The following is a 114,133-nucleotide window of genomic DNA, read 5'->3' on the forward strand; positions in this document are numbered from 1 at the left end:
AAGGGGGAGGGGGGGGGGGGGGGAGGGATGGGGGGGGACGGTTTTCGCCCCCCCAGAAGAAAGGCCTCCCCCTGGGGGGGGTCGCCCCCCCCGCCCCCCCCCCCCCCCCCCCACCGCCGTTCCGGGCGTCGCCCGAGCCCGCGCCGCGTCAGGCCTCGAGCACGTGGGATCGGGCGCCTAATCGGCGCAGACCGCCGGGACCCGCGTGGCGTACGCCCAGGCGGGAGGACGCGCAGACGAACCGGCCCCCCTCCTGCGGTCCCGCCCCGCGGACAGGGCGGCCCCGACCCCGCCGCACGGTGCGCCGGCGCTGGTCGGGGCCTGTTCGTCAGCACTCGATGATGTTCACCGCGAGCCCGCCGCGCGCGGTCTCCTTGTACTTCACGGACATGTCCGCGCCGGTCTCCTTCATGGTCTTGATGACCTTGTCCAGGGAGACCTTGTGACTGCCGTCCCCGCGCATCGCCATCTTCGCCGCGGTGACGGCCTTCACCGCAGCCATGCCGTTGCGCTCGATGCACGGGATCTGCACCAGTCCGCCGACCGGGTCGCAGGTCAGGCCGAGGTTGTGCTCCATGCCGATCTCCGCGGCGTTCTCCACCTGCTCGGGCGAGCCGCCCAGCACCTCGGCGAGCGCGCCGGCGGCCATGGAGCAGGCCGAGCCGACCTCACCCTGGCAGCCGACCTCGGCCCCGGAGATCGAGGCGTTCTCCTTGAAGAGCATGCCGATCGCGCCCGCGGCGAGCAGGAAGCGGACGACGCCGTCCTCGTCCGCACCGGGCACGAAGTTCATGTAGTAGTGCAGGACCGCCGGGATGATGCCCGCTGCCCCGTTCGTGGGGGCGGTGACGACCCGGCCGCCCGCGGCGTTCTCCTCGTTCACCGCCATGGCGTAGAGAGTGATCCACTCCATCGCGAGGGCCTGCGGATTGCCCTCGGAGCGCAGCTTGCGGGCGCTGGTGGCGGCCCGACGCCTGACCTTCAGGCCACCGGGCAGGATGCCCTCGCGGGACATGCCGCGCGAGACGCAGGCCTGCATGACCCGCCAGATCTCCAGGAGCCCCTCGCGGATCTCCTCCTCGGTGCGCCAGGCCTTCTCGTTCTCCATCATCAGCGAGGAGATCGACAGGCCGGTTTCGGAGCTGAGCCGCAGCAGTTCGTCGCCGGTGCGGAAGGGGAACTTCAGCACGGTGTCGTCGAGCTTGATGCGGTCCTCGCCGACCGCGTCCTCGTCCACGACGAATCCGCCGCCCACCGAGTAGTAGGTCTTCTCCAGCAGCGTCCCGCCGTCGGCGTCGCAGGCTCGCAGGCTCATGCCGTTCGCGTGGTACGGGAGGGCCTTGCGGCGGTGCAGGACCAGGTCCTCGTCCGCGTCGAAGTCGATCTCGTGCACACCGAGGACGTTGATCCGCTTGCTCGACCGGATCCGCTCGACCTGCTCGTCGGCCGTTTCGACGTCGACCGTGCGGGGGGAGTTGCCCTCCAGTCCCAGCAGGACGGCCTTGGGGGTGCCGTGGCCGTGTCCGGTGGCGCCGAGCGAGCCGTACAGCTCGGCGCGGACCGTGGTGGTGTGCGCCAGCACACCCTCGTTCTTCAGCCGGCGGGCGAACATGCGTGCCGCACGCATCGGGCCGACCGTGTGGGAGCTGGACGGGCCGATGCCGATCGAGAACAGGTCGAAGACCGATATGGCCACGGTGGAACTCCTTGGGTTGGTAGACGCCGTCGTCTGCCGGGGTGGTGCAGAGATCAGGGGGCGCAGGTGCTGTTTCGGGCTTGGTGGGGAGACGGTGGCACGGGAGGCACGCGCAGAGGGACGGTCCCGTTCGCATGGTGCGGGGCACCGCACTCACAGTCCAGTGGTCCAGTGTGTGCGGTGCCCCGTTTGTTCTGCTCCGAGCTGCTCTTACAGCCCAGGGTAGAGCGGGTGCTTCGCGGCGAGCGCCGTCACCCGCGCGCGGAGGGCCTCGGCGTCGTACGACGGCTTGAGGGTCTCGGCGATGATGTCGGCCACCTCGCGGAAGTCCTCGGCCCCGAAGCCGCGGGTCGCGAGCGCCGGCGTGCCGATGCGCAGACCCGAGGTGACCATGGGCGGGCGGGGGTCGTTCGGCACGGCGTTCCGGTTGACCGTGATGCCGACCTCGTGGAGACGGTCCTCGGCCTGCTGGCCGTCGAGCTCGGAGTGCCGCAGGTCCACGAGGACCAGATGCACGTCCGTACCGCCGGACAGGACGGAGACGCCGGCCTGCCGGACGTCGTCCCGGACCAGGCGCTCGGCGATGATCTTCGAGCCCTCCAGGGTGCGCTGCTGCCGCTCCTTGAACTCCTCGGAAGCCGCGACCTTGAAGGAAACGGCCTTCGCCGCGATGACGTGCTCCAGCGGGCCGCCCTGCTGACCGGGGAAGACCGCCGAGTTGATCTTCTTGGCGAGCTCGGAGGTGCACAGGATGACGCCGCCGCGCGGGCCACCCAGCGTCTTGTGGGTGGTCGTGGTCACCACGTGGGCGTGCGGCACCGGGTTGGGGTGCAGACCCGCGGCGACCAGGCCCGCGAAGTGGGCCATGTCCACCATCAGGTACGCGCCCACCTCGTCCGCGATCCGGCGGAAGGCGGCGAAGTCCAGCTGGCGGGGGTACGCCGACCAGCCGGCCACGATCAGCTTCGGCTTGGACTCCTTGGCGAGCCGCTCGACCTCGGCCATGTCGACCTGACCGGTCTGGTCGTCGACGTGGTAGGCGACCACGTTGTAGAGCTTGCCGGAGAAGTTGATCTTCATGCCGTGGGTCAGGTGCCCGCCGTGCGCGAGGTTCAGGCCCATGATCGTGTCGCCCGGCTTGAGCAGGGCGAACATCGCGGCGGCGTTGGCCTGGGCGCCCGAGTGCGGCTGCACGTTGGCGTGCTCGGCGCCGAACAGCTCCTTGATGCGGTCGATCGCGATCTGCTCGACCACGTCGACGTGCTCGCAGCCGCCGTAGTAGCGGCGGCCCGGGTAGCCCTCGGCGTACTTGTTGGTGAGGACGGAGCCCTGGGCCTCCATGACCGCGACCGGAGCGAAGTTCTCCGAAGCGATCATCTCCAGGGTGGACTGCTGACGGTGGAGCTCGGCGTCGACGGCGGCGGCGACGTCCGGGTCGAGCTCGTGGAGAGGGGTGTTGAGAAGCGACATCACGCGATCCCTTTGCCTGTGGTCGTGGGTCAGCCGGCGAAGTCGGTGTACTCGTCGGCGGAGAGCAGGTCCTTCGGCTCCTCCGCGACCCGCACCTTGAACAGCCAGCCGCCCTCGAACGGGGCGGTGTTCACCAGCGACGGGTCGTCCACGACGTCCTGGTTGGCCTCGACGACCTCGCCGGAAACCGGGGAGTACAGATCGCTGACCGACTTGGTCGACTCCAGCTCACCGCAGGTCTCGCCCGCGGTCACGGTGTCACCGACCTCGGGGAGCTGGACGTACACGACGTCGCCCAGGGCGTTCGCCGCGTGCTCCGTGATGCCGATCGTCGACACGCCGTCCTCGGCGGCCGAGAGCCACTCGTGCTCCTTGCTGTAACGCAGCTGCTGGGGGTTGCTCATGACCTGAATTCTCCTGTATGCGGGGGAGTGCTGTGCACGTGAGGGGGTTCTGGCAGGTCCGGGACCCGGAGGCACCGGACCCGGCACTACTTCTGGCGCTTGTAGAAGGGCAGCGCCACGACCTCGTACGGCTCATGGGTACCGCGGACGTCGACGCCGACGCCCGCCGTACCGGGTTCGGCGTGGGCCGCGTCCACGTACGCCATGGCGATCGGCTTGCCGAGCGTCGGGGACGGGGCGCCCGACGTGACCTCGCCGATCACCTGACCGCCGGACACGACGGACATGCCCGCACGGGGCACTCTGCGGCCTTCGGCAACGAGGCCGACGAGCTTGCGGGGCGGGTTGGCCGCGGCGCGCTCGGCGGCGACCTCCAGGGCCCCGCGCCCCACGAAGTCCCCCTCCTTCTCGAACTTCACGACCCGGCCGAGACCCGCGTCGAAGGGAGTGAGGGCGGTGGTCAGCTCGTGTCCGTAGAGCGGCATGCCCGCTTCCAGGCGCAGCGTGTCGCGGCAGGACAGACCGCACGGGATCAGGCCCACGCCCTCGCCCGCATCGGTCAGGGCCTGCCACAGCTTCTCCGCGTCGCCCGGGGCGACGAAGAGTTCGAAGCCGTCTTCACCGGTGTAGCCGGTGCGGGCGATGAGCGCCGGGACGCCGGCGACGGTGCCCGGCAGGCCGGCGTAGTACTTGAGGCCGTCCAGGTCGGCGTCGGTGAGCGACGCGAGGATGCCGGGGGACTCGGGGCCCTGCACGGCGATCAGCGCGTACGCGTCGCGGTCGTCGCGGACCTCCGCGTCGAAGCCCTCGGAGCGGGCCACCAGGGCGTCGAGGACCACCTGCGCGTTGGACGCGTTGGCGACGACCATGTACTCCGTGTCGCCGAGGCGGTACACGATCAGGTCGTCGAGGATTCCACCGTCCTCCTGACAGATCATGGTGTATCGGGCGCGGCCCGCGGCCACGGCACCGATGTTGCCGACCAGCGCGTGGTCCAACAGGGCGGCCGCCTGCGGGCCGGTCACGGTGATCTCACCCATGTGGGAGAGGTCGAAGAGTCCGGCCCTGCTCCGTACGGCGTTGTGCTCGTCGCGCTCGCTGGAATACCGCAGGGGCATGTCCCAGCCGGCGAAGTCGGTCATGTTCGCGCCCAGCGAGCGATGCACGGCATCGAGGGCGGTGAGACGGAGGGTGGTGCTCATGTGATGGGGCTCCCAGGGCATGACTGGCGAGGACGATCCTCCCCATCTGTCATCGAAACCTGAGAGGTTCATCACGACCACACGGAGCGCGGTCACGACTTGCACCTTGGGTGGAGCCACGGCGTGCGGCCCGCTTTTCAGATCTGCCTCATCGCGCGCGGTACGGGGCCTGAGAGATTCAAGGGAGGTACTTGCTCCTTCGGCGCCCGGCCCACACTGTGGCCGGGACTCTCCCGCGCGGATTCAAGCGGCCGGTATGCAGTTGGCGCGCACATCATTGCACGGGTGCCCTCATCGGCAAATCACTTGTGGGGCATTACCTTTTCTTTAAGCTTCTTGGGCAGGGTTCCGGAGACCTGACAGGGGGAGAGTGATGGCGTTGCAGCGGTCCGGTGCATGCGTGACGACTGCCGGCGCGACGGCCCGCCCGGGCCTGCCCGCCCGGAGGTTCCTCGGCGCGTCGGCGTCCCCGCCCGTCGTCCGCGATCTGCGGGAGCGAGCCGGGCGGAGCCCGCACAGCCTGCTCTTCGCGTCCGGGGACGTGGTGGTGATTTCCGGACTGCCCGGCAGCGGCAAGTCCACGCTGATCCGACGCGCGGTCCGGGGCGGCGGGATCGACTCGCAGAACACCCGGGAGCGCTGGGACCTGCGGATGCCGCGGATGCTGCCGTACGCCGTGTACCGCCCGCTGGTGCGCATCGCGCACTACGCCGGCCTGCGGGCCGCCCTGCGTTCCGGCGCCGGCGTGATCGTGCATGACTGCGGCACCCAGTCCTGGGTGCGGCACTGGCTGGCCCGCAAGGCGCGCCGTCGTGGCCGCGCCCTCCACCTGGTGGTGCTGGACGTCGCCCCCGACGTGGCACTCGCGGGACAGCAGGAGCGCGGCCGCGGGGTCTCGGGGTACGCATTCGCCCGGCACCGCCGTGCGGTGCGAAGGCTGGTCCGCGACGCGGAGCGCGGACGGCTCCCCGCCGGCAGTGCCTCCGCGGTCCTGCTGGACCGGGACGCGGCGACGTCACTGACGCGGATCGGCTTCCGGGGCCGCTGAGGTCCTCGGGCGCGGTGCCGGCCCCCGCGCCCGAGCGCGGGAGCCCTTCCGGGGCGTACGGCCCGGCACCGCGCGGTCGGAACGGGCGGACCGCGGGCCGGTGCCGCCGCGCCGCGGCATCCGAACGCCGGGCGGCGGCGGGACGCAGGTGGGGCGTCTCGCCGGTCGCGGCGCCCCTGCACGGTCGACGGGTGCCCCCGGGCAGGACGGGAGCGGTCGGAACGGGTGCAGGGACGGTCGGAGCACGTCAGCGGCCCCGACAGTCGGGATCCACCGGTCCGGACGGCGATCGCCAGGAGGTTCCTCCGCCGGGGCTCCGCGAACGCGCGGACCGGGCGGCCGTCCTCCGGCGGTGCTGGCGCTACCCTGCTTTTCGCAGGACGATGCGGCCGGGACGCGGCCGGACGGGGAAGCGGGGAACGCAGTGGACACGACTTGGCCCGCCAACGAGCTCGAAGAGGTGCTGGCCGCTTCGGTGGGGAACGCCACGGCGGGCGGTCGCCTGATCGAGGTGCTGGGCCGCAGCGCCGTATGGGTGCCGCTGCCCAACGGAGGCGGTCCGGACAGCCCCAGCCTGGACCTGCCGACCCTGGAGGTCGACGGTGCGCCGTACGTGCCCGTCTTCAGCTCCCACGAGCAGTTCGTGCTCTGCATGGGCGACCAGATGTCCCACGCCGAGGCCCCCGCGATCGATTTCGCCCGGGGGTTGCCCCCGCAGCTCGGCATCGCCGTGAACCCGGGCGGAGCCGTCGGCGTACCGCTGCCGCCGCCGGCCGTCGCGGAGCTGTGCCGGTTCGGACGCACCCCGCTGGACGGGCCCGCCAGTGGCGGACGGGTGCGGCTCTTCGAGCCGGACTGGCAGGAGGAGCCCGTCGACTTCCTCGCGGCTGCGGCCGGCGAGTTCGAGTCGACCCGTGTCGTCCAGACCGCACGGCGGGTGCTGGCCAGCATCGAAGGGGACGACCCGGTGCTGTTCGTCGGTGTCCAGTTGTCCTCCTTCGAGGGCCACGACCGCACCGCCCCCATGGACGCGCTGGGACGGGCGCTCGGCAGGGTCGCGGTGAAATGGCCGGTCAACCTGGTCCTGCTGGACGTCGCCCAGGACCCGGTCGGCGACTGGATGCTCAACCGGGTCCGGCCCTTCTACGCCCGGCAGTACCCCTAGTCGTCAAGTCGGTGTCGGTACGGCCGCTTAAGCTGGTTTGATGACGTGGCCCCCGCACCCGTGTGCAGGAGGCGCCCCCACGCCGGAGGCTTCGGGGGAGCGGCGCCACGGAATGGCGGATCAGAAGAGGGGCGGGACCCACAGTGAGCGCGTCAGGCACCGCGGCGGCCGGGCAGGTCGAGCACATGCTGCGCCAGGTGACGCCAGGACGCTACGACGCGTATGAGGCACTGCTCCAGGCCCTTGCCGACGGCCAGGTCTGGATGCTCCTCTGGCACGGCCGGGCCGGATCCTCCGACGCCCAGTACGGGAACATGGAGGTCGACGGCCTCGGCTACGCGCCGTGCGTCACTTCCGCCCAGGAGCTCTCCGCCTCCGGGTGGACCCGGGCCCACGAAGTCGTCGGCGGGGCGGACGTCGCCCGCGCTCTCTACCCCGACCGGTGGGGCATCTGGCTCAACCCGCATGCGCCCGGCGGCGGGATCGGCATCCCGTGGCTCGACCTGCGCCGCATCGCCACCGGGCTCGACCGGATGCCCGCGGGGCCGCTGCGGCTCACCGACCCGTCCATCGACATCCCCCAGTTCTACGCCCTGCTCACGCAGAACGCCCACCGCACCCCGGCCGTGCGCTCGCTCCGCAGAGCCTGGGTGCAGCCGGCGCTGGGTGCGCCGTACCTCGCCATCGGGCTCGACCTGTACGACACCGGCCAGCAGTCCGTGGACAGCGTGCGCGCGATGATGCAGCACTCCATCGCCGCCGTGCCGGACGGGCTCCCCGTGTCCACCGTGGCCATGTCCGACGAGTACGACCCGGTGACGATGTGGCTGCGGGTCAACGCCCGTCCTTTCTACGACCGCGAGGCGCACGCCGCACCTCCGCCGTCGTCCGGCTACGGCTATCCGCCGGCCGCCTCCCGCGCTTACTGAGCGTGCTCAGAACGCGGCCCTTGCGTACGTCCGCCCCTCGAGACCCCGTTGGGGCGAATCGGTCCCCATCGCCCCTTTACTGACGGGTACTTGCTACACCTGTGCCGTTCAGGACCGTCGAGTGTCCGGATAACGGAAGGTGCCTGCTCGCATCACGTTTACGCAAACATTCACCACCGGGTCTGGCGAGTGATCGCCGGCCCGTTGAAGACTCCCGCTTACAACGGGCCCCGGGCTCTTTGTGCGAACTGCGCCAAGTGTTGTGAGACAGGCCGCCGTTGCGGCATGTAGGGGGCCGGCGAGTGTCGGCCGAGAGGGGTCAAGGCCACTGTGACCGCACCGATCGAGACCACCGGATCGGCCGCCGAGGCGCAGCCGGAGGCAGTCCTCACGGGGGCCAAACAGAGCCAGATCGAAGGCAGGTCGCTCGGGCAGATCGCCTGGACCCGCTTCAAGCGGGACAAGCCGGCCGTCGTCGGCGGGATCGTCGTCTTCCTCCTCATTCTGCTCGCCGTGCTGGCCAAGCCGATCCAGGCGGTGTTCGGCATGGACCCCAACGAGTTCCACCAGGACCTCATCGATCCGGCGCTGCTGGCTCCCAAGGGAGCTTGGGGCGGCATGAGCTGGGACCACCTGCTCGGCATCGACCCCCAGTTCGGCCGGGACCTGCTGGCCCGCATCATCGAAGGATCCTGGGTCTCCCTCCTCGTCGCCGGCGGTGCGACGCTGGTATCGGTCGTCATCGGCGTGGTGATGGGCGTGGTCGCCGGGTTCTACGGGGGCTGGGTCGACACCCTCATCAGCCGGATGATGGACACCTTCCTGGCGTTCCCGCTGCTCCTGTTCGCGATCTCGCTGTCGGCGACCCTGCAGGACGGTGCGTTCGGCCTCAGCGGTCTACCCCTGCGGATCGGCGTGCTGATCTTCGTGATCGGCTTCTTCAGCTGGCCTTACATGGGCCGTATCGTGCGGGCCCAGACGATGAGCCTGCGCAACCGGGAGTTCGTCGAGGCGGCCAGGTCTCTCGGCGCCCGCGGTCCGTTCATCCTCTTCCGTGAACTGCTGCCGAACCTCGTCGCACCGGTCCTGGTCTACGCGACGCTGCTGATCCCGACCAACATCCTCTTCGAGGCGGGCCTCAGCTTCCTGGGTGTCGGCATCGCACCCCCGCAGGCTTCCTGGGGCGGAATGCTCACCACTGCGGCCGAGACCTACCAGGCCGACCCGCAGTACATGATCGTGCCGGGCCTGGCGATCTTCATCACGGTCCTGGCGTTCAACCTGCTGGGCGACGGGCTGCGAGACGCCCTCGACCCGCGCAGCAAATAATCCACGATTGAGGGGGCTTTCCTCGGTGAACACTCGTAAAGCATCGGTTGTGATCGCCACAGCTGTGGTGCTGACGCTGGGGGCGTCCGCCTGCGGTGGTTCGAATGACGACAAGGGCGGCAAGGGCGGTTCCGGCACCACGGACGCCGCACTGACGTCGATCGTCAACAAGTCCGACAAGAAGGGCGGAACGGTCTCGTACGAGCTGTCGGACGAGCCGGACTCGCTCGACCCGGGCAACACCTACTACGGCTGGGTGCAGAACTTCTCCCGCCTGTACGGCCGTACGCTGACCGGCTTCAAGCCGGCGGCCGGCAAGGAGGGGCTGGAGGTCGTCCCGGACCTCGCGGAGTCCCTGGGCAAGCCCAGCCCGGATGCGAAGACCTGGACGTACACCCTCAAGAAGGGTCTGAAGTTCGAGGACGGCACGCCGATCACCTCGAAGGACGTCAAGTACGCCGTCGAGCGGTCGAACTTCGCACCCGAGGCCCTCTCCAACGGCCCGACCTACTTCAAGTCCCACCTCGTCGGTGGTGACAAGTACCAGGGCCCGTACAAGGACAAGAACCCGGCGGGCATCGCCTCGATCGAGACCCCCGACGACAGCACCATCGTCTTCAAACTGAAGGACGCGTTCGCGGACTTCGACTACCTGGCGACCTTCTCGCAGACCGCCCCCGTGCCGCGCGCGGCGGACAAGGGTGCCGAGTACGTCAAGCACATCGTGTCGTCCGGCCCGTACAAGTTCCAGTCGTACGAGGAGGGCCGCAGCGCCACCCTGGTCCGCAACGAGAACTGGGACCCGAAGACCGACAAGCTGCGCCCGGCCCTGCCGGACAAGATCACCATCCGCTTCAAGGTGAAGCACGAGACGGTCGACAACAACCTCCTCTCCGACAACATCACCGTCGACGCTGCGGGCACCGGTGTCGCGCCCGCGACCCAGCCGAAGGTGCTCACCCAGGCGAAGCTGAAGAAGCAGACGGACAACGCGTACGCAGGGGCCACCTCGTACATCGGTCTGAACGTCAACGTCCCGCCGTTCAACAACATCGAGTGCCGCAAGGCCGTGCAGTGGGGCATCGACAAGGCTTCGATCCAGGCCGCGCAGGGCGGTGACCCCAAGGGTGACGTCGCGTCCACGCTGATCCCGCCGACCGTCGCCGGGTACGCCAAGTTCGACCTGTACCCGTCCGAGGGCAACAAGGGCGACGTCGCCAAGGCCAAGGAAGCGCTGAAGAAGTGCGGCCAGCCGAACGGTTTCTCGACCAACCTGTCGGCCCGCGCCGACCGTCCGGCCGAGATGGCCATGGCCACCGCGGTCCAGGCTTCGCTGAAGAAGATCGGCATCAACGTCGAGATCAAGTCCTTCCCCGCGGGCAAGTACTTCCAGAACTTCGCCGGTAACCCGAGCTACGTGCACGCCAACAAGCTCGGCATGATCATGACGGCATGGGGTGCCGACTGGCCCACCGGGTTCGGCTTCCTGGACCAGATCGTCAACGGTGCGGCCATCAAGCCGTCCGGTGGCAACAACGTCCAGGAGCTCAACGACCCGAAGGTCAACGAGATGCTCAACAAGGGCATCGCGACGACCGACTCCGCCGCCCGCGAGAAGGTCTGGGGCGACGTCGACAAGGCGGTCGTCGAGGGTGCCACCGCGGTCCCGCTGATCTACCGCAAGAACCTGCTCCTTCGGCCCGAGTCGGCGACCAACGTGACGGTCACCCAGGCCTACCTCGGAATGTACGACTACCTGCTGATGGGTTCCGCCAAGTAGCAGCGGGTTCCCGACCTCGAACGTTCGAAAGGCAGGTGATGGCACCGGTGTCCGCCGGTCGGCCGTACGCTCCCCGCGGGGGAGCCGACAGGCCGCCGGCGGACACCGGCGCCGGATAGCTGTGGCTGCGTACATCATTCGACGCGTCTTCGGCGCGGTGCTGTTGCTGCTCGTCGTCAGCGCAGTCACCTTCGCGATCTTCTTCCTCGTCCCCCGGCTCGCCGGGCAGACGATGGACCAGCTGGCGGCCCAGTACGTGGGCAAGGACGCCAACCCCGACACCGTGGCCGCGGTCAAGCGCAACCTCGGCCTCGACCAGCCGCTCTACCAGCAGTACTGGGACTTCATTCGGCAGATCTTCGTCGGTGCGGACTACAAGTTCGGCCCCGACGCCTCTCACTGCGACGCCCCCTGCTTCGGCTACTCCTTCAAGCGCCACATCGAAGTCTGGCCCGAGATCACCGCGCGCGTTCCGGTCACCTTCTCGCTGGCCATCGGCGCCTCGGTGATCTGGCTGATCACCGGTGTCGCCACGGGCGTCGTCTCCGCGCTGAAGCGGGGTTCGTTCCTCGACCGCTTCTTCATGGGCGTCGCCCTCGCCGGCGTCTCCCTCCCGATCTTCTTCACGGGCATGCTGGCGCTCGGTGTCCTCACCGTCCAGTGGCCGATCTGGTCCGACGGCATCAACTACGTGCCGTTCACCGAGAACCCCGCCGAATGGGCCTGGAACCTGCTGGTTCCGTGGTGCTCACTGGCCTTCCTGTACTCCGCGCTCTACGCCCGGCTCACCAGGGCCGGAATGCTGGAGACCATGGGCGAGGACTACATCCGCACCGCCCGCGCCAAGGGCCTGACGGAGAGCCGGGTCATCGGCAAGCACGGGTTGCGCGCCGCGCTCACCCCGATCGTCACCATCTTCGGCATGGACTTCGGCCTGTTGCTCGGTGGTGCGGTCATCACGGAGACGGTCTTCTCCTTCCAGGGCATGGGCCAGTACGCCATCAAGAGCGTGCAGGAGAACGACCTGCCGATCGTGATGGGCGTGACCCTGACCGCCGCCTTCTTCATCGTCTTCTGCAATCTGCTGGTGGACCTGGTGTACGCCGCCATCGACCCCAGGGTGAGGTACTCGTGAGCGAGGTTTCCAAGGAGCAGGCCGTCGGTACGGCGGCCCCCGCCGCCGTCGGCGAGCCGGTGCCCGCCCCTCGCGGCGGCGAAGACGCCTTCCTCTCGGTACGGGACCTGCGCATCCACTTCCAGACCGACGACGGTCTCGTGAAGTCGGTCGACGGCGTCAGCTTCGACGTGAAACGGGGCCAGACCCTGGGCGTCGTGGGAGAGTCCGGCTCCGGGAAGTCCGTCACTTCCCTCGGGGTGATGGGCCTGCACCGCGCCGCCCCCAACGTCCGGATCTCCGGCGAGGTGTGGCTGGACGGCGAGGAGCTCATCGGGGCGGACGCCGACCACGTGCGGCGACTGCGCGGGCAGAAGATGGCCATGATCTTCCAGGACCCGCTGTCGGCGATGCACCCGTACTACACGGTCGGTGCCCAGATCGTGGAGGCGTACCGGGTCCACAACAAGGTCACCAAGAAGGTCGCCCGCACCCGGGCGATCGAGATGCTCGACCGGGTCGGCATCCCGGAGCCGGGCAACCGCGTCGATTCGTACCCGCACGAGTTCTCCGGCGGCATGCGCCAACGCGCCATGATTGCGATGGCGCTGGTCAACAATCCCTCGTTGCTCATCGCGGACGAGCCGACGACCGCCCTGGACGTGACCGTCCAGGCACAGATCCTCGACCTCATCCGGGACCTGCAGAAGGAGTTCGGCTCCGCAGTCATCATGATCACGCACGACCTCGGTGTCGTTGCGGAGATGGCCGACGAGCTGCTGGTCATGTACGGCGGGCGGTGTGTCGAGCGCGGCTCGGCCGAGCAGGTCTTCTACGAGCCGCGGCACCCCTACACCTGGGGTCTGCTCGGGTCGATGCCGCGGATCGACCGGGAGCAGACCGAACGGCTGATCCCCGTGAAGGGGCAGCCGCCGTCACTGATCAACGTGCCGGAGGGCTGCGCGTTCAATCCGCGTTGCCCGTACGCGGACGTGCCCAAGGACAACGTCACGCGTACGACGCGCCCCGATCTGGCGGAGGTGGGCGACGGTCACTTCTCGGCATGCCACATGTCGACGGAGGAACGCACCCGGATCTGGACCGAAGAGATTGCGCCGAAGCTGTGAGTGATGAGGAAGCAGTGATCCCGAAGCAGTCCGCGCCGCCCGCGTCGGCCGAACCGCTGCTCAAGGTGGAAGGGCTGATCAAGCACTTCCCGATCCGCAAGGGTCTGTTGCGGCGGCAGAGCGGTGCGGTCAAGGCGGTCGACGGCATCTCGTTCGACGTGCGCCCCGGTGAGACGCTGGGCGTGGTCGGTGAGTCCGGCTGCGGCAAGTCGACCATGGGCCGGTTGATCACCCGGTTGCTCGAACCCACCGGCGGGAAGGTCGAGTTCGAGGGCACGGACATCACGCACCTGTCCGCGGGCGGCATGCGGCCGCTGCGCCGGGACGTCCAGATGATCTTCCAGGACCCGTACTCGTCGCTGAACCCCCGGCACACGATCGGCACCATCGTCTCGGCGCCGTTCACGTTGCAGGGCGTCACGCCCGAAGGCGGGGTGAAGAAGGAGGTCCAGCGGCTGATGGAACTCGTGGGTCTCAACCCCGAGCACTACAACCGCTACCCCCACGAGTTCTCCGGTGGTCAGCGCCAGCGCATCGGGATCGCCCGGGCCCTCGCGCTGAAGCCCAAGCTGGTCGTCGCGGACGAGCCGGTCTCCGCTCTCGACGTGTCCATCCAGGCGCAGGTGGTCAACCTCCTCGACGACCTGCAGGACGAACTCGGCCTCACCTACGTGATCATCGCGCACGACCTCTCGGTGATCCGCCACGTCTCGGACCGCATCGCGGTCATGTACCTCGGCAAGATCGTGGAGATCGCCGACCGCGCGTCGCTCTACGAGTCGCCGATGCACCCGTACACCAAGGCGCTGCTCTCGGCGGTGCCGGTGCCCGACCCGCGGCGCCGCGGTGCGAAGAGCGAGCGGATCCTGCTGAAGGGCGACGTCCCGTCACCGATCTCGCCGCCGAGCGGCTGCCGCTTCCACACCCGCTGCTGGAAGGCGACGGAGATCTGCAAGCAGCAGGAGCCGCAGCTACTCACGCTCCAGACGGGTCACGAGGTCGCCTGCCACCACCCGGAGAACGCACCGGACCAGGCACCCGCCGACACGTCGGCCGTGCCCTCGGCCCGCGAGGCGGTCGAGATCGTGTCGGCGACGCCCGAGGCGGCGGACTCCGCGGAGCCCGCGGCAGGATCGCCGGCTGCGACCGCGGACACGAGCCCGACGCAGGACGCGCGCGCCACGGGCGACGCCGCCCGGGACACCGACGGCACCGACGCCGGGAGCGACGACAAGGCCTGAGGACGCTCGACGGGCACCAGGTGGCGCCGCCCGTCCGGGGGGCGGCCCCGCTCGCCCCGGGCGGGGGCGCCTCCCGGTGCGAGGTCCGGGTGCCGGCCCGGGGCCGTCGCCGCTGGTCCGAGGCGTCACAATTGGGCGGTGCTCCACGAACTGTTCACCCCCTCCGTCCAGCATGCGCTCGACCTCGCCGGGATCTTCGTCTTCGCGATCTCCGGTGCGCTGCTCGCCGTGCGCAAGAACTTCGACGTGTTCGGCATCGCGGTGCTCGCCGAGGTCACGGCGCTGGGCGGGGGACTCTTCCGGGACCTGATCATCGGTGCCGTACCGCCTGCGGCCTTCACGGACCTGGGCTTCTTCCTGATGCCCCTGGTCGCTGCCGGCCTGGTCTTCTTCCTGCACCCCGAGGTCGAGCGGATCCAGGGCTCGGTCAACGTGTTCGATGCCGCGGGGCTCGGACTCTTCTGCGTCACCGGGACCACCAAGGCGTACGAGTACGGCCTCGGCCTGACCTCCTCCGCCGTGCTCGGTCTCGCCACCGCCGTGGGTGGCGGCGTGCTGCGCGACGTCCTCGCCAACGAGGTCCCGTCGCTGCTGCGCTGGGACCGGGACCTCTACGCCGTGCCGGCGATGGTCGGCGCCACGATGGTCGTGCTCTGCATCCACTACGGCGTGCTCAACGCCGCCACGAGCGGGCTCGCCGCCGTGACCGCCTTCGGCTTGCGGCTCTTCGCCCTGCGTTTCCGCTGGAGGGCGCCGCGCGCCTGGAACCGTCGGTCCTCGGCGGTCGAGCCCCAGGACGAAAACCCTGAGAAAGCTACCGCTTAGTAATTTCTTGCTGTACGGTTCCGAGCATGGCACAGGCAACCATCGGCGACAGCGAGTTCGACCGCGACACCGCTGTCACCCTCCGGGACCCGCGCGTCCCGGGCGTCTACGACGCGGAACTGTCCGAAGGATGGACGATCATCAGCGCGGTCAACGGCGGCTACCTGCTGGCGCTGCTCGGCCGCGCGCTCGGGGACGCACTGCCGCACCCCGACCCGTTCACGGTCTCGGCGTACTACCTCAGCCCGTCCGCACCGGGACGCGCGCTGATCCGCACCGAGGTGGTTCGTACCGGACGGACCCTCTCCACCGGGCAGGCCTCGCTCTTCCAGTACGACGAGGACGGCACGGAGATCGAGCGGATCCGTGTCCTCGCCACCTATGGCGACCTGGACGGCCTGCCGGACGACGTCCGTACCACCGCGAAGCCGCCGGAGATCCCGCCGTACGAGCTCTGCCTCGGTCCGGGCGACGGTCCCGCTCCCGCCATCCCCGGCTCCAACGCGATCATCGACCGGCTGAACCTCAGGCTCGACCCCGCCACCGTCGGCTGGGCTGTCGGAGCGCCCTCCGGCAACGGCGAGATGCGCTCCTGGTTCGGTCTCGCGGACGGCCGTGACGCCGACCCGCTGTCCTTGCTGCTGACGGTGGACGCCCTGCCCCCCACCGCGTTCGAGCTGGGGATCCAGGGCTGGACCCCGACCGTCGAACTCACCACGCACATCCGGTGCCGTCCTGCGCCCGGACCGTTGCGGGTCGCCATCACCACGCGCAACCTGGCGGGCGGCTTCCTGGAGGAGGACGCCGAAGTCTGGGACAGCGCGGACCGGCTGGTCGCCCAGTCCCGCCAGCTGGCCAAGGCTTAGCTAGGCCGAAGGGGGCTGCCCGCAGGGGGTCACCCGCCTTCGCGGGGACGCCCGGCCGAGTGGCGGGGAGTGTCGGTTACCCGCGGCGACGGCACGGGCGTGGCACGCTCGCTGCACGCCGGCCGGGCCCTCCCCGCCGACGACGCCACCTGGTCGGGCAGGCGTCGGGGTGCGGCGTGCTGATCCCGACGCAGGAGGCCCCGATGGACGTCAGCACCTTCTACGCGCTCTTCTCGGCCACCTGCTTCACCCTGGTGGGGCTGTGGTGGAACGTGGTGCAGGGGCACGCCGACTGGACGGGTCGGCCGGCACTGCGCCGGATCGTCGGAGGGATCTACCTCTCCTTCTTGCTGCCCGCCCTGATGGGGCTGTTCGCGCAGGTGGGCGGCGCCGGGACACCGGGGGTATGGCGGGCGAGCTTCATCGTGATCGCCGTGGTGGGGTGCGTCTCCACCGTCCGGCTGCTCGGCCGCGGCCGAGCAGCCCGGGGTGGTGGCGGGTCCCCTCCTGTACGCGCCCTGCAGGCGGCGGCAGCCGTCGTCTACGTCCTGATCGCGGTGGTGGGGGCGGCGCCCGAACTCGCCGACGTCGTCGGCCTGCGGCCCATCGAGGCCGAGGCGGTGCTGCTCATCCTGCTGATCGTCCTCGGCCACGGGCTGGTGTGGCGCTTCATGGTCGGCGAGGGGCGCCCCGTCGACGCGGGGAAGTAGCGGCGGCGCGGCCGTGACCACCACCACGACCGGCTGCGGCCGTCCGTCAGCCGCGCAGTCCGTCGAGGTAGGCGCGCACGGGACCCGGGTCGTCGCCCGGCGCCACCAGTGCCACGTGCATGTCGGGACGCACGAGCACGAGGGCCTTGCCGTCGATTCCGTAGACGCGGGAGGCGTCCTCGTCGGCGGCGACGCCCGCGCGGGCCGGAGCCGGGTGCAGGGCGTGCGTGCTGACGACATCGCCGTAGGAGGCGGCGACGTCACGCAGGGCAGTAGCGACAGCAGGCCCGAACCCGAGCAGGGTGAACCGGGGTTCGGCCAGGAGCTCGTGGAGGCGCACCGGGCGCCCGGACCCGTCCGTGGCGAGCGCGTCCGGGGCCCGGTCGCCCGGTCGCAGGGTCCGCGTCCCGTCACCCCGAGCCAGGGAGCTCCACCGGTACGTGGTGCCCAAAGGAGGTGTGAGGCCCGTCTCGGTGCCCTTGCCCGGTTGCCTGACCGCCTCCAGCACGCGAAGCAGCCGGTCGGTCGTGATGTCCAGGGTCGCGGCGGCGACCGGAAGCCGCTCCTCCTCGTAGGTGTCCAGGAGAGCCGGTCCTGCGTGTCCGGTCAGGGCGAGCGAGAGCTTCCAGCCCAGGTTGAACGCGTCCTGGATGCCGGTGTTCATCCCGAGGCCACCCGCGATGGGGTGGACATGGGCGGCGTCCCCCGCGAGGAACACCCGGCCGACGCGCAGCCGGTCGGCCAACCGGACGTTGACCTGCCAGGTCGACAGCCAGCTCGCCTGCTGCAACCGGATGCCGGGCATCCGCGCGTGTCGGTCGAACAGACGCTGGAAACCCTCCAACGAGGGCGTCATGCAAACACCCCGATCGTCGTGTTCGGGGGAAGCCTGGAGCTGGAAGGAGTCGGTGCCCGGCATGGGGCACAGCATCATCCCCTCGCGCTCGCTGGTGAACCACTGGTGCCAGTACTCCCGGCTGAGGCCCGGTGCCTCAACGTCCCCGCAGACCATCGTCGGCGCGGGCCCCGTGTGCCCCTCGAAGGTGATGCCGAGCACCATGCGGACGGTGCTGCGGCCTCCGTCGCAGCCCACGAGATGTGCGGTCCGAAGGGTGCGCCCGTCGGCGAGGACGGCGTTCACGCCCTCCGTGTCCTGGGTGAGCGCCGTGAGGTCCGCGCCGTACTCGACCGCGACGCCGAACCCGCCGAGTCGCCGGCGGAGGATTTCCTCGACCTGCCACTGCCCGATGAGCACGCCGCTGCGGTAAGGGGAACGGGGGAGTGGCGCGTCGTCCCCGAAGGGGTCCGTGTCCTTCACGTGGACACCGTCGAAGTACTTGCGGAGCACGAGGCGGACCGTGCCCGTCGCGAGGACCGGCTCGGCTGCGCCGAGCGCCTCGAACACCTCGAGGCTGCGGGGATGGAGGCCCTTGCCGCGGGACTCGCGGTGCGGTGCGGCTCGACGGTCGATGATGCGCACCGCCGTGCCCCGCCGGGCGAGATCGCACGCCAGGGTCAGCCCGGTGGGGCCGGCCCCCACGATCAGTACATCCGTCATCGCGCTTCCTTCCGTGGTCGGTGCCACCAGTGAAGTCCTCGCGCCCCCAAAAATACAACTCGGTTACAAAATTAACTTGGTTTCACATTGTGTGCTAGCCTGACGGGCATGAGTGAGGGGTCCGGCCCGGGGTTGCGGGAGAGCAAGAAGCAGCGCACGAGGCGCCACCTCGCGGACGTGGCGCTCGAGCTGTTCCTCGAACGGGGCTTCGATGAGGTGTCGGTGGCGGATGTCGCGGCGGCGGCCGACGTGTCCAAGCCGACCCTGTTCCGCTACTTCGCGTGCAAAGAGGACCTGGTCCTGGACCGCTTCGCGGACCACCAGGACGAGGCCGCCCGGATCGTGCGGTCCCGCCCCGCGGGGTGCGCTCCCGTGCGGGCGCTGCACGAGCACTTCCTCGTCGCGCTGCGCGAGCGCGACCCCATCACCGGGCTGTGTGACGTGCCGGACGTCGTGGCCTTCCAGCGCCTGCTTTACTCCACGGCCGGCCTGGAGAGCGGGCAGGCCCGCTACACCGCCCGCGAGGCGGAACTGCTCGCCGATGCGCTGGAGCCGGACTCGGTCACGCCGCTGGAGGCCCGGATGGCCGCACTCCATCTGGTGACGGTGCGTCAGGAGCTGGGCCGGGCGAACTGGCGGCGGATCGCCTCGGGGCGCAGTGCGGACGAGGTCTACGCCGAGGCCGTGGCGGACGCCGACCGGGCCTTCGGCATGCTCGCCCACGGCCTCGACGCCGCACTCGCGGGCGGGCCGCCGGGGGCGTTCGCCCGCTGAGCCGGCCAGGCCCGGATGGGGGCGCCGCCCTTCGCGCGCCTCCCCTGTCGCGGATGACGCGCGGTGCGGCTTGATCAGGCCGTGCCGTCCGCCTCCGTGGTGCGGCTTTCCAGCCAGTGGCGGCGGCCGAGGGACACCAGTCGGAGTCGGTTGCGGGCCGTACGCACCACCCGTTGCTCGCTCGGCGGGTCGAGTCGTCCGGACTCCTGGACGGACAGGAACGCCGACGCGGTCATCACCATGTGTTCGACGTACACGCCGGCCAACATGAGCAGGTCCTCCTCGCTCCAGCCGTCCGACGCGGGTTCCCTCCCGAGCGCGGCGGCCACTTCCCCGGCGAAGCTGTCGAGCTGGGCTGCGATGGCCGCGCGCACGGGGCCCACGCCGCCGTGCCGTTCGCGTGCGATGAACCGGAAGTGGGCGGGCTGCTCCCGCACGTGGCGGGCGATGAGGTCCACCGTGCGGTCGATCCGCACCTCACTGTCGCCGGTGTCCGCGAGGATCGCACCGACCAGTCCGTGCAGGCTGCCCAGTGTCTCCTCGACGAGTGCCACGCCGAGCTCCGCCAGATCGGTGAAGTGCCGGTAGAACGCGGTCGGTGCCACCCCGACGGCGCGGGTGACCTCGCGCAGGCCCAGGCTGCTCAGGCTCTGGTGTTCGAGCAGTTCGAGGGCGGCGTCGAGGAGGGCCTGACGCGTCTTCAACTTCTGGGCCTGGCGGATGCCTACGGTGTGACTCATACCATTCAGTAAACAACTGTTCTCTGTATTGGGGAAGACTAGACTGGGTAGTCAGTTAACAGACGTACTCTGAATTGAAGGAAGGGGAACCTCATGATCGCCCTCGTCGCAGCGATCGCCGTCCTGGGGATCGTCCTGGGCACCGTCGCCCAGATCCCGCCGTCCTTGTCCGCCGCCGCCGCAGTCCTCATCGGCGCCTGGCTGCTCGGATTCGTCGTCCGTGAGCGCCTCGCGCGCCGCGCGAGCCGCTGAAACCGGAGGAACGGAACACCATGGAACTCACCTCTTCTGCCCGCCGGTTCACCGGCACGCGCGACGCCGACGGCATGGCCGTCGCCTCGTTCGCCCTCGGCCTGGTGGGGCTGCTCGTGATGAACGTCTTCCTCGGACCCGCGGCCGTGGTCCTCGCGAGCCTCGCCCTGTGGCGCGGTACGTCCCGCCGCGGCCGCGCACTGACCGGGCTGGCGCTCGGTCTGGCCGACCTCGTCGTCCTCGCCGTCCTCGTCTCCCTCCACGGGACCCTCGTCTGGAACGTCGGGGGCTGACCGGTCCGGCGACCCGGGCCGCGAGTCCACAGTCGTGCGGCTCGTAGAATCGGGTCACCATGGCTTACCTCGACCACGCCGCGACCACTCCGATGATTCCGGAAGCGATCGAGGCGATGACCGCCCAGCTCGCCGTCACCGGCAACGCTTCGTCGTTGCACGCCGCAGGCCGCCGGGCCCGCCGCACCGTCGAGGAGGCCCGCGAAACCCTCGCCGAGGCGCTCGGGGCGCGCCCCAGTGAGGTCGTCCTCACCTCCGGCGGGACCGAGGCCGACAACCTCGCGGTGAAAGGCATCTACTGGGCCCGTCGGGCCGCCGACCCGCGCCGCACCCGCATCCTGTCCAGTCCCGTCGAGCACCACGCCGTACTCGACGCGGTGCACTGGCTGGGCGAACACGAGGGCGCGCGCGTCGAGTACCTGCCCGTGGACGCGTACGGCAGGGTCCACCCGGAAGCTCTGCGCGAAGCGATCGAGCGTGACCCCCGCGACGTGGCGTTCGCCACCGTGATGTGGGCCAACAACGAGATCGGCACCGTCACGGCGATCGGTGAACTCGTCGAGACCGCAGCGGAGTTCGAGATCCCCTTCCACTCCGACGCAGTGCAGGCGTTCGGCCAGCTCGACGTCGGTTTCGCAGCCTCCGGCCTGGCAGCGATGGCGGTGAGCAGCCACAAGATCGGTGGACCCTACGGCATCGGCGCACTCCTGCTAGGCCGCGAATACACCCCGGTGCCGGTGCTGCACGGCGGCGGACAGGAACGGCACGTGCGGTCCGGCACCCTCGACGTGCCCGCCGTCGCCGCCTTCGCCGTGGCCGGCCGGCTCGCCGCGGAGCACCGCCCGGAGTTCGCCCGGGACATCGGTGGTCTGCGCGACAAGCTGGTCGAGGCCGTCCGGGCGGCCGTACCGGACGCGATCCTCGGGGGCGACCCGGACGACCGGCTCCCCGCCAACGCCCACTTCACGTTCCCCGGCTGCGAAGGCGACTCCCTGTTGCTGCTCCTGGACGCCCAGGGCATCGAATGCTCCACTGGCTCCGCCTGCACGGCGGGTGTCGCCCAGCCGAGCCACGTGCTGCTCGCCACCGGCACGGACCCGGACCTGGCCCGCGGCACCCTCCGCTTCAGCCTCGGCCACACCTCCACCGAGGAGGACGTCGAGGCCGTGGCGAAGGCCATCGGCCCGGCCGTGGAGCGGGCCAGGACCGCTGGACTCAGCTAGTGCCGGTCGTCGTCGACACCGACCGCACGAGGCCCAGGTACCGGTCCCAGTCCCAGTGCGGTCCGGGATCGGTGTGGTCCGTCCCCGGCACCTCGACGTGACCGATGATGTGCTCGCGGTCCACGGGGATCCCGTACCGCTGGCAGATCCCCGCGGTGAGCCGGGCCGACGCCGCGTACATCGCCGCCGTGAAGTCCGCCGGGCGATCCACGAAACCCTCGTGCTCGATCCCGATGCTCCGCTCGTTCACCTCCCGGTTCCCCGCGTGGAACGCGACGTCGAGCTCGCGGATCATCTGGGCTATCCGACCGTCCTTGCCCACCACGTAGTGGGCCGCCGCACGGTGGCCCGGGTCCTTGAAAACCCTGAGGGCCGTCCGGAAGCTGCCCTGGACGACATGGATCACGACCCGGTCGATCGGATAGTCGTCCGGCCGGTCGGCCCGCCGCCAGTTGTACCGGGAGGCAGCCGTCCACACCGCCCCCGCGTGGTCGAGCTCGCCCTCCACGCGCTTCTTCTGCACGCCCGGCAACCGCCACCAGGCGTGCCGCAGCGCGTCCCGCGCCAACACGCCCGTCCCGGCCAGCGCCACACCGCCACCGATCAGCACCGCCCGCCGGCCGACCCCGCGCCGCCCCGCCCCTTCGCTCCCCATGATCTTCCGAACGCTTACTCGCGAGCTTTCGGTTCCCGCCGCCCCGTACTCTGGTAGGGCTATGACACAGACACCCCAGCGCCCCCTCCGCGTGCTCGCCGCCATGTCCGGCGGTGTGGACTCCGCCGTCGCCGCCGCCCGCGCCGCAGAAGCCGGGCACGACGTCACCGGGGTGCACCTGGCGCTCTCCGCGAACCCGCAGTCCTTCCGCACCGGCGCGCGAGGCTGCTGCACCATCGAGGATTCGCGCGACGCCCGCCGCGCCGCGGACGTCATCGGCATCCCCTTCTACGTGTGGGACCTCGCCGAGCGGTTCCGCGAGGACGTCGTGGAGGACTTCGTCGCGGAGTACGAGGCGGGCCGCACCCCGAACCCCTGTCTGCGCTGCAACGAGAAGATCAAGTTCGCCGCCCTGTTGGACAAGGCACTCGCGCTCGGCTTCGACGCGGTGTGCACGGGGCACTACGCGACCGTGACGGTCCGGGACGACGGGAGCCGAGAGCTGCACCGGGCCAGCGACATGGCCAAGGACCAGTCGTACGTGCTCGGCGTGCTGGACGAGCGGCAGCTCGCGCACGCCATGTTCCCCCTGGGCGACACCCTCACCACCAAGGACGAGATCCGCGCGGAGGCAGAGCGGCGCGGCCTCGCGGTCGCGAAGAAACCCGACAGCCACGACATCTGCTTCATCGCCGACGGCGACACCCAGGGCTTCCTGGCCCAGCGCCTGGGCAAGGCGGAAGGCGACATCGTGGACGAGGCCGGCACGAAGCTGGGCACCCACGACGGCGCCTACGGATTCACCATCGGACAGCGCAAGGGCCTGCGCATCGGCCATCCCGCACCCGACGGCAAGCCGCGGTACGTGTTGGACATCTCGCCCGTTAACAACACCGTGACCGTGGGACCGGCCGAGGCGCTGGAGGTCTCCGCGCTCACCGCGATCAAGCCCCGCTGGTGCGGTGCACCCCCGGCCGGCCCCGGTACGTACACGGCCCAGTTGCGCGCCCATGGAGGCGAGACGGAGGTCTCCGCCGAGCTCGTGGGAGCCGAGCTGCGGGTCGCCTTCGGCGAGCCGGTCAGCGGCGTCGCGCCCGGTCAGGCGATCGTCCTGTACGACGGCACGCGCGTCGTCGGCTCGGCGACGATCGCCACGACGACGCGGCGCGCGGCAGCGGCGTCGCTCTGAGAGCGCCTGTGCGGCGGCCCCTCGCGCACGGCGGGGGGCACACGCACGAGTCGACGCGAGCGGCCCGGCCGCCGAGGCGTCCGGCCGTCGGGTGGGACCTCCCGAAGGGCGCGGCCCGTACCGTGTGGGCATGAACATCTGCGTCTTCCTCTCCTCCGCCGATCTCGCCGAGCGCTACACCGGGCCGGCGCGCGAGTTCGCCGAACTCCTCGGCAAGGGCGGCCACACGCTGGTCTGGGGAGGCTCCGACGTCGGTCTGATGAAGGTCGTCGCGGACGGAGTCGAGCAGGCCGGTGGGCGACTGGTCGGCATCTCGGTCGAGTTCCTCGCCTCGAAGACGCGCGAGACGGCAGACGAGATGGTGATCGCCCGCGACCTCGCCGAGCGGAAGGCCCTCCTGCTCGGCAAGGCCGATGCGGTCGTGATCATGGTTGGCGGGACGGGGACGCTGGACGAGGCCACCGAGATCCTCGAGCTGAAGAAGCACGGACGGACGGCCATGCCCGTGGTGCTGCTCAACACGGCCGGTTTCTACGACGGTCTGAAGGAGCAGTTCCTGCGCATGGAAAACGAGGGCTTCCTGCCGGTCCCCCTTACCGACCTGGTCTTCTTCGCCGAGGACGCCCTCGGTGCGCTCGCCCACCTCGAGGAGGGGGCGGGCGTCCGATGATGCGAGCATGGGCCCCATGGCTACACATCTGATCACCGGCGCGGGCTCCGGCATCGGCGCGGCCGTCGCCCGCCGGCTGCACGAGCGCGGCGACGACCTCGTCCTGCTGGCCCGTGACGCGGGGCGGGCCAAGGAACTCGCCGCCGCGTACCCGGGCTCCCGCACCCTCGTCGGCGACCTCGCCAGCCCCGACCGGCTCTCCTGGGCCTTCTCGCACCAGACGATGCCTGAGCGCCTCGACTCGTTGATGCACATCGCGGGCATCGTGGAGCTGGGTCGGGTCGGTGATCTCACGCCGAAGGCCTGGCAGGCACAGCTGGACGTCAACCTGGTGGCCCCGGCCGAGCTGACCCGGCTGTTGCTGCCGCAACTCCGCGTCTCTCAGGGCACGGTGATCTTCGTCAACTCGGGGGCGGGCCTCAACGCCCACGCGGAGTGGAGCGCCTACGCCGCCTCCAAGCACGGCCTCAAGGCGCTCGCCGACGCGCTCCGCCAGGAGGAGAAGCCGAACGGTGTCCGCGTGACCAGCGTCTACCCGGGCCGCACCGCCAGCCCGATGCAGGTCAAGGTGCACCAGCAGGAGGGCAAGGAGTACGACGCCTCACGCTGGATCGATCCGGAATCGGTCGCCACGACGATCCTGGTGGCGCTGGACCTCCCACGCGACGCGGACATCCACGACGTGACGGTGCGGCCGGGCCGATGACCTTGCCTTGGGGCCCCGCAACCGGGGTCGGATCGATGCCGGGCGGCGACGCCCGCGAGGCCGCGAAGACCGTCACCGGCTCCTTCGAGGACTTCCCCTACCTGCCGGAGCTGCCGTCCAGAGGACCGGGAGCCGACATGATCGGCCGGACCGTCGGGCTGCTCGTGGACCTCTACGCGCACGTCGAGCCGAGCGGTTGGCGCGTCAGCGACCGGCCGGGCCGGGACACCCGGCGGGCCCGGTCCTGGCTCGGTGAGGACCTCGACGCCCTGGAGGAGTTCACCCAGGGGTACGAGGGACCGCTGAAGGTCCAGGCCGTCGGGCCGTGGACGCTCGCGGCCGCCCTGGAGCTGAGGAACGGGGAGGCCGCCCTCGCCGACGAGGGGGCCTGCCGGGACCTCGCCGCGTCGCTCGCCGACGGGTTGCGCGCCCACCTCGCGGAGGTCGGCCGGCGCGTCCCGGGCGCACGGGTGGTGCTGCAGCTCGACGAGCCGTCCCTCACGGCCGTGCTGCGCGGGCGGGTCAGGACCGCGAGCGGCTACCGGACGCACCGGGCGGTGGACCGCCAGGTCGTCGAGGGTGCGCTGCGTGAGGTGATGAGGGTGAGTGAGGGCCCGGTGATCGTGCACTCCTGCGCTCCGGACGTGCCGTTCGCGCTGCTGCGGCGCGCGGGAGTGGCCGGGGTCTCCTTCGATGCCCAACTGCTCACGGAACGTGATGAAGAGGCGATCGGCGAAGCCGTGGAGGGCGGAACGAAACTCTTCGCGGGCGTCGTGGCGTCCACCGACGGTCCATTGTCAGACCCTGCCGGTAGCGTCATGGGTGTCAGGACGCTGTGGCGCAGGCTGGGGCTGAATCCGGGGACCCTCACCGAGTCCGTGGTGATCACGCCGTCGTGCGGTCTCGCGGGGGCTTCGCCCGCGTACGCCCGTGCAGCCCTCGCCCACTGCGTCCGGGCGGCGAGATCGCTCGCGGACAACCCTGAGTGACGGACTCGGGGCTGAGGTAACGGGAGGACGTAACGGTGGCTGTCGAACAGCAGGGGCCGGTGCCCGCCGAGGCGCGGGAGAAGCATGCCCAGCTGGCCGAGCAGGTCGAGGAGCACCGCTTCCGGTACTACGTGAAGGACCAGCCGGTCATCAGTGACGCCGAGTTCGACAAGCTCCTGCGCTTGCTGGAGGCGTGGGAGGAGGAGTACCCGGAGCTGCGCACCCCGGACTCGCCCACGCAGAAGGTAGCCGGTGCGTACGAGACGGACTTCACGGCCGTCGAGCACCGCGAGCGGATGCTCTCGCTCGACAACGCGTTCGACGAGGCCGAGCTCTCGGGCTGGGCGGACCGCATCGCCAAGGAAGTCGGGTCCTCGCCCCACCACTTCCTGTGCGAGCTGAAGGTCGACGGCCTCGCGGTCAACCTGACGTACGAGAAGGGGCGGCTGACCCGGGCGGCGACCCGCGGTGACGGGCGCACCGGCGAGGACATCACCCCCAACGTGCGGACCATCACCGACATCCCGGACCGGTTGGGTGGAGACAGGATCCCGGATCTCGTCGAGATCCGGGGTGAGGTCTTCTTCCCCATGGAGAAGTTCCAGGAGCTCAATGCCCGTCTTGTGGCGGCTGGTGACAAGCCCTTCGCCAACCCGCGCAACGCGGCGGCCGGTTCGCTGCGCCAGAAGGACCCGAAGGTCACCGCGACGCGTCCGCTGCACATGGTCGTCCACGGCATCGGTGCCAGGGAGGGCTTCGACATCGACCGCCTCTCGCACGCCTACGAACTGCTGCACGAGTGGGGTCTGCCCACGGCCCGGCACAACAAGGTGGCGGACTCCCTCGACGAGGTGCGGGAGTTCATCGCGCACTACGGAGAGAACCGCCATTCCGTGGAGCACGAGATCGACGGCGTGGTCGTCAAACTCGACGAGATCCCGTTGCAGGGGCGGCTCGGCTCCACGGCGCGTGCCCCGCGCTGGGCGATCGCCTGGAAGTACGCGCCGGAGGAGGTCAACACCAAGCTCATCGACATCAAGGTCGGTGTGGGCCGCACCGGTCGCGTCACGCCCTACGCGCAGGTGGAACCGGTCACGGTCGCGGGCTCGGAGGTGGAGTTCGCCACTCTGCACAACCAGGACGTGGTCAAGGCCAAGGGCGTGCTGATCGGCGACACCGTGGTGCTGCGCAAGGCCGGAGACGTGATCCCGGAGATCCTGGGGCCCGTCGTCGACCTGCGGGACGGCAGCGAGCGGGAGTTCGTGATGCCGACCGAGTGCCCTGAATGCGGCACCGCGCTGCGGCCCATGAAGGAAGGCGACATCGATCTGCGCTGTCCCAATGCGCGGTCGTGCCCCGCCCAGTTGCGCGAAAGACTGTTCTACCTGGCCGGTCGGCAATCCCTGGACATCGAGAACTTCGGCGAGGTCGTCGCAGCCGCGCTGACCCGGCCGCTGGAGCCCGCGGAGCCACCGCTGCTCGACGAAGGCGACCTCTTCGACCTGACGGTCGAGCAACTGCTGCCCATCAAGGCCTACGTCCTGGACCCCGACAGCGGACTGCCCAAGCGCGACCCGAAGACGGGCGACGAGAAGATCGTCACGGTGTTCGCCAACCAGAAGGGCGAGCCGAAGAAGAACACCCTGGCCATGCTGGACAACATCGCGGCGGCGAAGACGCGCCCGCTGGCCCGGATCATCAACGGCTTGTCGATCCGCCATGTCGGGCCGGTCGCGGCCGAGGCGCTCGCCCGCGAGTTCCGTTCGATCGAGCGGATCGAACAAGCGACTGAGGAGGAGTTGGCGGCCGTGGAAGGGGTCGGACCGACCATCGCCGCCTCGCTCAAGCAGTGGTTCGAAGAGGACTGGCACCGCGAGATCCTGCGCAAGTGGCGGACCGCGGGTGTCCGCATGGAGGAGGAGGGCGCCGGCGAGGACGAGGGGCCGCGTCCGCTCGAAGGTCTCACCGTCGTCGTCACCGGAACGCTCCAGAACTTCACGCGGGATGGCGCAAAAGCAGCGCTTCAGAACCTCGGAGCGAAAGTGACAGGTTCCGTTTCGAAGAAGACTGCATTCGTCGTTGTCGGTGACAACCCTGGTTCGAAGTACGACAAGGCAATGCAGTTGAAGGTGCCCGTGCTGGACGACGAAGGCTTCGCTGTCCTGCTCGGACAAGGGCCGGAGGCGGCACGCGGGGCCGCGGTTCCGGTCGCCGAGTAGCACGTGAGAGCGAGTCGAACTGCCCATTTGATTCACTCGTTCGGCGCATACCAGATGGTTACGGATGGCCAGGCCGCATTCGGGCAAGAGCTGTAGAGCGCTGCCCGTCGGAGCCTTCTGCGTCCTACTGTTGAGGTAGGCGCCTGTCGTTGACCGTTGCGTGGTGGAGTTCCAGCCGCGTGGCGGCACGACCGGGCAGCCAACGCGTGGCATCGGCACAGCCGGCTGTGAGAGGGACGGGAATGAAACCGACCGAGAGTGCCGCCCCGGTCTCGCGGCCGCGTGGATCCGCGGCGTTCGTGTCATTCGTGAACACGACCTCGAAGCTACGCCTCGCCGTCATGGGGCTCGCCGCCGTGGTGCTCGCGACGGGCGTCGTCAGCGGCGTGCAACAGGGGCACGCGCTCTTCCCCACCGGCACCGAGGGCTGGTCCCTGGCGGTGCTGTCCGGGATCATCGTCACCCATCTGGTCGCGCTCGGTCGTGACCGCTGGTGGGGCGGCACCGGCTCCGGCGCCGCCCTGACCCTCGCCGTGCTGCTGCTGTACGGCTGGGTTCCGGCGGGACTGGTCAGCCTGGCCGTCGTGGTGCTCGTCGGCGCGGCCCGACGGCACCGCTGGCGCCAGGGCGTCCTACACGGCGCGGCCGACATCCTCGGCATCGGCGCAGCAGCGCTGGTCCTCGCCGCGTTCGGCGAGGCCCCCACGGTCGAAGAGCCATGGGCGCCCCTGGATTGGGGCCTCGACGCCGTCCCCAAGGTGGTGCTTGTGGCGACGGCCTACCTCGCCGTCACCCGCGTCCTGCTCTGGTACGCCCTGGCGCCGCAGAGCGGCGGTCTCCCCAGCGTCGCCCGGACGGCGCTGCTCCGGCAGAGCCTCGTCGCCGTCGCACTGCTCGGCATCGCTCCGTTGATCTGTGCGGTCGCGTCCGTCCTGCCGATCCTCCTCCCGCTGTTCGCGGTGCCCCTGATCGCCCTCGACTCCACACTGTGGATCGCCCGGGCTCGCGCGGAGGAGCAACTGCGCGACCCGCTCACCGGACTGCCCAACCGACAGTGGCTGCTGGAGCGCACCTGGGCAGCCCTGGAGGAGGTCGAGGGGATCGGGGCACGTTCGGCCCTGGTGCTGATCGACCTCGACCGCTTCCGGTCGGTCAATGACACCCTCGGACACCTGGCGGGAGACCGGCTGCTCCTCCAGATCGCCGAACGGCTGAAGCTCGCCCTCCCGCGGGGAGCGGAGGCCGCGCGCCTCGGCGGCGACGAGTTCGCCGTGCTCCTGCCGACGGCCGACTCCATCACCAGCGCCCAGCGCGTCGCCCGTCACCTCGTGAGCCAGCTCTCCTCGCCGCTCGACCTCGACGGCCTCACGCTGGTCCTGGAGGCGAGCGCGGGCCTCGCCGTCTTCCCCGAGCACGCGCTTGACGCCGAAGGGCTGCTGCGGCGCGCCGATGTGGCGATGTACCAGGCGAAGCGCGACCGCACGGGCGTGGAGGTCTACGAATCCAAGCGGGATTCGAACACGCCGGACCGGCTCGGCCTGCTCGGCGATCTGCGCCGGGCGCTCGACGCGGGCGAAGTGGAGCTGCACTACCAGCCCAAGGTCGGATTCGACGGTGAGGTGTCGGGTCTGGAAGCGCTCGTGCGCTGGGTTCACCCCGACCGTGGCCGGGTGCCGCCCGACGAGTTCATCGCCATCGCCGAATCCTCCGGCCTGATGCCCCATCTCACCGAGTACGTCCTGGAGACGGCCCTGGGACAGGTCGCCCAGTGGCGTGCCCAAGGGCTCGAGGTCCCGGTGGCCGTCAACGTGTCGCCCAGGGACGTCCACACCCCGGGGTTCGCCGGGGCCGTCGCCGGCAGGCTCGCCCGGCACGGGGTCCCGGCGGCGGCGCTGCAACTGGAGATCACCGAGCACGTGCTGCTGGAGGATCCGCAGCGCGCCGCGGACACTCTGGCCGGGCTGGCGGCCCACGGGGTCAAGATGTCGCTCGACGACTTCGGCACCGGCTACTCGTCGCTGGTCCACCTGCGCAAGCTGCCCGTGAGCGAGTTGAAGATCGACCGATCGTTCGTGGCCCGGCTCGCGGTCGACGCCGAGGACGCAGAGATCGTCCGCTGCACCGTCGACCTCGCCCACTCGCTCGGACTGGTCGTGGTCGCCGAGGGCGTGGAGGACGACGAGACCTGGGAACGGCTGCGCGATCTTGGCTGTGATGCCGTGCAGGGCTGGCTGGTCTCGGCGGCCATGCCGCCCCAGGAGACCACCGCCTGGCTGAGGGCCCGGGGCGTGCACGAGTGGCGTCGCCGTCCGGTGGCGGAACTCCCGGCGGCCGCCGACGTCGACGCGGACCGCCCCTCGGGCCACGTCGTGCAGTAGTGACGAGGGCTGGTGTCGCAGCGGAGCGTCAGGCACCGCAGCGGTGCTCTCGGAGCATGGTCGCCCTCCGGATCGCCGTCCGCGGGTCTTCCCGGACTCATGGCAGGGTGCGGACCACGGGACCGACGTGTCGGCGAGCGGTGTTCTTGCGCCCGGGAGGGCCACCGCCGCGCCCCGGGCGGAGCTCTCGGTCTGCGGTGGCCTGCGCGGGCCGTCGCTCGCCCTCACCGGGCAGGGCGCGCCGGTCGTCGGCCCCGGAAGCCGCCGTGGAGGAAGCGGCCTCGAGCAGGCCCGCGGTCCGCTTCCGCGGACGGTGGGAACGCGGGTTCCGGGCCGTGCGGGACGGCCCCGGTCTCCCGGGCGGGCAGAGCATTTCGCGGGGACCGGCGGCGGCCCCATAGGATTGGGCCAAAACCATCGCACTCACCCCTGAGGATCGCTGCATGCCTGGCATCACGCGCGAGGAGGTCGCCCACCTCGCCCGGCTGGCGCGTCTGGAGCTGAAGGACGAAGAGCTCGATCACTTCGCCGGTCAGCTCGACGACATCATCGGCGCGGTCGCCCGCGTCTCCGAGGTCGCCGACCAAGACGTCCCGCCGACCTCCCACCCGCTGCCGCTGACCAACGTCATGCGCGCGGACGAGGTCCGTCCGTCGCTCACCCCCGAGCAGGCGCTCTCCGGCGCCCCGGCCCAGGAGCAGCAGCGTTTCAAGGTGCCGCAGATCCTGGGGGAGGACTAAGCAGTCATGACGGACATCATCAAGCTCACCGCGGCGGAGATCGCCGCGAAGATCGCCTCGGGCGAGCTCACCGCAGTCGAGGTCACCGAGGCGCACCTCGCCCGGATCGAGGCCGTCGACGAGAAGGTCCATGCCTTCCTGCACATCGACCGAGAGGGCGCACTGGCCCAGGCCCGTGGCGTCGACGCCAAGCGCGAGCGCGGCGAGCGGCTCGGCCCGCTGGCGGGCGTACCGCTGGCGCTCAAGGACATCTTCACCACCGAGGGCATCCCGACCACGGTCGGCTCGAAGATCCTCGAAGGCTGGATCCCGCCGTACGACGCGACGCTGACGCGCAAGCTGAAGGAGGCCGACGTCGTCATCCTCGGCAAGACCAACATGGACGAGTTCGCCATGGGGTCCTCGACCGAGAACAGCGCGTACGGTCCGACCGGCAACCCCTGGGACCTCACCAAGATCCCCGGTGGTTCCGGCGGCGGTTCTTCCGCGGCCCTCGCCTCGTACCAGGCGCCGCTCGCCATCGGCACGGACACCGGCGGCTCGATCCGCCAGCCCGCGGCCGTCACCGGCACGGTCGGCGTCAAGCCGACCTACGGCGGCGTCTCCCGCTACGGCATGGTCGCCTTCTCCTCGTCCCTCGACCAGGGTGGTCCCTGCGCCCGCACCGTCCTGGACGCGGCCCTGCTGCACGAAGTCATCGCCGGTCACGACCCGCTCGACTCGACCTCCATCGACGCACCGGTCCCGCCGGTCGTCGAGGCGGCACGGAACGGCTCGGTGGCCGGCATGCGCGTCGGCGTGGTCAAGCAGTTCCGCGGCGAGGGCTACCAGGCCGGTGTGGTGCGGCGATTCGACGAGTCCGTCGCCCTGCTCGAGGAGTTGGGCGCCGAGATCGTCGAGTTGGACTGCCCGTCCTTCGACCTCGCGCTGTCCGCCTACTACCTGATCGCGCCGTCCGAGTGCTCCTCGAACCTCGCCCGGTTCGACGCCATGCGCTACGGCCTCCGGGTCGGCGACGACGGCACGAAGTCCGCCGAGGACGTCACCGCGCTCACCCGCGAGGCGGGCTTCGGCGACGAGGTCAAGCGCCGCATCATGCTCGGTACCTACGCGCTCAGCTCCGGCTACTACGACGCGTACTACGGCAGCGCCCAGAAGGTGCGCACGCTCATCACGCAGGACTTCGAGAAGGCATTCGACCGGGTCGACGTGATCGTCTCCCCGACGACCCCGACCACCGCCTTCGCGATCGGCGAGCGCGCCGACGACCCGATGGCGATGTACCTCGCCGACCTGTGCACCATCCCGACCAACCTGGCCGGAAACGCGGCGATGTCGCTGCCCTGCGGCCTGGCTCCGGAGGACGGCCTCCCGGTCGGTCTGCAGATCATCGCCCCTGCCATGAAGGACGACCGCCTGTACACGGTGGGCGCGGCCGTCGAGGCCGCCTTCGTGGCACGCTGGGGTCACCCGCTGCTGGAGGAGGCACCGTCACTGTGAGCACGCTGCAGAAGGCCAAGGGCTTCAGGAAGTCCCGGACCGGTACCTACGTGTCCATGGCCACCACCGCGTTCGGAGCCATCAGCATCGCGAAGCAGGCCAAGAAGGCCCGCCTGGAGCACGACACGCTCCGGCTGGTCGACGCGGCCGTGTCCGCCGCCGCCATCGTCACCGGACTCGCGATCCTCTACCGGGAGCTGAAGCGCCTGGGCGACGACGACGTCCTGTTCGGCTGAGAGGGAAAGTTTCACCGTGACCGTCACTGACCTGGTGTCGTACGAGGACGCCCTCGCGGCCTACGACCCCGTCATGGGCCTGGAGGTCCATGTCGAGCTCGGCACCAAGACCAAGATGTTCTGCGGCTGTTCGACCGAGCTGGGCGCCGAGCCCAACTCGCAGACCTGCCCCACCTGCCTCGGCCTGCCCGGCTCCTTGCCGGTCATGAACGCCGTGGGCGTCGAATCCGCCATCAAGATCGGTCTCGCGCTGAACTGCGAGATCGCCGAGTGGTGCCGCTTCGCCCGGAAGAACTACTTCTATCCGGACATGCCGAAGAACTTCCAGACCTCGCAGTACGACGAGCCGATCGCCTTCAACGGCTATCTGGACGTCCAGCTCGAGGACGGAGAGGTCTTCCGCGTGGAGATCGAGCGGGCCCACATGGAGGAGGACACCGGCAAGTCGACGCACGTCGGCGGTGCCACCGGCCGTATCCACGGCGCGTCCCACTCCCTGCTGGACTACAACCGTGCCGGCATCCCGCTGATCGAGATCGTTACCAAGCCGATCGTGGGTGCCGGTGACCGCGCTCCCGAGGTCGCCAAGGCATACGTCGCCGAACTCCGCGAGCTCATCAAGGCGCTCGCCGTCTCAGAGGCCCGGATGGAGATGGGCCAGATGCGCTGCGACGTGAACCTGTCGCTGATGCCGAAGGGTACCGAGACGTTCGGCACCAGGAGCGAGACGAAGAACGTCAACTCGCTGCGGTCCGTCGAGCGGGCGGTCCGCTTCGAGGTGCAGCGGCACGCCGCGGTGCTCGGCGGCGGCGGCAAGATCGTCCAGGAGACCCGACACTTCCACGAGGAGGACGGTTCCACCACGTCCGGTCGGGTGAAGGAGGAGGCCGAGGACTACCGGTACTTCCCGGAGCCCGATCTCGTGCCGGTGGCCCCGTCCCGCGAGTGGGTCGAGGAGCTGCGCGCAGGGCTGCCCGAGCTGCCGCGTGTGCGCCGCAACCGGCTCCGCGAGGAGTGGGGCGTCTCCGAGCACGACATGCAGTCGATCCTCAACGCGGGGGCGGTCGATCTGATCGTCGCCACGACCGAGGCGGGCGCGCCCGCCGACCAGGCCCGCAAGTGGTGGATGGGCGAGCTCGCCCGGAACGCCAATGAGTCGGGCCGCGCGCTCGACGGGCTGCCGATCACGCCGGAACAGGTCGCCCGGGTCGCCGCGCTGGTTGCCTCCGGTGATCTCAACGACAAGCTCGCGCGACAGGTCATCGAGGGTGTGCTCGCGGGCGAGGGCGCCCCGGACGACGTCGTCGAGAAGCGCGGTCTGAAGGTCGTCTCCGATGAGGGAGCGCTCGGCGCCGCCGTCGACGAGGCGATCGCCGGCAACGCCGCCGTCGCGGACAAGATCCGCGGCGGGAAGGTGGCGGCGGTGGGCGCGCTGGTCGGTGCGGTCATGAAGGCCACCCGGGGCCAGGCCGACGCCGCCCGCGTCAAGGAGCTGATCCTGGAGAGGCTCGGTGTGACCGAGGGCTGAGGCTCTCGTGCACGCGGCCGAGGTCGGGACACCGTGGGGTGTCCCGACCTCGTTGCGTGGGAGGCGTGGCGGGGTGCCGTGCCCGGCGGGGGTGGTGGAGCCGGCGCGCGGGCGGCGTGCGTGCACGTGCCCGGCCGGACCGGTCGGAGCCTTCCCGCGGTGACGGCCGCGGCGCCCGTTCGCAGCCGCCGACGCCGTCCCGGGAGGACTTCCGCCGGACCGGGTGTGGGTGGCGGCAGTACCGGGGCGTTCCGTCGGGGCCGTCGTCCGGCGTTGCCGGGACCGCACACTGCACGGTCCCCCGGGTCTGTGAGCGGCCGCTGCCCGGTGTCCCGTGCCGCGCATCACGCACGAGCGTCGCGAACACCGGCCGCCGTCGGGGCGGTACCGCCGCAGAAATGTTCACCGGCCGCCGCTCGTCCCGGTGGGCGCCCTGCGTCCGTCCCCGGCTGCCCGCCCGGTACCAGGGGCACTCCGGGTCCCGTCGGAGCCCCCGGAGGAGTCCGGTGCCACACCCAGGGTGCCGTCCGCGGTCCCGCCGTGCGGCTGCGCCCCGCACCCCCGTCCCCGTGTGGCGGGGGAAGCGCCTGGGCCCCGGCCCGTCTTCTCGGACGTTCACGCTGCCGTCGTCCCCAGACCCTTCCATCCCGGCTATCCGTGGCCGACGTACGCCGAGCGGCTGGAGAAGGCGGGGCGCAGCTGGAAGACGTACCAGGAGTGGGAGAACTTCACCGACAACAACATCGAGTACTTTAAGCTGGCCGCTTAGCATTTGGCGTCTGGCCTTGGCAAACAGGCAGATGGGGTAGCCTATAGGGCTTGTTTGATCTTAGCGTTCTTTTGCGTTGATCACTGCTGGGCCGGCGGCATCGGCAACATGCCGGTTTTCATTGCCGTCATGGGACGCATCATCGTGCCACGCGGCTGAAGGAGCTCAATGAGCGCCCGGACGGACAGTCTTACGAGTTCAATGCGCCCTCAATAAGATTGAGATAGAGGGTGACGTGATTGAACTTGCCATCTACAGACTCATAGAAGGCCGCACATCTCCCCCAAAAAGTCTCACCCTTCTTCCGCGGGCCAAGGTAGTCCGTATCTTCTACGCAGCGCCACTCGATTTCGAACTCTGCGGCCACTTTGTTGCCAGATGAAACAAAATTCTTCAGGTGCAAGGTCTCCAAGATGCCGGCATGTCCTGACCCCTCCCCCGAACTCCAGAAACCAACTATCTCTGCTTTCCCACGGAAAATCCCCTTGTAGGGATGGTCAAATATCGCGTCGGGCGAATAATAGCGATCGAAGACATCAGACTTATCGGTTGCCGCGCTGAATTCTTCCGCATAGTCTTCAAATTGACTAGCGCTAACCATTTCCCGCCTCCGTCGCCGTCAGGTCCCGTTTCAGTGGCTTCAGCAGCTCTGTAAGGTCATCGAGCCTCTCTAGATTCCACAGGCTGGCGAGGATTCTACTGTGGTCTGCTGAATCCGCTAGTGGTGCGAGGTTCTGCATCAGTTTCCCTGATATGTCGTCATCGGACAGCGGGTCACGCGGGTCTCCGCGTGAGAAGTCACGCTCGTGTCGCAGGACATCTCCGGAACGGAGTGTCACAACGATTCGGCACGGCGTCGCCGGAGGGTACTTCTGCGTTAGGGCCGGATCCTCCTTAACCTCGATCTTCTCCAGCAAATATCGAATCTGCGGGTCTCGCGCGCGCTTTGCGTCAAAGTCGCTGTACTCGACAGGCTTGACAAGCGCCGTAGCCACAGAATAAGGCAGCGAATGCGTACGAGCCGCCCGGCTGGTGGGGTTGAAGGCCGAAGCTGTCAGGCCGTTCCTCATCGCATGGCCGTAGCTTTCGACCACTACCGTGAGAATATCCTCGACCCGGTCGATTCTTGAGGACAATTCTTGCGCGACGTCGATCGGAGTCTGGCAAAAGAACAGCGCCGGCCATCTCTTGAAGATGATACTCGTGAGATCGGGCTCGATATCGAGCGACGTCTCGCAGTGCCTGAAGAAGTGGTCGGCGCCGAACTCCCCCTGATAGATGCGCCGCGGTCCTGTGAATCCGGCCCGCGCCAGTTTCGCGGCCTGCAGGCCCCGCATGGCGCCGGATGCATAAGTACAGTGTTTCCAGTCGGTCACATTTCCGACAGCGGCCTGATTGCTGTTGAACCCGAAACCGCCGGCGATCCGCTGAGCTTCGACCAGATGAGTTTCGGAAAGGCCGAGGGACTGCCCGATGGAAAGTGCGGTCCAAAAGATGGAGGCAGCGTCGTGATCAAACCCATACCCCTCAGGGTCGTAGTAATCGGCGAATTTCGCGGCCAGATGAAAGAAGACATTCACTGACTCCAGGAGCTGTCTTCCGTTCCAGTGCAGCCAGTCGGCCAAGGTCAAGGCCAGTGCCACATTGTCTGAGGGGTGAACCACACCCATTCCATTGGGCGATATGTAGGTATTAAGTAGATCGCTGCGGCGTGCCAGGATGGAGTTCAGAAAGACGGCGTCCGTGATGTTTGATTCTCGCCCAACACCCCAGATGGGGCTGCCCGATCCCGCTCCGGGACCCGTTACCAGATTCCGAAATTCGCCCAGAATTTCCCGATCGGCCATTGAGGCGCAAATTCCCGCATACGAGTCGATGACGCTTCGCTTGATCGTGTGGAGATCTCCCCCTCCGAGGCGTCTGCCAGCAAGTTCCCGGGTCCACGCTGCCAGCAATTCCTCCAAATCCGACATAAAGTAAGTCTACAATTCATTCAACGATGCCGCATCTTGTACCGTGGTCGGGGATTTTTGATGTTTTTCTGCGCTGTCGTTGACCGGGCACGATTCAGGATGCGACGGCCGAGCTGATAGCGGGATGGCATGCTGCCACGAAGTCAAGAACGGACAACGTCGAACCCGCAGACCGGACACGGCCACCAGGACCGACTACTCGTGGAAGCACGAGAGGCACGGAATGAACGTGCAAGTTCTTCACCACCTTCAAGGACATCGCGCGCAAGGCCCTCGCCAGGACGGGCGGCCACACCTTCATGGAAGCCTTCTACGCGAAGGTCCGCGACACCGCTGACGGCGCCGAGCGCGCCCGGCTGCTCGACGCACTGGAGGAGGGAGTGGCCACGTTCACCCCGCGGGAGCGCGCGCTCTTCGAGCGGGGGTTGCGGCGCGGCAAGACCGGCAGCCTCGGGCCACCGGGCTCGGCATCCGCGTTCCGCTGCTCGTCGTCTCGCCGTGGACCGTCGGCGGCTACGTCTGCTCCGAGGTCTTCGACCACACGTCGGTGATCCGCTTCCTGGAGAAGTGGACAGGCGTGGCGGAGCCCAACATCACCGCGTGGCGCCGCACCGTCACCGGCGACCTCACCTCGGCGTTCGACTTCCGGCACGGGCACCGGCAGCCGGAGGTGGACCCACCCGGCACGATCCCGCCGTTCACCGGTCGCTGGCGTCCGCAGCCCCCTGCGGTGCAGCGCATGCCCGAGCAGGAGCCCGGTGTGCGTCGTGCCCGCCCGCTGCCGTACCAGCCCGACGCCTCGGCCCGGGGCGGTGACGGTGCGGTGACGGGATTGGACCCGGAGGCTCACGGTGAAGCCCGGCCGCAGCCGCACCGTTCGTCCACTCGGCCGCGGACGCCCACGGTTGGTGCGACGTACAGGTCACCGCGGACGGCACCGGTGGCTTCCGCCGCCGTCTGATGGGGCACATCGAGAACGGGCGCCCCAGCATCTCCGGCTGACCCGCGCGCCGACGTTCGTACCCCGCAGGGCCCGGAGTGGCGTGGAACCCGGTGCCGGTACCGGATTCTCCGTACCCGTGTGAGTATGACCACGAAAGGGACAAATGATCACCAGGGCCTGAGACAGTGACGTCCTTAAGGTCATGCGTTCTTTGCGGGCGTTCCCGGTGAAGATCCACGAACCACCAGGGAGCTCGTCCGTTGGCAGCCATTGCCCGGTGGTGCATCAGGCACCGCCTCGCCACCGTCATCCTCTGGTTGATCACCTTCGGGGGCATCTCGGCAGCGGCGGCCTTCGCGGGCACGGCGTACTCCAACGACTACGAGGTCCCCGGCACCGAATCGGGCCGGGCCGCCGCCCTCCTCCAGGCCGGGTTCCAGTACCGCGGCGGCTCCAGTGACATCATCGTCTGGCACACGGCCCGCGGCAGCGTACGGGCGGCCCCCGTGGAAGAGCGCATGTCCCGGGCGCTCGCCGCGATCGCCCGCATGGACGGTGTTGCCTCCGTCACCAGCCCCTACGACGAATCGACGGGAGCCACCGGCAAGAGCGCCTCCGGTTCCGGTGGGACGGGCCCCTCCGAGCCCGCGGACACCAGAACGCCCGACGCTGCGGCAGTCCACGGGTCCGGCGGCGACGGCGCTCGCGCACCGGACGACGGCACCGACCGAGCCACGGCGAAGGAACGCGACGCCGCAGCCGCAAACAGCAGCACCCCGGGCCGACAGGACGCACACCCCGACGAGGGGGACGCCAGTGCGGCCCCCCAGGACAGCGCCGCGCAGATCAGCGCCGACGGCCGCACCGCCTACGCCACGGTGGCGTTCGAAGCTCAGGCCGGCGACATCCCCGAGGCCAGGGCGCAGGCGGTCGTCGACAGGGCCAAGGCCGCGGCCGGCGACGGACTCCAGGTGGAACTCGGCGGCAGCGCCGCGGCCCTGACCGAAGCGCCCTCGGCCCACCTTGCCGAGGTCGTCGGCGTGGCCGTCGCCGCCGTCGTCCTCTTCCTCGCCTTCGGGTCGGTCGCGGCGAGCCTGCTGCCGATCGCCACCGCACTGGTGAGCGTCGGTGCCGCGTACGCAGCGACCGTCCTGCTCGGCCACGCCATGGCCGTCGCCGACTTCGCGCCCATGCTCGGACTGCTCATCGGACTCGGTATCGGTATCGACTACGCCCTGTTCATCGTCACCCGGCACCGCTCGGGTCTCCGGCGCGGACTCCCCGTCGCGGCCGCCGCCGAACACGCCGTGGCGACCACCGGCCGGGCGGTCGTCTTCGCCGGAGCCACCGTCTGCATCGCACTACTCGGCATGCTGGTCCTGCGCCTGGACTTCCTCAACGGAGTCGCGCTCGCGGCCTGCCTCACCGTACTCCTCACGGTCGCCGCATCCGTGACCCTGCTGCCGGCCCTGCTGTCCTCCATCGGGATGCGGGCCCTCGGCAGGCCGGAACGCCGCCGACTCGCCAGACGCGGTCCGCGGCCCGAGCTCCCGAACGGTTTCGCCGCCCGGTGGTCCGCCTTCGTCGAGCACCGTCCGAAGCTCCTGGGCGTGGTCGCCGCCTCGATGATGTGCGTGCTGGCGCTGCCCGCCTTCTCCCTCCACCTCGGCACCTCCGACCAGGGAAACAACCCCGTTTCCAGCACCACGCGCAAGGCGTACGACCTGGTCGCCGCGGGTTTCGGGCCCGGCACCAACGGTCCCCTCACCCTGGTCGCCGAAGTCGACGGCGCCGACGACCTGGTGGCGCTGCAGGCACTGCCCGCCGTGCTGAGGGACACCGAGGGGATCGCCTCCGTCGGCCCGATCGCCTACAACAGCCGCCACGACACCGCCGTGCTGACCGTCGTACCTGACTCCTCGCCGCAGTCGCAACGCACTGGTGAGCTCGTCGACAGGCTGCGCGGATCCGTGCTGCCGACCGCGGAGAGCGGCACCTCGCTGGACGTCCACGTCGGCGGAGTGACAGCGAGCTACGACGACTTCGCAGGCGTCATCATCGGGAAGCTGCCGCTCTTCGTGGGCGTCGTCGTCGCCCTCGGCTGCCTGCTGCTGCTGCTCGCCTTCCGCTCGCTCGGAATCCCGCTCAAGGCCGCTCTGATGAACGTGGCCGCGGTCGCCTCCGCGTTCGGCGTCGTGGTGGCGATCTTCCAATGGGGCTGGGGGAGCGAAGTGCTGGGACTCGGCAGGGCCGGTCCCATCGAGCCCTTCCTGCCCGTGATCATGGTTTCGGTCCTCTTCGGCCTCTCCATGGACTACCAGGTCTTCCTGGTCAGCCGGATGTACGAGGAATGGCTGGAGAGCGGGGACAACCGCAGGGCCGTCCGCGTCGGCCTCGCCGAGACCAGCCGCGTGATCAACTCCGCGGCGGTCATCATGCTCTCGGTCTTCCTCGCCTTCGTGCTCAGCGGCGACCGGGTGATCGCGATGTTCGGCATCGGACTCGCCGCGGCCGTGGCGCTGGACGCCTTCGTCCTGCGCACGCTCCTGGTGCCCGCGCTCATGCACCTGCTGGGAGCGGCCAACTGGTGGTTGCCGCGCTGGTTGGACCGTTGTCTGCCGCGGATCAGCATCGAAACTCCCGGGACGTCGGATCCGGCACGTGCGACGATCGCGAAACAGCGTCCGGGCGAGCAGCACACGCTCGTGCGGTAGCCCCCAACACCGACAAGGAGCGGGATGTTCGCGATACCCCTGGGCGAGGGCGCCGAACTGCGGCCCATCGAGCCCTGGCAGGCCGAGGAGTTCCTCGACCACATAGAACGTGCGCGTGAGTACGCGGGACCCTGGGTCCCCTTCACCGCCAGGGCGACGGACGTCGCATCGGCCCGTGCGGTGCTCCAGACATACGCCGACAAGCAGGCTGCCGACACCGGCCGTATCTGCGCGATCCGTCTCGACGGCACGCTCGTCGGCGGGGTGCTCTTCCGCATCTTCGACACCGCTACCGAGTCCTGCGAGGTCGGCGTCTGGCTGGAACCGTCCGCAGCCGGCCGGGGACTGGTCACCCGGGCGTGCGAGCACATCATCGACTGGGCGGTCGAGGAACGCGGTATGCACCGGGTCGAATGGCTCGTGTCCTCCCTCAACCAGCGCTCCATCTCCGTCGCCAAGCGGCTCGGCATGACCCGCGACGGCGTCCTGCGCGAGAGCTTCCCCTGGCAGGGCATCCGCCACGACATGGAGGTCTGGTCCGTCCTGGCACCCGAATGGCGCGAGCGCCGCACGTCCGACGGCGGCTGAATCCCGGTGGCGTCCGGTCGGTACGCCGACCACGGCAGGAGTCGGGTAGGCCGCCGCGGTAACCCACCCTAAGGAGGAGGGAGGCGTCCCAGCCGGTCATCTAAGGCCTCCGGACGACGTAGATCCGGCAACCGTCCGATGCGGCCGCACCCCCTGGGGGACGAGAGTGGGGACATCGCGCGAAGCGAGGCTCTCACGAGCCACTGACACCTCGTCACCAGGGAGAACACCGTGTTCGTCCTCGAACTGCAGAAGATTCACCAGGCCGAGATCATGCGCTGGGCCGACGGCGAACGGCCGGCCAGGCGGCTGCTCCTGGCCCGCCGTGCCGCTCGTCGTGGGCGCCGCTCGCCCGAACGGGCCGCGGAGGGACGGGTGAGCATCCGGGACCGGTTCGCCCGCGCCGCGTGAGGCGGGCCGCGTCATGACGGTCGGATCGATGCCCCGCGCCACCGGTCCGGACGGTTGTGCGATGCTCGGCGGCGTGGAGAGCAGGTCCGTCAGCCCCGTTTTCGTCGGCCGAACCGGCGAACTGGCCCAACTCGCTGACGCGCTCTCCCGCGCCACCGCGGGAAACCCGCAGGCCCTGCTGATCGGCGGCGAAGCCGGCGTGGGCAAGACACGGCTCGTCGAGGAGTTCCGCGACGAGGCGTGCCGCAGGGGCGCCGCCGTCGCCATCGGCGGCTGCGTCGAGATCGGGGCGGACGGCCTGCCGTTCGCCCCCTTCTCGACGGCACTGCGTGCCCTGCGGTGCAGGCTGCCCGACGAGGTAGCGGCCGCGGTCGCCGGACACGAGGACGAACTGGCGCGGCTGCTGCCCGAGTTGGGTGACGTCGCGCGCCACAGGGGCGGGCGCGACGAGGAGGGCACGGCCCGACTCTTCGAATTCACCGCCCGGCTGCTGGAACGCCTCGCCGTCGACCGCCCGGTCGTCGTCGTCCTGGAGGACCTGCACTGGGCCGATGCCTCCACGCGTCACCTGCTGGCCTATCTGCTGCGCACCATGCGCCGCGGTGGCCTCGTCATCGTCGCCACCTACCGCAGTGACGACATCCACCGCCGGCACCCGTTGCGTCCCCTCCTCGCCGAGATCGAGCGGATGCGCACCGTCCAGCGCGTCGCGCTGCCCCGCTTCAGCCGCGGCGAGGTCGCCCGCCAGATGGCGGGGATCCTCGCCGCGGAACCGGCCCCGTCCCTCGTCGACTGCATCTTCGAACGATCCGACGGCAATGCGTTCTTCGTCGAGGAACTGGCGGTCGCCGCCCACCACGGCTGTGCTTCGGGACTCACCGACACCCTGCGCGACCTCCTGCTCGTCCGCGTCGAAGGCCTGCCCGAGCACGCCCAGCGGGTCGCCAGGTCCGCGGCCGAAGGCGGCTCCGCCGTCGAACACGCCCTGCTCGCCGCGGTCGTGGGGCTCGGCGAGGACGAACTGATCGAGGCGTTGCGCGGGGTCGTCGGCGCCAACATCCTGCTCGCCACGCCGGACGGCGACGGATACCGGTTCCGGCACTCGCTGGTGCGCGAAGCCGTCAGCGACGACCTGCTCCCGGGCGAACGGTCCCGCCTGAACCGCCGCTACGCCGAAGCGCTGGAGGCCGCCCCGACACTGGTCCCCGCTGACGAAAGGGCCGCTCGGCTGGCCAGCTACTGGTACCACGCGCACGACGCCGCGAAGGCCCTGCCCGCCGTGCTCCACGCCTCCGTCGAGGCCCGCAAGCGCCACGCCTTCGCTGAGCAGCTGGGGCTCCTGGAGCGGGCCATGGAACTGTGGGACGAGGTTTCCGGAGACATCCTCTGCTCCCTGCGCCCCATGGACCACGCCGAGTCCTACCCGTCCCTGCCCGATACGGGGGAGGACTGCGGCTGCGACGCCGGCACGCCTCCGCTGGGCTTCCTCGACCTGCTCGCCGAGGCAGCCGTCGCCGCCCGGCTCTGCGGCGAACGCGAACGTGCCTTCAAGATCGTGAAGACCGCGCTGCGGGTGCTGGACACCGAGGAGGACGACCACCTGCGGGCGGCGTGGTTCTGGACCGAGCGATCCCGGCTGGTGCAGAACCTCGGTCGTGGGGACGGCTGGAAGGAGATCGCCACCGCCCAGGAACTGGTCCGCGGGCTGCCCCCGTCCACCGTGCACGCACAGGTGTTGGCCACGGCCGCGGGCTGGGGCATGCTGCACGCGCCAGGCCCGGAGAGCCTCGCCGCCGCGGAGCGGGCCGTCGAGTACGCGCGCCTCGTCGGTGCAGAGGAGATCGAACTCAACGCACGCCTCACCCTCGGGGGGCTCATGGTCGACTCCGGCGACGTCGACGGCGGATTCACGGAGATGTACGCGGTCCTGGACCGCGCTCTGGAGCTCGGTCTCGTCGCTGAAGCGAGCCGCTCCTGCACCAACCTCTCCTCCAAGCTCGAGAGCGTCGGCCGCTCCCGCGAGGCCGCCGAGGTGGCGGCCCGGGGACTGGAGCTGTCCCGTACCCACGGACTGCCGGACAACGAGGGTCGGGCGCTGGGGAACCTCCTCGCCGCGCAGTTCTCCCTGGGCCTGTGGGACGAGGCCCAGCAGGGCGCGGAGCACCTCCTGCAGGCCGCGCAGAGCTCCAAACCCCGCGGCTTCGCGAGCAGCTGTCTCGCCCGGATCGCCCTCGCCCGGGGGGACACCGCTGCTGCGGCGGGGCACCTCGCCGCCGCCGCCGAACACTTCGGTCCGTACGACGCATTGCCGCAGAACTTCCTTCGGCTCGCCCGGACGTCCCTGGCCATCGCCGCAGCGCAGGGGCGGATCGCCGACGTCAGGGCCGGGTTCTCCCGTGCCGTGGAGAACGGCTTCCCCACCGGCACCCACCGCTACGCCTGGCCGATGGTGCTCCAGGCGGCGACGGCGGAGGCGGACGCGCGGGGACTGCCCGCAGCGGAAGCCGGCCGCACCGAGGCGCTCGAAGCGGTCCGCACCGCCGCCAAACGGCTCAGTACGCCCGTGGCGCTGTGGCGTGCCCACGCGCTCCACGTCGACGCCGAACTGCTGCGGGCCGAGGGCCGGGAGACCGCCGCACGGTGGAGGGAGGTGGTCGCCGCGTTCGCGCCGCTGGACCGCCCGCACCCGTACGCCGTGGTCACGTTCCGCACGGCGGAGGCCCTGCTGAACGAGGGCGGCGGACGCACGGAGGCCACCGACCTCCTGCGCGCCGCCCACAGTGCGGCCAGGGGCCTGGGCGCACGTCCCCTCGGCGAGGAGATCGAGCTCCTGGCCCGGCGCGCCCGGATCGTCCTCACCGGCCCGGAGCCCGCACGCCCCGCGGAGCCGGATCCTGCCGAGGACCTCGGGCTCACTTCGCGCGAACAGGACGTCCTGCGTCTGGTCGCGGTCGGGCGCACCAACCGGCAGATAGCCGAGGAACTGTTCATCTCGCCCAAGACCGCGAGCGTCCACGTCTCCAACATCCTCGGGAAGCTCGGTGTTGCGGGACGCGTCGAAGCGGCCGCATTGGCCCATCGACTGCGGCTGTTCCCCGGGACGGCCTGACGAAGCGGCGCGCGGCGCGGGTGCCACGCCCACGGTGGCTCAGGCGCCCGGGCAAGCGCCCGTGGTGTCGTGGCGACCCGGGCCCCCTTCCGCGGACGGCCGTTCCCGCCCGGAGCGGGGCCCGCCTGCTCAGTGCCCCGCGTCCCGGCGCGGGGCGGGCCGCATGACGACCTTGCCCGACGAGAGGTCTATCTCGCCGTGCCCGGGATCGCCGTCCGAGGCGTCCACCCGGGTCAGCAGCAGCCGGTTGCGCTCCTCCTCGGTGTGCCTGCGGCCGGGCGTGAAGAGCTCCTCGATCAGGTTGAACACGAGCCGCCCACCTCTCACTCCACTTCCAGCCGCAGGATCCTGTCGTCCCCCGGCCCGGGCGTGCCCCGGGTGTCCGTCTCGCTGGTGACCAGCCATACGGACGTGCTGCCGTCCGCTCCGGCGACCGGGAGCAACGTGCGCAATCGGCCGTACCGTCCCTGGAGGAACGCCTGCGGAGGCGCCGAAGGTTCCCCGCCGGCCAGTGGGACGCGCCAGAGGCGCTCGCCCCTCAGGCCCGCCAACCAGACGGAACCCGCCGCGTAGGCGATTCCGCTCGGGGATGCCTCGTCCGTCCGCCACTGTGCCACCGGGTCCACGGAGCCCGACTTGCCGCCCTTGCCCTCGACGTCCGGCCAGCCGTAGTTCCGGCCCGGCTCGATGAGGTTCAGTTCGTCCCAGGTGTGCTGGCCGAACTCCGAGGCCCACAGCCGCTTGGCCGAGTCCCACGCCAGACCCTGCACGTTGCGGTGGCCGTACGAATACACCACGGAGTCGGGCCAGGGGTTCCCGTGCACGGGCTGCCCGTCCGGGGTCATCCGCAGGATCTTGCCCCCCAGTGACGTCCGGTCCTGGGCCAACCCCGTGTCGCCGGTCTCGCCGGTGCCCGCGTACAGCATCTTGTCCGGTCCGAAGGCGATCCTTCCGCCGTTGTGGATGGTGCCCTTGGGGATGCCGCGGAGGATGGTGTCCGGAGCTCCGAGCTGCTGACCGGCCGGCTTCTTCTCGTCGTAGAGCATGCGGGCGATGCGGTTGTCCGACGCGGTGGTGAAGTACGCGTACACGAGGTGGTCCGAGGCGTACGCCGGGGAGACGGCCAAGCCCAACAGACCTCCCTCGCCGGCAGGGGCCACGCCGGGGACCGCACCCACGGCGGTCTTCGCACCGGTCTTCGCGTCGACGCGGGTGATCGTGCCCTCGTCGCGGGAGGAGACCAACAGGTCGCCGTCCGGCAGGGCCGCGAGCCCCCACGGCGACTTCAGGCCCTCGGTCAGCGTGGCCGTGACCTTCACCGATCCCTTCGCCGGTGGCGCCTCCACGGCGCCGTCGGTGGCTGCGGGGGAGCCGGGACGGGCCGAGGTGCCCCCGCTGCCGCCCGCGGACGCCACCCCGCCGTCGGAGGAACATCCTGCGAGCAGCAGCGCTGCAGCGGCCACCACGGCCGTCAGGGCTGGACGATGCACGGTTGTAGTCCCTTCGCCGGGTGAGCGGACCGCCGCGGGCCGCACGTCTTCTGTGTTCTTACACCGCAGCCGCAGCCGCAGCCGCAGCCGCAGCCGCGGCCCCCGTCCCCGGCTCCGGACCTGTGGACGAGGCGCCCGCGCGGACGGGACCGCGCCTGCTGCGGGGCGGACCGTCACTGGTCCCAGGATCCCCCGGCCGAGGGCAGTCCCGCGATTTCGGCGACGTCCTGTGCGGTGAGCGACAGCTGTGCCGCCGCCGCGTTCTCCACGGCCCAGCGCTCCCTCTTGGCTCCGGGCACCGGCACGATGTGACGACTCCGGCCCAGCAACCATGCGAGGGCGATCTGAGCGGGGGTCGTTCCCGGGCCGTGCCGCTCGGCGATCCGTCGCAGCCCTGCCACCAGGGGCTGGTTCGCCGCCATCATCTCCGCAGTGAAGCGTGGGTGCCGGGCCCGGAGGTCATCGCGTTCGAAGCCCTGCCCCGGCGTGAGCGTGCCGGTGAGGAACCCGTTGCCCAGCGGCATGGCCGCCAGGAAGCCCACCCCCCGCGCTTCGCACCACGGCAGAAGGCCGCCGAGCGCCTCCGGCGACCACACCGACAGCTCCGCCTGCACAGCGCTGACCGGGAAGACCTGCTGCACCCGCGCCAGCTGCCGGATCGTTTCGTCGTACAGTCGCGCACCCGGTCGGCGCGAGGCGCGCGCCCCCGATGCACAGAGCCCCAGCGCGCGCACCTTGCCCGCCGCGACCAGATCCGCCATCGCGCCCCAGGTCTCCTCCACCGGGATCTCCGGGTCCGCGCGGTGGAGCTGGTACAGATCGATCACGTCGGTACCGAGCCTGCGCAGCGACGCATCGCACGCGCGTCGTACGTACCCCGGTCGTCCGTTGGCGACGATGTGTTGGTCACCGGCCAGCAGCCCGACCTTGGTGGAGACGAAGACGTCGGCCCGCCGTTCCTTGAGGACCCGGCCGAGCAGCAGTTCATTGGTGAAGGGGCCGTACATGTCGGCGGTGTCGAGCAGAGTCACCCCCGCGTCGAGCGCCGCGTGCACCGTGCGCAACGACCGGTCGCCGCGCTGCTGGGAGCTGGTGTACCCCCAGCTCATCGGCATGCAACCGAGGCCGATCGCGCCCACCTCGAGCGCCCCCGCGCCGATTCTCCTGCGGTCCACCTGCCCGTACCCCTCCTCGTGCCGCTCCCCAAACTAACGTCTGGATCCGAGCGTGCTTCGCATAGCCTCCTGACCATGACTGCAGACGTGTGGCTCCCGATTCCGGCCGACGAGATCGAAGGGCTTCCGGCCCCCGCCGCGTCGGGGCTCAACTACCTCTTCTGGGACGGCGGCCGGACGTTCCCCGCCGACCCCGCCGACTGCGCCTTCTACGTCGTTCCGTACATGAAGGGCACGGAGGTCGCGGTGCGCCCGCTGTCCCGCATGGCGAACGTGCGGGTGGTGCAGACCCTTTCAGCCGGCATCGACCACGTCGAACCGGGCCTCGGGTCGCTGTCCGCGGGGGTACTCCTCTGCAACGCCAAGGGAGTTCACGAGGCGAGTACCGCGGAGCTCGCCCTCGCCCTGATTCTCGCCTCCCTGCGCGGCATCCCCCGCTTCGTCGAGGGCCAGCGCACGGAGGAGTGGCGTGCCGGCTTCTACCCGTCGCTCGCGGACAAGTCCGTGCTCATCGTCGGGTACGGCTCGATCGGCGTCGCCATCGAGGACAGGCTCGCGCCCTTCGAATGCGCGCGGGTGGCGCGCGTCGCGCGCTCCGCCCGTACGACCGAGCGCGGCGAAGTGCACGCGTTCACCGACCTTCCGGCACTCCTGCCCGAAGCCGATGTGGTCGTGCTCTCCACGCCGCTCACCCCGGCCACCCACCACCTCGCGGGAGCAGCCTTCCTGGCGCGGATGAAGGACGGGTCCCTGCTGGTAAACGTGGCGCGCGGACCCGTCGTCGACACCAAGGCGCTGCTGGCGGAGGCCGAGAGCGGCCGGATCACCGCGGCCCTGGACGTCACGGACCCCGAGCCGCTGCCCGCCGGCCACCCCCTGTGGCACGCGCCGGGCGTTCTGATCAGCCCTCATGTGGGTGGCTCCACCTCGGCGTTCCTACCGAGGGCCAAGCGATTGCTCGCCGCGCAGCTCACCTCGTTCGCGGTGGGCGAGCCACTGCGCAACGTGGTTCACACGACTGTGTAGTCACCACAGGGGAACCAGCCAGAAACCGTTCGGAGTCATCCGTATGCGTGGTGTGCCGGTGAACGGTCTTCATGGTCACTGAGCGTAGAGGACCTATGTCCCTGAGTGACGAGATTGGTGTATCGTCCCGACTTGGGGACTGCGCCGTGTACTGGAACGGCGCTGCGGTGCGATCAGACTTCGAGGGGGGCGACGGGCGATGCACGGCCAATGGACGAACGATCCGACGCGGCGGAAGTGCCGCCGACTACCCTCCCGTGGGCCGGTGCCGGCGCTTGCCGTCCCCGGCCGTCCGGGGTGTCCGGCCCGGCGCTACAGGAGCGGCGCGCGCTGTCGGGCGAAAGCGCTCTCGGGGGCGGTCCGGTGACCGCCTCGGAGGCGCTCGCGCACGCCCGGCCGCTCCAGGAGGACGGCGGGACGGGAGCGCTGCCCCGACTCCTCCTCGGCGTCGCCGCCGGTGGTTACGCCGTCGGCGCCGCACTCGGCTGGGGTTCGGAGCAACTGGCGCAGATCATGGGCGACTTCGGACTCAGTCTCGCCGCCCTGATCGCCTCGATCTCGTGCTTCCTCTACGCGCGTGCGCGTGGTAGCCGCTTCCGGCCGGCCTGGCTGTTGTTCTCGGTCTCCTCGGCGATGGCGGCGGCGGGGAACGGAGTGTGGGGCTGGTACGAGGTCGTGCTCGATCGCGAGGTGCCCAGCCCCTGCCTCGCCGACCTGTTCTTCCTCTGCTTCGCCCCGCCCGCCATCGTCGGGCTGCTCGTTCTCGCCAAGCGGCCCATCACCCGTGCGGGCTGGGTCTGTCTCGGGCTCGACTCCTGGCTGATCGGCGGCTCGCTGCTGACGCTCTCCTGGAGTCTCGCCCTCGCCCACACCGCCCACTTCGAGGGGGAGAGCGTCGCCCGGGCGGCGCTCTCGCTCGCCTATCCGCTGCTTGACATCGTTCTCGTCAGCATGGTTCTCGCTCTGCACTTCCGGCGGTCGAGCGTCAACAGATCCGCCGTCAACACCGCCCTCGCCGCCCTCGCCCTGACGGTGCTCTGTGACGCGCTCTTCACCTCACCCCTGCTGCGGGAGCACTACCGCTCGGGGCAGCTTCTGGACGCGGGTTGGTTCGCCGGCTCGCTCCTCCTCGCGTACGCGCCCTGGGGGGTCCGCAAAATGGAGGTGAGCGCCGGTCATCCGCGCGGACCCCGCTCGGGGATCCGGCCCATCACCGCCCTCACGCCGTACCTGGCGGCGGCCGTCTGCACGCTCGGCATCCTCTACAACGTCATCGAGGGCCGCCGGGTGGACCGGGTGGTGGTCTTCACCGGCTGCACGGTCGTCCTCGCCCTGGTGGTACGCCAGGGCATCATGCTGCTCGACAACATCGCGCTCACCCACGAACTGGCCCAGAAGGAGAACCACTTCCGCTCCCTGGTGCAGGGATCCAGCGACGTCATCATGATCGCGGCGCCGACGGGTGTGCTCCGCTACGTCAGCCCGGCCGCCGCCGGTGTGTACGGGCGGGACGCGGACGAGCTCATCGGTTCCGAGCTGTCCTCCCTCATCCATCCCGAGGACCTCGGTCGCGTCGTCCACGAGGTGCGCCGGTTCCTGGCCGCCCCTCCGTCGGAAGAGCCCACGACCCGTATCGAGTGCCGCTTCAGGTCGGGCACCGGCCAGTGGCTCAACGTCGAATCCACCGTCAACCGCCACCAAGGCGGCCTGATCTTCAACAGTCGCGACGTCACGGAACGCGTACGGCTCCAGGCCCAGCTGCAGCACAACGCCGAGCACGACTCGCTCACCGACCTGCCCAACCGGGCGCTGTTCACCGAGCGGGTGCGCCAGGCCCTCGGGGGCCGCCGGGCAGGCGATCCGGGGACGGCCGTGCTCTTCATCGACCTGGACGGTTTCAAGGGGGTCAACGACCGCCACGGACACCAGGCCGGTGACGAACTGCTCGTCCAGGCGGCCCGTCGCCTCCACGAGTCCGTGCGGGCGGGCGACACGGCGGCCAGGCTCGGCGGTGACGAGTTCGCGGCCCTCATCCTCGGCGACGGCTCTCGCGACCGGTCCGCCAGGGAGCTCCAGGTGTTCGAGATCGCCGACCGGCTGAGGCTCACACTCTCCCAGCCGTACCGCGTGGAGGGGCACGAGGTGCGGGTCGCCGCGTCCATCGGCGTCGCATTCGCCGAACCCGACATCACCGCAGGCGATCTGCTGCGCAACGCAGACCTGGCCATGTACCGCGCGAAGGCGGGCGGCAAGGACCGCGTCGAGTTGTACGCCCCCCAGATGCAGCAGGGGGGCGCGCGCCGCTCCGAGTCGGCCACCCGGGTGCACACCGCGCTCTACGACGGAGAATTCGCGCTGCTCCACCAGCCGGTGGTCAGCCTCACGGGCGGGGGCATCACGGCCGTTGCGGCGCAGCCGCGCTGGAGATCACCCCAAGGCATCCTCTTCACCCCCGCGGAGTTCCTCAGGGTCGCCGAGGACGGCGGCCGTACCGCGGAGCTGGGGCGCTGGCTGCTGGAGGAGGCCGTGGCCCAGGCGGCGGAACGCAGCCGCCTGGGCCACGAGGTCCCCGTCTCGGTGCGCCTCCCGGCCAGGCGACTGCTGGACCGCTCCATGCCCCTCAGCTCCATCGAGGGCCTGCTCACCCGTCACGGGCTGGCCTCCGGTTCCCTGGTGATCGAGCTCGCGGACAGTGACCCCAGGATCTCCTTCGACGAGCTCGAACAGCGGCTGGTGGCCCTGCGGAGGATGGGCGTACGGATCGCCCTGGACGGCTTCGGCAGCGGCTACGCCGCGATCAACGCCCTGCGTCGGCTCCCCATCGACGTGCTGAAGCTCGACCGCGGTCTGGTCGAGGGAGTCGTGGAGTCGGCGAGACTGCACAAGATCACCGCAGGCCTGCTCCGGATCGCGTGCGATCTCGGGATGGAGTCCGTCGCCGACGGGGTGGACGTGCACGAGCAGGTGTTGGCGCTGCGCGCGATGGGCTGCACGCACGCCCTCGGCATGGCCTTCTCGGGCCCCCTCGACGAGCACCGGCTGCGGCGGGCCCTCCAGCGGGGGACGTTCCGGGTGCCGAGCGGAGCGCCGCTGCCCGTCCTCACGGGGGGCGGCCTGCCCGCCCGCCGTTCGCCGGCGGAGCCGGATGTTTTCGGACACTCGATCTGCTCAAATAATGAGACGCCCGTCCCACCCACTTGACAGTGGCTGTGCGACGGGGAGAGGGTCAGTGCCATGCGCACCCGAATTCTCGTACTTGGAAAGCGCGTCGGCTGAAGCATGGCCCTGTACGGGCCCTGCAGACCGCACCGGCGCGCTCCCCTCGCTTGCCTCCTGGCACGAGGGGTTTTTTGTTGCACCGGCACTGGCCAAATCCCCGCAAAATCCCCGCAAAAACCCTCAGCTTCGAGAAGAGAATGCCGATGACCGAGCAGGCCACCGGGGCCCACCATCCGCAGCCGCGAGCCCGTAACGGCGGACAGCCCTCCACCACCGTCGAGCACGTCACGGGCGCGCAGTCCCTCATCCGCTCGCTCGAGGAAGTCGGGGCCGAGACGGTGTTCGGCATCCCCGGCGGTGCCATCCTCCCCGCCTACGACCCGCTGATGGACTCGTCGAGGGTGCGCCACGTCCTGGTCCGCCACGAGCAGGGCGCCGGCCACGCCGCCACCGGCTACGCGCAGGCCACGGGCAAGGTCGGCGTCTGCATGGCGACCTCCGGCCCCGGCGCCACCAACCTGGTCACTCCGATCGCCGACGCGCACATGGACAGCGTCCCGCTCGTCGCGATCACCGGCCAGGTCGCCAGCAAGGCCATCGGTACGGACGCCTTCCAGGAGGCGGACATCTGCGGCATCACGATGCCCATCACGAAGCACAACTTCCTGGTCACCAGGGCCGAGGACATCCCGCGGACCATCGCCGAGGCGTTCCACATCGCCTCCACGGGCCGCCCCGGTCCGGTCCTCGTCGACATCGCCAAGGACGCCCTGCAGGCTCGGACCACCTTCCAGTGGCCGCCGCAGACGGACCTGCCCGGCTACCGCCCGGTGACCAAGCCGCACGCCAAGCAGATCCGTGAGGCCGCCAAGCTCATCACCCAGGCGAAGCGTCCCGTCCTCTACGTCGGCGGCGGCGTCCTCAAGGCGCGGGCGACCGCCGAGCTCAAGGTCCTCGCGGAACTCACCAACGCCCCCGTCACCACCACTCTGATGGCGCTGGGCGCATTCCCCGACAGCCACCCGCTGCACGTGGGGATGCCGGGCATGCACGGTTCGGTCACCGCCGTCACCGCGCTGCAGAAGGCCGACCTGATCGTCGCCCTCGGTGCCCGTTTCGACGACCGCGTCACCGGGAAGCTGGACAGCTTCGCCCCTTACGCCAAGATCGTCCACGCCGACATCGACCCCGCCGAGATCGGCAAGAACCGCGCTGCCGACGTGCCCATCGTCGGTGACGCCCGCGAGGTCATCGCCGACCTGGTCCAGGCGGTCCAGGCCGAGCACAACGAGGGCCACGCCGGGGACTGCACCGCCTGGTGGAGCGACCTCAACCGCTGGCGCGAGACCTACCCGCTCGGCTACGAGACCCCGCAGGACGGCAGCCTCGCCCCGCAGCAGGTCATCCAGCGGCTCGGCCAGCTCGCCCCGGAGGGCACGATCTTCGCCGCAGGGGTCGGCCAGCACCAGATGTGGGCCGCCCACTTCATCGACTACGAGAAGCCGTCCACCTGGCTGAACTCCGGCGGCGCCGGGACCATGGGGTACGCCGTCCCGGCGGCCATGGGAGCCAAGGCCGGACAGCCCGACCGGACCGTCTGGGCCATCGACGGCGACGGCTGCTTCCAGATGACCAACCAGGAGTTGGTCACCTGCGCCCTCAACGGCATCCCGATCAAGGTCGCGATCATCAACAACGGTGCGCTGGGCATGGTCCGCCAGTGGCAGACCCTGTTCTACAACCAGCGCTACTCCAGCACCGTGCTGCACGCCGACGACACCGGCCACCGCATCACCGGCTCCCAGCTCGGCGCGAGCCAGAGCCCCCGCAAGGGCACCCGGATCCCCGACTTCGTCAAGCTGTCCGAGGCGATGGGCTGTGTCGCCCTGCGCTGCGAGGACCCGGCGGATCTGGACAAGGTCATCGCCGAGGCCAACGCGATCAACGACCGTCCGGTCGTCATCGACTTCATCGTCCACGAGGACGCCATGGTCTGGCCGATGGTGGCCGCCGGAACCTCCAACGACGAGGTCATGGCCGCCCGCGGCGTCCGCCCCGACTTCGGCGACAACGAAGACGACTGAGCCGACTGAAGCGAAGAGAGAGACGCCAAGAACATGTCCAAGCACACGCTCTCGGTCCTGGTGGAGAACACCCCCGGCATCCTGGCCCGGATCGCCGCACTGTTCTCCCGCCGCGGCTTCAACATCGACTCCCTGGCCGTCGGTGTCACCGAGCACCCCGACATCTCCCGCATCACGATCGTGGTCAACGTCGAGGACCTGCCGCTGGAGCAGGTGACCAAGCAGCTCAACAAGCTGGTCAACGTGCTGAAGATCGTGGAACTCGAGCCCGGCTCCGCCGTCCAGCGTGAACTCGTCCTGGTGAAGGTCCGCGCCGACAACGAGACGCGCTCCCAGATCGTCGAGATCGTCCAACTGTTCCGGGCCAAGACCGTGGACGTCTCACCCGAGGCCGTCACGATCGAGGCCACCGGATCGAGTGACAAGCTCGAGGCCATGCTGAAGATGCTGGAACAGTTCGGCATCAAGGAGCTGGTCCAGTCCGGGACCATCGCCATAGGGCGTGGCGCCAGGTCCATCACCGACCGCAGTCTGCGGGCCCTCGACCGCAGCGCGTAGGGCGCGCCCCGAGGATCCGGCCCGCCCGGATAGCGAGACTCGAAAACCCCCTCGTCGCTCCCCGCCGTACGGTGGGATGCAACACCTGCACACCCAAGGAGAAACCCAGTGGCCGAGCTGTTCTACGACGACGACGCCGACCTGTCCATCATCCAGGGCCGCAAGGTCGCGGTCATCGGCTACGGCAGCCAGGGCCACGCCCACGCGCTGTCGCTGCGTGACTCCGGAGTGGACGTCCGCGTCGGTCTGCACGAGGGGTCCAAGTCCAAGGCCAAGGCCGAGGAGCAGGGCCTGCGCGTGGTGACCCCGTCGGAGGCCGCCGCCGAGGCAGACGTGATCATGATCCTGGTCCCGGACCCGATCCAGGCCCAGGTGTACGAGGAGTCCATCAAGGACCACCTGAAGGACGGCGACGCCCTCTTCTTCGGCCACGGCCTGAACATCCGGTACGGCTTCATCAAGCCCCCGGCCGGTGTGGACGTCGCGCTCGTCGCCCCCAAGGGCCCGGGCCACCTGGTCCGCCGCCAGTACGAAGAGGGCCGTGGCGTCCCGTGCATCGCCGGTGTGGAGCAGGACGCGACCGGCAACGCCTTCGCCCTGGCGCTGTCGTACGCCAAGGGCATCGGCGGCACCCGCGCCGGCGTCATCAAGACCACCTTCACCGAGGAGACGGAGACCGACCTGTTCGGTGAGCAGGCCGTCCTCTGCGGTGGCACCGCCGCGCTGGTGAAGGCGGGCTTCGAGACCCTGGTCGAGGCCGGCTACCAGCCGGAGATCGCGTACTTCGAGTGCCTCCACGAGCTGAAGCTGATCGTGGACCTCATGTACGAGGGCGGCCTCGAGAAGATGCGCTGGTCGGTCTCCGAGACTGCGGAGTGGGGCGACTACGTCACCGGCCCGCGGATCATTACCGACCAGACCAAGGCCGAGATGAAGAAGGTCCTCGCCGAGATCCAGGACGGCACCTTCGCCAAGAACTGGATGGACGAGTACCACGGCGGCCTGAAGAAGTACAACGAGTACAAGACGCAGGACGAGAACCACCTCCTTGAGACCACGGGCAAGGAACTGCGCAAGCTCATGAGCTGGGTCGACAACGAGGAGGCGTGAGCCTCGGGTGCGGCGGGTCCGGAAGGGCCCGCCGTACGCGGTTGGACATCCGGTCCAACCCGGACGGGTGATCCTTCCGCCAAGGCTGAAAAGCAACCCGTCGGCACCACTAGAGTGGTCAACACAAACGCGTCAGGTCAGGCCCACAGCGTCGTGCGTCTTCCACGCGGCTAGCCCCTCCACCGCCAGCGGCCGTCGGGACGGCCGTCCGCATCGGACCAGTGAGGACTCACGTGAGCACTGCGCCCCGTAAACCCGTCGTACTCATTGCCGAAGAGCTGTCGCCCGCCACTGTGGACGCGCTCGGTCCGGACTTCGAGATCAGGCAATGCAACGGCGCGGACCGCGCCGAGCTTCTCCCCGCCATCGTCGACGCGGACGCGATCCTCGTCCGTTCGGCCACCAAGGTCGACGCCGAGGCGATCGCGGCCGCCGGCCGGCTGCGGGTCGTCGCCCGCGCCGGTGTCGGCCTGGACAACGTGGACGTCTCCGCCGCCACGAAGGCCGGCGTCATGGTCGTCAATGCACCGACGTCCAACATCGTCACGGCCGCCGAGCTCGCCTGCGGTCTGATCGTCGCCACCGCGCGCAACATCCCGCAGGCCAACACCGCGCTGAAGAACGGCGAGTGGAAGCGCTCCAAGTACACCGGAGTGGAGCTGAGCGAGAAGGTCCTCGGCGTCGTCGGCCTCGGTCGCATCGGCGTGCTGGTGGCCCAGCGCATGTCCGCCTTCGGCATGAAGGTCGTCGCGTACGACCCCTACGTACAGCCGGCGCGCGCCGCCCAGATGGGCGTCAAGCTGCTGTCGCTCGACGAGTTGCTCGAGGTGTCGGACTTCATCACCGTCCACCTCCCCAAGACCCCCGAGACGATCGGCCTCATCGGCGACGAGGCGTTGCACAGGGTCAAGCCGACCGTGCGCATCGTCAACGCGGCGCGCGGCGGGATCGTGGACGAGGAAGCGCTGGCGAGCGCCCTCAAGGAGGGCCGGGTCGCGGGCGCGGGGCTGGACGTCTACGCGAAGGAGCCCTGCACCGATTCCCCGCTGTTCCAGTTCGACCAGGTCGTCTGCACCCCGCACTTGGGCGCCTCGACCGACGAGGCGCAGGAGAAGGCCGGAATCGCGGTCGCCAAGTCCGTGCGCCTGGCGCTCGCCGGCGAGTTGGTCCCGGACGCGGTCAACGTGCAGGGCGGCGTCATCGCGGAGGACGTGCGCCCGGGTCTGCCGCTCGCCGAGAAGCTGGGCCGGATCTTCACCGCCCTCGCGGGCGAGGTCGCGGTCCGTCTCGACGTCGAGGTGTACGGCGAGATCACCCAGCACGACGTGAAGGTGCTCGAACTGTCCGCGCTGAAGGGCGTGTTCGAGGACGTGGTCGACGAGACGGTGTCGTACGTGAACGCGCCGCTGTTCGCCCAGGAGCGCGGCGTCGAGGTCCGTCTCACGACGAGCTCCGAGTCTCCGGACCACCGGAACGTGGTGACCGTGCGCGGCACCCTCTCGGGCGGTGAGGAGGTCGCCGTCTCCGGCACCCTGGCCGGTCCCAAGCACCTGCAGAAGATCGTGGCCGTCGGTGACTACGACATCGACCTGGCGCTGGCCGACCACATGGTCGTGGCGCGCTACGAGGACCGTCCGGGTGTCGTCGGCACGGTCGGCCGGATCCTCGGTGAGGCCGGTCTGAACATCGCGGGCATGCAGGTGGCGCGGCAGTCGGAGGGCGGCGAGGCGCTGGTCGTGCTGACCGTCGACGACACCGTTCCGCAAGCGGTGCTGAACGAGATCGCCGACGAGATCGGTGCGACGTCGGCCCGCTCGGTCAACCTGGTCGACTGACGCTACCCACCCCCGACCCGGGGCGAGCGTACCCGGCCGTATACGCCCGTATTACACGGGTGTATACGGGTCGGGTACGCTGCGTCCATGGGACACCGCGAAGATCTGCTCCAGGGCGCCAAGCGCTGCCTGCTGGAGAAGGGGTACGGCCGGACCACCGCCCGAGACATCGTCGCCGCTTCGGGCACGAACCTGGCGTCCATCGGTTACCACTACGGTTCCAAGGACGCCTTGCTGCAGCGGGCTTTCCTCGCCCTGACCGAAGAGTGGGGCGAGGCCGTGGGACCCGCCGGTGAAGGGGGCGACGACCGTGCGTCCGCGGACCCCTACGGACGCTTCGAAGGGATCTGGGAAAAGGTCATCGCGGCCTTCGAGGAGAGCCGCACGGTCTGGAAGCTCCAGTTGGAGGTCGTCACCCGGCTGGACGACGACGAGGTGCTCCGTGATGCGATCAAGGAACCCCAGAGACAGGGGCGGCTCGGCATCGCGGAACACTTCCTCGGTATCGACCCGGAGGCCGAGCCGGAGAAGGCGCGGACAGCCGGGTTGCTCTTCCAGGCGCTCGTGGCGGGCGTGATGATCCAGTGGATGGTCGATCCGGAGACGGCGCCGTCCGCGAAGGACCTCACCGACGGGCTGAGGGCGGTGGTGGGGGACGGGAGCTGAAGCCCCACCACCACACGACGAGCGTTGCGGCCGGTCGGCGCCGGGTCGCGGCGGAGGCCCGGCTGGTACCGGCCGGGTCGGTTTGACCGTCACGCGCGCCAGAGCCGTGCGGTCTTGAGCGCCATGTGGAGCAGCAGTCGGTCCTCGCCCTCGTCGAGGTCGAGTCCGGTGAGTTGCTCGACCCGGGACAGACGGTAGTAGAGCGTCTGGCGGTGGACCCCCAGGGCGGAGGCCGCGCGGCCCGCCTGGCCGGCGCAGTCCAGGAACACCTCGGCCGTACGTGCCAGCTCGGCGTGGGCCGCGTCGAGGAGGGGAGCGACCGCCGGGTCGGGAGCGGAGGGTGGCGGGATCGCCGTCAGCTGGCGGTACGGGCCGATCGAGGACCAGTCGGTCACCGGGCCGAGCCGCGGCTCGGCTGCCACGGCCCGCGCGGCGGCGGTCGCCTCCCGCCAGGAGGCGTCGAGGTCGGCGATTCCGCGGCGGGGTAGTGCGACGCCGGCATTGCCGTCGAGGCGCGCGGCGGCGGCGTGGGCGGGCGCTGTCGAGTCGGGTGACCGCAGCCGTACCAGGACGGCCAGGGCTCGCCCGTGGTCGCCGTCGGATCCGCCCGCGGCAGCCGCTTCGCCCCCCTCGTCCACCGCAGGAAGGGGGCCGCCGGGTGCGAGGGGGAGCGGCAGCGTGCACAACGCGGCGGCCCCCGGCAGGGTCCGCGCCGACGGGGCGTCGCCCGCCGCCCACGGCGCCACGCAGATCACCGTGTGCAGTCCGTCCGCGTCCGCCCCCAGGGCCGAGCGCAGGGTTGCGAGCGCCATGTCGTACTGCCAGCCGCGTGCGGCCGTCAGCACCGCGCGGAACTCCCGGGACAGGTCCGCGTCCGCCCGCTCCTCGTCCGCGAGCAGCACTCCGATCCGGGCCGTCACCTCCATGGCCGCAGCGAGCTGCCCGGGCGTCGGTGCCGGTTCCGCGTCGAGCAGCCACACATAGCCGAGGACGATGCCGCGGTGGCGGACCGGGAGGCAGATGCGGCTGCGGAGGACGCCGGCCTCGGGGGCCGCCGGGATCCGCACCGGTCCGGTGGCCCGGGCGATTCCGAAGTCCTCGAACCACGCGCGCACCGCCGGCGTGGACTTCCTCGTCAGGATCGACCGGGTGCGGACCGGGTCCATCGTGCTGTCGTCTTCGCCGTCGTGCGCGCCGAAGGCGATCAGCCCGAAGTCCCGGTTCTCCAAGGTCGCGGGGGCGCCGAGCAACCCCGAGATCTCGTCCACCAGCTCTTGGTAATCGCCCTTCACGCGGTCATTCTCGCACCGGGCGACCGCCTCTTCAGACATATGTCTGAAGAGGCGGTCGCGGATGCGTGACAGCTGTCGATGGTCGAGCATCGGAGCGATATCTAGGTTTCACGGTGGTTCTCCGTGCCGTACCCGGATGGTTCGGTTTCGGCCTCCTTCTACCCTTGCTCCGTGGAGGTGCCCCGTGCTGGGTCCCGTGATCCTCGCTGCGTCCCGCAGCGACAAGATGCGCCGCTTCGTGTCGGCAGCCCCCGGGACCAAGCAGGTCGTCGCGCGGTTCATCGCCGGCGAGTCGGTCGACCAGGTGATCCCGATCGTCAAGGACACGGTTGCCAGGGGTCTCGAGGTCACGCTGGACGTGGTGGGCGAGGACATCACGACCCGGGAGCAGGCCGCCGCGGCCAGGGACGCCTACCTGGAGCTGGTCCGGCACCTCGGGGGCCTAGGCCTGGGCGCCAGGGCCGAGATGTCCGTCAAGCTGTCGATGTTCGGCCAGTCGTTGGACGGCGGACACGAGCTGGCGCTGGCCAACGTCCGTCCGGTCGTCGAGGCCGCCGCCGCGATCGGCACCACCGTCACCCTGGACGCCGAGGACCACACCACCCTCGACTCGATGTTCGCCATCCACGACGAGCTGCGCAAGGACTTCCCGCAGACCGGCTGCGTGATCCAGGCGTACCTGTTCCGTACCGAGGCGGACGCACGCCGTCTGGCCGCCGACGGCAGCCGGGTGCGCCTGGTGAAGGGGGCGTACAAGGAGCCCGCCGACGTCGCGATCCAGGACAAGGCGGAGATCGACAAGGCGTACGTGCGCATCCTGAAGGTCCTGATGGAGGGCTCGGGCTACCCGATGATCGGGTCCCACGACCCGCGGCTGATTTCCATCGGACAGGAGCTCGCCCGCCGTGCGGGGCGCAAACTGGACGAGTACGAGTTCCAGATGCTGTACGGGATCCGCAGCGACGAGCACGTGCGGCTGGCGGCCGAGGGCCACCGGATGCGCGTCTACACGGCGTACGGGACCGACTGGTACGGCTACTTCATGCGACGCCTCGCGGAGAAGCCCGCCAACCTCCTCTTCTTCGTCCGGTCGATGATCACTAAGAACTGACCCCAGGGCCGAACCCTCCCACCCCTCTCACAAGGAGTAACGGAACTCATGGACGCCGTCACCCAGGTCCCCGCCCCGGTCAACGAGCCGGTGCACGGCTACGCCCCGGGCTCTGCCGAGCGCGCCCGCCTCGAGGCAAAGCTCAAGGAGCTGGCCGAGAACCCCATCGACCTCCCGATGACGATCAACGGCGAGAAGCGCATGGGCGGTGGCGAGCGCTTCGACGTCGTGCAGCCGCACAACCACCAGGCCGTGATCGGCACCTTCCGCGGCGCCACCCAGCAGGACGCGCAGGACGCCGTCGACGCGGCCCTGGCAGCAGCCCCGGCATGGCGCGCGATGTCCTTCGACGACCGTGCCGCGATCATCCTGCGCGCCGCCGAGCTGCTGGCCGGTCCCTGGCGCGAGACCATGGCCGCTTCCACCATGCTCGGCCAGTCGAAGACCGCACAGCAGGCCGAGATCGACACGCCGTGCGAGCTCGTGGACTTCTGGCGCTTCAACGTGGCGTACGCCCGCCAGATCCTCGCCGAGCAGCCCCCGGCGAACTCCCCCGGCGTGTGGAACCGTCTGGACCACCGACCCCTGGAGGGCTTCGTCTACGCGATCACGCCCTTCAACTTCACCGCGATCGCCGGCAATCTGCCCACGGCCCCCGCCCTGATGGGCAACGTGGTCGTGTGGAAGCCGTCCCCGACCCAGACCCACGCCGCCGTCCTCCTGATGGCGCTGCTGGAGGAGGCCGGTCTGCCCAAGGGCGTCATCAACCTGGTGACGGGCGACGGCATCGCCGTGTCCGAGGTGGCCCTGAACCACCCGGACCTCGCCGGTATCCACTTCACCGGCTCGACGAAGACCTTCCAGCACCTGTGGAAGACGGTCGGCAACAACATCGAGACGTACCGCTCCTATCCGCGCATCGTCGGTGAGACGGGTGGCAAGGACTTCGTCGTCGCCCACCCGAGCGCCGACCGTGCCGTCCTGAAGACCGCGCTGACCCGTGGTTCCTTCGAGTTCCAGGGCCAGAAGTGCTCTGCGTCCTCGCGCGCCTACGTCCCGGCCTCCATCTGGAACTCCGGCTTCAAGGAGGAGTTCGCGGCCGAGGTCGACGGCATCAAGATGGGCGACGTCACCGACCTGACGAACTTCATCGGCGCCGTCATCGACGACCGTGCCTTTGCCAAGAACAAGGCCGCGATCGACCGGGCGAAGGACGACCCGACCTGCACGATCGTCGCCGGCGGCACGTGCGACGACTCGGTCGGCTGGTTCGTCCGCCCGACCGTCATCGAGTGCACCGACCCGGAGAACGAGGTCTTCACCACCGAGTACTTCGGCCCGATCCTCGCCGTGCATGTCTACGACGACGAGAAGTACGAGGAGATGCTGGAGCAGATGGAGTCGGTGTCGGCCTACGCGCTCACCGGCGCGGTCATCGCCCGCGACCGCGCGGCAGCCGCTCGCACGATGGAGAAGCTCCGCTTCGCGGCCGGGAACTTCTACATCAACGACAAGTCGACGGGTGCCGTCGTCGGGCAGCAGCCCTTCGGAGGCGGCCGTGCCTCGGGAACGAACGACAAGGCCGGTGCCCCGCAGAACCTGATGCGCTGGACGCTGACCCGCGCGATCAAGGAGACCTTGGTTCCGCCGGTCGAGTACGGCTACCCGCACATGGGCTGACGCCCCAGGCGTCACGGCCCGGCCGTGAACTCCGCCCCCCGCCGGTCCTCCCCCCGTTCCGGCCGGGGGCGGCTCGCGTTCCACGGGCTTACGCTGCTGGAGAGGGGGGTCGTGCCGAGAAGGGACGCTCATGCCTGGTTCCACGACCCTCGGCCCCGGTCACGGGGTCGACGCGATCGAGCACCCCGATGCCCAGCGGCTCGCCGCCGTGCTGCGCGAAATGCACCGGCTGTTGGGCGCGTCAGGACCGGACCGCATCACCGATCCGCAGGTCGCCGCCCTGTGCGGGGGCGAGGCGCACCACCGCGAGGAGTTCACGCAGTGGGTGGGGCAGGTGGCTGGACGCCTCGAACAAGCCACTCACTGACCCACCGGCCGCCGCGGGACCGTTCCGCCGCAGCCGGGGCGAGCCGTGTCCGGGGCAGGTCGGGGGTCGGGCCCCCGCAGCGTAGGACGGTACGCCGCGCCGCGGTCTGTGCTGCCGGTGTCCCGGCGAGAACCCGTTGGCGCTCGACCAGAACGACCTGATCGGCGGACGCCCGTCACGACGGGGGCGTCTGACCCGTCGCCCGGCCCCATCCGTGGGTGTCCTCGGGGCCGGTGGCCATCGCGGCGGGCCCGGGTCCCGCCGCGGTCACCGTCCGCCGAGCGTCCGCGTGAGGAATCCGTCCACGAGCGAGGCGATCCCGGGTGCGTGCGTCTCCAGGGCGAAGTGCCCCGTGGGAAGCAGGTGGATCTCCGCGTCCGGGAGGTCCCGGCGGAACGCCTCCGCGCCGGCCGGGACGAAGATCTCGTCGTAGGCGCCCCAGACCGCGAGCAACGGGGCCCGACGCTCGCGGAAGTACTCCTGGAAGGCCGGGTAGAGGGCGAAGTTGGAGCCGTAGTCGCTGAGCAGGTCGAGTTGGATGGCGTCCTGCCCGTCGCGGGCCATCAGGGCCGTGTCGTGTTCGTAGGCGTCCGGGCTCACCAACGACTGCTGTTCTGCGGGCACGCCGTGGAGGTACTGCCACCTGATTCCCTCGGGCGAGCTGATCTCGCGCACACGTGACTCGGTCTCCGGCGTGCGGTTCGCGATCAGGGCCAGGACCGGTTCCCAGGCGGGCCCGAGGCCTTCTTCGTACGCGTTGCCGTTCTGCGTGATGATCGCGGTGACGCGGTCGGGGTGGGCGAGGGCAAGGCGCAGCCCGATCGGGGCGCCGTAGTCCTGGATGTAGAGGGCGAACCGGGCCAGCCCCAGCTGTTCGGTGAACTCGCCCGTCAGGGAGGCGAGTTCGTCGAAGGAGTACGGGAACTCGGTGGCGGAGGGCGCTGCCGAGCGGCCGAAGCCCAGGTGGTCGGGAGCAATCACGCGGTAGTGGGCGGCGAGCAGGGGGATCAGGTCGCGGAACATGTGCGAGCTGGTCGGGAATCCGTGCAGGAGCAGCAGGGCGGGGGCGTCGGGCGCGCCGGCTTCCCGGTAGAAGATCTCGTGACCGCGGATGGTCGCGGTGCGGTAGTGCACCGGCAGGGTCCCGTGGCGCGGTTGCAGGGTCACGTCTAACCCCTCATGGGCGATTGGATAGTTACGACTGTGAGGTAATCACGGATGAACCTAACCTGTCAATGTTATTTTAATGGTTATGGAGCTGAGGTCGGGTCAGTTTGCGGCGGCGCAAGGCGGTTACCCGAACACCATGACGGAGACCACGAAGAAGACGAGCCAGGCACGGGCAACTGCCCGGAAGCAGGCGCAGCAGGCCCAGAGCACGGCCCGGGACTCGACCGGGACCGCGGCGCGCACCACGCGCGAGTCCGCGCGTGACACCGCCGACTCCGCGCGTGGGGCGACGACTGCGACCGCGGAGAAGGCCAGGAGCGCGGCGCGGACCGTCCAGCGGACCGCCACGGGTGCCGCGGAGCGTGCCGCCGGGGCGGCGGGGGTCGTCTGGACCCTGATCAAGACCCGCAAGGCGGTCGTGGCGGGGGCGGGAGCAGGCGTCGCCACCGCACTGGCGGGTTCCTACGCCCTCGGGCGCCGGGCCGGCTTGCAGCAGCGCGGCCCGCTGTCCCGTCTCAGCGGTGGCAGGTTGTGAGCGGCGTGCCGGCGCGGGCGGTCGCGTCCGGTGGACGGGTCGTCCCCCGGTCGTCGCGCTGCGCCGGGGTGGCGGCCCCCGTCGCGAGGGTCCGGCGGTGCGGGTGGCCCGCCGCGGCGCCGAACGGCCCCGGCGCGCGTGCGGCGCTCCCCGGCGGCGGAGTTGAGGCCGCGTCACCCCGCGTGGTGCAGCGGTGGTGCCCCGGCTGCGGTCGGGTGCGCCGTGCCTCCCGGTGCGTGTGGAGGTCCGTCGCGAGACCTCGCCCCATGGGTGCGTCCGCGCCGGTCGTGCGGATCGGCCCCGGGGCGGCGCCCTGATCCGCCGAGGTGCGGGAGGGGCGCCCGGCCCGCCGCCCGGACGCGGTGACGGCCCCCACTCCTGTGGTGCGCCTCGGACGAAGGCGCGGCGCCGTACCGATCCCGCAGCTCGTGGCTGTGGCGCGGGTCATCGGGGTGCTGGGGTCGGGCGGGCCCGACGGCTCCTGGACGAGCCGGACTCCACGTGCCTCCGTGCCGCCGTGAGGGGCGCACTCCCTTCCCCCGCCGCCGGCTCGATGTTCTTCGACTGGCGGGACGGGGACGTGCTCTGACCGGGGGTGCAGTCCGTCCGTCCGACCCGCGGGGGCGCACCTGTGTGCTGCACCGTCGCCCGGTCGGTGCGACGGTCTCAGTCCTCGCCGGCTTTGGTGAGGTCCCTCTTCAGCCCGTACGCCGCTGCCGCCGCACCGAGCGCCGCACAGGCCGCGGAGGCGTACCAGGGGAGCGCGTACGTCCCGGTGAGGACCATGACCACGAGGGCGGTCACGCTCAGGGCCCAGGCCGCGAGCAGTATTTGCATCGGGCGGCTGAAGAAGTAGGTGCGCCGTGGTGCCGGAGGCGGTGCGTCGAGCGCCGCCGCAGGTCCCGTGCTCGCGGCCTTCGTGCGCTTGAAGTACGCGTAGAAGAGCCACTGGCCGCAGATCTCCCAGCCCTCGGGCGTCAGGCGGTCGAGGACCTCGGCCCGCCTCCTGCCGCCCACGATCTCGCGGCGGTACTCCCAGCGCAGCGCCGAACCCCGCACGCGGCGGCACACGAACCGACCCAGCCCGTCGAGCCGTTCGACCTCCCAACCCTGGTCGCCGTGGACGGCCAGCAGGCGGAGGTCGTTGTTGATGTCGGCCGTCCAGGTCCAGGTCTCGGTCTCCTCGCCGGGCTCCGTGGCGGGGCCCGGCGCCCCGCCGCTCAGCAACTCGGCGAACTCGACCGCGGGGCCGAATTCGTCCTCCGCCGTGCCGCCCGTCTCGACGAGGTGGGCGTTGAGTTCGGAGACCGTTGCCTCGGCCTGGTCCTCGGGCACGCCTGCGTCACGCAGTGCGCGGGTGAGCTCGTCGAAGTACTCGGCTCGGTCGGTCGTCATCGTGTTCCCCCTGTGGACAGCATGGTGCTGACGGTGGTGTGGAATCCCAGCCAGGCGTCACTCTCGGCTGCGAGGTGCTCCTGTCCCCGTGTGGTCAGCCGGTAGTAGCGGCGCCCCGGTCCGCGCTCGGCGGCCCGGAACTCGCCCACCACTAGTCCGGATTCCTCAAGGCGGTTGAGCACCGGGTAGAGCGTCCCGCCCTTGATCTGCCCCAGCCCTGCTCCGGCGAGGGCTTTGGCGATCTCGTAGCCGTAGCTCTCGCCGCCCGTGAGACAGGACAGGACGAGGAGGTCGAGCACGCCCTTGAGCCAACTTGATCTGCGGTCTGCGGCCATGCCTGTATTTCAACACCACATAGATAGATATGCAACCTAACTAGCGATGCTATCTGGATCGGATCGCCAGGACCTTTCGGCGTGCGCCACAGCGTCCCGGGGAACGCCTCGACGACGGGTGCGGAGCACTCCGTGGCCGTCCCGTCCGGCGTGCCGCTCGCAGGCGTGGCACGACGAAGTCACGGATGCGCTTGAGCGTGGGCGTGGCGGTCGCCTGACAGGCCTTCCGGCCGGCACGCCTTCCGGTCGGATCGACTGTTCGGCCGCGTGAACGTGGTCGCGGGGTGCCGACGGGGGAGTGCCGATCTCGAACCGGATCGCTCGTCTCGGTGGGGTGCGCCCCCATGCCGGAGCGGACCCGGGCCCTCGCGGTGCAAGCGTCGAACCGTGGGCTCGGAGGTGCTCCCGGCGGGGCTCTCCAAGATCGCGTCTCAGATAGTAGGAAGTCCGACTAATTGTAGAGACAGACCGGCCGGACTCCCTTAGCGTTGTAGCAGCCGAACGTCTCGCTCGATCAAGCGAATGGCGGTCGCGAGCCGGTGCCCTAGGCAGGCGACCCCTGCGGCCCGCTCCCCGCCCCTTCCGGCCCCTCGTAGACACGCCGTGCGGTACCGCCCGTCATGGCACTTGATCTCAAGGAGTCGATCATCATGTCCGAGACGACCCTCGTCCGCCGCCGCGTCCGTCACGCCGCCCGCACCACCGAGTCGGACCGCAAGAACGCCGCCGCCGCCCTGCAGCGGGCTCTCGACCGCAGGGACAACGGCGGCGAGACGGGCCACTAGAACGACGGCACACCCGTACTCGGTCCCAGCGCCCCGCCCGAGCGTCCGTCGGTCCTGGAGGGCGCACGGACGGGAGCCCGTCCGAGCCCCTGCGTGCTCCGCCCCGCACGTCGGCCTCCGCCTCCACTGCGAGGGAGGTCCGGGGCGGCCGGCTGCACGGGCGCAGGTCATCGTGACGCTCGAGTCGAGGGCCGAGTCCGGGCCGGCTCAGGGGTGTCCCCGGGGTGCGCGGGTCGGCAACCGCGTGCTCATCGGATGCGTCACGGGTGCACGCGCGGGGCGACAGTCGGAACCGTGAGCTGCTCCGCAGGCCAGCGCCCCGTGACGGTGTGCACTGCGCCCGGGCGTCCCGTGGTCGGCGCCCGACTCGATCCGTTCTCGCAACACGTCGTCCGTATGCTGGACGGAGCATGTCATTCATTGGGACGGAGAGTACGGTGCCGACTATGTCTCGCAGCATCAATCTCGCAGTGATCCCCGGTGACGGCATCGGCCAGGAGGTCGTGGCCCAGGGCCTCAAGGTCCTCTCAGCCGTCCTTCCCCAGGACGTGAAGCTGGAGACCAAGGAATACGACCTGGGCGCCCGGCGCTGGCACCGCACCGGTGAGACCCTTCCCGACGCTGAGCTCGACGCCCTCAAGCAGCACGACGCGATCCTCCTCGGCGCGATCGGTGACCCCTCCGTGCCGTCCGGCGTCCTCGAGCGGGGGCTGCTGTTGAAGTTGCGGTTCGCCTTCGACCACTACGTCAACCTGCGTCCGTCGAAGCTGTTCCCGAACACCGCGACGCCGCTCGCCGGCCGTCCCGCCATCGACTTCGTCGTGGTCCGGGAGGGCACTGAGGGGCCCTACACGGGCAACGGCGGCTCGCTGCGCACCGGAACGCCCGCCGAGGTCGCCACCGAGGTCAGCGTCAACACCGCGTACGGGGTGGAGCGCGTCGTCCGCGACGCGTACGAGCGCGCCAGCGCCCGGCCCCGCAAGAAGCTCACACTGGTCCACAAGAACAACGTCCTCGTGTACGCGGGGCACATGTGGAAGAACATCTTCGACGCGGTCGGCCGCGAGTACCCGGACGTGACCACCGACTACCTGCACGTCGATGCTGCGACGATCTTCTTCGTCACCCAGCCGGAGCGCTTCGACGTCATCGTCACCGACAACCTTTTCGGTGACATCCTCACCGACCTCGCCGCCGCCGTCACGGGTGGGATCGGTCTGGCCGCGTCCGGCAACGTCAACCCGACGGGCGCCTTCCCGTCCATGTTCGAGCCCGTCCACGGTTCCGCACCCGACATCGCCGGCCAGGGCAAGGCCGACCCTACGGCTACGATCCTGTCCGTCGCCCTCCTCCTGCGGCACCTCGGCCACGAGTCCGAGGCCACCCGCATCGAGGAGGCCGTCGCCGCCGACCTGGCGGAGCGGGACGGCACGCCGCGGACCACCGACGAGATCGGCGACGCACTCGCCGTACGAGTAGCGGGCTGACCCGTCGACGCTCGAAAACTCGAAGCCGCCGGGTCACATCCGCACCCGGCGGCTTCTCCTCCGCGGCCTCCGGGTGCCACCATCAACCATGGGCCGCGGTCCACGCCGTTCCCCGCGAACCCCCACGCGCTGCGATAATCGAACGCGGGGCCGCTTCATTCGGGGAAGCTCGGACGTCCTCGTACTTGCGTACACAGGGGCGTGCAGTCGTATCGGCGTGAGCGCGGTCCGTCACAAACACACGGTGAAGGACACGCAGACATGACGACGCCCACGATCGAGCTCAAGCCCTCCTCGACTCCCCTGTCCGACGCGGAGCGCGAGGCGATCCTGGCCAACCCGGGATTCGGCCGCCACTTCACCGATCACATGGTGACCATCAAGTGGACGGAGGGACGGGGCTGGCACGATGCCCAGCTCACCCCGTACGCGCCGCTGTCCATCGACCCGGCGAACATGACCCTCCACTACGCGCAGGAGATCTTCGAGGGACTGAAGGCCTACCGCAGGCCCGACGGCTCGGTCGCGACCTTCCGGCCCGACGCCAACGCCCGGCGCTTCCAGGAGTCCGCCCGCCGCCTCGCGATGCCCGAGCTGCCGGTGGAAACGTTCATCGCAGCCTGTGACGCCCTGGTCCAGCAGGACAGCGCCTGGGTTCCGGCACACGGGGGAGAAGCCTCGCTCTACCTGCGCCCCTTCATGTTCGCGAACGAGGTCGGTCTCGGGGTGAGGCCGGCCAACGAGTACCTGTTCATCGTCATCGCCTCCCCGGCCGGCCCGTACTTCCCCGGTGGGGTCAGGCCCGTGTCGATCTGGCTCTCCGAGGACCGCGTCCGTGCCGTGCCCGGTGGCATCGGCTTCGCCAAGACGGGCGGTAACTACGCGGCGTCCCTGCTCGCCCAGGCCGAGGCTGCTGCGAAGGGCTGCGACCAGGTCGCCTACCTCGATGCGGTCGAGCACAAGTGGGTGGAAGAGCTCGGGGGCATGAACCTGTACTTCGTGTACGGGGACAGGATCGTCACGCCCGAGCTCACGGGCTCGCTCCTCGCGGGCATCACCCGCGACTCGCTCCTGAAGCTCGCCGGCGACCTCGGCTACACCTCCGAGGAGGCCAGGGTCTCCATCGACCAGTGGAAGCGCGACACCGAGAACGGCACCCTCACCGAGGTCTTCGCCTGCGGGACCGCGGCGGTCATCACCCCCGTCGGGACGGTCAAGTCGGCGGGTGGGGAGTGGACGCAGTCCGACGGCGAGCCGGGCAAGGTCACCATGGAGCTGCGCAAGGCGCTCCTGGACATCCAGATCGGTGTCGCCGAGGACGAGCACGACTGGATGCACACGCTGGGCTGATCCTCGTGGCGCCGCCGGCACCGTGGCCACGGCCGCAGGACCGCGCGGAGCCCGTCCGGGCCGCGCGGTCCCGGCGTACGGACACCCTCCCCCTCGTGGTGCCGCAGACCGGCGTCCTCCAAGTGGTCGGGAGCACGGTCTCCCCACACGACGGGGTCTCGCTCTCGCGTGTAAGGTCGGTCGGCCGTTCGCGCGGATGCTCATGGCGAGCCGGGTGCGGCGTCGGATGGCCCCGGTGTCGAGGGCCCCGCGCGCCGGGCCGTCGACACCGGGGCCGGGCGGCCACCGGCGCAACGTCCCGTGCTCGTGATCCGGGTGCGCCCGCGGGCGTCCCGTCAGGGTGGCGGTCGTGCCGGCACCCCGGCCCGCGCCGGGCTGGGCACTCAGGGCGCCACGGCCGTCTCCGGGAGCGGGTGTGCCTCGTGGTCCTCGGCGACCGCAGGCACCCGTGAGCCGTCCTGCGTCGCGCGCGGCCCGAGCAGCCCGTACACCAGGCCGCCCACCGCACCCGAGAGTACGAAGCTGCAGTCGACCCCGCCGGTCAGCTCGAGCAGCGGACCTTCGAAGAACGGGGTCGACACGGCGGCCAGCCCCACCACGGCCCCGACGGCCCAGGCGAGCGTCGCCCGCGGCTCCCATCCCGCTCGGAACCAGTAGGTCCCGCCCCTGGCGCGCCGGTTGAAGACCTGCAGCGCGTCGGCATCGTACGTGCCCCGGGCACGCAGATCGCCGATGAGGGTGATCACCGCCCAGGGGGTGCCGATCGCGGTGAGGAGCAGCACGAACGACGTCATCGCCGACTGGGCGTCCCAGGCGAAGTGCCCGAGGAAGACGAAGCCGGTCGCCACCACCGCCACGATCATGGTGGCGCGGGTGCGGCTTGCGCCGGGGACGATCGCGTCGAGGTCCAAGCCCATCGAGTAGAGCATCAGCCCGGCGTTGCCCACGGAGCCGGCCGCAGCGGCGAGCAGTAGCGGAATCAGGTACCAGCTGGGGGAGGCCGCCACCAGGGGGCCCGCGTAGTCAGTCGAGGCCCGCGCCGCCAGGGCGGTGAACGTACCGAACAACTGGGGCACCAGCAGACCGGCGAACAGGCCCAGAGACGTGGCGTGGAGCACCGTGCGAGGTCGGTGCCGCTGCGGCGATATGTAGCGGGTGTAGTCGCCGAGCAGGGTGATGAACGCAATCGGGCCGCTCAGCCCCGCGGCCACGGCGGAAAGTACCCACGTCGGCCAGAACGTCCCGAGCAGATAGGCGGCGTCCGCTGGTGCTGCGGGGGTGAAGTGCGGAGCGTACGCCACGAGGCCGACGGCCAGGAGTGCGGTCATCCCGAGAGCCAGGACCTTGCTCAGCTTCAGCAGCAGCCGGTAGCCGTACACCGCACCGATCACGGTGAGCGCTGCCAGCACGGCGTAGACCGACGCGTGGGTGCCGTCGCCGTCGGGCAGCCCGACGAGCCGGGCCAGTGTGCCGACCATGACGTCGCCGCCTATCCACAACGTCAGCGCGGTGTAGCCGAGGGACAGCAGGAGGCCGACGACCGAGCCGATGAGCCGCCCGCGCACCCCGAAGAAGGCGCCGCTGGACGTGGAGAGGTTGGTGGCCGTGCGCAGCGACACCAGAGCAAGGGGTGCCGTGACCACCACACCCGCCAACGTGCCCGCGACCACAGAGGTGACGGAGCCCCACAAACCGAGTCCGAAGGACACCGGCAGCCAGCCGAAAACGATCACGCCGAGGCAGAGGTTGGAGCCCAGCAGGATGGCGATGAGGTCACGTGGACCGCTGGTGCGTTCCTCTTCGGGGACGGTGTCGACTCCGCGTCGTTCGATCGGCATCGGGTGCTCCCTACTCACAGGCGAGGATTTGAGTACTGCTCAATGTGAGCCCTCCTTGCATGGCCAGTCAATGCTTTCTGTCTGGCAGAATGATGGTTAGAGTGTCACTCGAATACCTGGAATCGGATGAACAGGTTCCGGCGTGGGTCTCCTCCCGGGAGCCGCCGTGGACCTACAGGGAGGTGTGGTGACGTGCGGCTGACCCCGACCGAACGCGACCGGCTGCTGCTCTTCAGCGCGGCCGAACTGGCCCGTGCCCGTCGCGCCCGTGGACTCAAGCTCAACGTCCCCGAAGTGACCGCGCTGGTTGCCGACACCGTGTGCGAGGCGGCCCGGGACGGGCGGCGGCTCGCCGAGGCCGTTGAAGCGGCCCGCTCCGTCCTCGGCCCCGAGGACGTCCTCCCCGGCGTCACCGATGTCGTCACCGAGGTCCATGTGGAGGCGGTCTTCGATGACGGATCACGGCTCGCGGTCGTCTCCGACCCCATCGGGGGCGGCAGCCTCGGCGACACGGCACCCGGCGCCGTACTGCCCGGACCCGCGGACCCCGACCCGGAGCCGGTGCTACGACTGACCGTGAGCAACACCGCGGCCGTCCCCGTGAGCGTCACCTCCCACTTCCATTTCTTCGAAGCGAACCCGCGCCTCGACTTCGACCGCTCCGCGGCCTACGGGATGCGTCTGTGCGTCCCGGCCGGATCGTCCGTCCGCTTCGATGCGGGCGGCGAGGTCGAGGTCGGCCTCGTGCCCATCGGGGGCGACCGCGTCGCCGTCGGATTCGCCGGCCTCGTCGACGGCCCGCTCGACGCCCCCGGCGCCCGGGCCGAGGCGCTGCGCAGGGCGGCCGCCTGCGGCTACCTCGGTGCGGCGGGACAGCAGCAGGAGGGCCAGTGACCGCAATGGATCCGCATGAGTACGCGAGCGTGCACGGGCCGCGCGCGGGGGACCGGGTCGTGCTCGGAGACTCGGGGCTCGTGGTCCGCGTCGAGTCCGACTCACAGCGGCCCGGTGACGAGTTCCTCGCGGGCTTCGGCAAGACCGCCCGCGACGGACTTCACCTCAAGGCCGCCGGGGTCCGCGAGACCTGCGATGTCGTGATCAGCAACGTCCTCGTGATCGACGCCGTGCAAGGTATCCGAAAGGTGTCCATCGGGATCCGCGAAGGCCGTATCGCCGGGATCGGCAGGGCGGGCAATCCCGACACCCTCGACGGTGTCGACGTCGTCGTCGGCACCGGCACGTCCATCGTCTCCGGCGAAGGCCTCATCGCCACCGCCGGTGCCGTCGACACCCACGTCCACCTGCTGTCGCCCCGCATCATGGAAGCCTCCCTCGCATCCGGCGTCACCACGATCATCGGCCAGGAATTCGGCCCGGTCTGGGGGGTTGGCGTCAACTCGCCATGGGCGCTGCGCCACGCCTTCAACGCCTTCGACGCCTGGCCCGTCAACATCGGCTTCCTCGCCCGCGGTTCGTCCTCGGGTGACGCCCCACTCGTCGAAGCGCTCGCCGAGGGCGGCGCCTGCGGTTTCAAGGTCCACGAGGACATGGGCGCCCACACCCGGGCACTCGACACCGCCCTACGGGTCGCCGAGGAGTACGACGTCCAGGTCGCCCTGCACAGCGACGGCCTCAACGAGTGCCTGTCCGTCGAGGACACCCTCCGGGTGCTCGACGGCCGGACGATCCACGCCTTCCACATCGAGGGCTGCGGCGGCGGGCACGTCCCCAACGTGCTCAAGATGGCGGGTGTGCCGAACGTCATCGGCTCGTCCACCAACCCGACACTGCCGTTCGGGCGCGACGCCGTCGCCGAGCACTACGGAATGATCGTCTCCGTACACGACCTCAAGACCGATCTGCCCGGCGACGCAGCCATGGCGCGCGACCGCATCCGCGCCGGCACGATGGGTGCCGAGGACGTGCTGCACGACCTGGGGGCGATCGGCATCACCTCGTCCGACGCGCAGGGCATGGGGCGCGCCGGGGAGACCGTGCGCCGCACCTTCGCCATGGCCGGGAAGATGAAGGCCGAACTCGGCCCCCTCGACGGCGACGGCCCCCATGACGACAACGCACGCGTCCTGCGCTACATCGCCAAACTGACCGTCAACCCGGCTCTCGCACACGGCCTCGCGCACGAGATCGGCTCGATCGAGATCGGCAAGCTCGCCGACATCGTGCTGTGGAAGCCGCAGTTCTTCGGTGCGAAGCCGCAGCTCGTCCTCAAGGCGGGATTCCCCGCGTATGGCGTCACCGGCGACCCGAACGCCGCGACCGACACCTGCGAACCACTTGTCCTGGGGCCACAGTTGGGCGCCCACGGGGCCACCCCGGCGGACCTCTCGGTGGCCTTCGTCGCACGGGCGGCGACGGCCCGGGGCGACGACCGGATGCCCACCCGCCGGCGCCGCGTCGCCGTCCGCGGCACCCGCGGCATCGGTCCGCGAGACCTGCACCTCAACTCACGGCTGGGCAGTGTGGCCGTCGACGCGCGTACCGGACGCGTCACCCTCGACGGCGACCCGGTCCGCTCGGGCCCCGTCGAGTCCATGTCCCTCAACCGCCTCTACTTCCTGTGACCCCTCACCCAAGCCAAGGACCCGTTATGACCTTCAGCATGCCGCCCGAGTGGTCCCCCCACGAGCGCACCTGGATGGCCTGGCCCGGCCCCAACCCGACGTTCACCGACGACAGGCAGCTCGCAGGAGCCCGTACGGCGTGGGCCGAGGTCGCCCGCGCGGTGCACCGCTTCGAGCCGGTCACCATGGTCGTCGGCCCGGGCCAGACCACAGAGGCCCGTGCACTGCTCGGAGACGGCATCGACGTCGTGGAGCGCGAGCTCGACGACGCCTGGATGCGTGACATCGGGCCCACCTTCGTCACCGACGGCCGCGGCGGAATCGCCGCAGTGGACTGGGTGTTCAACGGTTGGGGCGCCCAGGACTGGGCCCGCTGGGAGCACGATTCCAAGATCGCCCGTCATGTCGCGGACCTCGCGAACGTGCCCGTCCACTCCTCCGGACTGGTCAACGAGGGCGGCGCGATCCACGTTGACGGCGAGGGAACCGTCCTGTTGACGGAGACGGTCCAGCTCGGCGCGGGCCGCAACCCCGACTGGTCGCGCGAGGAGGTCGAGGCGGAGATCCACGCCAAGCTCGGCACCGAGAAGGCGATATGGCTGCCGCACGGCCTCACGGGCGACTACGGGCTCTACGGCACGCAGGGCCACGTCGACATCGTCGCCGCCTTCGCCCGACCGGGCGTCGTGCTCGTCCACAGCCAGCAGGACCCCGCCCACCCCGACTACGAGCGCTCCTGGACGTACGTCAACCTGCTGAGCCGGCAGACGGATGCCCGCGGCCGGGCCCTGGAGGTCGTCGAGGTCCCGGCGCCGACCGTCCTGAAGGACGAGGACGGCGGGTGGGTCGACTATTCGTACATCAACCACTACCTCTGCAACGGGGGCGTGGTGTTGTGCGCCTTCGACGACCCCAACGACGATTCGGCGGCCCGCATCTTCCGTCGGCTGTTCCCCGAACGCACGGTGACCCAGGTCGACGCCCGTGCCGTCTTCGCGGGTGGGGGCGGTATCCACTGCATCACCCAGCAGCAGCCCAGGCCCTGAGTGCCGTGGGCGCGGTCCGTGCCCGGGAGTTCGACCAGGAGGCCGCCGCCCGCGCCGGTGTCCGCGGTGCCGGACCTCCCTCCGCCCGCAGAGGAGCCGTCCCGCGGCGCGCGGGCGGGGGCGGACCGCGACCCGCGACCGTTCGGCCGGATCGGGTAGAACGTACGGGTGAAGCCATTGTCCCGGAAGATCGCCGCATGAGCCCCGCGGCCCGTCGTCGCAACGTCGCCCCGCCGCGTGAGGAGGTCCTCGCCGCGGCCATGGCGACCATCGCCGAGCGCGGTCTCGACGGGCTCACCATGGCCGGGCTCGGGCGAGAGGTCGGGATGAGCAGCGGCCACCTGCTCTACTACTTCCGCACCAAGGACGAGCTGCTGCTGCAGACCCTGGAGTGGAGCGAGGGGCGACTCGGAGCAGAGCGCAGCGCGCTGCTGTCCGGGCTTGGCCCCGTGCGCGACCGCCTCGACGCGTACGTCGACCTGTACGTACCGGACGGGCCGCGCGACCCGCACTGGACACTCTGGCTGGAGGTGTGGAACCGCTCCCAGAACGCCGGTGACGATGCCCGTGCCCGGCAGGCCGCGATCGAACGCGCCTGGCACCGGGACCTCGTGGCGCTACTCGCCGAGGGCATCTCCCGCGGTGAGTTCCGAGCCGTCGACCCGGACCGCTGCGCCGCACGGTTCCGGGCTCTCCTCGACGGCTTCAGCGTCCACGTGGCGGTCGGCATTCCGGGTACCAGTCGTGCGCAAGTCCTGGACCACGTGCGGGAATTCCTCGACGAGACGCTCCGCTAGCCGGCACCTGCGAACGCAACGCACGCAAGTACTCCCGATCGTTGCGGCCTGCATCCTTGTCCGCCCCGGTCCGCTGCGGCACGTTTGCCGACCATGGGACGAGAACACTGGAAGAAGATCTGGGTCGGCTCCGCGGGCAACATGGTCGAGTGGTTCGACTGGTTCGTGTACGCGAGCTTCGCGACGTACTTCGCGGGTTCGTTCTTCCCCGAGGGGAACGACACCGCCAAGCTGATGAACACCGCCGGAATCTTCGCGGTCGGGTTCTTCATGCGCCCCGTCGGCGGCTGGCTGCTCGGCCGGATCGGTGACCGCCGGGGCCGCAAGGCGGCGCTGACCCTCACCGTCACGCTGATGTCCGCGTCCGCGGTCCTCATCGCCGTGGCGCCGACCTACGCGGTCGCCGGATACGGCGGAGCCGCCGTGCTGCTCGTCGCGCGACTGCTGCAGGGGCTGTCCGTCGGCGGCGAGTACGCCGCGAGCGCCACCTACCTCACCGAGGCGTCGGCGCCGCAGCACCGCGGTTTCGCCTCGAGCTTCCAGTACGTCTCCATGACCGCGGGACAGATCGTCGGCCTCGGACTGCAGATCGTGCTCCAGCGCACCATGTCCGACGCCGCCCTGCACAGCTGGGGCTGGCGCATCCCGTTCGTCGTCGGCGCGCTCGGCGCGGCGGTCGTCTTCTACCTGCGCCGCTCCATGCTGGAGACCGAGGTCTACGAGGAGTCGGCCGACGACACCCCGTCCGGGGGCAGGGGCACGCTCAAGGCCCTGTGGGCGCACAAGCGCGAGGCGTTCCTCGTCGTCGCGCTGACCATGGGCGGCACGGTCGCGTACTACACGTACACCACCTACCTCACGAAGTACCTGTCCAATTCCGCGGGACTGCCCAAGCAGACCGCGACCCTGGTCTCCTTCTGCGCTCTGATCGTCTTCGCCTGCCTGCAGCCGATCGCGGGCAGGTTGTCGGACCGCATCGGCCGCCGGCCGCTGCTGATCACCTTCGCCCTCGGCTCGACCTTCCTGACCGTTCCGATCATGACGATGCTGCAGCACGCGGGCTCCTTCTGGCCGGCGCTCGGCCTCTCACTGCTGGCTCTCGTCGTGATCACCGGCTACACGTCGATCAACGCTTGCGTCAAGGCGGAGTTGTTCCCGACGGGGGTGCGCGCGCTCGGCGTCGCCCTTCCCTACGCCATCGCCAACGCGCTCTTCGGCGGGACCGCCGAGTACGTGGCCCTCTGGTTCAAGGACGTGGGTGCGGAGTCCGGCTTCTACTGGTACGTCGCGGGCTGCGCGGCGGTGTCGCTGGTGGTCTACCTGACGATGCGGGAGACGCGGGACATCGACCTCGTCCGGGTGGGCAGGCCCGCGCCGCCGAGGGAGTCCGGGGCGGTGAGGACGCCGGCGGCGTCCGGCTGACCGGACCGCGGGGCGCGCCGGTGGCGCCGCTCACCGCCGCGCCGCCGCGTGCTCCGGCCCGAGGCGCCGCTGCATCTCCAGGAGTGCGTCGGTGGCCACCCTGCGGATCCGCGCCTCCTGCCCAGCGCCCGCGACGGCACTGGTCCTGAGGACGGTCCGGCCCGTCCGCCCGGTGAGGACGAGGTAGCGGTTGTCCACCCCCGTGCCGTCGTCGGCGGTGACCTGGGACCCCTCCTCGGCCACCACCTCCTCCAGGCCGGGCACCTCGGGCGGCGGTGTCTCGTGCACCCCGGTGTAGAGGGCCTTCCCGCCGTGCTGGGTCGGGCACCGCCGGATCTGGTCGGGTACCTCGGCGACGTACCGTTTCGCAGTGGGATCGTCGGTGAACACCCGCACTTCGGACGTACCGGTGAGGCCCGACGAGGGGTGCAGGACGACCCGCTGCACGGCGGCGAGTGTGCCGCTGCGGGCGGCCCGGCCGCCGTACTCGCAGTTCCCCAGGACCACGTCCTCGTCGGCGGGGTCGAACTCGTACGGATCGGCCCTTCCGAAGCCGGGCCCCCAGTCCGGGGGCGCCAGCACCACGTTCGACGCGAGGGCGTGCGCGGCGGCCGCCCGCGTGCCGCCGAGCGAGGGCGGGGCGGCGGGCCCGCCCCGTCCGTCGCCCCGCAGCGAGGTGACCACGACGATGGCGAGCACCAGCGCCACCAGGGCGGCACCGACGGCCAGTGCGATGCCGTGCCGCGCGCCTCCGCGAGGACGCCGGGGGTCGGGACCCGGTCCGGGCGGCGGCGGTACGGGCCCGGCCGGAGGCCCGCTCGGCGGTTGCGAAGTCATGGCCTTCCCTTGTCATCGGACCTCGGCCACCCGTGCCCGCTGATCGGGCGCGCTCCGAGGCAGCACTCCCGCGGGGCTGCCCGCATCGTGAGACCGGCGTCCATGTAGGCGCACATATGTGGCACACTGCCATCGTGCTCGCATTCGCCATGATTATCGGCAGCAGCGCGCCGGTCCGCAGTGACCGCTGACCCGTGGACAGCCACCCCCGAGGCAGCGGCACCGTGCCCCAGACCCGCGCGCAGACCTCTCGCACCCGCGAGGGGTCTTTTCGTTTTCCGGCCCCACCCCGGTCGAACTCGAAGCGCGCGAAGATGGGGGCAGGTGGATCCAGTCATTCCGGAGCCACTCATCCGACAGGAGTCACAACAGCCATGACCACAGAGGCCACGGACACCGATAGGGACGGCGTCCTCGACGACGGTTTCCATGTCTTCGACACCACCCTGCGCGACGGCGCGCAGCGCGAGGGCATCAACCTCACCGTCGCGGACAAGCTGACCATCGCCCGGCACCTCGACGAGTTCGGCGTGGGCTTCATCGAGGGCGGCTGGCCCGGTGCCAACCCCAGGGACACGGAGTTCTTCGCCCGGGCCCGACAGGAGATCGAGTTCAGGCACGCCCAGCTCGTCGCCTTCGGCGCCACTCGCCGGGCAGGAGGCTCAGCCGCGGAGGATCCCCAGGTCAAGGCGCTTCTCGACTCGGGCGCGCCGGTCATCACCCTGGTGGCCAAATCCCACGACCGCCACGTCGAACTGGCCCTGCGCACCACCCTCGACGAGAACCTGGAGATGGTCCGCGACACCGTTTCCCATCTGCGTGCCCAGGGGCGTCGGGTCTTCGTGGATTGCGAGCACTTCTTCGACGGCTACCGGGCGAACGCGGAGTACGCCAAGTCCGTCGTCAAGGCCGCGTCCGAAGCGGGGGCGGACGTGGTCATCCTCTGCGACACCAACGGAGGCATGCTGCCCGCCCAGGTCCAGGCGGTCGTCGCCACCGTGCTCGCCGACACCGGCGCCCGCCTCGGCATCCACGCCCAGGACGACACGGGCTGCGCCGTGGCGAACACCCTCGCGGCCGTGGACGCCGGTGCCACCCACGTCCAGTGCACCGCCAACGGTTACGGCGAGCGCGTCGGCAACGCGAACCTCTTCCCGGTCGTCGCGGCCCTGGAACTGAAGTACGGCATGCAGGTGCTGCCTGCCGACGCCCTGCAGGAGATGACCCGCATCTCGCACGCCATCGCCGAGGTCGTCAATCTCACCCCGTCCACGCACCAGCCCTACGTGGGGGTCTCGGCCTTCGCGCACAAGGCCGGGCTCCACGCATCCGCGATCAAGGTCGATCCGGACCTCTACCAGCACATCGACCCGGAGCGGGTCGGGAACACGATGCGGATGCTCGTTTCCGACATGGCGGGCCGCGCCTCCATCGAACTCAAGGGCAAGGAACTCGGCATCGACCTGGGCGGCGACCGCGAACTGGTCGGCCGGGTCGTCGAGCGGGTCAAGGAACGCGAGCTCAAGGGCTACACGTACGAAGCCGCCGACGCCTCGTTCGAGCTGCTGCTGCGCGCGGAGGTCGACGGGAGGCCCCCGGCCTTCTTCCGCACGGAGTCCTGGCGGGCGATCGTCGAGGACCGGCCCGACGGCAGCCACGCCAACGAAGCCACCGTCAAGATGTGGGCCAAGGGCGAACGCATCGTCGCCACCGCCGAGGGCAACGGCCCCGTCAACGCCCTGGACCGGGCGATGCGCGTGGGGCTGGAGCGGATCTATCCGCAACTCGCCAAGTTGGAGCTGGTCGACTACAAGGTCCGCATCCTCGAAGGGCGCCACGGCACCGAGTCCATCACCCGGGTGCTGGTCACCACGGCGGACGGCAACGGCGAGTGGTCGACGGTGGGCGTCGCGGAGAACGTCATCGCGGCGTCCTGGCAGGCCCTGGAGGACGCGTACACCTACGGACTGCTGCGGGCGGGCGTCGAGCCGGCGGAGTAGATGCCCGCACCGGGCCGCGGTGGGGACACGGCCGTCTGCGTGCCGGTCGGTCCGGCGGGCGCGCCGTGCGGCGCCATGCCCCCGCCCGGGCGGAGCCGGCGCGAGCGGCCGGGGCGTGTGCGCTGGTCCGGTCTCGGCGCCGGAGCCACGGGGAGGGGCGTGGATGGGTTCTCGGCGGGTGGTGACGCGCCCCGTGGCGTTTGCCCGGAGGCCGGACGCAAGCGGTCCCGAGTCGCGGTTGTGCCGTCCGGAGGAGGTCGACTGATGTACCGGAGCGGGGCGACTGATGTATAGGACATATGTCCTCGTTCTCATCCTTCAGGTAGTTTCGATGTCATGAGGACCCGGCCGTTCCCCTTGCTGTCGACCCTCGCCGGGCTGACACTCCTTCTGCTGCTGGCCCTGGCCCCCGTCGCCACGGGTGCCGCGACCACCGGCATCTCCGATGCGGCCCGAGCCCTGAAACAGGGCCCGGTCTACGTCGCCCCGGGCGCCCGCGCGCAACTCTCCGTGTCCGACCAGCAGGCCCTCGCGCAGAAGATCGAGAGCGCGGACAAGCCCGTATTCATCGCCGTGTTGCCCACGGGCGACCAGTTCCCCGCCGACACCGTCCTGAGGGACCTGCGGACCGCGACGGGCATCACCGGGCTCTACGGCATCCGCCTCGGGGGCGGCTTCAACGCCGGTGCGGACCGTACGGTCATGTCGGCCAACGCCGTACAGAACGTCGTGGCGGGAGTGAAGGCGCCGGGCGTCGACGCCTCCACCCAGCTCAACAACTTCGTCGACCAGGCACTCCCGACCGTGCGCGGTACCGCGCCGGCCTCCTGGAGCAGCAGCGGTCCCGTGACCCCCGGCGTCTCGGTCGGTTCGCTGATCACGCTCGGGACCGTCGTGCTGGCGGGCGGCGCGGGTGCGTACGCCGTCGTCCGCCGCAACCGCCGGCGCAGGGCACAGGAGGAGCGTGCGGCGCTCGAGAAGCTCCGTGTCGTCGTCGACGAGGACATCACCGCCTACGGGGAGCAGCTGGACGGACTCGACTTCCACCCCTCGGAGCCGGGCGCCGACGACGCGATGCGCGCCGACTACGAACGCGCGCTGGACTCGTACGAGAACGCCAAGTCCGCCATGGCTGCGGCCGAACGTCCACATGACGTCCGCGCCGTCACCGAAGCGCTCGAGGAGGGCCGGTTCTCGCTCACGGTCCTGGCCGCGCGGCGCGCGGGGGCGCCACTTCCCGCGCGCCGGGCGCCGTGCTTCTTCGACCCGCGCCACGGCCCCTCGACGACCGACATGACCTGGGCCCCGGCCGCGGGCACGGCGCGCCAGGTCCCGGTCTGTGCTGCCGATGCGGTCCGGCTCCAGGAGGGCCGCGACCCCCTGGCGCGCCACGTCGACACCGATTCCGGCCCCCGGCCCTACTGGGAGGCGGGCCCGGCTTACGGCCCCTGGGCGGGCGGCTACTTCGGCGGTGGCGTCCTCCCGGGGCTCCTCGTCGGCACGCTCCTCGGCAGCGCCCTGTCCACGCCCGCCTATGCGGCCGAGTACGGCGGTGGGGACTTCATCGGCGGCGACTTCTCCGGCGCGGACTTCGACGCGTCGGACTTCGGATCGTCCGACTTCGGCGGCGGCTTCGGCGGCGGCTTCGGCGGCGGGGGCGGATTCGACGGAGGAGGCGGCTTCTGATGCGCACCAAGAAGTGGAACATCGAGATCGTCATCACCGAGAGCGATCGGACCACCCAGGCGGAGGCGCGTCTGCGTGGCCGGAACGCCGAACTCTTCGTCGGCGAGGGCACCGCCCACCGCAACAGCACGGACGAGGACGTCCCCCACATCGGCGACGAGCTCGCCGTCGCCCGGGCGCTGAGCGGCATGAGTCACGAACTGCTGCACGAGGCGGCTGCGGAGATCGAGACCCTCACCGGAGAACGGGTGGGGCGGTTGCGGAAGTAGCCCGGCGGGAGACGGTCGGCCCTGCGCCGCTACCTGGTGGCCGCGGGCCTTCTCGCTCGCACGAGGGACGGTAGTCGATACCGGCGCGTCGCCTGATCCGCCCCACGACTGCCGGCGCGCCGAACCCCCGTCCTCCGTCGGACGGGGGTTCACGGCTCCATCTGCCGGTCAAGCAACGGCCCGTCAGGAGGCGGCCTTGATCGCGGAGATGTCGAAGTTCAGCCTGACCTTGTCGCTGACCATGACCCCGCCGGCCTCCAGCGCGGCGTTCCACGTCAGGCCCCAGTCGGACCGCAGGATCTCGGCGCTGCCCTCGAAGCCGACGCGCTCGTTGCCGTAGACGTCGGTCGCCGCGCCGTTGAACTCCAGGTCGATGGAGAGGGGTCGGGTCACGTCCTTGATCGTGAGGTCGCCGGTGATGCGGAAGGTGTCACCGCCGAGCTGCTCGGCCCTTGTCGAGCGGAACGACATCAGCGGGAACTGCTCGGCGTCGAAGAAGTCACCGCTGCGGAGGTGGCCGTCGCGGTCCGCGATGCCGGTGTCGATGCTGGCGATCTTCACGTCGATGACGGCGGTGGAGGCGGACGGGGCGGAGCCGTCGAGGTGCAGTGTGCCCTCGTGTTCGCCGAAGGTGCCGCGCACATTGGTGACCATGGCGTGGCGGACCGTGAAGCCGATGCTGCTGTGGGCCGGGTCGATCGTGTACTCACCGGTCACGGCGGTCAGCGCCGGGCCCACTTCGCGGCTGGTGGTGGCGACGGCTGTTTCGTTGCTCCTGCGGGTGAACAGACCCATGGCGTTACTCCTCGGGGCGTGGTGGTCGGGCGGTTACGGTGGCCTTCACGGCCACTCGTTGAATCTTCAACGACACTCACCATAGAACCATTCCCGTTCAATGTTCAACATTCTTGGGTCCTTCTCCGTCAGCCCCTGAGCGACCGGTGCCCGACGCCTGCGGCGGAGGCCGCTGCGGACGACGACCGGGCTGTGCGGAAGCGGCCGGTCACCGTGGTCGTCGACGGTGCGGAGAGGGTGACGCCACCGGTGCTGCGGGCGACGGGCGCGGCGTGGCGCGTGCCAGCCGACCTCGCCGGCGCCCAATATGTCGAGCGGGAGGCCGCCGGCGTCCCTGCCGGCGACGGCCACGGCCACGGCCACGCGGGCCGGGCGGCGCCCGCTTCTCCTGCACCGGTCGGTCCGACCGTCCGGGCCGTGGCGCGACCCGCCCGCTCGCCGCCGGCCCACCACCGCAGGTACCGCACCACCGCACCCCTCCACCCGCAGGCCCACGCCACGTTCCTCCGGGAGGCTTCCGTGCCGCTCCTGCCCCCTCGCACCCGCCGCGCTTTCCTCCTCGCCTCGGGGGTGGGAGCGCTCGCGCTCGCGATGTGCCCGCCGGCCTCCGGGGCGACCGGTCGCCGTTTCGCCACGGCCGACCAGTACACCGTGCTGCGGAAGCGCTGGCTGGACATCCAACTGGGTGCGGGCTTCGACCCGTCCGTCGAGCCCTACGCCACCCGACTCGCCCAGACCGGGGCGCTCGCCCGTACCTTCCGTGCCTCCATGGAGCCCGCCGACGATTCGCTCTGGCCCCGGCTGCGATTCCCCCCGCCGTCCGCCATCACCAGCAGCTACCGCCGGCTGTGGACGATGACCCAGGCCTACCTCCAGCCCGGCACCGGACTCACCGGGGACGAGACCCTGCTGGCCGACACCGTCCGTGGGCTCGACCACCTGTCCTCCCGGGGCTACCACGCCGCCACCACCCCCTACGGAAACTGGTGGGAGTGGCAGATCGGCAGCCCGCGCCTGCTCATGGACATCACCGCCGCCCTCCATGACCGTCTCACCGAGGAGCAGCGCCAAGCGGCCTGCGCCGCCGTCGACCACTTCATTCCGGAGTCGGCCCTGCGCTCCTACGCGGGCACGAGCACCGGAGCCAACCGGGTGGACCTGTGCCGTTCCGTCGTCCTGCGCGGCGTGGTCGGCGCGGATCCGGACAAGATCGCGCTCGGCAGGGACGCCCTCTCGCCCGTCTTCCCCTACGTCACCGAGGGCGACGGCCTCTACGCGGACGGCTCGTTCGTCCAGCACACGTGGGTGCCTTACTCGGGAACGTACGGCCAGGTCGTGCTCGACGGACTCGGCCGGCTCTTCGCGCTGCTCGCCGGATCGCCCTGGGACGTCACCGATCCGCACCGGCAGATCGTCTTCGACGGCGTGGAGCGGGCCTACGCGCCGCTGATCCGCAACGGCCTGATGATGGACAGCGTCAGCGGGCGGGCCGTCAGCCGGGGGTACCTGGCCGGTGACTCCCGAAGGATCATGCGGGGCGACCACTTCCACGGCCAATGCGTGATCGCGGCGATCGCGCTCCTCTCGGCGAGCGCATCGGCCGGCGAGCGGACCCGCTGGCAGTCCTTGATCAAGGGATGGATCGAGCGGGACCGGGTCTCCCCGGTGCTGACCGCGCGACAGTTCGGGGTGGCCGATCTTGCACGGCTGCACGCCGTGGTCGGGGCGAGCGTCCCGGCCGCCCCGGAGCCCGTCGGGCACACGCTGTTCGCCGCGATGGACCGGGCCGTGCACCGGCGGCCCGGTTGGGCCGCGAACATCGCCATGGCGTCCGAGCGGATCGCGTTCTACGAGTGCGGCAACGGCGAGAACCCGCGCGGCTGGCACACCGGTGCCGGAATGCTCTACTGGTGGCCGGGCGACGAGCACGACGACCAGTACACCGACTGGTTCTGGCCGACCGTCGACTGCTACCGACTCCCGGGCACCACCGTGTCGACGAAGCGACTCACCGACAACGAGGGTGGCGAGTGGGGCGCGGCCAGACCTGCGGTGCAGTGGGTCGGTGGGACGACCGACGGCGAGTGCGCGGCCGTCGGCCAGCACCTCAAGGGGCTCGGTTCCACGCTCGACGCACGCAAGTCGTGGTTCTGCACCGCGGACGCCGTCATCTGCCTCGGCGCCGGCATCACGAGCACGGACGGGGTGCCCGTCGAGACGATCGTCGACAACCGCAACCTCGGCCCGGCCGCCACGCCCGGTTTCACCGTCGGTCCGGACCTCCGCTGGGCGCACCTCGAAGGCCACGGAGGCTGGATCTTCCCCGGAGGGGATGCGCGGCTGCGCACCCTGCGCGAGGCGCGCAGCGGGTCCTGGCGGGACATCAACGCCACCAGCACGACCGAGCGGCGGGTCCGTCACTACCAGACCCTGTGGCTCGACCACGGGACCGATCCGGTGAACTCCTCGTACGAGTACGTTCTGATGCCCGGAGCCTCTGAAGGGGCTCTCGCGGCCCGTGCCGCCGACCGCCACTGGATGGAGGTCCTCGACAACTCCGCCCGTTGCCAAGCGGTCGCCGTCCCTTCCCTCGGCCTCATCGCTGCGAACTTCTGGCGGGGTGTCACCGTGGCGTCGCTGGGTGTGACCGCTCCGGCGAGCGTCCTCGTGCGTCGGAGCGGCCGCAACGCTACGCTCCACATCGCCGAACCCCCGCGTACGGGGCGGGTGCTGGAGGTCGCATGGGCGAGACCGGTCCGCCGCGTCCTGCATCGGGACGCCTCCGTGGAGGTCCTCGCCACGGGGCGCGCGCTGCGTCTGCGCGTCGCGCCGGGAACGGCAGGTGGCGTACATGAATGCCGGGTATCCCTGGGCTGACGACCTTGTGGGATGGCCACAAGTCGCGACGGGGTCACACTGGCACTTCGCCTGCACTGCGAAAAGGTTCTGTCCGGGGCTGACAGCAGAACGGGCGCGAGACTGTACGGAGTCAACGGCAGGATTTTCTTGGTCGGCTCCGTAGGGTTCGTACATGACCGTTTTGGACGAGACCGCGGGTGAGCCGACTGACGCACGTGGGCGTGTGGCCGAGTTGTACGCCCTGCGTGACCAGGCGCGGCGCGGGCCGAGTGATCGCGCGACCGAGGCGCAGCACGCCAAGGGGAAGCTGACCGCACGCGAGCGCATCGAGCTGCTGCTGGACGCGGGGTCGTTCCGCGAGGTCGAGCAGCTTCGGCGGCACCGGGCCTCGGGCTTCGGTCTGGAGGCGAAGAAGCCGTACACCGACGGTGTGATCACCGGTTGGGGCACGGTCGAGGGCCGGACCGTTTTCGTCTACGCCCATGACTTCCGGATCTTCGGCGGTGCACTGGGCGAGGCGCACGCCACCAAGATCCACAAGATCATGGACATGGCCATCGCCGCCGGCGCACCGCTGGTCTCGTTGAACGACGGCGCGGGCGCCCGTATCCAGGAGGGCGTCTCGGCGCTGGCCGGCTACGGCGGCATCTTCCAGCGCAACACCCGGGCCTCCGGCGTCATCCCGCAGATCAGCGTGATGCTCGGCCCGTGCGCGGGCGGCGCGGCCTACAGCCCCGCACTGACGGACTTCGTGTTCATGGTCCGTGACACCTCGCAGATGTTCATCACCGGCCCCGACGTCGTCAAGGCGGTCACCGGCGAGGAGATCACGCAGAACGGCCTGGGCGGTGCGGACGTCCATGCCGAGACCAGCGGCGTGGCGCACTTCGCCTACGACGACGAGGAGACCTGCATCGCCGAGGTGCGGTACCTGCTGTCGATGCTGCCGTCCAACAACCGCGAGAACCCGCCGCACACGCCCAGCGAGGACCCGGCCGACCGCCGGTCCGACGTCCTGCTCGACCTGGTGCCCGCGGACGGCAACCGGCCCTACGACATGCACAAGGTCATCGAGGAGATCGTCGATGACGGCGACTACCTCGAGGTCCACGAGCGGTGGGCGCGCAACATCATCTGCGCGCTGGCCCGACTGGACGGCCAGGTCGTCGGCATCATCGCGAACCAGCCGCAGACCCTCGCCGGCGTGCTGGACATCGAGGCGTCGGAGAAGTCCGCGCGGTTCGTCCAGATGTGCGACGCTTTCAACATCCCGATCGTCACCCTGCTGGACGTGCCCGGCTTCCTGCCCGGAGTCGACCAGGAGCACGGCGGCATCATCCGCCACGGCGCGAAGCTCCTGTACGCCTACTGCAACGCGACCGTGCCCCGGATCTCGTTGATCCTGCGCAAGGCCTACGGCGGTGCCTACATCGTCATGGACTCCCAGTCGATCGGCGCGGACCTCACCTACGCCTGGCCCACCAACGAGATCGCCGTGATGGGTGCGGAGGGCGCAGCCAACGTCATCTTCCGCCGCCAGATCGCCGACGCCGAGGACCCCGAGGTCATGCGCGCCCGCATGGTCAAGGAGTACAAGGCCGAGCTCATGCACCCGTACTACGCCGCGGAGCGCGGACTGGTCGACGACGTCATCGACCCGGCCGAGACCCGCGAAGTGCTCATCCGCTCGCTCGCCATGCTCCGCACCAAGCACGCAGACCTGCCGTCCCGCAAGCACGGCAACCCCCCGCAGTAACCCACGAGGAGACCGCTGCAGATGACCATCTCCGCCGAATCCCTGCTCCGGGTCGAGAAGGGCCACGCCGACCCCGAGGAACTCGCCGCGATCACCGCGGTGCTCCTCGCCCGGGCCGCCGCCCAGCCCGAAGCCGCCCCGGCCCACCGCGGGCGCAGCACCGCCGGCTGGCGCCGGCTGGAGCGCCAGTCCGGCTTCCGCGCCCCGCACAGCTGGCAGGGCTGACGCACTTCCCGTCCGTCGGCCACACGGAGGCCCCCGTTCGCAGGGATGCGAACGGGGGCCTCGCGCGCTCCTCAGCGGGCGTCGCTCCGCGGTGCCCCGGAACGACCGTGCGCCTCCGCGGCGGCCTTGAGGTCCTGCAGCCAGGCGATGAGCGACCCGTCGAGGGCGGCGAGCATTCCTTCCGGGTCGGCGGCGACGGGCGCGCCCGACCACGACTCCTCGGTGACGACGAGCGTGCCGCCGTCGCGGGGCTCCAGCGTCCAGCGATGGGTCCCGTCGATACCCGAGGCGGGACCGCCCCAGGCGATGTGGCGTCCCGCCGCAAGCGACGTCACCGTGGAGGTGATGTCCAGGCCGTGGGTGAGCCACCGGAAGGAAGCGCCCACCGCCAGCTCGCCGGAGAGCGCCGCGGAGTCGACGCCCCGGTTCCACTCGGGCCAGGCGTCGATGTCCGTGTGGAGCCGCCAGACGGCTCCCACCGGTGCGTCGATCGTGATCTCATGACGGGTCGTGATCATGCCGAGGTCTCCTTCGGGGTGTCGGTGTCGGTGCTGTCGTCCGCGTCCGGGATCCAGGAGCCGTGGATTCCGGACGGTACCCGGCGGGGCAGCTCCACGGTCGCGACGGGTGAGCCCGACGGTGCAGACGCGTCGAGGACCAGCAACTGTGAGGAGTCCCGCACGAGATCGCTGACGACGGTCAGCAGGTAGCCGTCGTCCTCGCGGGTCGCCCCGGAGGCCGGTACGAAGACGGCCTCCCCGGGCATCCGGCCGGCTCCCATCAGCACCAGCTCCCGGGAGCCGGTGACGTGATCGTGCTTGGCGATGGCGTACTCGTCGAGACCGGGACCGGGGAAGGCCACGGAGTACCCGAAGCGGTGGGGGACCCCGGTGAACTCCTCGTTGATGGTGGGGAACTCGGCCGAGAGGTCGTCCACCAGATCCTCCGTGGCCCCACCGGTCACCGGGTCGAGCGTCCAGCGGTAGGGGGTCGCGCCGGTCATGGGCTGGGGGGCGTACCCGGGGGCACCGGTCCACCACTTCCAGGTCTGTTCCCAGGCTCCCCGGTCGTAGCGCGGGCCGGTCAGCACGATCCGGCCCCGCTCGTCCTCGTACGCGTTGGCCACGTGCAGCAGGGCACCGGGTTCGACCTCGTACCACGTCACCACCGGGGGCCCCGAGCGCGGCATCACACCGATGCGCGGGACGTAGGTGTCGCTCCAGCGGTAGGGGATCCCCGAGCGCTCGGCCGGGTTGAAGACCACCGGGAGGTCCAGCCAGACGACGTGGCGCGAGGTGAGGCCGAAGTCGTGCATCAGGGAGGGCCCGGCCCCGTCGACGACCTCGGCGCGCACGATCTCGCCCCGGGAGTCGGCCACGTAGTAGGTCAGGTAGGGAGGGAACGGGCCGTAGCCGAAGAAGTGCAGTTCGCCCGTGATCGGATCGGTCTTGGGATGCGCTGTCATCGCGGTCTTCAGCTTCCCGCCGAAATCGAAGGCGCCGACCGTGTCGAGCTCGGGTGTCAACTCGTAGGGAAGGTTCACCTCCTGCAGTGCGAGGATGCGGCCGGCGTGCTCGATGACGTGGGTGGCGGCTTCGCTCGCGGCGAGGTCGGGCACGCCGTCGGCACCCATGTAGGGGGCTCCTTCGAGGGCGGGCGTGCGGATCCAGCGGTTGCGGTACCACTCGGCGCGGCCGCCGCCGAGCCGGAGCCCGTGGACCATGCCGCTGCCCTTGAACCAGTGGGTGGGGGTGTGGCCGGGCCGGGGGTTGTGCCCGTTGCGGAAATAGCGGCCGTTCAGCTCTGGGGGAAGGGTGCCGTGGACGGTGAGTCCGTGTGCGGTGATCTCGTCGGCGACGGGCGCGTAGTGCCCGCCGACGTACGGCTTGGGCGTGGCCTTGGTGGTCATGACTGCTTCCTCCGGGAGGTGAACGTGGTGGTGAACGTGGCGGTACAGGTGGTCGCCGCGGCGAGCACCGTCGCGGTGGCGAAGGCGGCTGCGTGGTCGGCCGGTGTGGGTGCCACGGCCGTCATCAGGGCGAGGCCGAGCGCCCCGCCGAGTTGCCGCGTGGTGTTGAGCAGGCCGCCTGCCAGGCCCGAGTCGGCGCTCGGAACGCCCTCGGCGGCCAGAGCGGTAAGCCGGACGAACGCCGCCCCGAGTCCCACGCCGATGAGCAGCGAGGGGCCGAGCAGATGGACTTCGAACGAGCCGTCGTCCGGAGCCAGGGCCAGCAGGGCGAGTCCGAGGGTGAGGGCGAGGAGGGCTGCGGGCGGCCCGGTGCGGGCGGGCAGTCGGGGCGCCAGGACGGAGCCGGCGATGACGGCGAGTGCGAGCGGGAGCTGGGTCAGCCCAGCCGCCAGTGGTCCGTAGCCGAGGACCTGCTGCTGGTAGAGCGGCAGGAAGTAGAAGAGGCCCACCCAGACCGCGCCGAGCAGCACCATGGCGGCATTGGCCACGGCGACGCTTCCCGTGCGCAGCAGCCGCGGCGGAACGAGGGGGGCCCGCGCTTTCGACTGGCGGACGCAGAAGGCGGCGAGGAGGGCTGCGCCGATACTGCCGACAACGAGGTCCTTCGTGGTCAGGGCGTGCACGAGGGCGGTCAGACCCGCGGCAGAGAGGAGGGCGCCCAGCACGTCGGTGCCACCACCGGCCGGGGTGTCCGCCGGGACCAGGGCGAGGGTCGCCGCGAGGGACGCGACGGCGACCGGCACCACGACCAGGAACACGGCGGGCCAGCCGTAGAGCTGGGTGAGCAACCCGCTCAACAGCACTCCGGCCGCCCCGCCGGCACCGGAGACCGCGCCCCAGAGCCCGAGCGCCCGCCCGCGACCGGGGCCTTCGGGGAAGAGGGTGAGGACGAGGGCCAGCGCGGCGGGTGCCAGGAACGCGGCCCCCACGCCCTGTGCCGCGCGGGCGGTGATGAGGAGCGGCGCCGACGGGGCGCCGGCCGCGCCGAGCGAGGCCAGCGCGAAGAGAGTCGTGCCCGCCGTGAACACCCGGCGGCGACCGAGGAGATCCGAAAGCCGTCCGCCGAGCAGCAGGAGCGACCCGAAGGCCAGGACGTAGGCGTTGACCACCCAGGAGAGTGCGGCCGCGGACATGTGCAGTCCGTCGCGGACGGAGGGGAGTGCCACGTTCACGATGGACGTGCTGAGGACGACGAGGAACTGGGCCGTGGCGAGGGCCGCGAGTGCGGCCCGCCGTCGCGGTGCCTGCCGTATGTCGGGTGGCTCTGCCGTCGCCGTCACGATCTCCTCCTTTGAAGAGAGTGGTTAATCACTCACTCGTTGGTTCCCGGAAAGAGCCGCGTGGTCCGCGGCCCTCGTGGTGGGTCTGTCTCAGTAGTGTCGGATGCCGGCCAACAGCGTTCTGGTCCAGGGTGCGTCGGTCTCCGTCGCGCCGATGGACACCACCACGTTGCACAGGAATCCCGTGGCGAAGAATCCCTGGATCGACTCGTCGGTCGCGCCGGAGGCGGACCGTACGTACTCCACCAGTCGTGCGTACATCGTCTGCACGGCCACTCTGATCGCCGGTTCGCTCGCTGCGCAGTTCGCGTGCATGAGTACCCTGAGCAGGTCGTCCCGGTCCGCGATCAGATGTGCGTACGCGTCGCCCATCGCGTCCAGCACGGCAGCCGGCTCGGCGCTCCCGACCGTGCTGACCGCTTCGGCCAGCCGCTCCCGGATCAGTCGGGAGCAGTTGTCGATCACGGCGACGAACAGGGCTTCCTTGTCGGGGAAGAGTCGGTACAGGTACGACTGCGAGATCCCGGCTCCCTTGGCCACCTCCGTGGTGGACGTGCCGTAGTACCCGCGCGCTGCGAACGCCCTGGAGGCGGTGGTCAGTACGTCACCGCGTCGGGCGTCGGCCGTGGAGAGCTGCCGCGTCTTCGTCGTAGCCATGTGAGTAATAGACCACTCACACATGATCGATGTCAACCCCACCGCTATGACCGCACGGGGGACGCGGAAGGCCCCGCGCTCCGTCACGGAGCGCGGGGCCTTCCCTGCGGTGGGATGGTGCCGGGCAGGGACCCGGCGACGGTTACCGCAGTCGTGCCATGAGTGCGTGCTCGACGAGGGTGATGAGTGCGCTTTTGGCGTCGGCGCGGTGGCGGGCGTCGGTGGTGATGATCGGGGTGTCGGGGCCGATCTGGAGTGCTTCGCGGACTTCGTCGGGGTTGTAGGGCTGGTGTCCGTCGAAGCCGTTGAGGGCGATGACGAAGGGCAGGCCGCTGTTTTCGAAGTAGTCGACTGCGGGGAAGCAGTCGGCGAGTCTGCGGGTGTCGACGAGGACGACGGCGCCGATGGCGCCGCGTACGAGGTCGTCCCACATGAACCAGAACCGGTCCTGTCCGGGGGTGCCGAACAGGTAGAGGATGAGGTCCTGGTCGAGGGTGATGCGGCCGAAGTCCATGGCCACCGTGGTGGTGGTCTTGTCGCCGGTGTGGGTGAGGTCGTCGATGCCGGCCGATGCGGACGTCATGACGGCCTCGGTACGCAGCGGGTTGATCTCTGAGACGGCGCCGACGAACGTGGTCTTGCCCACGCCGAAGCCGCCCGCAACCACGATCTTCGCGCTGGTGGTTGAGCGGGCTGCACCGCCGCTAGAGCTTGCGAAGTCCACTGAGCACCCTTTCGAGCAGTGTCACGTCTGGCTGGCCGCCGGCGGACTGGTCGCCGCCGGGCTGGTGGATGGCGACGAGTCCGGCCTCCGCCAGGTCGGCGACGAGGATCCGGGCAACGCCGAGGGGGATGGAGAGGAGTGCCGAGATCTCAGCCACCGACTTGATCTCGAAGCACAGCCTGCAGATCCGCTGGTGCTCGGGCAACTGCCCTTGCAGCCGCGCGGGATCGGCTGTAGTGCTGACCAGCGCCTCGATGGCCAACTGGTAGCGCGGCCGGGTCCGGCCGCCGGTCATCGCGTACGGACGGACCAGCGGGTTGTGGTTGACCGAGGCGGGGGCGGGCTCGGGGGGCCGCCGGGGCTGGACGGGCTGGATCCGGGGACTCTGCGGCTGCCCGTACGACGGGTCGTACGGCTGCTGCGGCCGTTGGTAGGGCTGCGGGCCGCTGCCTCTGCCGTTGCTCGGTGCGGAGGGAAAGTTGAAGCGGTTCTGACCCTGCTCACCCGAGGACTGTTGAGCACCTTCATAGGGGTGTCCGCCTGGGGGTGTTGCCACTTTTCCTCCTCCGAGTGCCCGTACGCCCGGTCCAAGTCCCTGTGGAGCCGCGCCACCGCACCTTACGGCGCGGTGGCGGCAAACGCACTGCCGTTCAGCTAGTTGAGAAGACTTCCTTGCAGTTCGGCACGCAGGTCCGGGGTGAGGACACTGCCCGCACGATCCACCAGGAGGGCCATCTCGTAGCCCACGAGGCCGATGTCGGCCTCCGGGTGGGCGAGTACGGCCAGCGAGGAACCGTCCGAGATGGACATGATGAAGAGGAAGCCGCGCTCCATCTCCACGACGGTCTGGTTGACCGCGCCGCCCTCGAAGATCCGGGACGCTCCCGCGGTCAGCGAGGTCAGCCCGGACGCGACGGCCGCCAGCTGGTCGGCGCGGTCGCGCGGGAATCCCTCGGACATCGCCAGCAGGAGTCCGTCGGCGGAGACCACCACCGTGTGGGACACCCCGGGGGTGTTGTCCACGAAGTTGGTGATCAACCAGTTCAGATTCTGCGCCGCCTGGCTCATCGGGCTCACACTAACGCTCCTGGTTGTAGGTGCTACCCGGGCCGAAGCCCGATCCGTTCGTGTCCGTTCCCGCGCTGCGACCCTTCTGGACGCCGCGCCGCAGGTTGCTCAACCTGCCGCGCACGTCCTCGGGGGCGCGGGAGACCTGTGGGCCGCCCTGCGGGGTCTGCTCCGCCGTGCCCTCGACCAGATTGGCCTTGGGAACCCGTCGGGGGAGGCCGGACGAGGTGACTCCGCCCGCCTTGGGCTCGCGGAGCTTGCCGGCCCGCTGCCAGCGCTCGTCGTTCTTCGAGCGCCAGTCGTCGGAGCCGTCCGCCTCCGCATGCCCACCCAGCGGGGCCTGCTGTGCCGGTCCTGCCTGTGCCTCGTCGGTACCGGCGGACTGCCACTGCTGTCCCTGCTGGCTGCTGCCGCGCCGCGGCAGACCTGCATCGGTCAGCTGGTGGCCGGTGCTCGGGGTCGGACCCGGACGTTCGAAGCCTACGCTCTCGGGGGCGTTCACGGGAGCGGCGGGAGCAGATTCCGCATCCGCCCGGTACTCCGGCTCATAGCCGTCCTGGTACGCGTCCTGATCCGCCCACTCCCCCTGGTGGGACTGGGGAGAGTACTGGTCGTCGTATTGTGCCTGGGACTCCTGGGGAGCAGCATATGCAGCCTCCGCATAGGCCTGCTCACGGGGTTCGGGGTAACCGCCGGAAACCTGGAACTCGCCCGTGTTGCCGTAGCCGTCGACCTCGTAGCCGTTCTGCTCGTAGCCCGCCTGGTCGTGGGCGCCGTAGCCGTTCTGCTCGTAGCCCGCCTGCTCCTGGGCGCCGTAGCCGTTCTGCTCGTAGCCCCCCTGCTCCGCGGTCGCGTAGCCCTGCTCGTACTGCCCCTCGGCGTAGCCCTCCGGCCCGCCCTGGGGGTGCTGTGCCTGGTCGTGGAACAGCGGGCTGTCATCGTCCTGTCCCTGGGCCTCCAGGGCCGCACGGCGCCCCTCACGCATCAGCGAGCGGTTCACCGGGTCCAGGTGACGTTCCTCGCCCGACGAGTCGTCCTCGTAGCGGGAGTCGTCGAAGCCCAGCTCCGCTGCGGTGCGCAGGGGAGCGGTCTCGAAGGCCTGCTGCGCCGGGATGATCTGCGAGACGGTGAAGTCGTCCTCGGGCAGCGGATCGCCGCCGCCACCGTGGGTGATCGCGTCCGGGAGCATGACCAGCGAGGTCGTACCCGCCTGCTCGCCAGAGGGCCGCAGTTGCACGCGGATGCCGTGCCGGTCGGCCAGGCGGCCGACCACGAACAGGCCCATGCGCTGGGAGACGGCGGCGTCCACCGTCGGGGGCTTGGCGAGCTTGTGGTTGATGTCCGCGAAGTCCTCGGCGGTCAGCCCGATGCCCTTGTCGTGGATCTCGATCATGACCCGACCGTCGGGCAGGCGGGTCGCGGTGACACGGACCTTGGTCTGCGGCGAGGAGAAGGACGTGGCGTTCTCCAGGAGCTCGGCGAGGAGGTGCACGAGGTCGGTCACGGCCTGGCCGTGGATCTCGGTCTCCGGGACGCCGGTGAGCTCGATGCGCTCGTAGGACTCCACCTCGGACGAGGCGGCGCGCAGCACGTCGACCAGCGGAACAGGCTGGTTCCAGCGGCGGCCCGGCTCCTCGCCGGCGAGGACGAGGAGGTTCTCGCCGTTGCGGCGCATACGGGTCGCCAGGTGGTCCAGTCGGAAGAGGTTCTCCAGCTGGTCCGGGTCGGCCTCGTTGTTCTCCAGGTCCGTGATCAGGGTCAACTGTCCCTCGATCAGCGACTGGTTGCGACGCGACAGGTTGGTGAAGATCGCGTTGACGTTGCCCCGGAGCATGGCCTGCTCGGCGGCGAGCCGGACGGCCTCACGGTGGACCTGGTCGAAGGCGCGGGCGACCTCGCCGATCTCGTCCTGAGTGTCGATCGGGATCGGTTGGACCCGGGTGTCGACCCGCCCCGGCTCGGCGCGGGACAGCTGGTCGACGAGCATCGGCAGTCGCTGCTCGGCGATGTTGAAGGCCGCGGTGCGCAGCTGGCGCATCGAGCGGCTCATCTGGCGGGCGACGGCACCGGCCAGGATGAAGGCGGTGAGCAGCGCGATCACGGTGACGAGACCGTTGACGATCGCCTCGGTCTTGGCCTCGTCGGAGACGCGGGCGGCCTCGACCACGGCCTTGTCCACGAGGTCCTTCTCGACCTCGCTGTAGCCCTGGAACTTGGCGGTGGCCGCGGCCATCCAGATGTCCGGGGTGACGCCGTCACCCGCGAGCTGCTTGGGGCTCTTGCCGGTGCTGATCGCGGCGACCATGCCGTCGTAGACGGAACCGCCCTTGTTCGGCGGTGGCGTGAGCTCGATGCCCTTGGCGGCGGCGGTCTCGGCGGCCGCCTTGAGCTGCTTGCTGCCTTCCTGCGACTTGCGGGCCATCACCGCCCTCAGCTTCTCGGTGTCCTCGGCGGTGCCACCGCCGACGTACTCACCGAGTGCGATGCCCTCCAGGTAGGCGTACGAAGAGAAGGCGACGGTCTGGCCCGCCTTGATGTTCTGCGACGGGTTCGGCCTGACGAGCAGTTCCATGCCGATGGAGCGCTGGAGCGACTCGGCCGCCTTGGCCAGCTGGATCGCGTAGACGGTGCGGCCGTAGCTCGTGACGTTGCCGGTACCCAGGCCGAGTTCGTTGGAGAACTCCATCAGGTAGTGCTGGACGAGCGTGTAGCTCTCCTGCGTGGCGACCGGACCGTACTCGTCGTCCGCGGGGTCGTCGGGGTTCTTCTCGGACTTCTCCGCGGTCTCGAAGGACTCGGTGTAGGCCCTGGTGCGGAGCTGCTCCAAAGCCGGCTCGGCACGGCGGAACAGCTTCAGGCGCCGTTCCACGCCCTGCTTCGCGGGCATGTCCTTCACGGCCTCGTCGAACTTCTTCTTCGCGGCGTCCGTGACGGCCCTGGCGCCGGCGACGACCTTGTCGTCCTTCTTGCCCTCGAGGAGCGGCTTTGCGGTGAGGTCACGCTCGTTGAGGAGGGCCTGGCCGTACTCCGAGGCGGCACGCACGATGAGCGCCGTCTTCTCGGCGTCCTGTGCCTCGTTCCAGGTGTCGATCGATCCCTTGACCTGGAAGCCGCCCATGACGAGGCCGACCAGCACGGGTATGAGGAGGATCGCGTTCAGGCGGGTGGGGACCCGCCAGTTACGCGGTGACAGCCTGCTGGAGCTGCCCTTCGGGGAGGGCTCCACCGGCTGCTGCACATCCGCAGGCGACGCCGCTGCACGCGGGGGCGGGGTGAAGTTGCCCCGCGCCTGCTGCTCTGCGGAGCTCGATTTGCTTCGCCTCACTCGACCAACAACCTCTCGGCGTCGGCACCTAGGTTGTGCCGTTTTTTGTTCAGGGCCGTACTACTCACGAGTTCGTTGATTTCAGCACGTGGACCGGGTCCGTTCCAAACAGCTGGAACCCGTGGTTCAGAGTGGCCCAGGCCGCAGATAAAACGGGCATAAAGAGCGAGGCCTGTCAAAAAGCGGGGCCCACGTGAGCGCAGTGATACCAGTCGGATGCGTCGGGTGTCCGAGCTCGGCCAATTCTCTGTCGAAACGTTATGAACACGCAGGCGGACCGTGTCAAACGACACGATCCGCCACATAAAAACCCTACGACAACTGCCGTATGGCCACAACTACTTGAGTCGTGCCATGAGTGCGTGCTCGACGAGGGTGATGAGTGCGCTTTTTGCGTCGGCGCGGTGGCGGGCGTCGGTGGTGATGATCGGGGTGTCGGGGCCGATCTGGAGTGCTTCGCGGACTTCGTCGGGGTTGTAGGGCTGGTGTCCGTCGAAGCCGTTGAGGGCGATGACGAAGGGCAGGCCGCTGTTTTCGAAGTAGTCGACTGCGGGGAAGCAGTCGGCGAGTCTGCGGGTGTCGACGAGGACGACGGCGCCGATGGCGCCGCGTACGAGGTCGTCCCACATGAACCAGAACCGGTCCTGTCCGGGGGTGCCGAACAGGTAGAGGATGAGGTCCTGGTCGAGGGTGATGCGGCCGAAGTCCATGGCCACCGTGGTGGTGGTCTTGTCGCCGGTGTGGGTGAGGTCGTCGATGCCGGCTGATGCGGACGTCATGACGGCCTCGGTACGCAGCGGGTTGATCTCTGAGACGGCGCCGACGAACGTGGTCTTGCCCACGCCGAAGCCGCCCGCAACCACGATCTTCGCGCTGGTGGTTGAGCGGGCTGCACCGCCGCTAGAGCTTGCGAAGTCCACTGAGCACCCTTTCGAGCAGTGTCACGTCCGGCGTTCCGCCGGCCTCTCCGTTGCCCGGCTGGTGGATCGCCACCATGCCGGCCTCCGCCAGGTCCGCCACCAGGATCCTCGCAACCCCGAGCGGCATCGACAGGAGGGCCGACACCTCGGCCACCGACTTGACCTCGCGGCAGAGGTGGCAGATCCGCTGGTGCTCGGGCAGCAGCCCGGCGAGGTGGGCGGGATCGGCCGTGGTGCTGACCAGCGCCTCTATCGCGAGCTGGTAGCGCGGCCGGGTCCGGCCACCGGTCATCGCATACGGACGCACCAGCGGCTGGTCGCCCTCAAGCCCGTAGTCGGTGTCCGCGTGGGCACCGTACGGATCGTGAGAGGCGGGTGGCGGGGTCATGAATCCTCCGGGCGTGACAGCAAGTGGTCGACTGTGCCGTCTGACTGGGCCGGTGGGGGGCCGGTTGGGGCGGCCTGACGGTATGTAGGCGGTAGCGGGGTACCTGGGGGTGTGCCTGGGGCGCACACCCTTGTTCGGCAGTCTTCCTGCGCGGTTCTAGTGCAGCAGACTCCCCTGGAGTTCGGCACGCAGGTCCGGGGTGAGGACGGTGCCCGCACGATCCACCAGGAGGGCCATCTCGTAGCCCACGAGGCCGATGTCGCACTCGGGGTGGGCGAGTACGGCAAGGGAGGAGCCGTCGGAGACGGACATGATGAAGAGGAAGCCGCGCTCCATCTCCACGACGGTCTGGTTGACCGCGCCGCCCTCGAAGATCCGGGACGCTCCCGCGGTCAGCGAGGTCAGCCCGGACGCGACGGCCGCCAGCTGGTCGGCGCGGTCACGCGGGAATCCCTCGGACATCGCCAGCAGCAGGCCGTCGGCAGACACCACGACCGTGTGGGACACCCCGGGGGTGTTGTCCACGAAGTTCGTGATCAACCAGTTCAGATTCTGCGCCGCCTGGCTCATCGGGCTCAACTAACGCTCCTGCTGGTGAGTGGGGCCGAGGTTGAAGCTACCGGTGGTGGAGTTGTCGGAGCTGCCCGCCTGACGACCCTGCTGGATGCCCCGACGGAGATTGGTCAGCCGGCCCCGCACGTCATCGGGAGCACGGGAGACCTGCGGACCGGACTGGGTGGTCTGCTCCTGCGCGGTGCCGGGCACGAGGTTCGCGCGCGGTACCCGCTTGGGCAGACCCGAGGTGGTGACGCCGCCGGCCGCGGGCTTGCGGGCCCGCTCGGCCTGGCGCACCAGTTCGTCGTTGGGGGACGTCCGCCAGGCGCCGTTCCCGTTGTGCTGACCGGAATGACCTGCCGGACCCGACTGCGCCGCCTGGCCTGGCTGGGCCGCCGGACCCGGCTGGCCCGCGACCGGCCGGCGCGAGGGCATCGACGAGGCGGGGCGTTCCGCCGGCTGCTGCGGTGCGGCAGGAGGCTGCGCGCCCCCGCCGGCCTGGCCGCCGTGGAACCAGTTCGTCTCCAGCGTGTCGTACAGCGGGGTGCGTCCGTCGCCGGGGCCGGCCGCCGGAGGCAGGGCCTCGGGCTGCGGCTGCGCGGGCAGGCTCGCGGCCGGCGGACGCGGTGCCGAGAAGTCGGCATTGCCACCGCGCTGGTGACGTGGGCCCTGCTGACCGGGAGCCGGTGCCTGGGGACGCTGTGCTTGTCCGTAGCCGGCGCCGGCCTGGGGCGTACTCCCGAAGTCCGGACGGGCGAACTGGTTGGTGGCCGCCGGGTCCTGGGCACCGGGGCGCGGCGCCTCGCCGTAGCCCCCGGCATCAGGACGGGCGAACCGGCCCGTGGACTCGTGCTCCTCGTGTCCGCGCGGCGCGTCCGGAACGGGGCGCTGCTGCTCGTCGCCCCAGCCGCCAAACGCGCCGCTGCCGGGCAGCTCGGCACGCGTGCCACCGGTGGTCGGCAGCCGGCGCCCGCGGTCATCGCCGGCCGGAGCGTTGTGCCGTCCGGAGGTGGTGCGGCCGCGGCCGTCGTTCTCGCCCTGACGGGATTCGTTGCGGTCCTGTCCGCCCGGTGCCTGAGCACCCGGACGGCCACGACCGGCGTCCATACCGAACGCACCCGCGGGAGCACCGCCCTGGCGGGCGAAGCCCTGCTCCTGGTCGCTCTGTTGCGAGCCGCCCGGGAACGCGGCGCCGTCCCGCCCGGGAAGTGCCGCCCGGGAACCCGTTCCGGAGGCGACCTGCCCGCGAGGGGCGCCGGCGCCGAGCCGGCCGCCGGGCGCGCCACCGCTCGAGGGACCGCCGCCGCTCGAGGGACCGCCGCCGACTCCGGGCCGGCCGCCACCGGCCGCACCGGGACCGCCGGGCAGCCGGCCGCCGCCAGGAGGTGTCTGCGGTACGGCTCCCTGGCCGCCCGCACCCGGCTTGGTCGGGGGCTTCTTGCCGCCGTGGGCCACGTCCACGGGGAGCATGACGAGCGCGGTCGTGCCACCGGAGTCGGAGGGACGGAGCTGGATACGGATGCCGTGTCGCAGGGACAGGCGACCGACCACGAACAGGCCCATGCGGCGCGAGACCGACACGTCCACGGTCGGCGGCGACGCCAGGCGCTCGTTGATCGCGGCGAGGTCCTCGGGGGAGAGGCCGATGCCGGTGTCGTGGATCTCGACCAGGACGCGTCCGTCCGGCAGCGCGTGACCGGTCACCCGGACCTTGGTCTGCGGGGACGAGAACGACGTCGCGTTCTCGAGCAGCTCGGCGAGGAGGTGCACGAGGTCGTTGACCACTCGGCCGGCGACCTCGGTCGCCGGTACCGCGGCCAGTTCGATGCGCTCGTACTGCTCCACTTCGGATGCCGCGGCACGGAGGACGTCGACCAGGGGGACGGGCCGGGTCCAGCGACGGCCGGGCTCCTCGCCGGCGAGGACGAGGAGGTTCTCGCCGTTCCGGCGCATACGGGTCGCGAGGTGGTCCAGCTTGAAGAGCGAGGACAGCTGGTCCGGGTCGGCCTCGCGGGACTCCAGCTCGGAGATGAGGGAGAGCTGGCGCTGGATGAGACCCTGCGACCGGCGCGAGAGGTTGGTAAACATCGCGTTGACGTTGCCCCGCAGGAGGGCCTGCTCGGCGGCGAGGCGGACCGCTTCGCGGTGCACGTCGTCGAAGGCCGCGGCCACCTTTCCGATCTCGTCCCGCGAGTGGACACCCACGGACTCCACCGTGGTGTCGACGTCCTGCGGGTCGGTCTCGGAGAGCTGCTTGACCAGTTCGGGAAGTCGGTTCTGGGCGACCTTGGTCGCGGTGTCCTGCAGCTTGCGCAGCGAGCGGATCATGGATCGGGCCACGACGAAGGCGCCGACGAGCGAGACGCCCAGCACGACGAGGATCAGCGCACCGTTGATGATGGCGTCCCGCTGCCGCTCCTGCTTGAGCTCGCGGGCCTTGCTCTCCATCTCACCGAGAAGCGTCTTCTCGATGGTGTTCATCGCGTCGATCTTGGTGTCGGCCTGGTCGGTCCAGTCCTTGTAGCCACGCCGCGCCACTGCGGGGAGGCCGCCCGACGTCGACAGCACGCGGTTCGCGTACTGGTCGGCTTCGGTGATCTCGGAGTTTCCGTCAACCAGCGGGGCGATGAGGTCCTCGGAGTTGCCGCCGAGGGAGGCGTAGATCCGCTTGAACGACTCGAGTGCCACCCGCTCGTTCTCTCGGGCGTCGTCACCGGTGAGACGGTCGTTCTCGTTGAGCTTTCCGACGGTGTCCGCGTTCGCCGGCAGCGCTGCGGCGATGATCCCTCGCTGGATGGAGGAGTACTCCTTGGCGGCGGAGAACGCTGCCAGGGCACGGGTCCGCTTGATCATCTCGGGGTTGTTCGTTGCCTGTGCCATGTCTTGGGACAGGGTCAGCAGCGAGTCGATCAGACGCCCGTACTGGTTGATCGTCTGGGTGTTGGAGCCGTTCGGCTTGTAGGCCTGCTGCCGGATCGAGCTGATCTTGTTGACCTGCTGGGCGATCTGGCTGACGTTGGAGTGGATGCTCTCCAGCGTCTCGTCACCCGTCGTGTCACCGATACCCGCCGTGGCGGCCAGGAAGGACGCCTTCTTGCGGTCGGTCTCGGTACGGGGCTGGGACACCTCGAAGGAGGTCACGGAGCCGCCGTGCTTCAGCGGGCCGGCCGCGTGGTCGCGCTCCTCCTGGAGTGCTTCGGCGAGTGCCGTCGCTTCCTTGGTGAGCTTGGTCAGCAGCTGCATGTGGTCGAGCTGCTCGATCTCGTTCATGGACTCGTTGATGCGGAGTCCACCCAGGGTGGTCGCAGCGACCACGGGGAGGGCGAGCAGCGACACCAGCCGGGTGCTGATGCGCCAGTTCCGCAGGGCTATTCGCGAGCCCGTGTCGGAAGGACCCTTGGGCTTGGGGCGGTCCGCCGGCTCGGCGGCGGAGGGCGTCGCGCCTGAGCGCTTCCCGCGATCGCCGCCGTCGCCGGTCGGGCCCTGGTTCTGGGTGTGCTGGGGCGAGGAGCCGCGGTCGGTCCCGCCGTGCGGCTCGTGTTCAGCTGCAGCTTCCCCTTGGCCCTGGCGGGCCTGGGGACGCCCGATGCCATCCCTCTTGAAACGTCCCTGCACTAGCGTCGCAACCTCTGGACCAGGCGTCCCCCCGCAGAACGGCGGGACGGTGTCGGCGTGGTAGGGCGGTGGAGGCGCCCCATGGTGGTCGTGGAGTGACCGGCGCTCCTCCCCCTTCCACCGCCGCTCGGCGCTGCGTTGCGCCGCCTGCGCGCCGGCCTCTTAGACCCGCGGCGGTGCGTGGAATTCCAGCACAGTGCAGGATCTGCAACAAGAGCCGTGTACCGGGCTGTGACCTGAGTGACACGATGTGACCATTGTGTCACGAGCCGTAGAAAGTGATCTCGGATAAAAGGGACCTTTATTGACGAGTCCCTTACGGGCAGGGGGTGTCCCAGTCGCCATGATCAGGAGCGGAATGGCTGATTCGCGTACGCAATGTCCGTTTCCCGAGGTGACGCATGGTGCCTCGAATGCCGGAATTGCGTGTTGATTGGTGAGCAAACTCACACGTAGATCGTTGAGTCTTCCGCACTTTCGCAGGCAATCGGATGTTTAGCCTGACGCTTTACAAACCACGGCACTCTGACTAGGCGAGCGATGAAGACGACGATGATGTTCCGCAACATAGCCAACCCCCAGCGCACCACGCTGGCGCACCTGAGTGACGCCGGCGAGCTGCAGCCGGAGGCCCAGCCGGAGCAGTCGCCCCTCCTTCCCTCGGTCACGGCCAACCCCCGCCGCACGACCCTGATGGACGCTCCCGCGGCGCCGTAGCCGGCGTCGCCGTCATACGCGGGGCAGGGGGGTCGTGCCGCGTTAGCCTGGAGCGTCAGACTCCAGCCAGCGGAACCAGGGGGCACAGGCATCCCGTGCGCATCGCCAGATTCTCCATCGACGGCAATGTCGCCTTCGGCGCGGTCGAGGGCGAAGGAACCGGCGACCCCGCCGGTCTCGTCCTCGACATCATCAAGGGCATTCCCTACACGGACTTCGAACTCTCGGGTACGAAGGTCCCGCTGAGCAAAGTCCGGCTGCTGCCGCCCGTCCTCCCCAACAAGGTCGTGGCCATCGGCCGCAACTACGCGGAGCACGCGGCGGAGCTCGGCAACGAGGTCCCCGACGTCCCGGTCGCCTTCTTCAAGCCGACCACCTCGGTGATCGGTCCGGGCGATGCCATCGAGTACCCCACCTTCTCCGACGAGCTGCACCACGAGGCGGAGCTCGCCGTCGTCATCGGCCGCATGTGCCGTCAGGTCCCCCGTGACCGCGTCAAGGACGTGATCTTCGGGTACACCTGCGCCAACGACGTCACCGCACGCGACGTCCAGAAGCGCGAGAAGCAGTGGGCGCGCGCCAAGGGGTTCGACACCTCCTGCCCGCTCGGCCCCTGGGTGGAGACCGGCCTCGACCTGACGGCTGCGGAAGACCTCACGATCCAGTGCACGGTCAACGGCGAACAGCGCCAGCTGGGTCGGACGAGCGACATGATCCGCTCCATCGAGGACCTGGTCGTCCACATCACCGAGGCCATGACGCTGCTCCCCGGAGACGTCATCCTCACCGGCACCCCGGCCGGGGTCGGCCCCCTCAACGTCGGCGACGAGGTCGCCGTCACCATCGAAGGCATCGGCACTCTCACCAACAAGGTGATCAAGCGTGGCTAACGCGATCCGCGTACGTTTCTGTCCCTCGCCGACCGGCAACCCCCATGTGGGCCTGGTCCGCACTGCCCTGTTCAACTGGGCCTTCGCCCGTCACCACCAGGGCACCATGGTCTTCCGCATCGAGGACACCGACGCGGCCCGGGACTCGGAGGAGTCGTACGAGCAGCTGCTCGAATCGATGCGCTGGCTCGGCCTCGACTGGGACGAGGGCCCCGAGATCGGCGGACCCCACGCCCCGTACCGGCAGTCGCAGCGCATGGACCTCTACAAGGACGTCGCGGCAAAGCTCCTCGCCGGCGGCCACGCCTACCACTGCTACTGCTCGGTCACCGAGTTGGACGAGCGCCGCGAGGCCGCGCGTGCCGCCGGTCGCCCGTCCGGGTACGACGGCCACTGCCGCGATCTGACCGCCGAGCAGAAGGCCGCCTACGAGCGCGAGGGCCGCGAGGCGATCGTCCGCTTCCGGATGCCGGACGAGCCGATCACCTTCACCGACCTCGTGCGCGGCGAACTGACCTTCACCCCGGAGAACGTGCCGGACTACGGCATCGTCCGGGCCAGCGGTGCTCCCCTGTACACGCTCGTCAACCCCGTCGACGACGCGCTCATGGAGATCACGCACGTGCTGCGGGGCGAGGACCTGCTGTCCTCCACCCCTCGCCAGATCGCCCTCTACAAGGCGCTGATCGAGCTCGGCGTCGCCAAGGAGATCCCGGCCTTCGGGCACCTCCCCTACGTGATGGGCGAGGGCAACAAGAAGCTCTCCAAGCGCGACCCGCAGGCCTCCCTCAACCTCTACCGGGAGCGTGGCTTCCTCCCCGAGGGGCTGCTCAACTACCTGTCCCTGCTCGGCTGGTCCTTCTCCGCGGACCAGGACGTGTTCACGATCCCGCAGATGATCGAGAAGTTCGACATCGCGGACGTCAACTCCAACCCGGCGCGCTTCGACCTGAAGAAGGCCGAGGCGATCAACGCGGACCACATCCGCCAGCTGGACGTGAAGGCCTTCGCCGCCGCCTGCGAGCCCTGGCTGACGGCCCCGCACGCCAACTGGGCGCCCGAGGGCTTCGACCGGGCCGCCTGGGAGGCCATCGCCCCCCACGCCCAGACGCGGCTGACCGTGCTCTCCGACATCACCGCCAACGTGGACTTCCTCTTCCGCGAGGAGCCGGTCGAGGACGAGGCGTCCTGGCAGAAGGCGATGAAGGAGGGCTCCGACGCGCTGCTGCGCACCGCGCGCGAGAAGCTCCAGGCCGCCGACTGGTCCAGCCCGGAGTCCCTGAAGAACGCCGTCCTGGCGGCCGGCGAGGAGCACGGCCTCAAGCTGGGCAAGGCCCAGGCTCCGGTCCGGGTAGCGGTCACCGGCCGCACGGTCGGCCTGCCGCTCTTCGAGTCGTTGCAGATCCTGGGGGAGGAGCGCACCCTCGCCCGTATCGACGCCGCGCTGGCGAAGCTCACGGCCTGAGGCCGGTGGTTCGGGGGCGGCGGCCGGACCGGCCACCGCCCCCGTGCGATTCGGTGGGCCGGGCCACGGTGCGGACGGCGTCCCTCGCCCGTCAGGGGGCCGCAGTCGGTGTCCGTTCACGACGACGCCCGCTCACCACTGTCGGGACCACCTTCCGTGACGAGTCGGGGCTCACCGGCACGCTCGCCCCACTCGGCGACCGGCTGTGGCTGCCTTCGGCTCGTGTCGTGGCTTGCCACCCGTTCGTCGGCCCCGGCCGGGGCGGTGCCCGACCCTCCACCGAGGAGGCCCCGCCGGGCCGACACCGCGTGGAGTGCGCCGTGGCCGGCCACCGGGCACGCCGGGTCGCGCCCGTGGCCGGCTGGAGCGTGGGGCGCGGTGCCGTGGGCGCGGTCACCTACTTCGTCACCGACTCCTCCGCCGCCCCGAGGAGGCGCTCCCGCCCCTGGCGTAGCCTCGGACCATGCCGATCCGCGCCGTCCTTTGGGACATCGACGACACGATCTTCGACTACGCCCGGGCCGACCGCACCGGCATGGAGCAGCACCTGCTCGCCGAAGGGCTGGGCGAGGACGGGACCTCCGCCGACGAAGCCCTGGTGCGGTGGAAGGAGCTCACCCGCCTGCACTGGCGGCGCTTCGAAGCGGGCGGCGTGTCCTTCGAGGCCCAGCGCCGCGACCGGGTCCGGGACTTCCTCGGGGCGCCGGACCTCGGCGACGACGAGGCCGACGCGTGGTTCGGTCGGTACCTCGCCCACTACGAGGCGGCCTGGGAGCTCTTCCCCGACGCCCTGCCCGTACTCGATCTGCTGGCGGCGGACTTCCGGCACGGCGTGCTGTCGAACTCGTCGATCCACAACCAACAGCGCAAGCTGACCGTGCTGGGTGTACGGGACCGCTTCGAGACGGTCGTCTGCGCGGCCGAGCTGGGGGTCGCCAAGCCCGAGGCGGCCGCCTTCCACGCGGCGTGCGAGGAGCTCCGGCTGCCGCCGCACGAGGTCGCGTACGTCGGGGACCAGCCCGACGTGGACGCAGGCGGAGCCGCGGCGGCCGGGTTGACCGGCATCTGGCTGGATCGCGACGGACTGGGCGGGAGACCCGAACTGATCCGGATCGCCGGTCTCACGGAGCTCCCGGGCCTGCTGCGGCGGGATACCCGTTTTGGAGCGCCGTCCACCTTCGGGTAATGTTCTTCCTGCGCCAAGGGGAGCGGGCCGAAAGCCCGAAACCGACAGCGCAAACCCGAACAAAACCCCCGCCGGGGGTTGAGTTTTGGTGGCCTATGGTGTAATTGGCAGCACGACTGATTCTGGTTCAGTTAGTCTTGGTTCGAGTCCAGGTAGGCCAGCTCGCAGAGCTCATCTGCAAAGCCCCCGTTGTGTAGCGGCCTAGCACGCTGCCCTCTCAAGGCAGTAGCGCCGGTTCGAATCCGGTCGGGGGTACAGATCCTTCCCGCGGGATCACCAGGGTCGCTCCCTGGTGGCCCCGATGCAGGATCGCTAGGGCCCCCGTTGTGTAGCGGCCTAGCACGCCGCCCTCTCAAGGCGGTAGCGCCGGTTCGAATCCGGTCGGGGGTACCAACTGGTCTAAACCACCAGTGGCCTATGGTGTAATTGGCAGCACGACTGATTCTGGTTCAGTTAGTCTTGGTTCGAGTCCAGGTAGGCCAGCGGATCCGTTCCGATGGATCATGATCTTGCCCCCGTTGTGTAGCGGCCTAGCACGCCGCCCTCTCAAGGCGGTAGCGCCGGTTCGAATCCGGTCGGGGGTACATGAGGGTGAGGCCCTCCCCAGTAGGGGAGGGCCTCACCGTTTCCCTGCCGCTCCTCAACCGAAGCGGCGGTTGGACTCCTCGGCCTGGGCCAGTCTGCGCAGGCTCAGCAGTGCGGGCTCGTACAGCACGGTGAAGGCGACCGCCGCCTCCACTTGTTCTTCCCCCGCCGTGTACCGCTCCACCAAGTCCAGGTCACTGACCGCCAGTTCGGCCGCGCTGCGGGCATAGGGAAGCAACTGCTCCACATCGCACGGGTACCCGAGCCGGATGATGGTCGCGACGGCGGACACCAGCGTCCGGTACGGCGGGGCTTCGGACCCGGTTTCCCGGCAGAAGTCCCAGCCGAGTCGCTGGAGTAGGGCGTCCACCGTGTGGCCGGCCGCCGCCCCGGCGGCATCCCCCTCGTCCGTCTGCCGGCCGTGGGGGAGGGCCCAGACGGCGGCGCCGAGCCGCATGTGGTGGTCGCGCGTCTCGTCGCCGATCGCCGCGAGGACCTCGCGTGCGGTTGCCACGGGTATCCGTCCGACCTGGATCAGCGCGCGGACCAGCCGGAGGCGGCGCAGGTGCTCCTCGTCGTACTCGGCCTGGGTCGCGCTGATCCGGTGGCCGGGCGGCAGGAGGCGCTCTCGCAGGTAGTACTTGATCGTGGCGGTGGCCACGCCGCTGCGATCACTCAATTCCGCCAGCTTCATCACTTGCGCCCTTCCTTGGGGAGTGTCACTATCTAACTATAGATAGTTCCACTATCCAACATTCGGCAAGGGGGATCTCATGGGCAGTGAGCCGATCCAGGGACGCATGACAGCCCGGTCGCAGGAGGGAGTGACCGTCTTTCTCATCGGCATGCGGATCAACAGCTTCCGTGCGGTGCGGAGTTGGTGGCCGACGTTCGCCGCCATGCCGCGGATGCTGAAGGAACTGTCGAAGGAGGCGGACAGCGGCCTCCTGGGGTACCGCCTGCTGTGGGGAGGGCCGCGGGTGGTCTACACCGTCCAGTACTGGGAATCACCGGAGAAGCTGCTCGCCTACGCGTCCGCCCAGGGCAAGGAGCACCGCCCCGCCTGGGCCGCGTTCAACCGCCGGATGCGTGAGGGGCGGGACAAAGTCGGCTTCTGGCACGAGACCTACGTCGTTCCGGCCGGGGCGCACGAGTCCATCTACGTGAACATGCCCGAGTTCGGACTGGGCGCGGCGACGGGCGTCGTCCCCGTCGGCCGCCGGGGCGACCGTGCCGCGGAGCGTCTCGGCGGGACCGCCTGAGCCTCCGGCGGGCGGGTCTCCCGGACCGGGAGGCTCGCCCGCGCGCATGCACCTGCCCCCGCCACCGTTGACGCGCGGGCCGGTCGGGCGCGTGCCGGTGGAGCGGACGCCTCCCCGGCGGGGGTCTTCGCGCCGACGGTCCCCGGGATGTCCGGTACGGAGGGGCGTCCGCGTGCGGGCTCCGCGCCGGGGCGGACGCGGTGCAAGGGGAGTCGCGTGCTCGACGGGCGGAGGCTCACGGCAGTCCTTCTTGCCCGTCGGTCCCGGGAGGGCGACGGGTCACCGTTCCGGGGGGAACGCGTGCCCAGGAGTGGCCGTGGGCCCCCGCCCGGTGCTCGGGCAACGGCCGTCCGGCACGTCGTCGCCGACCGTGGTGCACCGTACGCCCCTGGTGCGGTAGACCGCCGGGCGCCTCCGCCGTCAGCTCGGCGTTGCCGGCCCCCCGGTGTCCGCGGTCCTTCCGGGTGTCGTCCGGGACCCGGCTCCCGGACGGACCGGTGGGCGTGTCAGCCCGCGCGCCGGAGCGCGTCGGAGAGGCGGGCGGCCGCGTCGATGACCGCCTGGGCGTGCATCCTGCCCGGATGCCGGGTCAGCCGCTCGATCGGGCCCGAGACCGAGACCGCCGCCACGACGCGGTTGGAAGGTCCGCGGACGGGTGCGGAGACGGATGCGACACCCGGCTCTCGCTCGCCGATCGACTGGGCCCAGCCCCTGCGGCGCACGCCCGACAGGGCCGTCGCCGTGAAGCGGGCGCCCTGCAGGCCCCGGTGCAGCCTCTCCGGCTCTTCCCAGGCCATCAGGATCTGGGCGGACGAGCCGGCCTTCATCGTGAGCGTGGAGCCGACGGGGACCGTGTCCCGGAGCCCGGACAGCCGCTCGGCCGCCGCCACGCAGATGCGCATGTCTCCCTGCCGGCGATACAGCTGCGCGCTCTCGCCCGTCACGTCGCGGAGGTGGGTCAGGACCGGGCCGGCGGTGGCCAGCAGACGGTCCTCGCCGGCCGCCGCGGCCAGCTCGGAGAGCCGCGGGCCGAGGATGAACCGACCCTGCATGTCCCTCGCCACCATCCTGTGGTGCTCCAGGGCCACGGCGAGGCGATGCGCCGTGGGTCGCGCGAGCCCCGTGGCCGCGACCAGCCCGGCGAGGGTGGCCGGACCGGACTCCAGAGCGCTCAGCACCAGAGCTGCCTTGTCGAGTACGCCGACGCCACTACTGTTGTCCATGCAACGATACTCGCGTCTCACTCTGTGAAACGCAAGTTCACATTCTCCGAGAAGTTGCGAACCTGGGTGTGCGACCGCACACGGTCAGGCGCTCCCAGCCCGTCCGGCATGCGGACGACGGCGCAATTGATCTCTAGTGGGGTCCGGCGGTGCTGCCGGGCCGGAGGGAAAGCGATGGGTAGGACACTCGCGGAGAAGGTCTGGGACGATCACGTCGTCCGGCGCGCCGAGGGCGAGCCCGACCTCCTCTTCATCGATCTGCACCTCCTGCACGAGGTGACCAGTCCGCAGGCGTTCGACGGATTGCGGCTCAGCGACCGCCGGGTGCGGCGGCTCGACCTCACCATCGCGACCGAGGACCACAACACCCCGACGCTCGACATCGACAAGCCGATCGCCGACCCGGTCTCCCGCGCGCAGCTGGAGACGCTGCGCAAGAACTGCGCGGAGTTCGGGGTCCGGCTGCACCCGCTGGGTGACGTCGAGCAGGGCGTGGTGCACGTGGTGGGCCCCCAGCTGGGGCTGACCCAGCCCGGCACCACCGTGGTCTGCGGTGACTCGCACACCTCCACCCACGGCGCGTTCGGCGCGTTGGCGTTCGGCATCGGCACCTCACAGGTCGAGCACGTGCTGGCCACCCAGACGCTGCCGATGGCCCGCCCCAAGACCATGGCGATCACCGTCGAGGGCGAGCTGCCCGACGGCGTTGCGGCCAAGGACCTCATCCTGGCCATCATCGCGAAGATCGGTACCGGCGGCGGTCAGGGCTACGTCCTGGAGTACCGCGGCTCGGCCATCGAGGCTCTCTCGATGGAAGCCCGCATGACCATCTGCAACATGTCGATCGAGGCCGGTGCCCGAGCGGGCATGATCGCCCCGGACCGGACGACGTTCGACTACCTGCAGGGGCGCGACCACGCCCCGGAGGGCGCGGACTGGGACGCTGCCGTCGCGTACTGGAAGACCCTGCGCACCGACGACGACGCCGTCTTCGACGCGGAGGTGTTCATCGACGCGGCCGAACTCTCCCCGTTCGTCACGTGGGGCACCAACCCCGGCCAGGGCGCGCCCCTGTCGGCGAGCGTCCCCGACCCGGCTTCGTACGAGGACGCTTCGGAGCGACACGCCGCCGAAAAGGCCCTGGAGTACATGGGGTTGACCGCGGGCCAGCAACTGCGCGACATCAAGGTCGACACCGTCTTCGTAGGCTCCTGCACCAACGGCCGCATCGAGGACCTGCGCTCCGCCGCTGCCGTGCTCGACGGCCGCAAAGTCGCCGACGGCGTACGGATGCTGGTCGTCCCCGGCTCGGTGCGGGTGGCGCTGCAGGCCGTCGAGGAGGGTTTGGACAAGGTCTTCAAGGAGTCCGGCGCCGAATGGCGGCACGCGGGCTGTTCGATGTGCCTGGGGATGAACCCCGACCAGCTGGCCCCCGGTGAGCGCTCCGCCTCCACCTCGAACCGCAACTTCGAGGGCCGGCAGGGCAAGGGCGGACGCACTCATCTGGTCTCCCCGCAGGTCGCGGCCGCTACGGCGGTCCTCGGCCACCTGGCTTCACCCGCCGACCTGACCGACCTGACCGCAGCCACGCCCGCGGGAGTCTGAACACCATGGAAGCTTTCACCACGCACACCGGCCGGGCCGTTCCGCTGCGCCGCAGCAACGTCGACACCGACCAGATCATCCCGGCGCACTGGCTGAAGAAGGTCACCCGCGACGGGTTCGAGGACGGACTGTTCGAGGCCTGGCGCAAGAGCGATGACTTCGTCCTCAACCAGCCCGCGCGGCAGGGTGCGACGGTCCTCGTCGCGGGTCCCGACTTCGGCACCGGTTCCTCCCGCGAGCACGCCGTCTGGGCGCTCCAGAACTACGGTTTCAAGGCGGTCATCTCTGCCCGGTTCGCGGACATCTTCCGCGGTAACTCGCTGAAGAACGGCCTGCTGACCGTGGTTCTGCCGCAGGAGACGGTGGACCGGCTGTGGGCGCTGACCGAGGCGGACCCGAACGCCGAAATCACGGTGGACTTGGAGCAGCGCCAGGTTCGCGCGGCCGGTGTCACCGCCGACTTCGAGCTGGACGACAACGCCCGCTGGCGGCTGCTGAACGGGCTCGACGACATCAGTCTCACCCTTCAGAACGAAGCCGACATCGCGGCCTACGAGGCTTCCCGCCCGGCCTTCAAACCTCGGACGATTGAGGTCTGAGCAGCGCTTTTCCCGTACTGCGCCCCCCGCCTCCCGGTGGGGGGCGCAGCCGCTTGTTGAGACCCTGTCGGGCGACAACTCGCCCCAGATGGCACAATCGGTGCATGGAACGCGACAGCCAACTCGAGCTCTACGAGGTCGTCGCGGCCCGGCTGAAAGAAGCGCACGCAAGGGTGCGTGAACTGCAAGTCCCGGAGGGCGTAAGGATGGCGCTGTCCCGGAAGCTGCTGGCCGTCACGGCCGCGGCGAAGCACGATCTCGCAGGCGCCGCAAGGCGTCTGGACCGGTTGATGAACGACCTCGACGAAGGTCGTTTCCCCTCAGGTGACTGATCACCCGGCGGCTGGATCGATATGCGGCTCGGCCGCGTGGCTGCGACGGTCGACTTCGTTGCGGCACTAGGGTGATTAGCCCGTTTCGTGTTTGATTTGCGGTATATATCTGCCTAACGTGCGAAAAAGCTTGAACACTTTCGTTCCGGCGATGTCTCCGAAGGGGAAGACGTGAACAAGGCGCAGCTCGTAGAAGCGATTGCCGACAAGATGGGCGGCCGACAGCAGGCCGCCGATGCTGTCGACGCGGTACTCGACGCGATCGTCCGCGCGGTTGTCGGCGGCGACCGGGTTTCGGTCACCGGCTTCGGCTCGTTCGAGAAGGTGGACCGCCCGGCCCGCTACGCCCGGAACCCTCAGACGGGTGAGCGCGTACGGGTCAAGAAGACCTCGGTTCCCCGCTTCCGTGCGGGTCAGGGCTTCAAGGACCTGGTGAGCGGTACGAAGAAGCTCCCCAGGGGAGGCGAAGTCTCCGTCAAGAAGGCCCCGAAGGGCAGCCTGCAGGTCGGCGCCGCGGCGAAGAAGGCCGCCGCGAAGAAGGCGACCGCCAAGAAGGCGGCGGCGAAGAAGGCGACGGCGAAGAAGGCCGTGGCGAAGAAGGCGGTAGCCAAGAAGGCCGCCGCGAAGAAGGCTCCGGCCAAGAAGGCCGCGGCGGCCAAGAAGGCGACCACCGCCAAGAAGGCGGCGGCGAAGAAGGCGACGGCCAAGAAGACCGCACCCGCCAAGAAGGCGACGGCCAAGAAGGCTCCGGCCAAGAAGGCCACGGCACGCAAGACCGCTGCCAAGAAGACCACCGCGCGCGGCAAGTAAGCGGCGCGGCACACCAGGGCCACTCACGCGACGGGCCGGACTCCCCGAGGGGAGCCCGGCCCGCGGCGTTTCACGTCCACCGGACGCCGCGCGTCAGCGCGCTCCGGCGGGCCCGGAACCCGCCTCCGGTGACCCACCGTCCGGTCCCGCGGGGACCGGCGGCGCGCCGAGAATTCCGTGGCGGCACGCGTGCGGCCTGCCGGGACCGTGTCGGCTCACAGCGTCTGCAGCGTCACCAGGGTGATCCGTAGGGCCTCCCCCTCGCCCTCGGTCTCGATGCGGACCCGCTGTCCGGGTCGCAGCATCCGCAGACCGCCGGCGTCGAACGCCGCGCCGTCGAAGTCCACCGGGGTGCCGTCGTCGAGCAGCACACTCCCGCTGCGTGTCTGGGGGTCGTACGTGTACGCGGTCGCCTGCATGCCCCGAGGGTATCCGGCGGCGGCCGCGGTGTTCCGCGAGGCCCCGCGCCCGTCAGGGGCCGGCGGGGCGGACGCTAGGCGACGCCCGGTGACGGTAGCGAAACCGCCGCCGTCGCGCATCGAGCGGCCGTCCGCGGCCCGACGCCCAGCGCCAACGCGGCGCGTAGGTCGTCCCCGGTGTCCACGTCCCTGCGCAGCGACTCGACGCCTTCCAATTCGATTTCCACGGCCCCCGAGAGCAAATGCCGGTCCCGCGAGCGGCCCCCGAAAGCCGGCAGCAATTCCACGCCGGGTGCGGCGGCCAGGAATGTCGTGCCAATTCCGGACGCGTCTGCGAGGAAAGCGCGCGGGAATTGCGCCGCCGATGCGAGCACGCGTGCCAATTCCGCAGGCCGGAGCGCCGGAAGGTCCGCGTTGAGTGCGGCCACGGCGGCCTCCGGGCGCACGGCACGCACGGTGTTCGCCCCGTGGGCGAGCGCGGCGTTGAGGCCCGCGCCCGGTGAGTCCGGTACGACCCGCGCACCCACTCCGGCCAGCTCCGCCGATGCCAGCGGATCGTCAGTGACGACCGCCACATCCCGTACCGCGGCACAGGCGAGCGCCGCAGCCACCGTGTCCAGAGCGAAGGCAAGTGCGAATTGTGGGCGCATCACCCCGCCCGAGGTCGCCGCGAGCCTGCTCTTGGCCAGTGCGA

At 70.2% G+C, this 114,133-nt stretch carries 100 protein-coding genes, 5 tRNA genes, 1 pseudogene and 1 riboswitch (1 of these 107 only partly in view); of the genes and pseudogenes, 71 read left to right on the plus strand and 35 right to left on the minus strand.

Annotated elements, in window-relative coordinates; genetic code table 11:
- Positions 1-328: 328 nt before the first annotated feature.
- The 4 genes from ACFXOM_RS13495 to gcvT form a co-directional block, all read right to left on the minus strand.
- Entirely contained in the window at positions 329-1,696 is a 1,368-nt protein-coding gene (locus tag ACFXOM_RS13495) for an L-serine ammonia-lyase (RefSeq protein ID WP_384942486.1), read from the minus strand.
- A gap of 210 nt (positions 1,697-1,906) precedes the next feature.
- The gene (gene glyA / locus ACFXOM_RS13500) at positions 1,907-3,166 is read right to left on the minus strand and encodes a serine hydroxymethyltransferase (RefSeq protein WP_384942487.1); all 1,260 of its coding nucleotides are present in this window, start codon (positions 3,164-3,166) and stop codon (positions 1,907-1,909) included.
- Positions 3,167-3,195: 29 nt separating this feature from the next.
- Entirely contained in the window at positions 3,196-3,570 is a 375-nt protein-coding gene (gcvH, locus tag ACFXOM_RS13505; RefSeq protein WP_384942489.1) for a glycine cleavage system protein GcvH, read from the minus strand.
- 86 nt (positions 3,571-3,656) lie between these two features.
- On the minus strand, positions 3,657-4,772 hold the full coding sequence (gcvT, locus tag ACFXOM_RS13510; protein ID WP_384942490.1) for a glycine cleavage system aminomethyltransferase GcvT: 1,116 nt from the start codon (positions 4,770-4,772) through the stop codon (positions 3,657-3,659).
- Between the two features lie 148 nt (positions 4,773-4,920).
- Positions 4,921-5,018, minus strand: a riboswitch (glycine riboswitch).
- A 127-nt stretch (positions 5,019-5,145) separates the two neighbouring features.
- Here gcvT and ACFXOM_RS13515 point away from each other — a divergent pair.
- From ACFXOM_RS13515 to ACFXOM_RS13565, 11 genes are all read left to right on the plus strand, one after another.
- A complete protein-coding gene (locus ACFXOM_RS13515; RefSeq protein WP_385037953.1) occupies positions 5,146-5,820 on the plus strand; it encodes an AAA family ATPase in 675 nt (224 codons plus the stop codon).
- A gap of 424 nt (positions 5,821-6,244) precedes the next feature.
- On the plus strand, positions 6,245-6,985 hold the full coding sequence (locus tag ACFXOM_RS13520; RefSeq protein ID WP_384946857.1) for an enhanced serine sensitivity protein SseB: 741 nt from the start codon (positions 6,245-6,247) through the stop codon (positions 6,983-6,985).
- A gap of 143 nt (positions 6,986-7,128) precedes the next feature.
- The gene (locus ACFXOM_RS13525; protein WP_384942496.1) at positions 7,129-7,914 is read left to right on the plus strand and encodes an enhanced serine sensitivity protein SseB C-terminal domain-containing protein; all 786 of its coding nucleotides are present in this window, start codon (positions 7,129-7,131) and stop codon (positions 7,912-7,914) included.
- 330 nt (positions 7,915-8,244) lie between these two features.
- Positions 8,245-9,243, plus strand: a complete 999-nt coding sequence (locus ACFXOM_RS13530; protein ID WP_384942500.1) for an ABC transporter permease — start codon at positions 8,245-8,247, stop codon at positions 9,241-9,243.
- A gap of 25 nt (positions 9,244-9,268) precedes the next feature.
- Positions 9,269-11,023 (plus strand): ABC transporter substrate-binding protein, encoded by a 1,755-nt coding sequence (locus ACFXOM_RS13535; RefSeq protein ID WP_384942502.1) that lies wholly within the window; start codon positions 9,269-9,271, stop codon positions 11,021-11,023.
- Between the two features lie 121 nt (positions 11,024-11,144).
- Positions 11,145-12,158: an ABC transporter permease gene (locus tag ACFXOM_RS13540; protein ID WP_384942504.1), complete on the plus strand. Its 1,014-nt coding sequence runs from the start codon at positions 11,145-11,147 to the stop codon at positions 12,156-12,158.
- Entirely contained in the window at positions 12,155-13,264 is a 1,110-nt protein-coding gene (locus tag ACFXOM_RS13545; RefSeq protein WP_384942506.1) for an ABC transporter ATP-binding protein, read from the plus strand. The genes ACFXOM_RS13540 and ACFXOM_RS13545 overlap by 4 nt, the downstream gene beginning before the upstream one ends.
- 14 nt (positions 13,265-13,278) lie before the next feature.
- Positions 13,279-14,505, plus strand: coding sequence for an ABC transporter ATP-binding protein (locus ACFXOM_RS13550; RefSeq protein ID WP_384942508.1), 1,227 nt, complete (start codon positions 13,279-13,281; stop codon positions 14,503-14,505).
- 138 nt (positions 14,506-14,643) lie between these two features.
- Complete coding sequence (locus tag ACFXOM_RS13555; RefSeq protein WP_384942510.1) at positions 14,644-15,330, plus strand: trimeric intracellular cation channel family protein; 687 nt, start codon at positions 14,644-14,646, stop codon at positions 15,328-15,330.
- 26 nt (positions 15,331-15,356) lie between these two features.
- Positions 15,357-16,196: a thioesterase family protein gene (locus tag ACFXOM_RS13560; RefSeq protein ID WP_384942512.1), complete on the plus strand. Its 840-nt coding sequence runs from the start codon at positions 15,357-15,359 to the stop codon at positions 16,194-16,196.
- Between the two features lie 203 nt (positions 16,197-16,399).
- A complete protein-coding gene (locus ACFXOM_RS13565; protein WP_384942514.1) occupies positions 16,400-16,906 on the plus strand; it encodes a hypothetical protein in 507 nt (168 codons plus the stop codon).
- Between the two features lie 46 nt (positions 16,907-16,952).
- Here ACFXOM_RS13565 and ACFXOM_RS13570 read toward each other — a convergent pair whose 3' ends face one another.
- Positions 16,953-18,464 (minus strand): FAD-dependent monooxygenase, encoded by a 1,512-nt coding sequence (locus ACFXOM_RS13570; RefSeq protein ID WP_384948118.1) that lies wholly within the window; start codon positions 18,462-18,464, stop codon positions 16,953-16,955.
- Between the two features lie 108 nt (positions 18,465-18,572).
- Between ACFXOM_RS13570 and ACFXOM_RS13575 the strand changes: the two genes are divergently transcribed.
- Positions 18,573-19,238: a TetR family transcriptional regulator gene (locus ACFXOM_RS13575; protein ID WP_384948116.1), complete on the plus strand. Its 666-nt coding sequence runs from the start codon at positions 18,573-18,575 to the stop codon at positions 19,236-19,238.
- Positions 19,239-19,312: 74 nt separating this feature from the next.
- Here ACFXOM_RS13575 and ACFXOM_RS13580 read toward each other — a convergent pair whose 3' ends face one another.
- A complete protein-coding gene (locus ACFXOM_RS13580) occupies positions 19,313-19,978 on the minus strand; it encodes a TetR family transcriptional regulator (RefSeq protein ID WP_384942519.1) in 666 nt (221 codons plus the stop codon).
- A gap of 93 nt (positions 19,979-20,071) precedes the next feature.
- On the opposite strand from ACFXOM_RS13580, the gene ACFXOM_RS13585 reads away from it, so the two are divergent.
- From ACFXOM_RS13585 to ACFXOM_RS13595, 3 genes are read left to right on the plus strand one after another with little or no spacing between them, the layout of a single operon-like run.
- Positions 20,072-20,230, plus strand: coding sequence for a hypothetical protein (locus tag ACFXOM_RS13585; protein ID WP_384942521.1), 159 nt, complete (start codon positions 20,072-20,074; stop codon positions 20,228-20,230).
- Between the two features lie 20 nt (positions 20,231-20,250).
- Positions 20,251-20,523 carry a DUF4190 domain-containing protein gene (locus ACFXOM_RS13590; RefSeq protein WP_384942523.1) on the plus strand — a complete coding sequence of 91 codons (273 nt, stop codon included), beginning with the start codon at positions 20,251-20,253 and terminating at the stop codon, positions 20,521-20,523.
- A 59-nt stretch (positions 20,524-20,582) separates the two neighbouring features.
- Positions 20,583-21,746, plus strand: a complete 1,164-nt coding sequence (locus ACFXOM_RS13595) for a cysteine desulfurase family protein (protein ID WP_384942525.1) — start codon at positions 20,583-20,585, stop codon at positions 21,744-21,746.
- Here ACFXOM_RS13595 and ACFXOM_RS13600 read toward each other — a convergent pair.
- The gene (locus ACFXOM_RS13600) at positions 21,739-22,401 is read right to left on the minus strand and encodes an N-acetylmuramoyl-L-alanine amidase (protein ID WP_384942526.1); all 663 of its coding nucleotides are present in this window, start codon (positions 22,399-22,401) and stop codon (positions 21,739-21,741) included. The two genes, ACFXOM_RS13595 and ACFXOM_RS13600, sit on opposite strands and share 8 nt — an antisense overlap.
- Before the next feature lie 61 nt (positions 22,402-22,462).
- Here ACFXOM_RS13600 and mnmA point away from each other — a divergent pair, with 61 nt between their 5' ends.
- The 11 genes from mnmA to ACFXOM_RS13655 all read left to right on the plus strand — a co-directional run bounded on the left by mnmA (position 22,463) and on the right by ACFXOM_RS13655 (position 35,325).
- On the plus strand, positions 22,463-23,590 hold the full coding sequence (gene mnmA / locus ACFXOM_RS13605) for a tRNA 2-thiouridine(34) synthase MnmA (protein ID WP_384948114.1): 1,128 nt from the start codon (positions 22,463-22,465) through the stop codon (positions 23,588-23,590).
- Between the two features lie 130 nt (positions 23,591-23,720).
- Positions 23,721-24,260, plus strand: a complete 540-nt coding sequence (locus tag ACFXOM_RS13610; protein WP_385037956.1) for a TIGR00730 family Rossman fold protein — start codon at positions 23,721-23,723, stop codon at positions 24,258-24,260.
- A 16-nt stretch (positions 24,261-24,276) separates the two neighbouring features.
- The gene (locus ACFXOM_RS13615) at positions 24,277-24,966 is read left to right on the plus strand and encodes an SDR family oxidoreductase (RefSeq protein WP_384933663.1); all 690 of its coding nucleotides are present in this window, start codon (positions 24,277-24,279) and stop codon (positions 24,964-24,966) included.
- Positions 24,963-25,955 (plus strand): methionine synthase, encoded by a 993-nt coding sequence (locus ACFXOM_RS13620; RefSeq protein WP_385037959.1) that lies wholly within the window; start codon positions 24,963-24,965, stop codon positions 25,953-25,955. The genes ACFXOM_RS13615 and ACFXOM_RS13620 overlap by 4 nt, the downstream gene beginning before the upstream one ends.
- 35 nt (positions 25,956-25,990) lie before the next feature.
- Positions 25,991-28,174 (plus strand): NAD-dependent DNA ligase LigA, encoded by a 2,184-nt coding sequence (gene ligA, locus ACFXOM_RS13625; RefSeq protein WP_384948109.1) that lies wholly within the window; start codon positions 25,991-25,993, stop codon positions 28,172-28,174.
- 242 nt (positions 28,175-28,416) lie between these two features.
- Positions 28,417-30,552 carry a putative bifunctional diguanylate cyclase/phosphodiesterase gene (locus ACFXOM_RS13630; protein WP_384933670.1) on the plus strand — a complete coding sequence of 712 codons (2,136 nt, stop codon included), beginning with the start codon at positions 28,417-28,419 and terminating at the stop codon, positions 30,550-30,552.
- Positions 30,553-30,995: 443 nt separating this feature from the next.
- Complete coding sequence (gene gatC / locus ACFXOM_RS13635) at positions 30,996-31,292, plus strand: Asp-tRNA(Asn)/Glu-tRNA(Gln) amidotransferase subunit GatC (RefSeq protein WP_016642027.1); 297 nt, start codon at positions 30,996-30,998, stop codon at positions 31,290-31,292.
- 6 nt (positions 31,293-31,298) lie between these two features.
- Positions 31,299-32,792, plus strand: coding sequence for an Asp-tRNA(Asn)/Glu-tRNA(Gln) amidotransferase subunit GatA (gatA, locus tag ACFXOM_RS13640; RefSeq protein ID WP_384933673.1), 1,494 nt, complete (start codon positions 31,299-31,301; stop codon positions 32,790-32,792).
- Complete coding sequence (locus tag ACFXOM_RS13645) at positions 32,789-33,028, plus strand: hypothetical protein (protein WP_384933676.1); 240 nt, start codon at positions 32,789-32,791, stop codon at positions 33,026-33,028. Before gatA ends, ACFXOM_RS13645 begins: the two co-directional genes overlap by 4 nt.
- A gap of 16 nt (positions 33,029-33,044) precedes the next feature.
- A complete protein-coding gene (gene gatB, locus ACFXOM_RS13650) occupies positions 33,045-34,556 on the plus strand; it encodes an Asp-tRNA(Asn)/Glu-tRNA(Gln) amidotransferase subunit GatB (protein ID WP_384933678.1) in 1,512 nt (503 codons plus the stop codon).
- 571 nt (positions 34,557-35,127) lie between these two features.
- On the plus strand, positions 35,128-35,325 hold the full coding sequence (locus ACFXOM_RS13655) for an alkaline phosphatase family protein (RefSeq protein ID WP_384948128.1): 198 nt from the start codon (positions 35,128-35,130) through the stop codon (positions 35,323-35,325).
- Positions 35,326-35,515: 190 nt separating this feature from the next.
- Here the strand turns inward: ACFXOM_RS13655 and ACFXOM_RS13660 are convergent, their stop codons facing one another.
- Positions 35,516-35,926: a nuclear transport factor 2 family protein gene (locus tag ACFXOM_RS13660; protein ID WP_384948106.1), complete on the minus strand. Its 411-nt coding sequence runs from the start codon at positions 35,924-35,926 to the stop codon at positions 35,516-35,518.
- Positions 35,919-37,298, minus strand: a complete 1,380-nt coding sequence (locus ACFXOM_RS13665) for an MmgE/PrpD family protein (RefSeq protein ID WP_385037962.1) — start codon at positions 37,296-37,298, stop codon at positions 35,919-35,921. The genes ACFXOM_RS13660 and ACFXOM_RS13665 overlap by 8 nt, the downstream gene beginning before the upstream one ends.
- 233 nt (positions 37,299-37,531) lie before the next feature.
- On the opposite strand from ACFXOM_RS13665, the pseudogene ACFXOM_RS13670 reads away from it, so the two are divergent.
- The 5 genes and pseudogenes from ACFXOM_RS13670 to ACFXOM_RS13690 form a co-directional block, all read left to right on the plus strand.
- Positions 37,532-38,300, plus strand: a pseudogene (locus tag ACFXOM_RS13670) (alkaline phosphatase family protein); the annotation flags it as partial.
- A 249-nt stretch (positions 38,301-38,549) separates the two neighbouring features.
- A complete protein-coding gene (locus ACFXOM_RS13675; RefSeq protein WP_384934072.1) occupies positions 38,550-40,955 on the plus strand; it encodes an MMPL family transporter in 2,406 nt (801 codons plus the stop codon).
- A 24-nt stretch (positions 40,956-40,979) separates the two neighbouring features.
- The gene (locus ACFXOM_RS13680; protein ID WP_384933688.1) at positions 40,980-41,543 is read left to right on the plus strand and encodes a GNAT family N-acetyltransferase; all 564 of its coding nucleotides are present in this window, start codon (positions 40,980-40,982) and stop codon (positions 41,541-41,543) included.
- A 231-nt stretch (positions 41,544-41,774) separates the two neighbouring features.
- The gene (locus ACFXOM_RS13685; RefSeq protein WP_384933691.1) at positions 41,775-41,954 is read left to right on the plus strand and encodes a hypothetical protein; all 180 of its coding nucleotides are present in this window, start codon (positions 41,775-41,777) and stop codon (positions 41,952-41,954) included.
- Positions 41,955-41,982: 28 nt separating this feature from the next.
- Entirely contained in the window at positions 41,983-45,063 is a 3,081-nt protein-coding gene (locus tag ACFXOM_RS13690) for an AAA family ATPase (RefSeq protein ID WP_384933694.1), read from the plus strand.
- 129 nt (positions 45,064-45,192) lie between these two features.
- On the opposite strand, the gene ACFXOM_RS13695 is transcribed toward ACFXOM_RS13690, so the two are convergent.
- From ACFXOM_RS13695 to ACFXOM_RS13705, 3 genes are all read right to left on the minus strand, one after another.
- On the minus strand, positions 45,193-45,372 hold the full coding sequence (locus ACFXOM_RS13695) for a DUF6191 domain-containing protein (protein ID WP_384933697.1): 180 nt from the start codon (positions 45,370-45,372) through the stop codon (positions 45,193-45,195).
- Between the two features lie 14 nt (positions 45,373-45,386).
- Positions 45,387-46,538, minus strand: a complete 1,152-nt coding sequence (locus ACFXOM_RS13700) for a PQQ-dependent sugar dehydrogenase (protein WP_384934075.1) — start codon at positions 46,536-46,538, stop codon at positions 45,387-45,389.
- Between the two features lie 188 nt (positions 46,539-46,726).
- The gene (locus tag ACFXOM_RS13705) at positions 46,727-47,728 is read right to left on the minus strand and encodes an aldo/keto reductase (protein WP_384933700.1); all 1,002 of its coding nucleotides are present in this window, start codon (positions 47,726-47,728) and stop codon (positions 46,727-46,729) included.
- Positions 47,729-47,803: 75 nt separating this feature from the next.
- On the opposite strand from ACFXOM_RS13705, the gene ACFXOM_RS13710 reads away from it, so the two are divergent.
- The 7 genes from ACFXOM_RS13710 (at position 47,804) to ACFXOM_RS13740 (ending at position 58,226) form a co-directional block, all read left to right on the plus strand.
- A complete protein-coding gene (locus tag ACFXOM_RS13710; RefSeq protein WP_384933703.1) occupies positions 47,804-48,754 on the plus strand; it encodes a 2-hydroxyacid dehydrogenase in 951 nt (316 codons plus the stop codon).
- Positions 48,755-49,051: 297 nt separating this feature from the next.
- On the plus strand, positions 49,052-51,955 hold the full coding sequence (locus tag ACFXOM_RS13715; protein ID WP_384948123.1) for a putative bifunctional diguanylate cyclase/phosphodiesterase: 2,904 nt from the start codon (positions 49,052-49,054) through the stop codon (positions 51,953-51,955).
- Positions 51,956-52,170: 215 nt separating this feature from the next.
- Positions 52,171-54,057: an acetolactate synthase large subunit gene (locus tag ACFXOM_RS13720; RefSeq protein ID WP_384933706.1), complete on the plus strand. Its 1,887-nt coding sequence runs from the start codon at positions 52,171-52,173 to the stop codon at positions 54,055-54,057.
- A gap of 33 nt (positions 54,058-54,090) precedes the next feature.
- Positions 54,091-54,615, plus strand: a complete 525-nt coding sequence (ilvN, locus tag ACFXOM_RS13725) for an acetolactate synthase small subunit (protein WP_361289159.1) — start codon at positions 54,091-54,093, stop codon at positions 54,613-54,615.
- 108 nt (positions 54,616-54,723) lie between these two features.
- Positions 54,724-55,725, plus strand: coding sequence for a ketol-acid reductoisomerase (gene ilvC, locus ACFXOM_RS13730; RefSeq protein ID WP_384933709.1), 1,002 nt, complete (start codon positions 54,724-54,726; stop codon positions 55,723-55,725).
- Positions 55,726-55,958: 233 nt separating this feature from the next.
- Positions 55,959-57,560, plus strand: a complete 1,602-nt coding sequence (gene serA / locus ACFXOM_RS13735) for a phosphoglycerate dehydrogenase (RefSeq protein WP_384933712.1) — start codon at positions 55,959-55,961, stop codon at positions 57,558-57,560.
- A gap of 87 nt (positions 57,561-57,647) precedes the next feature.
- A complete protein-coding gene (locus ACFXOM_RS13740) occupies positions 57,648-58,226 on the plus strand; it encodes a TetR/AcrR family transcriptional regulator (RefSeq protein ID WP_384933715.1) in 579 nt (192 codons plus the stop codon).
- Positions 58,227-58,315: 89 nt separating this feature from the next.
- Here the strand turns inward: ACFXOM_RS13740 and ACFXOM_RS13745 are convergent, their stop codons facing one another.
- Positions 58,316-59,518: a PucR family transcriptional regulator gene (locus tag ACFXOM_RS13745; protein ID WP_384933717.1), complete on the minus strand. Its 1,203-nt coding sequence runs from the start codon at positions 59,516-59,518 to the stop codon at positions 58,316-58,318.
- Positions 59,519-59,702: 184 nt separating this feature from the next.
- Between ACFXOM_RS13745 and ACFXOM_RS13750 the strand changes: the two genes are divergently transcribed.
- From ACFXOM_RS13750 to ACFXOM_RS13760, 3 genes are all read left to right on the plus strand, one after another.
- Positions 59,703-60,629 (plus strand): proline dehydrogenase family protein, encoded by a 927-nt coding sequence (locus ACFXOM_RS13750; RefSeq protein WP_384933720.1) that lies wholly within the window; start codon positions 59,703-59,705, stop codon positions 60,627-60,629.
- Between the two features lie 48 nt (positions 60,630-60,677).
- The gene (pruA, locus tag ACFXOM_RS13755; RefSeq protein WP_385037965.1) at positions 60,678-62,309 is read left to right on the plus strand and encodes an L-glutamate gamma-semialdehyde dehydrogenase; all 1,632 of its coding nucleotides are present in this window, start codon (positions 60,678-60,680) and stop codon (positions 62,307-62,309) included.
- Between the two features lie 130 nt (positions 62,310-62,439).
- On the plus strand, positions 62,440-62,676 hold the full coding sequence (locus ACFXOM_RS13760) for a hypothetical protein (RefSeq protein WP_384933726.1): 237 nt from the start codon (positions 62,440-62,442) through the stop codon (positions 62,674-62,676).
- Between the two features lie 267 nt (positions 62,677-62,943).
- On the opposite strand, the gene ACFXOM_RS13765 is transcribed toward ACFXOM_RS13760, so the two are convergent.
- Positions 62,944-63,843: an alpha/beta fold hydrolase gene (locus tag ACFXOM_RS13765; protein WP_384933729.1), complete on the minus strand. Its 900-nt coding sequence runs from the start codon at positions 63,841-63,843 to the stop codon at positions 62,944-62,946.
- A 139-nt stretch (positions 63,844-63,982) separates the two neighbouring features.
- Here ACFXOM_RS13765 and ACFXOM_RS13770 point away from each other — a divergent pair, with 139 nt between their 5' ends.
- A complete protein-coding gene (locus ACFXOM_RS13770) occupies positions 63,983-64,381 on the plus strand; it encodes a hypothetical protein (protein ID WP_385037968.1) in 399 nt (132 codons plus the stop codon).
- 666 nt (positions 64,382-65,047) lie between these two features.
- Here ACFXOM_RS13770 and ACFXOM_RS13775 read toward each other — a convergent pair.
- A complete protein-coding gene (locus ACFXOM_RS13775) occupies positions 65,048-65,776 on the minus strand; it encodes a hypothetical protein (protein WP_384933734.1) in 729 nt (242 codons plus the stop codon).
- Positions 65,773-66,111, minus strand: a complete 339-nt coding sequence (locus tag ACFXOM_RS13780) for a PadR family transcriptional regulator (RefSeq protein WP_384933736.1) — start codon at positions 66,109-66,111, stop codon at positions 65,773-65,775. Before ACFXOM_RS13780 ends, ACFXOM_RS13775 begins: the two co-directional genes overlap by 4 nt.
- Positions 66,112-66,761: 650 nt before the next feature.
- Here ACFXOM_RS13780 and ACFXOM_RS13785 point away from each other — a divergent pair.
- From ACFXOM_RS13785 to ACFXOM_RS13795, 3 genes are all read left to right on the plus strand, one after another.
- The gene (locus ACFXOM_RS13785; RefSeq protein WP_384933739.1) at positions 66,762-66,896 is read left to right on the plus strand and encodes a hypothetical protein; all 135 of its coding nucleotides are present in this window, start codon (positions 66,762-66,764) and stop codon (positions 66,894-66,896) included.
- 446 nt (positions 66,897-67,342) lie between these two features.
- Positions 67,343-68,383 carry a 3-isopropylmalate dehydrogenase gene (locus ACFXOM_RS13790; RefSeq protein WP_384933742.1) on the plus strand — a complete coding sequence of 347 codons (1,041 nt, stop codon included), beginning with the start codon at positions 67,343-67,345 and terminating at the stop codon, positions 68,381-68,383.
- 261 nt (positions 68,384-68,644) lie between these two features.
- On the plus strand, positions 68,645-69,733 hold the full coding sequence (locus ACFXOM_RS13795) for a branched-chain amino acid aminotransferase (RefSeq protein ID WP_384933744.1): 1,089 nt from the start codon (positions 68,645-68,647) through the stop codon (positions 69,731-69,733).
- 383 nt (positions 69,734-70,116) lie between these two features.
- Here the strand turns inward: ACFXOM_RS13795 and ACFXOM_RS13800 are convergent, their stop codons facing one another.
- The gene (locus ACFXOM_RS13800; RefSeq protein WP_384933746.1) at positions 70,117-71,571 is read right to left on the minus strand and encodes a cytosine permease; all 1,455 of its coding nucleotides are present in this window, start codon (positions 71,569-71,571) and stop codon (positions 70,117-70,119) included.
- A 192-nt stretch (positions 71,572-71,763) separates the two neighbouring features.
- On the opposite strand from ACFXOM_RS13800, the gene ureA reads away from it, so the two are divergent.
- From ureA to ACFXOM_RS13825, 5 genes are all read left to right on the plus strand, one after another.
- Positions 71,764-72,465, plus strand: a complete 702-nt coding sequence (ureA, locus tag ACFXOM_RS13805) for an urease subunit gamma (protein WP_384933749.1) — start codon at positions 71,764-71,766, stop codon at positions 72,463-72,465.
- 5 nt (positions 72,466-72,470) lie between these two features.
- Complete coding sequence (locus tag ACFXOM_RS13810; RefSeq protein ID WP_384934081.1) at positions 72,471-74,153, plus strand: urease subunit alpha; 1,683 nt, start codon at positions 72,471-72,473, stop codon at positions 74,151-74,153.
- A gap of 26 nt (positions 74,154-74,179) precedes the next feature.
- Positions 74,180-75,199 carry an agmatine/peptidylarginine deiminase gene (locus ACFXOM_RS13815; protein ID WP_385037971.1) on the plus strand — a complete coding sequence of 340 codons (1,020 nt, stop codon included), beginning with the start codon at positions 74,180-74,182 and terminating at the stop codon, positions 75,197-75,199.
- A 197-nt stretch (positions 75,200-75,396) separates the two neighbouring features.
- A complete protein-coding gene (locus tag ACFXOM_RS13820; protein WP_384933755.1) occupies positions 75,397-75,996 on the plus strand; it encodes a TetR/AcrR family transcriptional regulator in 600 nt (199 codons plus the stop codon).
- A 93-nt stretch (positions 75,997-76,089) separates the two neighbouring features.
- Positions 76,090-77,418: an MFS transporter gene (locus tag ACFXOM_RS13825; RefSeq protein WP_384933758.1), complete on the plus strand. Its 1,329-nt coding sequence runs from the start codon at positions 76,090-76,092 to the stop codon at positions 77,416-77,418.
- Positions 77,419-77,448: 30 nt separating this feature from the next.
- Here ACFXOM_RS13825 and ACFXOM_RS13830 read toward each other — a convergent pair whose 3' ends face one another.
- Positions 77,449-78,255, minus strand: a complete 807-nt coding sequence (locus ACFXOM_RS13830) for a hypothetical protein (protein ID WP_385037974.1) — start codon at positions 78,253-78,255, stop codon at positions 77,449-77,451.
- A 374-nt stretch (positions 78,256-78,629) separates the two neighbouring features.
- Here ACFXOM_RS13830 and cimA point away from each other — a divergent pair, with 374 nt between their 5' ends.
- From cimA to ACFXOM_RS13850, 4 genes are all read left to right on the plus strand, one after another.
- Positions 78,630-80,255 (plus strand): citramalate synthase, encoded by a 1,626-nt coding sequence (cimA, locus tag ACFXOM_RS13835; RefSeq protein WP_384933764.1) that lies wholly within the window; start codon positions 78,630-78,632, stop codon positions 80,253-80,255.
- A 336-nt stretch (positions 80,256-80,591) separates the two neighbouring features.
- Entirely contained in the window at positions 80,592-81,941 is a 1,350-nt protein-coding gene (locus ACFXOM_RS13840; protein ID WP_385037977.1) for a hypothetical protein, read from the plus strand.
- Positions 81,941-82,210, plus strand: a complete 270-nt coding sequence (locus ACFXOM_RS13845; RefSeq protein WP_384933769.1) for a DUF1876 domain-containing protein — start codon at positions 81,941-81,943, stop codon at positions 82,208-82,210. Before ACFXOM_RS13840 ends, ACFXOM_RS13845 begins: the two co-directional genes overlap by 1 nt.
- 21 nt (positions 82,211-82,231) lie before the next feature.
- Positions 82,232-82,306, plus strand: a complete 75-nt coding sequence (locus ACFXOM_RS13850) for a DUF2087 domain-containing protein (protein WP_384934084.1) — start codon at positions 82,232-82,234, stop codon at positions 82,304-82,306.
- Positions 82,307-82,393: 87 nt separating this feature from the next.
- On the opposite strand, the gene ACFXOM_RS13855 is transcribed toward ACFXOM_RS13850, so the two are convergent.
- Complete coding sequence (locus ACFXOM_RS13855) at positions 82,394-83,005, minus strand: YceI family protein (RefSeq protein WP_384933772.1); 612 nt, start codon at positions 83,003-83,005, stop codon at positions 82,394-82,396.
- 591 nt (positions 83,006-83,596) lie between these two features.
- On the opposite strand from ACFXOM_RS13855, the gene ACFXOM_RS13860 reads away from it, so the two are divergent.
- The 3 genes from ACFXOM_RS13860 to ACFXOM_RS13870 all read left to right on the plus strand — a co-directional run bounded on the left by ACFXOM_RS13860 (position 83,597) and on the right by ACFXOM_RS13870 (position 87,845).
- Complete coding sequence (locus ACFXOM_RS13860) at positions 83,597-85,882, plus strand: polysaccharide lyase 8 family protein (protein WP_384934087.1); 2,286 nt, start codon at positions 83,597-83,599, stop codon at positions 85,880-85,882.
- A gap of 154 nt (positions 85,883-86,036) precedes the next feature.
- Positions 86,037-87,620 carry an acyl-CoA carboxylase subunit beta gene (locus tag ACFXOM_RS13865; RefSeq protein ID WP_384933775.1) on the plus strand — a complete coding sequence of 528 codons (1,584 nt, stop codon included), beginning with the start codon at positions 86,037-86,039 and terminating at the stop codon, positions 87,618-87,620.
- 21 nt (positions 87,621-87,641) lie between these two features.
- Positions 87,642-87,845 carry an acyl-CoA carboxylase subunit epsilon gene (locus ACFXOM_RS13870; protein ID WP_384933776.1) on the plus strand — a complete coding sequence of 68 codons (204 nt, stop codon included), beginning with the start codon at positions 87,642-87,644 and terminating at the stop codon, positions 87,843-87,845.
- Positions 87,846-87,916: 71 nt separating this feature from the next.
- Here the strand turns inward: ACFXOM_RS13870 and ACFXOM_RS13875 are convergent, their stop codons facing one another.
- The 12 genes from ACFXOM_RS13875 to ACFXOM_RS13930 all read right to left on the minus strand — a co-directional run bounded on the left by ACFXOM_RS13875 (position 87,917) and on the right by ACFXOM_RS13930 (position 102,346).
- The gene (locus ACFXOM_RS13875) at positions 87,917-88,363 is read right to left on the minus strand and encodes an SRPBCC family protein (protein WP_384933779.1); all 447 of its coding nucleotides are present in this window, start codon (positions 88,361-88,363) and stop codon (positions 87,917-87,919) included.
- Positions 88,360-89,754 (minus strand): carotenoid oxygenase family protein, encoded by a 1,395-nt coding sequence (locus tag ACFXOM_RS13880; RefSeq protein WP_385037980.1) that lies wholly within the window; start codon positions 89,752-89,754, stop codon positions 88,360-88,362. The genes ACFXOM_RS13875 and ACFXOM_RS13880 overlap by 4 nt, the downstream gene beginning before the upstream one ends.
- The gene (locus tag ACFXOM_RS13885) at positions 89,751-91,094 is read right to left on the minus strand and encodes an MFS transporter (protein WP_384933784.1); all 1,344 of its coding nucleotides are present in this window, start codon (positions 91,092-91,094) and stop codon (positions 89,751-89,753) included. The genes ACFXOM_RS13880 and ACFXOM_RS13885 overlap by 4 nt, the downstream gene beginning before the upstream one ends.
- A gap of 90 nt (positions 91,095-91,184) precedes the next feature.
- Positions 91,185-91,751 carry a TetR/AcrR family transcriptional regulator gene (locus tag ACFXOM_RS13890; protein ID WP_384933787.1) on the minus strand — a complete coding sequence of 189 codons (567 nt, stop codon included), beginning with the start codon at positions 91,749-91,751 and terminating at the stop codon, positions 91,185-91,187.
- Between the two features lie 142 nt (positions 91,752-91,893).
- A complete protein-coding gene (locus ACFXOM_RS13895; RefSeq protein ID WP_384933790.1) occupies positions 91,894-92,475 on the minus strand; it encodes an ATP/GTP-binding protein in 582 nt (193 codons plus the stop codon).
- Positions 92,456-93,031 carry a DUF742 domain-containing protein gene (locus ACFXOM_RS13900; protein ID WP_384933793.1) on the minus strand — a complete coding sequence of 192 codons (576 nt, stop codon included), beginning with the start codon at positions 93,029-93,031 and terminating at the stop codon, positions 92,456-92,458. The genes ACFXOM_RS13895 and ACFXOM_RS13900 overlap by 20 nt, the downstream gene beginning before the upstream one ends.
- 98 nt (positions 93,032-93,129) lie before the next feature.
- On the minus strand, positions 93,130-93,543 hold the full coding sequence (locus tag ACFXOM_RS13905) for a roadblock/LC7 domain-containing protein (RefSeq protein WP_005311461.1): 414 nt from the start codon (positions 93,541-93,543) through the stop codon (positions 93,130-93,132).
- A gap of 10 nt (positions 93,544-93,553) precedes the next feature.
- Complete coding sequence (locus tag ACFXOM_RS13910; protein ID WP_385037983.1) at positions 93,554-96,868, minus strand: nitrate- and nitrite sensing domain-containing protein; 3,315 nt, start codon at positions 96,866-96,868, stop codon at positions 93,554-93,556.
- A gap of 338 nt (positions 96,869-97,206) precedes the next feature.
- A complete protein-coding gene (locus tag ACFXOM_RS13915) occupies positions 97,207-97,788 on the minus strand; it encodes an ATP/GTP-binding protein (RefSeq protein ID WP_384933797.1) in 582 nt (193 codons plus the stop codon).
- Entirely contained in the window at positions 97,769-98,176 is a 408-nt protein-coding gene (locus tag ACFXOM_RS13920; protein WP_384933800.1) for a DUF742 domain-containing protein, read from the minus strand. The genes ACFXOM_RS13915 and ACFXOM_RS13920 overlap by 20 nt, the downstream gene beginning before the upstream one ends.
- 156 nt (positions 98,177-98,332) lie before the next feature.
- On the minus strand, positions 98,333-98,746 hold the full coding sequence (locus ACFXOM_RS13925; protein WP_384934089.1) for a roadblock/LC7 domain-containing protein: 414 nt from the start codon (positions 98,744-98,746) through the stop codon (positions 98,333-98,335).
- A gap of 9 nt (positions 98,747-98,755) precedes the next feature.
- Entirely contained in the window at positions 98,756-102,346 is a 3,591-nt protein-coding gene (locus tag ACFXOM_RS13930; protein WP_384933802.1) for a nitrate- and nitrite sensing domain-containing protein, read from the minus strand.
- Between the two features lie 540 nt (positions 102,347-102,886).
- Between ACFXOM_RS13930 and ACFXOM_RS13935 the strand changes: the two genes are divergently transcribed.
- The 9 genes from ACFXOM_RS13935 (at position 102,887) to ACFXOM_RS13975 (ending at position 107,188) form a co-directional block, all read left to right on the plus strand.
- Positions 102,887-103,063, plus strand: coding sequence for a hypothetical protein (locus ACFXOM_RS13935; RefSeq protein ID WP_384933805.1), 177 nt, complete (start codon positions 102,887-102,889; stop codon positions 103,061-103,063).
- A 95-nt stretch (positions 103,064-103,158) separates the two neighbouring features.
- Complete coding sequence (locus ACFXOM_RS13940) at positions 103,159-103,953, plus strand: fumarylacetoacetate hydrolase family protein (RefSeq protein ID WP_384933807.1); 795 nt, start codon at positions 103,159-103,161, stop codon at positions 103,951-103,953.
- Positions 103,946-105,418, plus strand: a complete 1,473-nt coding sequence (gene gltX, locus ACFXOM_RS13945; protein ID WP_384933808.1) for a glutamate--tRNA ligase — start codon at positions 103,946-103,948, stop codon at positions 105,416-105,418. The genes ACFXOM_RS13940 and gltX overlap by 8 nt, the downstream gene beginning before the upstream one ends.
- 463 nt (positions 105,419-105,881) lie before the next feature.
- Complete coding sequence (locus tag ACFXOM_RS13950; protein ID WP_384933810.1) at positions 105,882-106,604, plus strand: HAD family hydrolase; 723 nt, start codon at positions 105,882-105,884, stop codon at positions 106,602-106,604.
- 89 nt (positions 106,605-106,693) lie between these two features.
- Positions 106,694-106,765, plus strand: a tRNA-Gln gene (locus tag ACFXOM_RS13955).
- Positions 106,766-106,786: 21 nt separating this feature from the next.
- Positions 106,787-106,859 (plus strand) — tRNA-Glu (locus tag ACFXOM_RS13960).
- Between the two features lie 62 nt (positions 106,860-106,921).
- Positions 106,922-106,997: transfer RNA gene (locus tag ACFXOM_RS13965), tRNA-Glu, on the plus strand.
- A gap of 18 nt (positions 106,998-107,015) precedes the next feature.
- Positions 107,016-107,087, plus strand: a tRNA-Gln gene (locus ACFXOM_RS13970).
- 28 nt (positions 107,088-107,115) lie between these two features.
- Positions 107,116-107,188 (plus strand) — tRNA-Glu (locus ACFXOM_RS13975).
- Between the two features lie 56 nt (positions 107,189-107,244).
- Here ACFXOM_RS13975 and ACFXOM_RS13980 read toward each other — a convergent pair.
- A complete protein-coding gene (locus tag ACFXOM_RS13980; protein WP_384933812.1) occupies positions 107,245-107,883 on the minus strand; it encodes a MerR family transcriptional regulator in 639 nt (212 codons plus the stop codon).
- 79 nt (positions 107,884-107,962) lie between these two features.
- Between ACFXOM_RS13980 and ACFXOM_RS13985 the strand changes: the two genes are divergently transcribed.
- Complete coding sequence (locus tag ACFXOM_RS13985; RefSeq protein WP_384946672.1) at positions 107,963-108,451, plus strand: DUF4188 domain-containing protein; 489 nt, start codon at positions 107,963-107,965, stop codon at positions 108,449-108,451.
- A gap of 506 nt (positions 108,452-108,957) precedes the next feature.
- On the opposite strand, the gene ndgR is transcribed toward ACFXOM_RS13985, so the two are convergent.
- Positions 108,958-109,674 (minus strand): IclR family transcriptional regulator NdgR, encoded by a 717-nt coding sequence (gene ndgR, locus ACFXOM_RS13990; protein WP_384933817.1) that lies wholly within the window; start codon positions 109,672-109,674, stop codon positions 108,958-108,960.
- Between the two features lie 174 nt (positions 109,675-109,848).
- Here ndgR and leuC point away from each other — a divergent pair, with 174 nt between their 5' ends.
- The 4 genes from leuC to ACFXOM_RS14010 all read left to right on the plus strand — a co-directional run bounded on the left by leuC (position 109,849) and on the right by ACFXOM_RS14010 (position 113,020).
- Positions 109,849-111,279, plus strand: a complete 1,431-nt coding sequence (gene leuC, locus ACFXOM_RS13995; protein ID WP_384933820.1) for a 3-isopropylmalate dehydratase large subunit — start codon at positions 109,849-109,851, stop codon at positions 111,277-111,279.
- Between the two features lie 5 nt (positions 111,280-111,284).
- Complete coding sequence (leuD, locus tag ACFXOM_RS14000; RefSeq protein ID WP_384933822.1) at positions 111,285-111,878, plus strand: 3-isopropylmalate dehydratase small subunit; 594 nt, start codon at positions 111,285-111,287, stop codon at positions 111,876-111,878.
- Positions 111,879-111,982: 104 nt separating this feature from the next.
- Complete coding sequence (locus ACFXOM_RS14005) at positions 111,983-112,210, plus strand: hypothetical protein (protein WP_384933825.1); 228 nt, start codon at positions 111,983-111,985, stop codon at positions 112,208-112,210.
- Positions 112,211-112,381: 171 nt separating this feature from the next.
- Entirely contained in the window at positions 112,382-113,020 is a 639-nt protein-coding gene (locus tag ACFXOM_RS14010) for an HU family DNA-binding protein (protein WP_385037986.1), read from the plus strand.
- 215 nt (positions 113,021-113,235) lie between these two features.
- Here the strand turns inward: ACFXOM_RS14010 and ACFXOM_RS14015 are convergent, their stop codons facing one another.
- Together ACFXOM_RS14015 and cofC are read right to left on the minus strand one after the other, a co-directional pair.
- Positions 113,236-113,439 carry a hypothetical protein gene (locus ACFXOM_RS14015; RefSeq protein WP_384933830.1) on the minus strand — a complete coding sequence of 68 codons (204 nt, stop codon included), beginning with the start codon at positions 113,437-113,439 and terminating at the stop codon, positions 113,236-113,238.
- Positions 113,440-113,513: 74 nt separating this feature from the next.
- Positions 113,514-114,133 carry the 3' portion of a 2-phospho-L-lactate guanylyltransferase gene (gene cofC / locus ACFXOM_RS14020; protein ID WP_384933833.1) on the minus strand. Its footprint extends 43 nt past the window's final position, so the window shows 620 of its 663 coding nt (coding positions 44-663); its start codon lies off the right edge, out of view; it ends in the stop codon at positions 113,514-113,516.

It is taken from the genome of Streptomyces sp. NPDC059169, from assembly GCF_042755225.1.
GTDB lineage: Bacteria > Actinomycetota > Actinomycetes > Streptomycetales > Streptomycetaceae > Streptomyces.

What these genes read in the sequence shown, in the direction of transcription:
- ACFXOM_RS13875 (WP_384933779.1), bottom strand. Translation starts at nt 88,363, where the DNA reads ATGATCACGACCCGTCATGAGATCACGATCGACGCACCGGTGGGAGCC.
- ACFXOM_RS13610 (WP_385037956.1), top strand. Translation starts at nt 23,721, where the DNA reads ATGAACATCTGCGTCTTCCTCTCCTCCGCCGATCTCGCCGAGCGCTAC.
- ACFXOM_RS13825 (WP_384933758.1), top strand. Translation starts at nt 76,090, where the DNA reads ATGGGACGAGAACACTGGAAGAAGATCTGGGTCGGCTCCGCGGGCAAC.
- glyA (WP_384942487.1), bottom strand. Translation starts at nt 3,166, where the DNA reads ATGTCGCTTCTCAACACCCCTCTCCACGAGCTCGACCCGGACGTCGCC.
- ACFXOM_RS13780 (WP_384933736.1), bottom strand. Translation starts at nt 66,111, where the DNA reads ATGGCCGCAGACCGCAGATCAAGTTGGCTCAAGGGCGTGCTCGACCTC.
- ACFXOM_RS13800 (WP_384933746.1), bottom strand. Translation starts at nt 71,571, where the DNA reads ATGCCGATCGAACGACGCGGAGTCGACACCGTCCCCGAAGAGGAACGC.
- ACFXOM_RS13815 (WP_385037971.1), top strand. Translation starts at nt 74,180, where the DNA reads ATGACCTTCAGCATGCCGCCCGAGTGGTCCCCCCACGAGCGCACCTGG.
- leuD (WP_384933822.1), top strand. Translation starts at nt 111,285, where the DNA reads ATGGAAGCTTTCACCACGCACACCGGCCGGGCCGTTCCGCTGCGCCGC.
- ACFXOM_RS13660 (WP_384948106.1), bottom strand. Translation starts at nt 35,926, where the DNA reads ATGGTTAGCGCTAGTCAATTTGAAGACTATGCGGAAGAATTCAGCGCG.
- ACFXOM_RS13570 (WP_384948118.1), bottom strand. Translation starts at nt 18,464, where the DNA reads ATGACGGATGTACTGATCGTGGGGGCCGGCCCCACCGGGCTGACCCTG.
- ACFXOM_RS13840 (WP_385037977.1), top strand. Translation starts at nt 80,592, where the DNA reads ATGAGGACCCGGCCGTTCCCCTTGCTGTCGACCCTCGCCGGGCTGACA.
- ACFXOM_RS13795 (WP_384933744.1), top strand. Translation starts at nt 68,645, where the DNA reads ATGACGACGCCCACGATCGAGCTCAAGCCCTCCTCGACTCCCCTGTCC.
- ACFXOM_RS13905 (WP_005311461.1), bottom strand. Translation starts at nt 93,543, where the DNA reads ATGAGCCAGGCGGCGCAGAATCTGAACTGGTTGATCACCAACTTCGTG.
- ACFXOM_RS13575 (WP_384948116.1), top strand. Translation starts at nt 18,573, where the DNA reads ATGAGTGAGGGGTCCGGCCCGGGGTTGCGGGAGAGCAAGAAGCAGCGC.
- ACFXOM_RS13785 (WP_384933739.1), top strand. Translation starts at nt 66,762, where the DNA reads ATGTCCGAGACGACCCTCGTCCGCCGCCGCGTCCGTCACGCCGCCCGC.
- ACFXOM_RS13830 (WP_385037974.1), bottom strand. Translation starts at nt 78,255, where the DNA reads ATGACTTCGCAACCGCCGAGCGGGCCTCCGGCCGGGCCCGTACCGCCG.
- ACFXOM_RS13775 (WP_384933734.1), bottom strand. Translation starts at nt 65,776, where the DNA reads ATGACGACCGACCGAGCCGAGTACTTCGACGAGCTCACCCGCGCACTG.
- ACFXOM_RS13680 (WP_384933688.1), top strand. Translation starts at nt 40,980, where the DNA reads ATGTTCGCGATACCCCTGGGCGAGGGCGCCGAACTGCGGCCCATCGAG.
- cimA (WP_384933764.1), top strand. Translation starts at nt 78,630, where the DNA reads ATGACCACAGAGGCCACGGACACCGATAGGGACGGCGTCCTCGACGAC.
- ACFXOM_RS13890 (WP_384933787.1), bottom strand. Translation starts at nt 91,751, where the DNA reads ATGGCTACGACGAAGACGCGGCAGCTCTCCACGGCCGACGCCCGACGC.
- ACFXOM_RS13920 (WP_384933800.1), bottom strand. Translation starts at nt 98,176, where the DNA reads ATGACCCCGCCACCCGCCTCTCACGATCCGTACGGTGCCCACGCGGAC.
- ACFXOM_RS13515 (WP_385037953.1), top strand. Translation starts at nt 5,146, where the DNA reads ATGGCGTTGCAGCGGTCCGGTGCATGCGTGACGACTGCCGGCGCGACG.
- ACFXOM_RS13600 (WP_384942526.1), bottom strand. Translation starts at nt 22,401, where the DNA reads ATGGGGAGCGAAGGGGCGGGGCGGCGCGGGGTCGGCCGGCGGGCGGTG.
- ACFXOM_RS13985 (WP_384946672.1), top strand. Translation starts at nt 107,963, where the DNA reads ATGGGCAGTGAGCCGATCCAGGGACGCATGACAGCCCGGTCGCAGGAG.
- gcvH (WP_384942489.1), bottom strand. Translation starts at nt 3,570, where the DNA reads ATGAGCAACCCCCAGCAGCTGCGTTACAGCAAGGAGCACGAGTGGCTC.
- ACFXOM_RS13620 (WP_385037959.1), top strand. Translation starts at nt 24,963, where the DNA reads ATGACCTTGCCTTGGGGCCCCGCAACCGGGGTCGGATCGATGCCGGGC.
- ACFXOM_RS13820 (WP_384933755.1), top strand. Translation starts at nt 75,397, where the DNA reads ATGAGCCCCGCGGCCCGTCGTCGCAACGTCGCCCCGCCGCGTGAGGAG.
- ACFXOM_RS13845 (WP_384933769.1), top strand. Translation starts at nt 81,941, where the DNA reads ATGCGCACCAAGAAGTGGAACATCGAGATCGTCATCACCGAGAGCGAT.
- ndgR (WP_384933817.1), bottom strand. Translation starts at nt 109,674, where the DNA reads ATGGACAACAGTAGTGGCGTCGGCGTACTCGACAAGGCAGCTCTGGTG.
- ACFXOM_RS13810 (WP_384934081.1), top strand. Translation starts at nt 72,471, where the DNA reads ATGGATCCGCATGAGTACGCGAGCGTGCACGGGCCGCGCGCGGGGGAC.
- ACFXOM_RS13980 (WP_384933812.1), bottom strand. Translation starts at nt 107,883, where the DNA reads ATGAAGCTGGCGGAATTGAGTGATCGCAGCGGCGTGGCCACCGCCACG.
- ACFXOM_RS13790 (WP_384933742.1), top strand. Translation starts at nt 67,343, where the DNA reads ATGTCTCGCAGCATCAATCTCGCAGTGATCCCCGGTGACGGCATCGGC.
- pruA (WP_385037965.1), top strand. Translation starts at nt 60,678, where the DNA reads ATGGACGCCGTCACCCAGGTCCCCGCCCCGGTCAACGAGCCGGTGCAC.
- ACFXOM_RS13950 (WP_384933810.1), top strand. Translation starts at nt 105,882, where the DNA reads ATGCCGATCCGCGCCGTCCTTTGGGACATCGACGACACGATCTTCGAC.
- ACFXOM_RS13630 (WP_384933670.1), top strand. Translation starts at nt 28,417, where the DNA reads ATGAAACCGACCGAGAGTGCCGCCCCGGTCTCGCGGCCGCGTGGATCC.
- ACFXOM_RS13865 (WP_384933775.1), top strand. Translation starts at nt 86,037, where the DNA reads ATGACCGTTTTGGACGAGACCGCGGGTGAGCCGACTGACGCACGTGGG.
- ACFXOM_RS13585 (WP_384942521.1), top strand. Translation starts at nt 20,072, where the DNA reads ATGATCGCCCTCGTCGCAGCGATCGCCGTCCTGGGGATCGTCCTGGGC.
- ACFXOM_RS13595 (WP_384942525.1), top strand. Translation starts at nt 20,583, where the DNA reads ATGGCTTACCTCGACCACGCCGCGACCACTCCGATGATTCCGGAAGCG.
- ACFXOM_RS14015 (WP_384933830.1), bottom strand. Translation starts at nt 113,439, where the DNA reads ATGCAGGCGACCGCGTACACGTACGACCCCCAGACACGCAGCGGGAGT.
- ACFXOM_RS13870 (WP_384933776.1), top strand. Translation starts at nt 87,642, where the DNA reads ATGACCATCTCCGCCGAATCCCTGCTCCGGGTCGAGAAGGGCCACGCC.
- ACFXOM_RS13565 (WP_384942514.1), top strand. Translation starts at nt 16,400, where the DNA reads ATGGACGTCAGCACCTTCTACGCGCTCTTCTCGGCCACCTGCTTCACC.
- ACFXOM_RS13615 (WP_384933663.1), top strand. Translation starts at nt 24,277, where the DNA reads ATGGCTACACATCTGATCACCGGCGCGGGCTCCGGCATCGGCGCGGCC.
- ACFXOM_RS13935 (WP_384933805.1), top strand. Translation starts at nt 102,887, where the DNA reads ATGAAGACGACGATGATGTTCCGCAACATAGCCAACCCCCAGCGCACC.
- ACFXOM_RS13770 (WP_385037968.1), top strand. Translation starts at nt 63,983, where the DNA reads ATGACGGAGACCACGAAGAAGACGAGCCAGGCACGGGCAACTGCCCGG.
- ACFXOM_RS13740 (WP_384933715.1), top strand. Translation starts at nt 57,648, where the DNA reads ATGGGACACCGCGAAGATCTGCTCCAGGGCGCCAAGCGCTGCCTGCTG.
- ACFXOM_RS14005 (WP_384933825.1), top strand. Translation starts at nt 111,983, where the DNA reads ATGGAACGCGACAGCCAACTCGAGCTCTACGAGGTCGTCGCGGCCCGG.
- ACFXOM_RS13665 (WP_385037962.1), bottom strand. Translation starts at nt 37,298, where the DNA reads ATGTCGGATTTGGAGGAATTGCTGGCAGCGTGGACCCGGGAACTTGCT.
- ACFXOM_RS13690 (WP_384933694.1), top strand. Translation starts at nt 41,983, where the DNA reads ATGCCCCGCGCCACCGGTCCGGACGGTTGTGCGATGCTCGGCGGCGTG.
- ACFXOM_RS13880 (WP_385037980.1), bottom strand. Translation starts at nt 89,754, where the DNA reads ATGACCACCAAGGCCACGCCCAAGCCGTACGTCGGCGGGCACTACGCG.
- ACFXOM_RS13560 (WP_384942512.1), top strand. Translation starts at nt 15,357, where the DNA reads ATGGCACAGGCAACCATCGGCGACAGCGAGTTCGACCGCGACACCGCT.
- ACFXOM_RS13860 (WP_384934087.1), top strand. Translation starts at nt 83,597, where the DNA reads ATGTGCCCGCCGGCCTCCGGGGCGACCGGTCGCCGTTTCGCCACGGCC.
- gatC (WP_016642027.1), top strand. Translation starts at nt 30,996, where the DNA reads ATGCCTGGCATCACGCGCGAGGAGGTCGCCCACCTCGCCCGGCTGGCG.
- ACFXOM_RS13580 (WP_384942519.1), bottom strand. Translation starts at nt 19,978, where the DNA reads ATGAGTCACACCGTAGGCATCCGCCAGGCCCAGAAGTTGAAGACGCGT.
- ACFXOM_RS13925 (WP_384934089.1), bottom strand. Translation starts at nt 98,746, where the DNA reads ATGAGCCAGGCGGCGCAGAATCTGAACTGGTTGATCACGAACTTCGTG.
- leuC (WP_384933820.1), top strand. Translation starts at nt 109,849, where the DNA reads ATGGGTAGGACACTCGCGGAGAAGGTCTGGGACGATCACGTCGTCCGG.
- ACFXOM_RS13760 (WP_384933726.1), top strand. Translation starts at nt 62,440, where the DNA reads ATGCCTGGTTCCACGACCCTCGGCCCCGGTCACGGGGTCGACGCGATC.
- ACFXOM_RS13720 (WP_384933706.1), top strand. Translation starts at nt 52,171, where the DNA reads ATGCCGATGACCGAGCAGGCCACCGGGGCCCACCATCCGCAGCCGCGA.
- ilvN (WP_361289159.1), top strand. Translation starts at nt 54,091, where the DNA reads ATGTCCAAGCACACGCTCTCGGTCCTGGTGGAGAACACCCCCGGCATC.
- ACFXOM_RS13855 (WP_384933772.1), bottom strand. Translation starts at nt 83,005, where the DNA reads ATGGGTCTGTTCACCCGCAGGAGCAACGAAACAGCCGTCGCCACCACC.
- gcvT (WP_384942490.1), bottom strand. Translation starts at nt 4,772, where the DNA reads ATGAGCACCACCCTCCGTCTCACCGCCCTCGATGCCGTGCATCGCTCG.
- gatA (WP_384933673.1), top strand. Translation starts at nt 31,299, where the DNA reads ATGACGGACATCATCAAGCTCACCGCGGCGGAGATCGCCGCGAAGATC.
- ACFXOM_RS13710 (WP_384933703.1), top strand. Translation starts at nt 47,804, where the DNA reads ATGACTGCAGACGTGTGGCTCCCGATTCCGGCCGACGAGATCGAAGGG.
- mnmA (WP_384948114.1), top strand. Translation starts at nt 22,463, where the DNA reads ATGACACAGACACCCCAGCGCCCCCTCCGCGTGCTCGCCGCCATGTCC.
- ACFXOM_RS13590 (WP_384942523.1), top strand. Translation starts at nt 20,251, where the DNA reads ATGGAACTCACCTCTTCTGCCCGCCGGTTCACCGGCACGCGCGACGCC.